The organism is Streptacidiphilus jiangxiensis, assembly GCF_900109465.1.
In the GTDB taxonomy this organism is placed as follows: domain Bacteria; phylum Actinomycetota; class Actinomycetes; order Streptomycetales; family Streptomycetaceae; genus Streptacidiphilus; species Streptacidiphilus jiangxiensis.
This window is the reverse complement of sequence record NZ_FOAZ01000011.1, coordinates 57,521-172,863: the sequence shown is the minus strand read 5'-3', so window position 1 is coordinate 172,863 and position 115,343 is coordinate 57,521. Positions and strand designations below refer to the sequence as shown.

Sequence of the window (115,343 nt, the reverse complement as noted above, 5' to 3'; positions counted from 1 at the left end):
CTCCGGCATCGCCGCCGCCGGGCCCGCCGTCGTGCTGGCCTTCGCGGCCTCCGGCGTGCTGGTCATGCTCATCATGCGGATGCTCGGCGAGATGTCCGCGGCCCGCCCCGCCTCCGGCTCGTTCTCCGTGCACGCGGAGAAGGAGATCGGCGCCTGGGCCGGCTTCGCCTCCGGCTGGCTCTTCTGGCTGCTGCTCTGTGTCGGCGTCTCGGTGGAGGCCACCGGAGCGGCCGGCATCATGACCAACTGGCTTCCCGGTACCCCAAGTTGGATGTGGGTCGGGCTGTTCATGGCCTTCTTCTGCGCCAGCAACCTGGCCGCGGTGAAGAACTTCGGCGAGTTCGAGTTCTGGTTCGCCGCGATCAAGGTCGTGGCGATCGCCGGCTTCCTCGTCCTCGGCGTCCTCGCGATCTTCGGCGTCGTCGGCCGCGGCGCGCCCGGACTGGCCAACCTCACCGGGGACGGCGGCTTCCTGCCCAACGGCACCAACGGCCTGGTCACGGGCCTGCTGGCCTCCGTCTTCGCCTACGGCGGCCTGGAGACCGTCACGATCGCGGCGGCCGAGTCCGAGAACCCCGTGCGCAGCGTCGGCAACGCGGTGCGGACGGCGATGTGGCGCATCGCGCTGTTCTACGTCGGCTCGATGGCCGTGATCGTCACCCTGCTGCCGTGGAACGACCCGAACGTGGTCAGGAACGGTCCCTACGTCGAGGTCCTGAACCTGCTCGGCATCCCGGCGGCGGCACAGATCATGAACGTCGTCGTGCTGATCGCCCTGCTGAGCGCGATGAACGCGAACATCTACGGCTCGTCCCGGATGGCCTACTCACTGGTCCGGCGCGGCCTCGGCCCGCGCGCACTGGCGCGCGTCGACGGGGGCGTGCCCAGGATCGCCGTGCTGGCGTCCTCGGCCTTCGGCTTCTTCGCGGTGCTGCTCAACTTCTGGTGGCCGACGACCGTCTTCGCCTGGCTGCTGAACGCCGTCGGGGCGGCGGTTCTGGTCGTCTGGGCGTTCGTGTGCGTGGCGCAGCTGCGGATGCGGCGCCGCCTGGAGCGCGAGGCGCCCGAGAAGCTGACGGTGCGGATGTGGGGTTTCCCGTACCTGACGTGGGTGGCCCTGGCGGGGGTGGTCGGCGCGCTGGCGCTGATGCTGACCTCGCACGCGAACCAGGTCCAGCTGGCGACGACGCTGGCCGCGACGGGCCTGCTGTCCCTCCTCGGCCTGCTCTGGTCCCGCAGGCGGTAGTTGCACTATCTGGGGGCGCGGGGAACTGCGCGAGAAACCAACGGCGTGCGGATCGCCCTGCTCGATGAGGACCATCCGCATGTCAGTGGCTTGTCGCGCAGTTCCTCGCGCCCCTGAAAAACCTCAGTCGAAGATCGGGCCCTGGGTACGGGTCCGCTTGATCTCGTAGAAGCCCGGCGTCGAGGCGACCAGGATCGTGCCGTCCCAGAGGCGGCCCGCCGCCTCGCCCTTGGGGGCGGGGGTGACGACGGGGCCGAAGAAGGCGACACGCTCGCCCGTGGAGCCGGGGACCGCGATGACGGGGGTGCCCACGTCCTCGCCGACCAGGCTGATGCCCTCCTTGTGGGAGATCCGCAGCGCGTCGTCGTAGTCGGTGGAGTCCATCGCGTCGGCCAGCGACGTCGGCAGACCGGCCTCGCTCAGCGCCGCCTCGATCGTCGCGCGGTCACGCGGCTCGCCGCCGTTGTGGAAGCGGGTGCCGAGCGCCGTGTAGAGCGGGCCGAGGACGCCCTCGCCGTGCTGCTGCGCAGCGGCGATGCAGACGCGGACGGGCCCCCAGGCCTCGTCCATCAGCTTGGCGTACTTCTCCGGAAGGTCACGCCCCTCGTTCAGCACGGCGAGGCTCATCACGTGCCACTTGACCTTCACCGGGCGCTGCTTCTCGACCTCCAGCATCCACCGGGAGGTCATCCACGCCCACGGGCACAGCGGGTCGAACCAGAAATCGGCGGTGACGGGCGACTGGGGCGCGTCCACGGACATACATCTGCTCCCTTGGTCCTGCTTGTCCTGGTCTTCCGACATCCGGAGACCCCTCCCCTGCAACGCGCCCCCGGCCGTCACCATTCCCAGCACCACTCGGCGTGACAAGATGCCAGCACCACGATCCATGGTTCAGCGGCGCGACCACCCTCACCGCGCCCCGTCTGCACGAGGAGTACCGACGTGCCCGGCACCAATCTCACCCGTGACGAGGCCCGCGAGCGGGCCCGGATCCTCGCGGTCGACGGGTACGCCGTCGAGCTCGACCTGCGCAGCGCCCTCGGTGACAGCGGGCGGTTCCGCTCGCTCACCACGCTGCGTTTCCGCTGCTCCGAGCCGGGCGCGGACTCCTTCGCGGATCTGCTGGCGCCGCACGTGCGCAGCGTCACCCTGAACGGGCGCGAGCTCGACCCCGCCGAGGTCTTCGACGGATCGCGGATCGCGCTGCCGGGGCTGGCCGCCGAGAACGAGCTGATCGTCGACGCCGACTGCGCCTACAGCCACACCGGCGAGGGCCTGCACCGGTTCGTCGACCCGGTCGACGGCGAGGTCTACCTCTACACCCAGTACGAGCCGGCCGACGCCCGCCGCGTCTTCGCCAACTTCGAGCAGCCGGACCTGAAGGCGCCGTTCGCGTTCTCGGTGACCGCGCCCGCGCACTGGGAGGCGTTCTCCAACTCCGCCGCCACCGGCGCCCCCGAGCAGAACGACGACCGGTCGTTGACCTGGACCTTCGCGCCGACGCAGCGGATCTCCACCTACATCACCGCGATCGTGGCCGGTCCCTACCACGTGGACCGCGACCACTACAGCCGCGAGCTGCCGGACGGCACCACGCTGGAGATCCCGCTGGGCGCGATGTGCCGCAAGTCGCTGGCGCAGTACTTCGACTCGGACGAGATCTTCACCGTCACCAAGCAGGGCCTGGACTTCTTCCACGAGGAGTTCGACTACCCGTACCCGTTCGGCAAGTACGACCAGGCCTTCGTGCCCGAGTACAACATCGGCGCGATGGAGAACCCGGGCTGCGTCACCTTCCGCGAGGAGTTCATCTACCGCTCCAAGGTGACCGAGGCCGCCTACGAGAGCCGCGCCAACGTCATCCTGCACGAGATGGCGCACATGTGGTTCGGCGACCTGGTCACCATGCAGTGGTGGGACGACCTGTGGCTGAAGGAGTCGTTCGCGGACTTCATGGGCGCGTTCTCGCAGGTCGCCGCGACCAAGTACCAGGCCGGCTGGATCACCTTCGCCAACCGCCGCAAGGCGTGGGCCTACCGCCAGGACCAGCTGCCGACCACGCACCCGATCACCGCGGACATCCGCGACCTCGAGGACGCCAAGCTCAACTTCGACGGCATCACCTACGCCAAGGGCGCCGCCGTGCTGAAGCAGCTGGTCGCCTACGTCGGCCGGGACGCCTTCTTCGAGGGCGCGCGCCAGTACTTCAAGCGCCACGCCTTCGGCAACACCACGCTCGACGACCTGCTGGCGGTGCTCGCCGGGACCAGCGGCCGCGGCGCCGAGGCGATGAGCGAGTGGTCGCGCTCCTGGCTGCAGACGGCCGGCGTCAACGCGCTCACCCCCGAGCTGACCGTGGACGCCGAGGGCCGGATCACCGACTTCGCCGTGCTGCAGGACGCCGCCGCGGACCACCCGACGCTGCGCCCGCACCGCGTCGCCGTCGGCCTGTACGACCTCACCGAGGACGGCCGCCTGGTCCGCAGCAAGCGCGTCGAGCTGGACGTGCGCGCCGAGGCACGGACGGCGGTGCCGGAGCTCGTCGGAACCCCGCGCCCGGCGCTGGTCCTCGTCAACGACGACGACCTGACCTACTGCAAGATGCGCTTCGACGAGCACTCGCTGGAGACGCTGCGCACCTCACTCGGCGACATCGCCGACCCCCTCGCGCGCGCCCTGTGCTGGTCGGCGGTGTGGAACATGACGCGCGACGGCCTGATGCCGGCCCGCGACTACCTCGACCTGGTGCTGCGCTTCGCCGGCCGGGAGACCGACATCGGCGTCCTGCAGCAGGCCCACGCGCAGGCCCGGCTGTCGCTGGAGCAGTACGTCGCCCCCGAGGGCCGCGAGGCGGCTGCGCGGGCCGTGGCCGAGGGCGCGCTGACGGAGCTGCGTGCGGCACTGCCCGGCAGCGACCACCAGCTGGCCTGGGCCCGGTACTTCGCCCAGACCGCGAACGGCGACGCCGATCTGCGGCTGGTCGAGGGCCTGCTGGCCGGCACCGCCCGGATCGACGGCCTCGACGTCGACCAGGAGCTGCGCTGGGCGCTGCTGCAGACCCTCGTCGCGAGCGGCCGGGCCGGCGACGCCGAGCTCACCGCGGAGCTGCAGCGGGACAACACCGCCAGCGGCAAGCGTCTGGAGACCGCGGCGCGGGCGTCGGCCCCCGACGCCGCGACCAAGGCTCGCACCTGGCACGCCGTCGTGGAGACGGACGAGCTGCCGAACGCACTGCTGGAGGCGGAGATCGCCGGGTTCCAGCAGGCCTCGCAGCGCGAGCTGGTCGCCCCCTACGCGGAGCCGTACTTCGAGGTGCTGGAGAAGGTCTGGGCGGAGCGCTCGATCGAGATCGCGCTGCGCATCGTCAACGGCCTCTTCCCGCGCCTGGTCAGCACGGAGGCGACGCTCGCCCGCACCGACCTGTGGCTCACCGAGCAGGCGGACGCGGCCCCCGCGCTGCGCCGCCTGGTGCGCGAGTGCCGCGACGACCTCGCCCGCGCGCTGCGCGCGCAGGCCTGCGACGCGCGCTGAGTCTCCCGGTCCGCCTTTTGGAGGTGTTTCGCCCCCGTCTGTCCGATCCCGCTAGGGTGGACGGCCGGGGGCGTGGCGCTGCGCGCCTCCGCGTTGACTGAACGTCAGTCGACGGTGTCCGGGAGGCGCAGGCGATGACAGACCACAGTCCGGGCTCGGACGACGCGGACGACGACTACCGCCTGGCGGCGGGCACGCCGCCGGACGGCGGGACGGACGGCGGGAGCGGCGACGGGACCGAGGGCGCGACGGGTCGCGCGGCAGATGGCGGGGACGGCGGGCCGCCGCCGCAGCTGTCCGGGCAACCCGGTTGGTCCTACGCGCCGACGGAGTCGGCGTTCCCGCAGGTGCCGCGTCAGGCGGAGCAGCCCGCAGAGCAGTTCGCCGAGCAGGCCGTCGGGCTGGCCGCAGGGCAGTCCGCAGGGCAGGCCGTCGGACAACCCGCGTGGCAGTCCGGCGCACAAGCCGCCGGGCAGTCCGCCGGACGGACCGGATACGAGCCGGGCCTGTTCCAGCCGCCGGTTCCGGCTCCCGGCGGCCCACAGGTGCCGTGGCCGGCGCAGCCCCAGGCGCCACGGCTGTCGATGTCGCCCCCGCTGCCGCCGCTGCCGCCCCCGCCCACACTCGGTCGGCCGTTCACCGGCTCCCCTCGGCCCGCCGGGCCCCTCCGCGGACGTCGGCTCGCGGCGATCATCGCGGGCGGTGTCGCGCTCGCCGCCGTCGCCGTGACCGCCGTGGTGCTCACCTCCGGCGGCGGAGGCGCTACCGGTGACACCGGCGGCGACGGGCCGGACGTGCGGACACTGAGCGCCGCCTGGAGCCTGCCCGGCACCAGCGACGACCACCAGGTCGGCACCTGGGTCACCGCCAAGTACCTGGTCCGCGCCACGCAGTCCGGCGTCAAGGCGTACAACCTGGCCGACGGCACCCCCGCGTGGACCGCGCGGCCGCTCTCCGGTCCCGGCGTCCCCTGCGCCATGTCGCCCACGATCTCCGCCTCCGGCCTCGGCACGATCGGGTTCGGCCCCGACAGCCAGGACTGCTCCACGCTGGTCGGCGTCGACACCCTCTCCGGCAAGACCCTCTGGTCCACACCGCTGACCACCAAGGACCACACCGACGCCGTCCCCACCACGACCTTCCTGGACGGCCAGGTCGGCGTCATCGTCGACGCCACCGTCGTCGGCGGCGTCGACCTCACCGACGGACACGTCGTCTGGGGCTACAAGCCGCGCGGCCAGTACTGCAACGCCTACCCCTACGGCGGCGCCGGAGCTGTCGTCGTCGACGACTACTGCGCGGACGTCAGCCCCGCCTACACGGTGACCGCCTTCGACGCGGGAACAGGCCGACAGATCTGGCAGAAGCAGGGCACCGACCACGTCCAGTTCGGCTCGGTCGTCGGCGCCTCACCGGTCGTCGCCACGCTGACGGACGGCGCCGTCAACGTCTACGACCCCAGCGGCACCCCGCGCCCGCTCACCCTGCCCGGCGGCATCGAGCCCGGACTCCGCGCGGTGGGCGGCTCCGACAGCGGCGCGCAGACCGTCAACACCTCCACACTGCTGCTCCCGACGCGCCAACAGACGCCCTCCCGGGCGACCGTCACGGCCGTCAACACGACCACCGGGGCCACGTCCTGGACCTACGACGGCGACACCCACCAGGGCGCCGCCCTGGTCCACCCCCAGCAGGAGGCACCCTCGGGTGCCGGCAGCGGCGGCGCGGCGAAGCTGTACGCGATCTCGCTCGCCCCGGACTACACCGACACCGGCTCCCCCGAGCTGGTCACCCTGGACCCGGCGACGGGTCACTCGACGGTCCTGGCCAAGCTCCCGCCCAAGCCCAGCTCGTTCCTCTACACCACGGGCACGGTCTACGTCCTGCCCGACGGCCGCGTCCTGCTCGTCGCGGTCGACGGATCGGGAACGGCGGTCCGGCTCTTCCAGTGAGCGGCCCTCAACCGGTCGGCACGTTCCCGTCGCAGGCCGGCGGCGACGGGAACGCCGCGTCCGGCTGCTCCGCAGGTTCCTCGACAGGTTCCGCTCCCCGGCGGCGCCGACGGTCGAGGACGATCTGGCCCACGACCGCCACCCCGGCCAGCACGGCGAGCACCCCGTAGACCACGCCCCGGGGAATGCCGCCCGGGCCCGCGTCACCGAGCCACGTGCCGAACTGTGCTCCCGGCTCTGCTGCCGAGTGCGGCGCGGGCTGCCTCCCGCGCGCCGCGCCCCCACCGGCATCGGCGCCGGCACTGGCCTTCACCCAGGCCCCGCCCGTCGGATCCGTCGCCTGCGGCAGTGGCCCGGCCGCAGGACCCGCCGCGAGCACGCGACCCAGGTCCGGCCGGGCGATGCCGTGGCCGAGTGCCGGGTCGGACGCGGAAAGATCCGGGGACCGCACGGCCGTCTCGAGGATGTAGTCGATCGTCTGGCCCGCGGTCAGCTGCGGGTGGGCGGAGCGGTAGAGCGCGGCGATCGCCGCGACGACGGCCGTGGAGTCGCTGGTGCCGGTCGCCTCCACCACCTGGGTGTCACTGGCGGCACCGTCCCGGACCATGTGGACCCCCGGGGCGGCCACGGTGACCCCTCCCCTGTTCGAACCGCTCCACGGCCGGTGCCTCTCGTCGACCGCGCCGACCTTGACGACGCCCGGCCAGGACGCGGGGTACTCCTTACGTGTGGTTCCGTCATTCCCCGCCGCCGCCACCAGGACGACGTCGTGCTGCTCGGCGTAGGCGACCGCAGCCTCCTGCGCGGGCTCCGCCGAGGGGGTGCCGAGGGACAGACAGATGACCCGGGCACCATGATCCACGGCGTAGCGGATGGCCTGTGGCACGTAGTCCACGCCGAAGCCGACCTGCCCACTGCCCCCGATGCCGACCGGCAGGATCTTGGCGCCCGGCGCCAGCCCCATGACCCCGTCGGCGCCGTGCGAACCGCGACCATGGCCCGCGATGATGCTCGCCATCCCGGTGCCGTGTCCCTCGGCGGAGTGATCGGTCTGGCCGTTTCCCCCGAATGCGAAGTCGGTCCCCGGCAGCACCTGCCCCCGCAGGTCCATGTGCGACGCCCGGACGCCGGAGTCGATCACCGCCACGGTGACGCCCTTGCCGGTGCTGTGCGGCCACACCGTCTGCGGCGCCTGGTAGTCGGCGAGCATCCACTGCGCGTCGCGCGCCTGGTCCGCGTGCGCCGCCGGCGTCCATCCGGCACTCACGACCCCCGCGAGCGCCACCGCAACGAGCCCGCGCAGCGCACGACCAAAACCCATCCCGCGTTACCGCCCCTGGTTCCCGCCGTAGCCCTGCTGCGGCGGGTACTGCTGGCCACCGTTGTTGTACGGGTTCTGCGGCGGCTGCTGTCCGTACTGCCCGGTCGGCGGCTGGTAAGCCTGCGGCTGGGGCTGGTACTGCGGCTGCGCCTGCGGGTAGCCCGGGCCACCACTGTTGCCACCACCACCGCCGCCACGGCGACTACGGGCGATCACGACAATGACCACCACCACGACGACGAGAGCGGCGAGCGCCCCGAGGACGATCACGATCGTGGACGAGGAGGAGCCGGACCCGGAGGCCGTGGTGGAAGTGTCGGGGCTGGCGCTGCTGTTGGCCCCGGTGCCGCCCTGGTTCAGCGGGTCCGTCGCCTGCGGCAACGGCCCGGCGGCCGGGCCGGCATCGACGGCCATCTTGAAGTCGGGCGAGGCGATGCCGTAGCCGAAGCCGGGGTCCGGAGCGGTGAGGCCCTTAGGGAGGATCGCGGTCTTGATGATGTAGTTGACGATCTGCCCGGCGGTCAGGCTCGGGTGCGCGGACCGGTAGAGGGCAGCGAGGGCGGAGACTACGGCGGTGGCGTCACTGGTGCCGTGCGCCATGCGCATCTCGGTGTCGCTGCCCGCACCGTCGCTCAGGATGTCGACCCCAGGCGCCACGACGGTGATGCCGCCCGTCTGCGACTCGCTGGACAGCTTGCCCGTCTTGTCGACCGCGCCGACCTTGATGACGCCAGGCCACGATGCGGGGTACTGCTTGTCGTTCCCACCGTCGTTGCCTGCCGCCGCCACCAGAACGACGTTGTGCTGCTCGGCGTAGGCGACCGCACTCTCTTCGACGGGGTCGGCCCCGGCTGAGCCGATCGACATGTTGATCACCTGCGCGCCGTGATCGACCGCATAACGAATGGCCTGAGGCACATAGTCCTGCCCCTGGCCCTGCACGCCCGTACCGATGCCGATCGGAAGAATCTTCACACCCGGTGCCAGGCCCATGATCCCGTCCTCGCCGTTCGGGCCATGCCCGTGACCAGCGATGACGCTCGCCATCTGGGTGCCGTGGCCCTCGGGCGAGTGATCGGTCTGGCCGTTGCCACCGAAGGCGAAGTCGGTGCCCTGGAGGATCTGTCCCCGTAGGTCGACCTGGGTCGCGCGCACGCCGGAGTCGATCAGGGCAACGGTGATGCCTTTACCGGTGGTGTGTGGCCAGACCACCTTGGCCGCGTCGTATCCGGACGCACCCAGCACCCACTGCGTGTCGCGTGCCTGGTCGGCATGCGCCGCTGGAGCCCCACCAACGACAAGGGCTCCAGCGAGCGCTGCCCCTCCCAAACCACGCAGTGCTCGACTGAAGCCCATACCGTCACCCCGCTCGCCTACGTACGTTCGACGACCAGGACACTACTTGACTCTCAGAAATCAATCACGCCCGGGTTGGACGCTCCGTTCGAGGCCCACGTCTCCTCGTCCTCGACCAGATACCCGGCGCGCGCCTTGCGCTTCTTCTTGTTCTGGTTGCCGCCGCCCATGCCACCGCCGCCCATGCCCATGGGCTCGCCCTGCCCGGCACCACCGGCTCCCTCGCCCTCGGCGCCGATCGCGGCTTTCTCGGCCTCCGACATACCGTGGGCGCCTTCGCCTGCGGTCATACCCTCGCCCTCGGCAAGGCCACCACTGCCGATACCGCCGGCGCCGCTGAGACGCCCACCGCCCAGGCCGCCACCGAGACCGCCACCGCCCAGGCCGCCGAGACCACCGACACCGCCCACGCCGCCGCCGAACCCGCCGCCGCGACCCCGGCCGCCGCCGGAACCGATGCCGGTGACGCCTCCGATGACGGGCTCGCCCGTCACGCCACCGCCGACGCCGGTACCACTCTTCGGGCCGCCGGGGCCACCATCGAGGGTGCCGCCGGGGCCGGGAGGCGTCCCGCCGCCCTGACCGCCGTGGACGCCGTCGATCCCGCCGCCACCGGGGTTGTACCCGCCGCCACCGTTCTGGCCGGGGTTGAAGGTGTCGTGGCCGCCACCGTTGCCGCCGGTGATCGGCGTGACGTGCGCCTCACCCGCATGCCCGGGCCCGGTGGGGGTGTCGCCGTAGCCGCCGACGCTGCCACCATGCTGCGGCGGCTCGGGCGGGGCCGGCCAGACGGTGCTGCCCGAGTGCGAGCCGGGCGTCTTCAACTGGGCTGCCGACGCGTTGTACTGCGTGCCGAGCTGCTCCATGACGACGACGGCCTCCTGGTGCACCTGCTCCCAGGCGCTGAGGTCGCCACCGTCCATCTTCACGGCCTGGGCCAGACCGAACTTCGCCGCGTCCTGCTTGAACTGGATGTCGCTGGACCCGCCGAGCGCGCTGCCGATCTGATCGAGCTCGCTCGGGGCGCCCGGGAAGTTCTGCTTGGCAGTCGTCAGCGCCTGGCTCGCCTGGCCCAAGGAGTAGTGCGTGTTGCTCGCGTACTGGGCGCCGTTGGTCAGGCTCTCCTGGAGCGCCGCGGCGCTGGCGCGGAAGTTGTCCGCGCTCTCGCCGGTCCAGTGCTCCAGCATGGTGTTGACATGGGTGCCGAGCTCGTTGGCCGTCGACGTCAGCGACTGCGAGATGTTGTCCCAGTGCCGGGCCACGTCCATGATCGCGCTCGGGCTGGCGCTCTCGATCATCTGCTGGAGGCCCTTGTAGCCACCCGCGGACTCGAAGTCCGTCGTGAAGCCGTCAAGGCCGGTCCTGCCACCCTTGTTCTTGTCCAGGACGGTCTGCCACTGCTTGTCCGCGGCCTGCTGCCGCTGGCGCTGCTGCGCTGCGAGCGCAGCCGCCTCTCCCGCGCCGCCCATCAGGAAGCCCCGTGGTTCAGGAAGGTCCCGCCGGTGTGGCTCTCCTGCGCCGCGTACTGGGCGTGCGCGGCACCGGTCTTGTCCGTGAAGTCCTGGATCATCGCCTTCAAGGTGGTGATCATCTGCGTGAGCTGCGTCTTCATGTTGTCGTGGGCGGCGAACAGATTGCCCGCCTCGATGAACTTGTCGCCGCCGAACTCCGAGCGGGCAATGTTGGTCTGGTAATTGGAGACACCACAGACCACGTCCATGCCGTCCGCCACACCCTGCAGCTTCTTCAGCGTGTCCTGCAGGTAGCTCAGGTCTACTTCATATCCGGCCATCGCTCGCCTCCCCGTTCATCGGCTTTAAGCCCATGCACATCATAGGGATGACCACGGACAAGGTCCCTACCGGATCCGCTCCTGCAGCCAATCCGCAACCGTACGAACGACATCCGGCACCACGTCAGTTTCGGTCTTGCGTACGGCGAACGCGTGGTTGCCCGCGTCGAGGCCGGTCAGGCGGTGTGTGCGCTTCGGCAGCTGTGGGAACTCCGACGGGGCGCCGAAGGGGTCGCGGGCCGCCTGGACGACGAGGGTAGGGAGGCCGGTTCCCAACAGTTCGTCCGCGCGGGAGCGCTCGGGCTTGCCCGGGGGGTGGAGCGGGAAGGCCAGGGCGACGACACCGGCCGCACCCGACTGCGCGCCCGTCCGGCACGCGACGCGGGCGCCCGCGCTGCGGCCGCCGACGAAGAGTGGCACGGACTCCCCCACCGCAGCCCGCACATGGGCGACGACGGGAAGCCACCCGACGTCCAGCGTCTTCGGCGCGGGGGCAAGGCGCTTGCCGGCGACGCGCCAGGGCTGTTCGACGAGCACGACGGCGACGGAGTCGACACCGGCCGCGATGGCCTGGAGGTCCGCGGCCTCGATGCCGCCGCCCGCGCCGTGGCCGAGCAGCAGCACGCCGCGCTGTGCGCGGTCGCGGTGGTGCCAGGTGAGGCGCGCGTCGCCCACCTCGGTGGGGACGAGTTCGGTGACCGGCGGAGCGTCAGGAGCCATGCTTCCGATTCTTCTTGGCCTCCTTGAGCGCGGCCACTCGACGCTCCGCGTCGGCACCGAACTCGGGCCCGAAGGTCTTCAGCGGATTGGTCGTCGTGTCGATCACGGACTTGCGCCAGTCGACCGACTCCTCGCGGTTGAACTCCTCGGTCCACGCCAGCACGGCCAGGCGGCTCACCCGGCCGTCCACGATGGTGATCTTGTAGTCCGACGTGACGCCGACCCGACGGGAGAAGGTGAAGCTCGGGCCCGAGTCACTCTTGAACTCGAGGTGGTAGGGGGTGAGGGCGGTGCCGGGGGCCACGGAGCCGAGCCAGTTGTCGGTCAGTCGCGTCACGCCCACCTTGTGACCGACCATCTGGCCGATCTCGGGCTGCTGGGCCGCGAACTGCGTTCCCCCGAACTTGAACCTGACCTCGGAGGCGCCACCCGCGAACCGGTTGTCGGGATAGCGGCCGCGGCCCATCACCACCGTGCCGAGAACGCGGTCGGGCTCGGCGACCGGGAAGACGCGGTAGTACTCGTGCACGTCGTAAGGAACCGGCTTGTGCATCCGGACCACGGGGTGCGAGCTGCCGCCGTCGAAGACGTTGAATGTCGTGTGGTGCCGCCCGTACTCGACCTTGACGACGAACTCGCGCAGGGACTCCAGCGGATCGGCGCCCGGTACGCCCGCGCCGGTACTCCCGCCACCCTTGAGGAAGTCGAACGACATCTCAGTGACCTGCCCTTCCACGGCGGCGGTAGTCGTCGACGGCGGTGCGCTGGAGATCCTGGATCAGGGGCTCGAGGTCCTCGACCTCCGCGCCCTCACTCAGACGCCTGAAGATGGTGCCCGCCAGCTCGCGCTGATGGGGACTGCGGCCGGCGAGCAGCTCGGCGGACATCCGCTCGGCCACGGCCGCCCGCCGCTCCTCCGAGACGGACGCCTGCGAGGGCCGGGCCGGCTGGGGCGGGAGGTTGAGATTGCTGCCGAAGGTCGTCATCTGGCTTTCTTCCGTTCCGGAGCTGGTCGGTGGCCGCGTGCGGGTCAGGCCGCCGGTAGCATCGCGATGCGTCCGGCGCCGAGCACCGGGGACCAGCCGCCGTTCTTCTCGAAGTCGAAGCCGCGCTGCTCGACCTGGTCGATGAGGCTGCCGATGGACGGCATGGGTGAGTCGATGGCCGCCATGATCTTGTGCACGGCCGTCTCGATGTCCTTCACCGCCGCCTCGATGGCGCGGAAGATCGTGATGATGGCGTTGATCCCGGTGATGATCCGGTGCACGATCTTGTAGATCTTGTACAGCTTGTAGATCGAGAAGCCGGCGGCGACCACATCGGCGACGGGGTCCTCAGGACCACCCCCCACGGCCTCGACCGCCGCGTCGCCCGCGAGCATCTCCTCGGCCTGCGTGGCCAGCTGCGCGATCTCGTCCTTGACCAACTGGTTGATCTGCTTCAGCGCCATCCGGGCCAGCCGGACCGTGGTGTCGTAACCGATCTTGTACGCCTCGGCGGCGTCCTTCGCCGCGTCGCCGATACCGCCGATGCCCATGGTCCACATGAACAGGTACTGGTCGAAGGCGTTGGCCGTGGCGCCCTGCCACTCGCTGCCCAGCTTCCACGAGCCCTTCCGCAGGGTGCCCGCCACGGTGTAGAGGCCGTCGCTCAGTTCGCCGTAGGCGTCGGAGAGGTAGCGGAGCCGGCCGAAGTCACCCAGCAGCGGCGTCAGCAGCAGTTCGTACAGGCTCTGGCCGGTGCACCACTGGAAGAGGGTGTTGGCGAACTTGAGTTCCGTCTGCTGCCGCACGAGGAGCAGGGCGTGCTTGATCCCCTTCGCCTCGTCCTCCTGCGCGCTGGCGGGCTCCTTCGGCTCGACCGGCTCGTCGGTGAAGTTGGCCACCGCTCCCGCACCCGGGATGTCGCCGATCCCGTAGTTCCCGAACGTGCCGCCCGAGAAGGCCGACGGGTAGAGCGAGCGCAGGCCGGCCGCGTTGTCCTGGTCGGTCCGGGTGTACTCCGCGCTGGTCTCGTGGACCTTCCCCGCGATCAGATGCATGCCGCGCGTCGCCTGGGCGAGCTTGCCGTCGAAGAACTGCCCCAGCTCCGGCACCACGGCCAGCATCGGGAGCAGCAGCAGGCCTTCGTCGAAGCCCTGGGTGTTGCTGCACTGGCCGGAACTCCACTGCCCGAGTCGCGCGAGGTGGTCGCTCTGGTGGCCCACCAGGCCCTCGTAGGAGCCGAAGTCACCGGCCGACGGCGCGCGGAACCCGTCCATGCTCTCCCCCCTCACACACACGTACGGTGAGACACCCTAGCCTCGCCGCACAGCACGCCACCATCACGCTCCGCGCAATCCGCCCGGCCACCCCGCCGGGACGTGCAAAGATGCCAGCGAAGAGACAGTCGACAAAGGAGTCACGCAGCGTGCCTGGCACCAACCTGACCCGCGAGGAGGCCCGCACCCGGGCCGAGCTCCTCCACGTGGACGGATACGAGATCGAGCTCGACCTGAGCGCGGCGGCGGAGGGCGGTACCTTCCGCTCAACGACCGTGGTCCGGTTCACCGCCACCACGCCCGGAGCCTCCAGCTTCATCGACCTCGTCGCACCGACCGTGCACGAGGTGACGCTGAACGGCGCCGCCCTTGACCCGTCCGAGGTCTTCAACGACAGCCGCATCGCGCTGCCGGGCCTCGCCGCCGAGAACGAGCTGCGCGTCGTCGCGGACTGCGCCTACAGCAGCTCCGGCGAGGGCCTGCACCGGTTCGTCGACCCGGTCGACCAGCAGACCTACCTCTACACGCAGTTCGAGGTGCCGGACGCCCGCCGCGTCTTCGCCTCCTTCGAGCAGCCAGACCTGAAGTCCACGTTCCGATTCGTCGTCACCGCGCCGACGGGCTGGAAGGTCATCAGCAACGAGGTCTCCCCCGACCCGGAGAAGGGCGCCACCGAGGGCACCGAGGTGCACCGCTTCCCGGTCACCCCGCGCATCTCCACCTACATCACCGCGCTGATCGCCGGCCCGTACCACGGCGTCTTCAGCGAGTACGTGAGCCCGGACGGCGAGCAGCGGGTGCCGCTGGGCGTCTACTGCCGTCCGTCGCTGGCGCAGTACCTGGACGCGGACCACATCTTCGACGTCACGCGTCAGGGCTTCGACTACTTCCAGGACAAGTTCGACTTCGCCTACCCGTTCTCCAAGTACGACCAGCTGTTCGTGCCGGAGTTCAACGCGGGCGCGATGGAGAACGCGGGCGCGGTGACCATCCGCGACCAGTACGTCTTCCGCTCCAAGGTGACGGACGCCGCGTACGAGACGCGCGCCACGACGATCCTGCACGAGCTCGCCCACATGTGGTTCGGCGACCTGGTCACCATGGAGTGGTGGAACGACCTCTGGCTGAACGAGTCGTTCGCGACCTTCGCCGAGACCGTCTGCCAGGCCGAGGCCGAGGGCAGCCGCTGGCCGAACATCTGGACGTCCTTCGCCAACCAGATGAAGACCTGGGCGTACCGCCAGGACCAGCTGCCGTCGACCCACCCGATCATGGCGGAGATCAACGACCTGGAGGACGTCCAGGTCAACTTCGACGGCATCACCTACGCCAAGGGCGCCTCGGTGCTCAAGCAGCTGGTCGCCTACGTCGGCCAGGACGCCTTCTTCGCGGGCGTGCAGGCGTACTTCAAGCGCCACGCGTGGGGCAACACCCGCCTGTCCGACCTGCTGACCGCGCTGGAGCTGACCTCCGGCCGCGACCTGAAGGCCTGGTCCAAGGCGTGGCTGGAGACCGCGGGCATCAACATCCTGCGCCCGGAGCTGGAGGTCGGCGCCGACGGCGTCATCACCTCCTTCGCCGTCCGCCAGGAGGCCCCCGCGCTGCCGGCCGGCGCGCGCGGCGAGGCCGTGCTGCGGCCGCACCGTATCGCCATCGGCCTGTACGAGCTGGACGGCGACGCCCTCAAGCGCGTCGAGCGGATCGAACTGGACATCGCCGCCGCCGAGCTGACGGAGGTTCCGCAGCTGGTCGGTCGCGACCGTCCGGCCGTGATCCTGCTCAACGACGACGACCTCTCCTACGCGAAGATCCGCCTGGACGAGTTCTCGCTGGCCAACGTCACCGCGCACATCGCCGACTTCGTCGACTCGCTGCCGCGCGCGCTGTGCTGGGCCGCCGCCTGGGACATGACCCGCGACGCCGAGATGGCCACCCGCGACTACCTGGAGCTGGTGCTGCACGGCGTCGGCCGCGAGTCCGACATCGGTGTGGTGCAGTCGCTGCAGCGCCAGGCCAAGCTGGCCGTCGAGCTCTACGGCGCGCCCGAGTGGCGCCCGACCGGCCGCGCGAAGTTCGCCGAGGCCGCGGAGCGCCTGCTGCGCGCGTCCGAGCCCGGCAGTGACCACCAGCTGGCGTGGGCCCGCACGTTCGCGGCGTCCGCGTCCACCGAGGAGCACCTGGCGCTGCTCTCCGGCCTGCTCGACGGCTCCGTCGAGCTCGAGGGCCTGGCCGTCGACACCGAGCTCCGGTGGGCGCTCCTGGAGCGTCTCTCCGCGACGGGCGTCGCGGACGAGGCCTCCGTCATGGAGGAGCTGGAGCGCGACGCGACCGCAGCCGGCGAGGCCCACGCGGCAACGTGCCGGGCATCCCGCCCGACGGATGCGGCCAAGGCCGCGGCGTGGGCCTCGGTGGTGGAGGCGGAGACGCTCACCAACACCGTCCAGGAGGCCGTCATCGCCGGCTTCGTCCAGACGGAGCAGGCGGAACTGCTGGCGCCGTACACGGCGAAGTACTTCGACGCGGTCAAGGGCATCTTCGAGCAGCGCTCGCACGAGATGGGCCAGCAGATCATCGTCGGCCTCTACCCGACGATCCAGGTCTCCCAGGAGACGCTGGACACGACGGACGCCTGGCTCGACGCGAACGCGCCGGCCCCGGCGCTGCGCCGCATGGTCGTCGAGTGCCGCAGCGGCATCGAGCGCGCCCTCAAGGCCCAGGCGGCGGACCAGGCTGCGGCTCAGGGCTAGTTGCACCACCCCAGGGGCGCGGGGAACTGCGCGACAAGCCACCCTGTGTGGTGAGTCGCTCAGCGGGCAGAGCCATCCGTACACGGTGGTCACCCGCGCAGTTCCGCGCGCCCCTGGCCTCCGCCCGACCCGCGCCCACGCGGCGGAGCCGCAAAACGGCAGAGCCGCGCGCCCCTGACCTCTGCCCGACCCGCGCCCACGCGGCGGAGCCGCAAAACGGCAGAGCCGCGCGCCCCCGGCCTCTGCCCGCCCCGCGCCCACGCGGCGGAGCCGCAGAACGGCAGAGCCGCGCGCCCCTGGCCTCTGCCCGGCCCGCGCCCACGCGGCGGAGCCGCAGAACGGCAGAGCCTCGCGCCCGTTTGCGTGCGCCACCTACCCGGGGGCCGAAAGTGGCCCACTCCGACAGCTCTTCAATGGCCCTGCCTCCTGGACCATCCGCTCCGTAGCGTGGGACTGGTCAGGGAGAGTCCGTGCGATCGAGGAGGCCACGTGTCGAGAGGGGCGCTCACCACAGCCCAGTTGGTCGGTGCGATCGGGGACGGCGCGTACTACACCACCTCCGCGCTGTACTTCACGCACGTGGTGGGCCTGTCGCCGTTCCGGCTCGGCCTGGGGCTCGCCGTCGGGTGGACGGTCGGCACCCTGACCGGGGTGCCGCTCGGTCACCTCGCCGACCGGCGTGGTCCCCGAGGGACGGCGGTGCTGTTCGCGCTCGCCGCCGCCACCGTCGTCGCCACGTTCCTCGTGGTCCGCTCGTTCGTGCCGTTCCTCTTCGCCGTCTCCCTGTACGCCGCCGCGACCTCCGGGCTCGGCAGCGCCACCCAGGCGCTGGTCGGCGCCCTGACGGGCCCCGCCGAACGGACGCGGCTGCTCGCGCGACTGCAGTCGACCCTCAACGGGGGGCTGGGGATCGGCGCGATGCTCGGTGGTGTGGCCATCTACAGCGGGAGCCGCACGGCGTTCCTGGCCGTCTTCGTGCTCGACGCCGTGAGCTTCGTGGTCTGCGGACTGATCCTGCTGCGCCTTCCGGCCGTCCCGCCCGTGCCCGCCCGCGCCGGTGAGCCGAGGCTCGCGGTGCTGCGCGACCGGCCGTACGCCGTCGTCGCGCTGATCAACACGGTCCTGCTGCTGCGCATGCCGCTGCTCAGCCTGGTGGTCCCGCTCTGGATCGCGTCCCGCGCAGCCGAGCTGGGGTGGTTGAGCTCGGTCCTGTTCGCCCTCAACACGCTGACCGTCCTGCTGTTCCAGGTCCGCACGGCCCGCGCGGTCACCGGGCTCGGCTCCGCCTCCCGCGCGGTGCGGCGGGCCGGTCTGCTGCTGCTGGCGTCCTGCGCGGTCTTCGCCGCCTCGGCCGCCGGCCTGCCGCTGTGGGTGACCGGCACGCTCCTGGTCGCGGCGGCGGTGCTCCAGGTCGTCGGGGAGATGCACCAGTCCGCCGGCTCCTGGCAGATCAGCTTCGACCTCGCCCCCGCCCACCGGCTGGGCCAGTACCAGGGCTTCTTCGGGTCGGGCGTGGCCGTGGCCCGCACCCTGGGCCCGCTCGTGCTCACCACGCTGCTGTTGACCTGGGGTGTCCCCGGCTGGCTGCTGCTGGGCGGGCTGTTCGCGGTGGCGGGGTGCGCCATGGGACCGGCGGTCCGGTGGGCCGAGCGCAGCCGGCTCCGCCCGCAGAGCGCCGTCGATGCGAGGGTCGCCGTCCGGGCGTGAAACCCCGGCCCGTGAGCCCTCTCCCAGGCCCCGTCACGCCGCCGCCCCGGCGGCGTCACGCACCCTTCCCCGACGCGCGGGCCGCGCCTACTCGCCGGCCGCGCTCTCGTCCCGCATGACGGCGGCGAACTCCTCCGTCCGCTCGGCGGCGGCGAGTTGGTCCAGCGTCGCCGGTTTGCCGTCGGCGTCGGCGACGGGGAGGCGCCAGTTGGGGTACTCGGAGGAGGTGCCCGGGAGGTTCTGGGGCCGGGGGTCGCCGAGGACGTCCGGGAGCCAGACGCCGACGAGTTCGGCGGGCGTGCGCAGCAGGTAGCGGTGGAGGGCCGCCACCGCGTCCGGGAGGTGGCGGCCGTCCGCGGGTTCGAGGAGGTCCGCGGCCGGGCCCTCGCCGTACGGGGGGACGGTCATCAGGCCCTCGCGGGCCAACTCGCCGAGCCACTCCTCGCGTTCCGTCTCGTCCTCGGCCTGCTCCTCCGCCAGCGGACGGGACAGCAGCCCCAGGCGGTGGCGGAGTTCGACGTGGTCGCCGCTCAGGCGGGACGCCGTCGGCGGCAGGTCGTGAGTGGTCAGGGTGGCGAGGCAGTCCTCGCGCCAGCGGTCCGGCGGGAGCGGCGAGCCGCCGCCCTGCTCGGACCAGTCACGTTCGAACCAGAGCACGGACGTGCCCAGCACACCCCGCGCGGCCAGCTGTTCGCGGACCCCCGGCTCGACCGTGCCGAGGTCCTCACCGATCACGATCGCGCCCGCGCGGTACGCCTCCAGGGCGAGGACGCCGAGCATCGCCTCGTGGTCGTAGCGGACGTAGGTGCCCTCCGTCGGCGGGCGGCCCTGCGGCACCCACCAGAGCCGGAACAGGCCCATGACGTGGTCGACCCGCAGTGCGCCCGCGTGCCGGAGGTTGGCACGCAGGAGCTCCGCGTAGGGCGCGTAGCCGGTGTCGGCGAGGGCGTCCGGGCGCCACGGCGGGAGGGCCCAGTCCTGGCCGTGGGCGTTGAAGGCGTCCGGCGGGGCGCCGACGCTGATGCCCGCCGCCAGGCAGTGCTGGAGCGCCCAGGCGTCCGCGCCGTCCGGGTGGACGCCGACCGCGAGGTCGTGGACGAGACCGACGGGCATGCCCGCGTCGCGGGCCGCCGCCTGGGCGGCGCCCAGCTGCTCGTCGACGAGCCAGGCGAGCCAGGAGTGGAAGTCGACGCGGTGCGCCAGCTCGACGCGGGCGCGGGCGACAGCCGCACTGCCCGGATCGCGCAGGCCCGAGGGCCAGTCGCGCCAGGCCGGACCGTGGACCTCGGCGAGCGCGCACCAGGTCGCGTACTGGAGCAGGCCGTCGCCCTCGCGGCGCAGGAACGCCCGGTACGCGGCCTCACGGCCGACGCCGCGCGGGACGGCGTGGATCACCTCCAGCGCCTCGCGCTTGGCGGCCCACACCGCGTCGCGGTCGATCAGGTTCTCCTCGATCAGCACGCCCTCGCGCAGCCGCGCGCCGCGCCGCGCCGCGTCCTGGACGCGCTCGCGTGCCTCCGGGGCGAGGTAGGCGTACTCGGGCACGGCCTCGATCCGCAGGTGGACCGGATCGGCGAACCGGCGCGAGGAGGGGCGGTAGGGGGACGGGTCCGAGTGGCCGTCGGGGCCGGGGGGCATGCCCGCGTGCAGCGGGTTCATCTGGACGAAGCCGGCGCCGAGCGTGTGGCCGGACCAGCGGGCGAGCTCGGCGAGGTCGGCGAGGTCGCCCATGCCCCAGGAGCGCTCGCTGAGCAGGGAGTAGAGCTGGACCAGGAAGCCCCAGCTGCGCCCGGTGGGACCGGCCAGCCGGTGCGGGGCGACGAGCAGCGGCGCGGCGGTGGAGGCGCGGTCGCCGAGGCGGGCGCACAGGGTGTGGCGGCCGACAGGCAGGTCGGCCGGGAGCGGCCTGGTCTCGCCCGCGTCGGTCAGGTGCAGGCCGCGCGGGAAGGGCGTGCCGACGGTGACGGTGCCTCCGTCCTCCAGCTCCACCCAGGCCTCGGCGCCGGCCGGCAGCGGCACCTCCGTGCCGACTCCGGCGCGCAGCACGATCGCTCGCGGCAGCAGCCGGTGCGCGCGCCGGGCGCGCAGACCGGCCAAGGCCTCCTCCGCCGCCTCCGTGCTCCCCGCGTCGACGCCCATCGCGGCGAGGACCGCGTGGAGGGTGTCGGGCGGGACGGCCCGCCCCTCGAACTCGGTGTCCACGCCGTAGGCGTGGGCCAGCGTCTCCAGGGCACTCGCGCCGGCGGGGAACGGACGGTGGGCGGCGGGTGCCACGGGCAATCTCCTCAGGCCGGAGGGGCTCACATGGTGACAACGGCGTGGACGGACAGACGGTCACCTACCCACCTCGCAGGTGCATCGCACGCCGGGGGCATTGCGCCATCCGGAGTTCACTCTCCCGTATGCAGAGGGACACGCCCGTGCATTGACATGCCAAGGGCGGGGATGGTGGGGTTGAGGCGTTCGGCCGAACCACTGGTTCCGGTCCGAACGGGTTCGGCTTCCGGGGGCGCGGGGAGCTGTGCGAGCGACCGTACGTCGGGCCTCCCAGAGGCTTTCTCGGCGTGGACGGCTGCCGTACGGTTGCCCGCGCCCTCGGGCGTTTCCGCGCACGAACGATCGACCGCCCCGCTCGGCGAGACACCGGAACAGCAGCCAACAGCAGAGCAGCAGCAGTGACGCACATACCCGACTCGGCATCAGGAGTCCCCGTGGACCACCGGCCCGGCCAGCCCTCCGACGGCTTCGTCGCCGCTCTGGGCAGCAGCCTGCGTCGGACCGTGGCCGAGCACCAGACGCTGCAGCAGCTGCTCGGGTCCGCGGCCGTGGTGACGGCCCGCCGGACCGCCGCGCGGACCGCCCGGCGCCTCGCGCCGGAAGCCGCCGACCGGCTCATCGCGCAGCTCAAGGGAACCGCCCCGCTGCTGGCCGTACTGCCGTTGCAGATGCGCACACAGGTCGGGGCCCGCAGCGCCGCGCTGCGGGCGAGCGCCGCACTGACCGTGGCCGCCGTCGTCGGCGGCGGGCTGGTCGGCAATACGGGCACGGCCGTGGCGAACGCCGGGGCGCGCGCGACGGCGCAGGTACTGGCGCAGGGCACGGCGCTGCCTCCCGGAGGTGGTGACGCCGCCTCGAACAGTGGGCCCGCGATCTATCCGCGCCCGCAGCGCGAGCAGGCACAGGGCACCGCGGTGGCCGGACCGGCGCGGGTCGCGCTGGCGGTCGCACCGCACGCGGACCCGGGCGCGCTGGCCGTGCTGCAGGCCGCGCTGGCGGCGGCCGGTGTCCAGCGCGTCGACACCGTCGCCCCCGACAGTGACCCGCAGCCCGGCGCGCTGACGATCTACCTGGGTGGCGCGGCCGAAGGCGCCGGCGGCGGCACCGACCGCGCCCTGCGCTCCCTCGGGGCCGCCGGGCAGACCGCACTCTCCCCCAGTGGCCTGCCCGCCGGCGGCTACGTGCTGGCCACCGGCACGATCGGGACCACCGGATCCGCGCCCGCGGGGAACACGGGCGTGGCGGTGCTCGCCGGGGTGGACGCCGAGGGCACCTACCACGCGGCGCAGTCCTTCCGGCAGATCCTCGGCGCGGGCGGCGCACTGCCCGGCCTCGCCGTGCAGGACTGGCCCGCGGCACCCATCCGCGGGGTCGTCGAGGGCTTCTACGGCATCCCCTGGTCGGCCGCCCAGACCGCCGACATGATCGACTTCCTCGGGCAGACCAAGCAGAACCGCCTGCTGTACGCGCCGGGCGACGACCCCTACCGCGACACCCTGTGGCGCGACCCCTACCCCGCCGACCAGCAGGCCGAGCTGCGCACGCTGGCCCAGCGCGCCGCGCTCAACCACGTCACCCTCGGCTACTCGCTCTCGCCCGCGACCTCCCTGTGCTACACCTCGGCCAAGGACCAGAACGCGCTGGTGGCCAAGCTGGAGCAGCTGTGGGGCCTCGGCGTGCGCTCCTTCCAACTGGACTTCTCCCAGGCCACGTTCTCGCACTGGCACTGCGACGCGGACGCCAACGCGTACGGGCACGGCCCGCAGGCGGCGGCGCAGGCGCAGGCCGATGTCGTGGGCGTCGTCCTGCGTCGCTTCCTGTCCCGGCACCCGGGCGCGGACGGGCTCACGGTGCTGCCCAGCGAGTACTACCGGACCGACGCCACGGCCTACCGCACGGCCCTGGCCCGGGAGCTGGACGGCAGCGTGCGGATCGCCTGGACCGGCGCGGGCGTGGAACCGGCGACGATCAGCGCGCAGGATCTGACGACGGCGCAGCAGACCCTCGGCCACCCGTTGCTGACGGAGGACAACTACCCCGTCAACGACTCCGCTCAGGACCGCCTCTATCTGGGCGCCTACCAGGGCCGTGACGCGACCGTGGCGACCGGGGCGGCCGGCCTGCTGGTCAACGCCATGCAGCAGCCCGTCGCCTCGCGCGTCCCCCTGTTCACCTCGGCGGACTTCGCCTGGAACCCGCAGGCCTACCAGCCCGACGCGTCCTGGCAGGCCGCCGTCTCCGCCCTCGCCGGAGCCACCGGCTACGGCAGCACCACGTACGGCACCGGCAGTGCTCCCCGGCTGAACGGCACCACGGTGACGCAGGCGCGCGCGGCACTGGCCGCGCTGGCCGGCAACAGCGCGTCCTCGCCGCTCGGTCAGCAGGAATCCGCCTACCTGCAGCCGCTGCTGGCGGCCTTCTGGGCGGCGTTCGAACCGGCGTCGCCCCGATCCAACGCCGCCGACCCCGCCGCGACGACGGCCCGCTCCAGGGCCGCCGCCCAGCTGGGTGCCGCGTTCACCACGATGGCACAGGCCTCTGACAACCTGTCCGACGTCGCCGGTGGGCAGCTGCTCACCGAAGACGCCGCCTGGATCCAGGAGCTCACGCAGTACGGCCGGGCCGGACAGGCCGCCGTCGCCATGCTCGCCGCCCAGCGTGCCGGGAACGGCGCGGAGGCCTGGCGGCAGCGCAGTCTCCTGCGCCGGCAGCTGGACCAGCTGTCCGACAGCGGCGTGACCCTCGGCAAGGGCGTCCTCGACGCCTTCCTGAACCGCGCCCTGAAGGCCTCCGACAGCTGGACCGGCGTCGACGGTGACCAGCTCACCCCGACCAGCTCGATGGGCACGGCACAGGACCACGACCCCGCCCTGATGGTCGACGGCGACCCCAGCAGCTACTACTGGACCAGCGCGCCGCCGCAGGCGGGCGACACCGTCGGCGTGGACCTCGGCAGCGACACCCCCGTGCGGTCCGTCCACATCCTGATGGGCGGGCCCGACGGCGACGTGGCCCAGGGCGACGTGATGCAGGACGCGGTCCTGGAGTACGCCACCGACGACGGCGGCTGGGTGCAGGTCGGCCACTACCAGGGCCGCAGCGAGATCGACGCGACGCTGCCGCCCGGCGCCGTCGCCCGCTACCTGCGGCTGCGGGCCGCCTCCGGCCAGGACAGCGCCGTGGCCGTGCGCGAGTTCAGCGTCACCGCCCCCGACGCCACGGCCATGACCGCCACCGGGCCGACCGCGGTGGCCGGTTCCCCCGTCTCCAACGTCGTCGACGGCGACCTCGACGCGCCCTACCAGGCGGCGGCCGCACCGCAGCCCGGCGACACCCTGAGCGTGACCCTCGGTCAGACCCGCCCGCTCAACCGCGTCGTGGTGCTCACGGACCCCTCCGTGCGCGCTCCCGGCTGGGTCGAGGTGCACAGCGCGGACAACGGCTGGACCCGCATCGGCGCGATCGCCCCCGGCGGCTACACCGAGCTCGCCGCGGACCCGAAGCTGCGGGTCGACCAGATCCGCCTCTTCTGGGCCGGCACTCCGGACAGCCAGGCCCCGACGGTCTACCAGATCATCCCCTGGTACGCGGACACGCCCCCGGCGACGCTGCAGCTCGGCGCGCAGAGCGTCGACCTGCAGGCGGGCGGCGCCGCTGTCGCCCTGCCCGGCGTGCTGCAGGCCCAGGGCGTCGGCGGTGCGACCGGCACGGTGACGGCGAAGCTGCCGGCCGCGGCGAAGGACGTCACCGTCGCCGGTACCGGCACGGTCGCACTGCCGCGCGGCGGCAGCGCGGGCGTCCCGCTGCGCTTCGCGGCCGCGGCGGACAGCCCCACCGGCTCGTACGTCGCGCAGGTGACCTTCACGGTCGGTGGCCGGGTCGCGACGCAGGACGTCACCGTCCACGTCTACCCGCGCACCGGCGGCCCCGACCTCGCACTGACGGGCACGGCGAGCTCCTCGGCGGACGAGACCTCCGACTTCCCGGCGTCGAACGTCAACGACGACGACCCCACGACGCGGTGGTCCTCGCCCGCGCAGGACGACGAGTGGGTCCAGGTGCAGTTGGCTGCGCCGGCGACGCTGGGCGAGGTCGTCCTGCACTGGCAGGACGCGTACGCGGCGCGCTACGAGATCCAGACGTCCACGGACGGCCAGAACTGGACGACCGCGGCGGTCGTCAACAGCGGGCACGGCGGGGACGAGACGGTGCGCTTCGGCGCGGTGACGGCGCAGTACGTCCGCATGCAGGGGCTGTCGCGCGCGACGCGCTTCGGCTACTCCCTCTACGGCCTCGAGGCGTACGCGGTCATCCCCGCGCCGACGCCCACCCCGACGCCGACGCCCCCCTCCCCCACACCGACGGCCTCCACGCCGCCGGCCACCCCCGACCCGAGCCCCTCGGCCACCCCGTCCCCGACGGCAACCCCGTAGGGCCTCCTGGGGCGCGAGGCGCTGCTGCCACGCGGCGGATCCGCACAGGCGCAGTCGGCTCCGCCGCGTGGGCGCGACCAGGTCCGGACGCGCTCCCGCAGGCCGTCCGCCCTTCTCCGGGGGCGCGAGGAACTGCGCGACCAGCCACCGGCGTGCGGAGGGTCCTCGACCTGCAGGGCCTTCGCACCGGGTGGTTGCTCGCGCCGTTCCTCGCGCCCCTGGAGCCTGCGCCTCCCCGGGGCCGCAAAGCAAAGACCCCGGCGAGCGTTTCGCGCACTACGCGCTGAGCTCGACCGGGGCCATCGGGGGGCCGTCGGCATGATGCATTGGCGCGAGGTGCGCCAGTTCCTCCGGGGTGCCGTAGGGCTCCAGGTAGGGACGCCACCGCGGGTCGCGGTGGCCCGTGCCGATGATGCGCCAGGCGAGGCCCGTCGGTGGCGCCGGTTGGCGCTTCATGCGCCAGCCGAGGTCCGCCAGGTGGCGGTCCGCCTTCACGTGGTTGCAGCGGCGGCAGGCTGCCACCACGTTCTCCCACGCGTGCTGGCCGCCCCTGCTGCGCGGCACCACGTGGTCGACGCTGGTTGCGACGCCACCGCAGTAGACGCAGCGCCCGCCGTCGCGCGCGAAGAGCGCCCTGCGGGTGAGCGGGACGGGCCCGCGAAAGGGGATCCGTACGAACCGGGTGAGCCGGACGACGGACGGAGCGGATATGGCTGAGGTTGCGCTGTGCATGAATACCCCGGTGTCCTCAAGGCTCACAGCCTTCTTGTCGAGGACCAGCACCAGGGCGCGTCGTAGTGAGACGACGCCAAGTGGCTCGTAGGACGCGTTCAGGACCAGAACATGCGGCACGAGGGCCTCCCTTTCCGCCTACGGCGCGTGGCTCGCGCCGGGACGACCGATCACCCAGAGGTGGTGATCTCCTGACAGTGTCGCCGCCGACAGGGCCGGGGCGCCAGCAAGACCGGGGATCCGTCCGGGTGTGTGCTCCCCCACACCGGAAGCCCACACCGGCACTATGCCCACAGTCACCGCAGGTCAAGCCCGGTAACGTACGGTCAGCGCGGATCGACACGAATCCGGGGCCGCCGAGCACTCTCGGTACGCTGGGGCGATGTCCAGCCAGCACCCTGCCCCCAGCGCCACCGCGACCGACGGCAAGACGACCCTCCACGGCACCGTCGAGCAGGCCAACCAGGCCGTGAACTACGTCAGCCTGCACTGGGAGAACTGGGTCACCAACGGGATCAAGATCGTCTTCATCGCGGTCGTCGCGCTGGTCGTGCGGGCGCTGGTGATCCGGCTGATCGACAAGCTGGTCGACCGGATGGCCCACGGCAACCACCACGCCGCACAGAACGCCCTGATCAACGGCCTGCTCGCGAACGCGGAGCGGCGGCGGCAGCGGTCGCAGGCGATGGGCTCGGTGCTGCGCAGTGTCGCCTCGTTCGTGATCCTCGGCACCGCGGCGATCACGATCCTGCCGGTGCTCGGGATCAACCTGGCGCCGCTGCTGGCGAGCGCCGGGGTCGCGGGTGTGGCGATCGGTTTCGGCGCGCGCAACCTGGTGACGGACTTCCTCTCCGGCGTCTTCATGATCATCGAGGACCAGTACGGCGTCGGCGACCAGATCGACACCGGCGTGGCCACCGGCACCGTGCTGGAGGTCGGCCTGCGGGTGACCAAGCTGCGCGGCGCGAACGGCGAGATCTGGTACATCCGCAACGGCGAGGTCAAGCGGATCGCCAACCTCAGCCAGGGCTGGGCCACGGCCAACGTGGAGATCCCGCTCGGCTACCACGAGGACCTGGACAAGGTCGAGAAGATCATCCTGTCGGCGACGGAAGGCATGTCGCAGGAGGAGACCTGGTCCGAGCAGCTCTGGGAGCCGGTGAAGGTCCTCGGCGTCGACTCCCTCGCGGCGGACGCGATGATCGTCCACGTGCAGGCGAAGGTCATGCCCGGCAAGGCGCTGGGCGTCGGCCGGGAGCTGCGCCGCCGGATCAAGGAGGCGCTGGAGGCGGCGGACATCCGCCTCGGCATCACTCCGCAGCCGGCCGACGTCCCCGCGCAGCGGGCGACACCGGCGGACATCGCGGCCCCGTCCGCCCTGGGCGACCCGAACAGCTCGCAGTCCCGGGCGACGGCCCCGATACCGGGCCTGGACGACCCGAACCAGAAGTAGTTGTAGGTAGCATCAACCCCGGATCTGTTGTAAAGTGCAACTTAGAGCTTAAGTTGTATTTACCAACCACATGGGGAAGAGCATGTCCTCCGAACGCGTCGTCCTCCGCAAGGTGCTGACCCACCTCCTGCTGCCGCTGCTCATGTGCCTGGGCATGGGGCTGGCCTACGAGAGCGCGTTCCACGCGCCCTCCCCCCACCACATGAAGGTCGCGGTCGTCGGCAGCGGACCGCAGGTCGACGTGCTCGCCCAGACGCTCAAGGACAAGGCAGGCGACGCGCTCGACGTCACCACCCTCCCGACCCCGGGCGCCGCCAAGGCACAGATCATGGACCGCACCCTGGTCGCCGCCTACACGCCGAGCCCGGCGCAGCCGACCCTGATGGTCGCGACCGCGAGCTCCGCCACCGACGTGGAGGTCGCACAGAAGGTCTTCACCCAGGTCGCCGCCCTGCAGCACGCCCCGCTGGCCGTGGACGACCTCACCCCGATGCCGGCCGAGGACCCGACCAACCAGGCGCTGTTCTTCCTGCTCGTCGCGATCAGCATCGGCTCCTACGGCAGCGTCGCGGTCATCGGCGGCGCCGGTGAGGCGCTGCGGATGCGGACCCGGGCGGCGCTCGCCACGGGCGTGTCCTTCGCCGTCGCCGCGATCGGTACGGCACTGGCCGGGCCGGTGTTCCACTTCGTGCACCACGACCTGGCCGGGATCTTCGGCCTGGCTTGGGTCTACTCGTTCGCCGTGGTGGCGATCGGCACCGCGCTGCACCGGTTCCTGGGCCGCTGGACCACGCTCGGCACGATGCTCCTGTTCGTCATGCTGAACTTCACGACCTCGGGCGGCATCTACCGCCCCGACCTGCAGCCGGGCTTCTTCGGCGCGCTGCACTCGTTCTGGATCGGTTCGGGCTTCGTCGAGGGCGCGCGCAGCATGCTCTTCTTCGACGGCCGGGCCGGGTTCGCCACCGACCTGTGGATCCTCGTCGCCTGGGCGCTGGTCGGCGCCGCCGCCCTCGCGCTGACCGCCCTGTTCGAGCGGAGGCGCCGGCCCGCGCCGGTCACCGAGTCCGTGCAGGACGCCGTCGAGGAGCGCGAGGAGGCCGCACTCGCGGTCTGATCAGCGACCGCGCCACCTGCCCCGGGTAACGCTTCGGTCTCCAACGGGATCGAAGCGTTCCCGGGGCATTGACATCCCCTCACCCGCAGCCGTACGTTCCTGCCGACCAACAGGAAAGTTTCCTAATAGTTCACGATCGGCAGCATTCGTTAGGGTGCTGGGCACCTACGAGGAGGGTGATTCAACGCCATGTCGACCGGCACCGGCAACCCCTCGCAGCCCGGCACTCCGAGCCTGCTGCGCGCGATCAACGACCGGGCCGCCCTTGAGCTGCTGCTGGAGCAGGGGCCGCTGTCCCGGACCCAGCTGGGGCAGCTGACCGGGCTGTCCAAGCCGACGGCGTCCCAGCTGCTGGCCCGGCTGGAGTCGGCGGGGCTGGTCGTCCCGGTCGGCACCACCGCGGGACGTCCCGGCCCGGGCGCGCAGCTGTACGAGATCAACCCCCGCGCCGCGTACGTGGCCGGACTGGACGTCTCGCAGGAGCGGATCCGCATCGCGATCGCGGACATCACCGGCGCCGTCGTCACCGAGCACCGGCTGCCGCTCCGGTCCCACGTCGAGCCCGGCGACGCGCTCGCCCAGGTCTCGACGGCGCTGGACACCGCCACCGCCGCGGCCGGCCTGGAGCGTGCCCAACTGCGCCAGGTCGTCATCGGCACCCCCGGCGCACTGGACCCGGCGACAGGCCTGTTGCGGTACGCGCCGCACCTGGTCGGCTGGCACTCGGCGCACCTGGTGGCCGAGCTGACGGCGGCTCTCGGCGTGCCGGTGGCGCTCGAGAACGACGTGAACCTGGCCGCCATGGCCGAGCAGCGCGTCGGGCTGGCCCGGGGTGTGCAGGACTTCGTGCTGCTCTGGGTGGAGGCGGGCATCGGCGCCGCCCTCGTCCTGGGCGGACGGATGCACCGCGGGCACACCGGTGGCGCGGGCGAGATCGGCTACATGCCGATGCCGGGCGCGCCGCTGATCAAGAACGTGCACCTGGAGACCGAGAACTCGGGCGGCTTCCAGGAGCTGGCCGGCGCCCCCGCGGTGCTGGCCCTGGCCGCGGAGCACGGCCTGACCGGCGCCAGCGCCCAGGACGTCGTCACCGAGGCCGTGAAGAGCGGCGCGGAGGCGTTCCTGCGGACGCTGGCCGAGCGGATGGCCACCGGTCTGGCGGCGCTGGTCGCCGTCGTCGACCCGGAGTTGGTCGTGCTCAGCGGCCAGGTCCCGCGCGCCGGGGGCGAGGTGCTGCGCTCCCTGGTCCAGGAGGAGCTGAGCGGCCTGGCCATTCCCCGGCCGCGCCTGCTGGTGAGCGAGCTGGCCGGCTCTCCGGTGGTCGTCGGCGCCCTGCAGACCGCGCTGACCAGCGCCAGGGAGCAGGTCTTCTCCACCCACTGATCCCACTCGGCTTCTCCACCCGCTGAGCGACACCCGAACCACCTGCACCGCCGCACCGCCGCACCGCCGCACCACCCCCACCGATCGAGACCACGGACCGGCTCCCGCACCGCCGCGCCCGTAGCTCAGTGCACCTTCTTACCGGTCCGACCCCACTGGAGTTTCCGTGTCGATAGCCCAGCTCGCCGGCCGTAGAGGCCGTCGCACCGCCGCCGCCCTCGCTGTCGCCGCCTCGCTCGCGCTGACCGCCGCGGCCTGCACCGGCCAGCCGAACACCGGTTCCCAGGGCAGCACCGGCTCGAACGACAAGCCGGTCACCATCACCTTCTGGCACGGCTGGAGCCAGCCGAACGAGCTCGCCGCCATCAACGCCAACATCGCGGGCTTCGAGAAGCTGCACCCGAACATCCACATCAAGGCGGTCAAGGCGGTCTCCGCCGACACCATCACCCAGGGCATGCGCGCCACCGGCGCGAACGCGCCCGACGTGGTCTCCGACTTCTCCACCACCGACGTCGGCAAGTTCTGCTCCACCGGCGCCTGGATCGACCTGAACCCGCTGATGAAGAAGGACGGCATCAGCCCGACCTCGACCTTCTCCCCGGCGATGCTCAACTACACGCAGTACAAGGGCGACCAGTGCTCGCTCCCGCTGCTGGGCGACGCCTACGGCCTGTACTACAACGTCGACATGTTCAAGGCCGCCGGCATCACCTCCCCGCCGAAGACCTTCTCCGAGCTGGCCGCCGACGCGGTCAAGCTGACCAAGGGCGACGGCTCGCAGCAGCTCGGCTACATGCCGGTCTGGGACTACTACGAGCAGAACACCGGCTACGTCGGCGGGCAGTTCAACCCGACCTACTTCACCACCGACGGCAAGTCCAACCTGGCGAACGACCCGGCCTGGCCCACGCTGTTCTCCTGGCAGAAGGACCTGATCGGCAAGCTCGGCGGCTACGCCCACCTGGAGAAGCTGCGCACCGGCTACGGTGACGAGTTCGCGGCCAACGCCTTCGACAAGGGCAAGGTCGCGATGCAGATGGACGGCGAGTGGCGCGTCGCCAACCTGCAGCAGGACAAGGTCAGCTTCAACTGGGCCACCGCCCCGTTCCCGGTCCCGGACGACAAGGCGTCGACCTACGGCATGGGCTTCCAGACCGGCACGGTCATCGGCATCAACCGCAACAGCCAGAACCAGGCCGCGGCCTGGGAGTTCGTGAAGTACATGACCACGAACACCAACGCCCTGGTGACCTTCGCCAACGCGATCGACAACGTGCCGAGCACGCTCGCCGCGCTCAAGTCGCCGGACCTGAAGCTGCCGTCGCAGTTCCAGACGTTCCTGAGCGTCGCCGCGAACTCCGGCTCGGTCACCCAGCCGGCCACCCCCGACGGTGACGCCTACGTGACGATCCTGCAGAACCTCGGCCTGGACCTCCAGTCGGGCAAGCAGACGGACGTGGCGGCCGGCCTGAAGAAGGCCGACACCGACATCGACAACTCGCTCGCCCAGGCCAGCACGCACTGATCACCGCTTGATCTCCGGGCCGGCCGGGTTCTCCAACGCCCTGGACCGGTCGGCCCGGTCCCTTCGCTCCGCCTCCGCCCTTCATCTGTCGCCCGGTGGTGAACGTCCATGAGCAGCACGACAGCCGAGACCGGCCTGTCCTCCACCCCGTCCCGGGCCCGCGCAGGCAAACCTCCGGTCGCTCCCGCGCTCAAGCGCAAGCGCCGTCGTGAACTGCGCGTGGCCCTCGCCTTCCTCTCCCCCTGGCTGATCGGCTTCGTCCTCTTCTTCGCCTATCCGCTGATCTCCACCGTCTACTTCTCCTTCATGCACTACGACGGCTACAACCCGCCGAACTTCGTGGGCACGAAGAACTGGACCTACGTCCTCACCGAGAACCCGTACTTCTGGACCGCCATGCGCAACACGCTCTGGCTGGTCCTGGTGATGGTCACGCTGCGGGTGATCTTCGGGCTCGGCATCGGCATGCTGATCACGAAGATCAAGACCGGTGCGGGCTTCTTCCGCACCGCCTTCTACCTGCCCTACCTGGCCCCGCCGGTCGCCGCGACCATCGGCTTCGCCTTCCTGCTCAACCCCGGCACCGGCCCGGTCAACCACGTGCTCGGACAGCTGGGGCTGCCGCAGCCCGGCTGGTTCAACGACCCGAACTGGTCGAAGCCGTCGCTGGTGCTGCTGGCCCTGTGGGGCATCGGCGACCTGATGGTCATCTTCATGGCCGCCCTGCTGGACGTGCCGACGGACCAGTACGAGGCCGCGAACCTCGACGGCGCCGGCCCGTTCCAGCGGTTCCGCTACGTGACGCTGCCGAACATCATGCCGATCATCATGTTCGCCGTGGTCACCGGCGTGATCCAGACGCTGCAGTACTACACGCAGGCGATGGTCGCCGGACAGGTCGCCTCCGGGACGCTCTCCGGCTCGGGCCAGAACTACTTCCCCGGCTACCCGAACGGGTCCACCTGGACCGTCCCGCAGCTCGTCTACAACCTCGGCTTCCAGAGCAACGACGACATCGGCTCGGCCTGCGTGGTCTCGCTGGTCCTGTTCGTGCTCGCGATGGCCTTCACCTCCCTGCTGATGCGCCGGCGTGCCGGCCTCATGGGCGACGACTAGGCCGGAAGGACCGAGAAACCATGAGCGACACACTGACTCTCGACGCCGCGACATCCGTCGCGCCCGCCCCCCGCACCGCCGCGCACCGCCGCTTCGTACGGCAGCGTCGGCTCAACTGGATCGCCGTGCACTCGCTCGGCATCGCCGCGGCGCTGTTCTTCCTGCTGCCGTTCGTCTTCCTCTTCCTCACCTCGCTGATGAGCGACGACCAGACGCTCGGCGCCAGCATCTGGCCGCAGCACTTCGAGTGGAGCAACTACGTCAACGTCTTCAAGGTGCCGGGCTTCACCGACTGGTGGAAGAACAGCATCGAGTACTCGGTGATCGGCACCGTGCTGACGGTGGCCTCCTCGATCCCGGCCGCCTACGCGCTGGCGAAGTTCCGCTTCCCCGGCCGCCGGGTGGCGATGATGGCGGTCATCTCGATGATGATGCTGCCGCCCCAGGTGATCATCGTCCCGATGTACCTGCTGTGGACGAACCAGCTGCACCTGACCGGGACCATCTGGCCGCTGGTCATCCCGATGGCCTTCGGCGACGCATTCTCCATCTTCCTGCTGCGCCAGTTCCTGCTGACCATCCCCAAGGAGTACCTGGACGCCGCCAAGGTCGACGGCTGCGGGGAGTTCCGCACGCTGACCCGGGTCGTACTGCCGATGATCAAGCCGGCGATCTCCGCCGTCGCGCTCTTCCAGTTCTTCTACTGCTGGAACGACTTCTTCGGCCCGCAGATCTACCTGGCGCAGAACCCCAACGCGTGGACGGTCTCCTACGGTCTGCAGACCTTCCACAGCGCGCACCACACGGACTGGAACCTGACCATGGCCGCCACGCTGCTGGTGATGGCGCCCGTGATCATCGTGTTCTTCTTCGCCCAGAAGGCCTTCATCGAGGGCGTCACACTGACAGGAGTCAAGGGCTGATGAGCCTCAAGCTGGTCGTCGTCGGAGGCGGCTCGACGTACACGCCGGAGCTGATCGACGGCTTCGCCAGACTCAGAGACACCTTGCCCATCGCCGAGTTGGTGCTGGTCGACCCGGCCGCGGAGCGGCTTGCGCTGGTCGGCGGGCTGGCCCGGCGGATCTTCGCCAAGCAGGGCCACCCCGGCACCGTCACCACCTCCACCGACCTCGACGCGTCCGTCCAGGGCGCCGACGCGGTGCTGCTGCAGCTGCGCGTCGGCGGTCAGGCGGCCCGCAACCAGGACGAGACGTGGCCGTTGGAGTGCGGCTGCGTCGGCCAGGAGACCACCGGCGCGGGCGGCCTGGCGAAGGCGCTGCGCACCGTCCCGGTCGTCCTCGACATCGCCGAGCGGGTGCGCCGGGCCAACCCGGACGCCTGGATCGTCGACTTCACCAACCCCGTCGGCATCGTCACCCGAGCCCTGCTGACCCACGGCCACAAGGCCGTCGGCCTGTGCAACGTGGCCATCGGCTTCCAGCGCAAGTTCGCCGGGCTGCTCGGCGTCGCGCCGGAGCGGATCGCACTGGACCACATCGGGCTCAACCACCTGACCTGGGAGCGCGGTGTCCGCCTGGACGGCAAGGACGTGCTGCCGGAGCTGATCGACGGCCACGGCGAGGCGATCGCCGAGGACCTGGAGCTGCCACTGTCGCTGGTGCGGCAGTTGGGCGTCGTCCCCTCGTACTACCTGCGCTACTTCTACGAGCACGACAACGTCGTGGCGGAGCTGAAGCAGCAGGGATCGCGGGCCTCGAAGGTGGCCGCGATCGAGCAGGAGCTGCTGACGATGTACGCGGACCCGACGCTGGACGAGAAGCCGGAGCTGCTCGCGCAGCGCGGCGGCGCGTTCTACTCCGAGGCCGCGGTGCAACTGGTCGCCTCCCTGCTCGGTACGCAAGGTGGCGAGCCGTCGGAGCAGGTCGTCAACGTCCGCAACGGCGGCACGCTGCCGTTCCTGCCGGACGACGCGGTCATCGAGGTGCCGGCGCTGGTCGACGCCTCGGGTGCGCGGCCGCTGACGGTGCCGACCGTGGAGCCGCTGTACGCGGGCCTGATCGCCCACGTCACCGGCTACGAGCAGCTGGCCCTGGACGCCGCCCTGCGCGGCGGCCGGGAGCGGGTCTTCCAGGCCCTGCTGGCCCACCCGCTGGTCGGGCAGCTCGACCTGGCGGACCAGCTGGCCGACCGTCTGATCGCCCACAACCGCGAGCACCTGGCGTGGGCGTGACGACCTTGTTCACTGACCTGACGAACGAGTCGAACGAGTCCGACGACGAGGTCGGGAATCCCATCGGCGCGGGGACCGTGCGGGCGGTCGGGACCGAACTGGTCCCGGGCGTGCTCGCGATCGACGCCGGCAACAGCAAGACCGACGTGGCGCTGGTGACCGCGGACGGCGCCGTGCTCGGCGCCGCACGCGGCGGCGGCTTCCGTCCGTACCTGACCGGGACCGAGGGCGCGGTCGACGGCCTGGCCGCGCTGGTGGCCGAGGCCGCCGCCGAGGCCGGGCTGGACATCGGCGGCGGCCTGGGCCCGCTGGTCACGCACGTCTCGGCGTGCCTGGCCAACGCGGACCTCCCGGTCGAGGAGCGGGAGCTGCAGCAGGCGATCGCGGCGCGCGGCTGGTCGCGCACCACCGTCGTCGCCAACGACACCTTCGCCCTGCTGCGGGCGGGGACGGACGCGCCGCGCGGCGTCGCGGTGGTCTGCGGCGCGGGCATCAACTGCGTCGGACTGCTGCCGGACGGCCGCACCGCGCGGTTCCCCGCGCTCGGACAGATCACCGGCGACTGGGGCGGCGGCGGGGGCATCTCGCTGGAGGTGATGTGGTCCGCGACCCGCGCCGAGGACGGGCGTGGGGAGCCCACCACTCTCGCGGCGGCGGTCGCCGAGCACTTCGCCCTGCCGAGCGCCGGCGCGGTCGCCGAGGCGGTCCACCTCGGCGAGGTCCCGGAGGGCCGGCTGCACGAGCTGGTCCCCGTCCTGTTCCGCTGCGCGGAGGCGGGCGACGCGACAGCCGTGCAGCTGGTGGAGCGCCAGGCGGAGGAGATCGTGGCGCTGGCCACGGTGGCCCTGCGCCGCCTGGGCCTGCTGGACACCCCCGCCGACGTGGTGCTGGGTGGCGGTGTGCTGGCGGCGCGCCAGCCGCTGCTGATGGACGCGGTGCTGACCCGCCTCGCGGCGGCGGCACCGCTGGCGCGACCGCGCGTGGTCACCACCCCGCCGGTCGTCGGCGCCGCGCTGCTGGGCCTGGACCACCTCGCCTCGGCCGACCTCGGCGGCGGCGCGGCGGCCCAGGACGCGGTCCGGGCGGCCTTCGCCCTGCGCCCGCGCGACTGAGGCGACGCGACCGAGGCCCGGGGGCGGGGCGGCCACCGCCCTTCGCCCTCGGGCCCGCAGCCCTGGGCCTGCGACGGATCAGCACGCGTGACTGCCGTCCCGAACCTGGGCGCCGCAACAGCCCTGGGCCTGCGACGGATCAGCGCGCGGTCGCCGCCCCCGACCCGACCTCGGAATAGCCCTGGGTGGGGGGCGGTTGCCGCCTGCGTGACCACGCGATCGTTTCTCTTCCTCCTCGCCAGTGCCCGTCAGGGCGGCAACACCGAGCTCCTGGCCCGCGCGGCCGCGGAGCACCTGCCCGCCGGGGCAGAGCAGCGCTGGCTGGACCTGAGCGCCCATCCCCTGCCGGACTTCCGGGACACCCGCCACGCGGCGGAGTCCTGGCCCGAGCAGGAGAACGAGGCGCTGCTGCATGCGGCGACCCTCGGCGCGACGGACATCGTCATCGCCTCCCCGCTCTACTGGTACTCGGTGTCGGCATCCGCCAAGCGGTACCTCGACTACTGGTCCCGGTGGCTGCGCACCCCCGACCCGGAGTTCCGGGCGAAGCTGGCCGGACGCACCCTGTGGGGCGTCACCGCTCTCTCCGAGGAGGACCAGGAGCGGGCCAGGCCTCTGGTGCTGACGCTCAACCACACGGCGGCCTACATGGGGATGCGCTTCGGCGGGGTGCTGTTCGGCTACGCCAACCGCCCGGGCCAGGTGCTGGAGGACGAGGCAGCACTGGTGCGCGCGAAGGGCTTCTTCGCCGACGAGGCGCCCCTCGCCCGTTTCTAGGCGTTGGCCCACGGCGGGCGGACCCGCGTCCCGTCCGCCATGACCGCCTCCAGACCGATGGTCGTCGTGGCCCAGATGTGCGCCGGTTCGTCGGACGCGTTGTCGACGCGGAGCGTGCTGCTCGGGTTGGCGATCAGGACGTCGCCCGCGGTGAGCTCGTGGGTCTCGGCGTCGACGGTGAAGCGGAGGGAGCCGCGCAGGACGAGCAGGATCTCCTCGCGGGTGACGGTGTGGGCCTGGCCGGTGGTGCCGGCCGGGATCTCGGTGCGCCAGGCGCACAGCTCCTGGCTGCCGGCGGCGGGGTTGGCGTAGGTGACGAAGCGGGCGCCGTGGAGCTCGTGGGTCTTGGCTTCTTCCTTGTGCACGACGGGCATGGTGACTCCTCCAGAAGGACAAGTAGCTTGTCTATATGGACAAGCTACTTGTCCATCACGGTAGAGTCAACCCATGGCCGAGCAACCTGCCCTCCAGTTCTCCGCCCTCGTCCTCGCCCTCGCCGGCGAGCTCGTGCAGGGCATCCACACCCGCGTGGTCGCCGCGGGCTTCGACGACCTGCGGCCCGCGCACGGCTTCGCCTTCGCGCGGATCTCCTTCGGCGGGGCCACCACCGCCGACCTCGCCGAGCACCTCGGGGTGACCAAACAGGCCGCGGCCCAGCTCGTGGACGAGCTCGTGCGCAAGGGATACGTCGAGCGGACCGCGCACCCCACCGACGCCCGCGCGCGCCTGCTGCGGCTGACCGAGCGCGGCTGGGCCTGCACCAGGGCCGCGGACACCGCCGCGGCCGAGGCGGTCGCGCCCTACCAGCGGACTCTCGGCGCGGAGCGTTTCGCCGAGCTCGTCGGCGACTTGGCCGCCCTTGGACCGAAAGGCCCGATCCGTCCCGCTTGGTGACGATCGTTCGTCCGGTCTGTCACCGCTTGTGTCACAGCTCTGCCGCGAATCCCCAAGATCGCCGCTGGATGGGTGTGACGTGTCGCCGGGGACGGCCATACTTCTTCCGACGAATGCCACAGGGGGGAAGGGGGCGCGCAGCATGGCGACACCGGCCACGACGCGACCGGACGTACCACGACCGGCCGGGCCGCAGCCGACGGCCGGCCGGACCGGCGGCCTGGCCGCCGCGCTGACGGGCACGCCCCCGCGGCGGCTGCAGACCCGCGCCGCACTGCTGGCGCTGCTCGCGCTGCTCTTCGGGGTGCTGACGCTCTGGCAGGTCGACTCCCGTTCCAGCGCCGCGGACAACGTGGTCAACCACAGCCAGCCGCTGAGCGACGACGCCGCCCAGATCTTCCGCTCGCTCGCCGACGCGGACACCACGGCCGCCACCGCCTTCCTCCAGGCCGGCTCGGAGACGGCGGCGGTGCGCACGCAGTACACGAACGACATCGCCACCGCCTCGCAGCTGCTGACCAAGGCCGCCGCGCAGAGCGGCGCGGGCGACCCGGGCCAGCAGTGGATCAGGCAACTCAACGCCCAGCTGCCCGTCTACGCGGGCCTGGTGGAGACGGCCAAGGCCGACGACCGGCAGGGCTTCCCGCTCGGCGGCGCCTACCTGCGCTACGCCTCCGGGCAGATGCAGACCCAGATGCTGGACGAGGCGAAGAACCTCCACGACGCCGAGAACAGGCGCCTGGCCAGTGACTACGCCGACGCGCGCTCGCTGCCCTGGGCCGCCCTCGGCCTCGGCGTGGTGCTGATCGCCGCGCTGGTGCGGGCGCAGGTCCTCCTGTTCCGCCGCACCAACCGGGTGCTCAACCCGGGCCTGGTACTGGCCACCGCCTGCGCGACGCTGGCGCTGCTCTGGCTCGGCGTCGGACAGAGCGTCGCCGCCTCCTACCTCGCGGACAGCGACAACAAGGGCGCCGCACCGCTCCAGGTGATCGACCAGGCCGAGATCGAGACGCTCAAGTGCCGGGGCGCCGAGAACCTCAACCTGGTGGCCCGCGGCTCCACCACCACCTACGAGACCGACTGGGAAACCGACAGCGGCACGCTCAACGGCCCCAAGGGCTACTTCGCCCAGGCCCAGAGCATGACGGCCGGGGACGCCGCCGCCCAGCAGATGCTGACGGCCGCGCTGACCTCCTGGCACGCCTGGAACTCCCGGCACGACACCGCCCACGACGCCAACCAGAACGGCAACTACGACGTCGCGCTGGGCGACACCATCGGCAGCGGTTCGGACACCATCGACGCGGCCTTCACCTCGCTCAGGAGCAGCCTGGACCAGGCGGCGGCGCACGAGCAGGAGCAGTTCCGCAGCCTCGCCGACGACGGCCGCAACGCCACCTCCCTGCTCGCGCCGGGCGCGGCGGTGCTGGCGGTGCTCGCCGCGGCGGGCGTGGGCGTGGGCGTCAACCGCCGCGTGGCCGAGTACCGGTAGGGGGAGAGCAGAGATGAAGACCACCAACTGGTTGCGGCGCCCCGGCGTGTGGGCGGTGACGTCCGCGCTGCTGCTCGGCGGGTTCGCCTTCGCGGGGAGCTCCGCCGCCGACCCGAACGACGCGGGCGCACGGCAGTCCCAGGTGCGGATCGACCGCGCGCCGACCGACGACGGCAACTGCGACAAGCTGGCCTCCGCCTCGCCGAGCACCTCCGACTCCGGGCTCGACGTCCAGCGGATCATCCAGCGCGGCAAGCTGATCGCCGGCATCGACACCAACAGCTACCTGTGGGGCTCGCGCGACCCGGACAACGGGACCATCCAGGGCTTCGACATCGACCTGGTGCGCGCGCTGGCCGCCGCGATCCTCGGCGACCCGAACAAGGTGCAGCTGCTGGCCGTCCCGACCGACCAGCGCATCCCCGCGCTGCAGAAGGGCCTGGTCGACGTCGTGGTGCGCACGTTCACGCACAACTGCGCCCGCGAGAAGCAGGTGTCCTTCTCCGCCGACTACTTCACCACCGGCCAGCAGATCCTGGTGCCGAAGGGCTCCCAGGTCACCGGCCTGAACGACGGCATCAAGGGACAGCGGATCTGCACGGCGACCGGCTCCACCGCCGAGGCCCTGCTGCAGGGCAGCCCGTACAAGTCCCAGGAGGTCAAGGTCGCCAACCAGCTGGACTGCCTGGTGCTGATGCAGCTCGGCCAGGTCGACGCCACGATCACCGACGGGGCGCTCGCCGTCAGCCAGCAGGCGCAGGACCACTCGCTGCGGATCCTGTCCGGCCAGCTGGACACCGAGTACTACGGGATCGCGGTCAAGCTCGGGTCCACCGACCTGGTCGCCCGGATCAACGCCGTCCTCCAGTCGTACATCGCGAACGGCGACTGGCAGCAGAGCTACGACAAGTGGCTCAAGTCCCACACGGGCCAGGAGGCCACCCCGCCCCCCGCGCACTACCGCTGACAGCACCGTCAAGGACGTGACAAGGTCGGGCCCGGAAGTCCCCGCCCAGGTCCGGATCTGACAGTCTGACCATCGGCACGACCACCAGGGAGACAAGCACGCATGGCGTTGACCGGACCGTACGGTCCCGTGATGAGCCGCGAGGAGGTGGACCGCACCCTCAAGGGGCTCGGCGAGGAGCGCGAGGCGGTCGAGTCCTCCCTGCTGGCCTTGCAGGACCACCCGGGCCGGCGGCTGCTGGAGGGTGCGCAGCTGAGCGGCCTCACCGCCGAGCGCTGGTCGGCGGCCGAGCCGGGCCTGCAGCTGATGTGGAACCTGTTCGACACCTACTCCGAGGCGCTGGCCGCCGCCCGCGCGGTGCGCTCCCGGCGCACCCGGCCCACCCAGTCCGAGCTGATCGAGCTGACCGAGCTGCTGCGCGGCAAGGGCGTCACCGTCGCCGGCAGCCAACTGCCGGCCGCGGGACCGTCGCTGACCGGCGGGGCGCGGCTGAGCGAGCAGGTGAGCCTGCGCGACCTGGTCGACCGGATGAACGAGTGGTACGGCCGGATCATCGAGGTGGCCTCCGCCGCCGACGCGGTCTGGTCGGCGCTGCCGGCCCGGATCGACCTGCTGCTGGCCGAGCTCGGCCGGGTGCAGGCGCTGGCCCGCTCGGTCGGCGTGCTGCCCGGCGAACACCCCGCAGGCGACGCGCTGGAGGAGCTCGCCAAGGAGCTGGCCGCGCTGCGCGGCGAGGTCGTCTCCGACCCGCTGGTCTTCTGGACCCCGCGGCCGATCGGCGCCCCGGCGCCCGGCCGGGCTCCCGTCGGCGGCTCGGTGGAGACCGGCCGCTACGACCGCGCCGAGCGCGCGGTGGAGGACATCCGACTCGAACTGACCGACCTGGTCCGGCTGCGCGACGACGCCGACGAGCGGCTGGAGCGTGTCGGCGAGACCCTGGCCCGCGCCGACGCCACCCTGGCCGAGTCGCGCCGGGCCCGCGGCGAGGTGCTGGCGAAGATCGCCGCCACCGAGGTGCCGACGGTACCGGGCCCGGCCAGTGCGATGCGCGAACGCCTGGCCCAGGCCGAGCAGTTGCGTCGGCACGGCCGCTGGTCCCAGCTCGGCCCGCTGCTGGACACCCTGGAGGCGGCGTCCGAGCGGGAGTTGGAGCGAGCCCGGGAGTCGCTGACCGCGGTCACCGCGCCGCTGGCCGTCCGCGCGGAACTGCGCGGGCGCCTGGACGCGTACAAGGCCATGGCGGCCCGGCTCGGCGTCGCCGAGGACCCGGAGCTGATCGAGCGTTACGACCAGGCCCGGCGGATGCTCTGGAGCGCCCCCTGCGACCTGCGCGCCGCGGACTACGCGGTCCAGCGCTACCAGCAGGGCCTGCGCGCGGTCCAGCAGCAGCACGCCAACGGCCCGGTCGACGGACGACCCTACGGTGCCTGAGCGCCCACGGGGGGAAGCATCATGAAGGCACAGCAACTCACGACTTTTGCGGCTCCGGCCGCAGGGGGATGGCGGGGATGAACGCGGTACCGTGCACACGGCCGGACTGCACCGGCACGGGAGTCATCGACGCGGACGGCTACTGCACCGAGTGCGGCCTGGCGCCGCTCCCGGCAGCCGCCCGGACCGGCGCCGCCGGCGCTGCGACCGGCACCGGACAGGCGGGCGGACAGGCAAGCGTCAGGTCGGCGGCGCCGAGCGGGCCGGGCGCGCCGTGCGTGCGCCCCGACTGCACCGGCACCGGCGTGATCGACGCCGACGGCTACTGCACCGAGTGCGGTCTCGCACCGCTGCCCTCCGCGTCCATCCCGGCGCAGGGCGGCAGCGGCAGCGGCAGCGGCTCGACCTCGCGCTCCACCCGCACCGGCTCGACCTCCCGCAGCGCGCGAACCATGTCGGGTCGTTCGCGCTCCGCGCGGACGGGCCGCAGCAGCTCGGTGTCGGTGCGCAGCACCCGCAACACCACCCGCAGCCAGCGCGGCGCGCTCGGCGCGGGCCTGGTGACGGTGCCGCCGATCCCCAAGGAGGACCCGCGCTCCAAGGTGCTGGCCAACCCCGAGGTGGCCGAGCGGAAGCGTTACTGCAGCAGCTGCGAGACGCCGGTCGGCCGCTCCAAGAACGGCGTGCCGGGCCGCACCGAGGGCTTCTGCACCAAGTGCGGCACCGCGTACTCGTTCACGCCCAAGCTGTTCCCCGGCGACCTGGTGGGCGGCCAGTACGAGGTGGTCGGCTGCCTCGCGCACGGCGGTCTGGGCTGGATCTACCTCGGCATCGACCGGCGCGTCAACGACAAGTGGATCGTGCTGAAGGGCCTGCTGGACACCGGCGACGAGGAGGCGCTGGCCGTCGCCATCGCCGAGCGCCGCTACCTGGCCGAGGTCGACCACCCCAACATCGTCCGCATCATCAACTTCGTCGAGCACCCGGACCCGCGCAAGGGAACCCGGGACGGCTACATCGTGATGGAGTACGTCGGCGGCAAGTCCCTCAAGGACATCGCCGACGCGCGGCGGCTGCCGGACGGGCGGCGCGAGCCGCTCCCCGTCGAGCAGGCCATCGCCTACGCGCTGGAGGCCCTGCCGGCCCTCGGCTACCTGCACCAGCGCGGCCTGATCTACTGCGACTTCAAGCTGGACAACGTGATCCAGTCCGAGGACCAGCTCAAGATCATCGACATGGGCGCGGTCCGTCGCCAGGACGACGACGGCGCGATCTACGGCACCATCGGCTACCAGGCACCCGAGGTCGCCGCCGAGGGCGTCTCCCCCGCCTCCGACCTCTACACCGTGGCTCGCGCGCTCGCGGTGATGAGCTTCGACTTCCAGGGCTTCTCCACGGTCTACCGGGACTCGCTGCCCGGCCCGGAGGAGGTCGAGGTCTTCGACCGCTACGAGTCCTACTACCGCCTGCTGGTGCGCGCCACCGACCAGGACGCCGGCCGCCGGTTCTCCTCCGCCCAGGAGATGGCCGAGCAGCTCACCGGCGTGCTGCGGGAGGTGCTGGCGCTCCAGGACGGCAAGGCGCGCCCCGCACTGTCCACCCTGTTCGGCCCCGAACTGCGGGTCGTGGACACCGAGTTGCTCCACGGCGAGCTGGAGGAGCCGCCCGCCTCGACGCGCGGCGGCCGGAAGAAGCAGTCGGCGACCTCGCCCGACCACCCCGTCCTGGCGCCGGTCGGCACCGTCCCGGCCGTGCTGCCGCTGGACACCCTGGCCGCGGCCCTGGCCCTGCCCGTCCCCCGGATCGACCCGGGCGACCCGAACGCCGGCTTCCTGGCCTCGCTGATGGCCACCGCGCCCGACGAGGTGCTCGGCGCGCTGAACACCGCGCCCGTCAACTCCGTGGAGCTGCGCCTGCGTCGGCTCCGCGCGCTGATCGAGACGGGCGACCTGGCCTCCGTCCACGCGACGCTGACCGAGCTCGGCACCGACGCGCCGGACGACTGGCGGGTCGTCTGGTACCGGGGCCTGGCCGCGCTGGCGGCGGCCTCCGCGCCCACCGGCCCCGAGGCCGGCGCGGCGCTGCGCGCGGCGGCGGAGTCCTTCGACGCCGTCTACGACGCGTTCCCCGGCGAGGCCGCGCCGAAGTTGGCGCTCGGCGTCTGCGCGGAGGCCCTCGGCGAGCGCGAGGACGCGGCCGAGTTCTACCGCCTGGTCTGGACGACCGACCGCTCCTACGTGAGCGCGGCGTTCGGCCTGGCCCGGGTGCTGCTCGCCTCCGGCGACCGGCCGGGCACGGTGGCCGCACTGGAGTCGGTCCCGAAGGAGTCCACGCACTACGTCGCGGCGCGGATCGCGACGGTGCGGGCGCGACTGCGCGACCGGGCCCCGCAGGAACCGCTGCGCCACGACCTGGACGCGGCCTCGCAGGAGCTGGGCGGCCTCGGCCTGGACGCGCGGCGCCGCGAGGAGCTGTCCGTCGAGGTCCTCGGCAAGGCCCTCGGCTGGGTCCTGGCCGGCCGCCCCGACCCGGCGGGTCCCGCCGCCCCGCTGACCCTGCTGGGCCGTCCGGCGGAGGAGCGCACCCTGCGCTTCGCCCTGGAGGACTCCTACCGCAAGCTGGCCCGACTGGCCGAAAGCCCCGAACAACGGATCGCATGGGTCGAGCGGGCCAACCGCACGCGCCCGAGGACGTGGGTGTGACCGAGAGCATGGACCAACTGACCCTCTCCTGCCCCAACTGCGCCCAGGCGGTCGCGGAGTCGGACCGGTACTGCGAGGAGTGCGGCATCGACCTCACTGCCACCCGCGCAGCCGGCGCCGACCCACGCGCGGGGGCGGCAGCCGCGCTCGCCGCAGCCGAGCTGTCCGCCGCGCCGGACCCTCTCGCCGTGGCGCTCTGCCCGGACGTCACCTTCGGCGCGACCGCGGACCCCGAGGTCCAGCTCGGCGCGGGCACGGCCGGATCGGCAGCCGCCGCCGAGTTCGCGGGCGGGTCCGCCTTCGGCGCGGGCGCGCCCGCGGGGGCAGCCGACCCGACCGGCGCCCCGTCCGCTGCCGGCCTCGGCGCCGGAGGCGCCGCCGTGCCCAGCGGGGCCACCGGCGACTTCGTGCTGGCCGCGCCGCTGCTGGCCACCGAGGCGGAGGTCGGTGTCGCTCCGGTCGCCGCGGACCCGTGGAGCGGGGTGCCCAGCGGGGACGCGCGGGTGTGCGTCGGCTGCGGCGCCCAGCGGATCGACACCGACGGGTACTGCGAGGTGTGCGGGTTGGCCCAGCCACGGCCGAGGGATCATCAGGAGCGGGCGCTGAACGGCGTCTGCGGGGTCAGTGACCGCGGGCACCGGCACCACCGCAACGAGGACGCGTTCGCCGTCGCGGCGACCTCGCGGCCCGACGGGAGCCCGGCCGTGGTGGCCGTCGTCTGCGACGGGGTGTCCTCGGCGACCAGGCCCGACGAGGCCTCCCAGGCCGCCGCCGACAGTGCCAGTGAGGCGCTGCTGGAGGCGCTGGAGGCCGGTGAGGAGCCGGAGGCGGCGATGGTGCGGGCGATCATGACCGCGGCCGACCGCGTGGACGCGCTCGCGGACGAGTTCGAGCGCGAGCCCAGCCGGAACTCCCCCGCCTGCACCATCGTCAGCGCCGTGCTGACCGGCGGCCGGGTCACCGTCGGCTGGGTCGGCGACAGCCGCGCCTACTGGTTCCCCGACGACCGCTCCGGCTCGCAACGACTGACCGTGGACGACTCCTGGGCGACCCGGATGGTCGAGGCCGGTCTGATGTCCGAGGCCGAGGCCTTCGCCGATCCGCGCGCGCACGCCATCACCGGCTGGCTCGGCGCGGACGCGGTCGAGGTCGAACCGCACACCATGAGCTTCGTCCCGCAGACCCCGGGCACCGTGCTGATCTGCAGCGACGGCCTGTGGAACTATGCCGAGGGCGCCGTCGACCTCGCCGCCGTCGTCCCTGCCGACGCCCGTACCAAGCCGTTGCAGGCCGCGCAGATTCTGGCGCGTTACGCCTGCGACCGGGGCGGGCACGACAACATCACCGTCGCCCTGCTCCCCGTCGACCCGGTGGAACCGCCCGAGCCCACGCTGCCGGACCACCCGCCCACGCTCGTGGGCGAGAGTCTCGATTCACCCACCATTCAGCTACGCGAGGGGGAGAGCTGACCCATGGCCAAGCTCACCAAGTCCAACTTCCCGCAGTTCTCCGTCGACATCTTCCAGAACGCGTACCTCGCTCAGGGGGCGAACGAGGTCAACGCGATCGTCACGGTCACCGCGACCGGCGGCGGCACCAGCGCCTCGCTCCCCTCCGCGGGTTACGGCGGCGCGCTGGACGGCCCGGACGCGGCCGTGGTCATCGCGGTGGACTGCTCGGGGTCGATGGACTACCCGCCGACCAAGATCCGCAACGCGCGGGAGGCCACGGCCGTCGCGATCGACTCGGTCCGCGACGGCGTCGCCTTCGCCGTGGTGGCGGGCACCCACGAGGCCAAGGAGGTCTACCCGGGCGGCGGGCAGCTGGCGATCTCCTCCCCCGGCACCCGCGAGGAGGCCAAGCAGTCGCTGCGGCGGCTGACCCCGGGCGGCGGCACCGCGATCGGCACCTGGCTGACCAAGGCCGACCAGATCTTCTCCACCCGGCCGGATGTCTCCATCCGCCACGCGATCCTGCTGACCGACGGCCGCAACGAGCACGAGCGCCCCGACCAGCTCCAGCACACCCTGGACCGGGTCCAGGGCCGCTTCACCGCGGACTGCCGCGGTGTGGGGACCGACTGGGAGGTCGCCGAGCTGCGCCGGATCTCCTCCGCGCTGCTCGGCAGCGTGGACATCGTCGCCGACCCCTCCGGCCTCGCCGCGGACTTCCAGGCGATGATGGAGAAGGCCATGGGCAAGGCTGTCGCCGACGTCGCACTGCGGGTGTGGACGCCCGCCAACGCACAGGTCAAGTTCGTCAAGCAGGTCGCGCCGGTGGTCGAGGACCTGAGCGGTCGTCGGTCCGACGCGGGCCCGCGCGCCGGCGACTACCCGACCGGCTCCTGGGGCGACGAGAGCCGCGACTACCACGTCTGCATCGAGGTGCCGCCGGCGGGCGTCGGCGACGAGATGCTGGCCGGCCGGATCAGCCTGGTCGTCCCGCACCCGGACGGCACGTCCGAGGTGCTCTCGCAGGGCCTGGTCAAGGCCGTGTGGACGGACGACCTCAACGCCTCCACCAAGATCAACCCGCAGGTCGCGCACTACACCGGCCAGGCGGAGCTCGCCGGAGCCATCCAGGAGGGCCTCGACGCCCACCGCCGCGGCGACCTGGACACGGCGACGGCCAAGCTGGGCAAGGCCGTTCAGCTCGCCGCCGACTCGGGCAACGAGGACACCTTCAAGCTGCTGTCGAAGGTGGTGGACGTGGTCGACGCGAAGGAAGGTACCGTTCGCTTCCGTAAGGACGTGAGCGCGGAGGATTCGATGACGCTCGAAACCCGCTCGACGAAGACAGTCAGGGTGAAGAAGTAGCGGGGTCCGCCCGCTGCTTCGACGCGCTGCCGACCGCCTAGCCAGCCCGAGGGGGGCTTGCACGATGCCGATCTGCCAGAACGGCCACACCTCGCAGACCACCGACTACTGCGACTACTGCGGGACGCCCATGACCGGGCAGCCGGCCCCGCAGCCGCAGCCGGCGGGCGCGGGCCAGCCGTGGCAGCCGACCGCACCGGCCCCCGCCGGGATGACGGCCGGTCTACCGGTCTGCCCGATCTGCGCCACGCCGCGCACCGGCCAGTACTGCGAGGAGTGCGGCTACAACTGGGACCTGGCACCGCAGGGGGCTCCGGTGCCGGCCCCCGCTCCGGTCCCCGGCCCGGTTCCGGGCGCCGGGTCCTTCCCGGGGCCCGGCCAGCCCTACCCCGGCCAGCCCTACCCCGGTCAGTCCTACCCGGGTCAGCCGCAGCCCGCGCCGCAGCCGTTCCCGGGCCAGCCCTACCCCGGGCAGCCGTACCCGGAGCAGCCGCAGCCGGCTCCGCAGCCGTTCCCGGTCGGCGGGCCGGTGCTCGGCGAGCCCGCTCCGGCGCCGGTCGCACCGCCGGTCTCCGGCCCGGTCACGGGCGGTGGCGGCTACGACTCGTACATCACCGGTGACACCAACGGCGGCAACACCGAGTACGTGCTCGCGCCGCCCACCCCGGCCGGCGGCGCCTTCCCCGGCAGCAGCAGCCCCGGCGGCGGCCAGGACCCGTTCGGTCCGTCCTCCGCCTCCGTCGGGCAGGCACCGCAGGGCGGCGCGCCCGCCTACCAGGGCACCTGGATCGCCGTGGTCACCGCCGACCGCGACTACTTCCAGGACATGATGTCCCGCAGCGGCCCCGACGCCGCCGGTCTCTACTTCCCGCCCTACTCCCCCGAGCGCCGGATCCCGATGACCGGCCAGGGGCAGCTCCGGATCGGTCGCCGCAGCAGCCAGCGCGGTACCGTCCCGGAGATCGACCTGTCCATCGCCCCGGAGGACCCGGGCGCCTCGCACGAGCACGCGCTGCTCCAGGAGCAGCCGAACGGCGGCTGGGTCGTCATCGACCAGAACTCCACCAACGGCACCACGCTGAACGGCGCCGCGGAGCCGCTGCCGAAGTACACCCCGGTCGAGCTGAAGAACGGCGACCGGATCCACGTCGGCGCGTGGACCACCATCACGGTGCACTGCGCCTGACCCGGGCCTGAGGGCCCGACCACCGAACGGGGGGAACGTGACGGTGACGACAGGGGACGAGGACGCGGCGATCACCGCCGACGGCCTGCGCAAGCGCTACGGCGCGGTGCAGGCCGTCGACGGGGTCTCGCTCACCGTCCGGCGCGGCGAGTTCTTCGGTCTGCTCGGCCCGAACGGAGCCGGCAAGACCACCACCCTGGAGATCCTGGAGGGCCTGCGCGAGCCCGACGAGGGTGCCGCCACGCTGTTCGGCGAGCGCCCCTGGCCGCGCAACCCGCGGCTGCTGCCGCGGATCGGCGTGCAGCTCCAGGCCTCCGCCTTCTTCGAGCGGCTGACGGCCCATGAACAACTGGCCGCCTTCGCCTCCCTCTACGGCGTCGGCGCGCGGCGGGCCGAGGAGATGCTGGCCCGCGTGGGCCTCACCGAGTTCGCCGGCACCCAGGCCGAGAAGCTCTCCGGCGGCCAGGCCCAGCGGCTGTCCATCGCCTGCGCACTGGTCCACGAGCCGGAACTGGTCTTCCTCGACGAGCCGACGACGGGCCTGGACCCGCAGGCCCGGCGCAATCTGTGGGACCTGCTGCGCGAGATCAACGCCGACGGCCGGACGGTCGTCCTCACCACCCACTACCTCGACGAGGCCGAGATCCTCTGCGACCGCGTCGCGGTGATGGACCACGGGAAGGTGCTGCGCACCGGCCCGCCCGCTGCGCTGATCCGCGAGCTGGACGCGCCCACCCGGATCAGCGTCCCCTCCGGCGCGCTCAGCGCGGCGGAGGCCCGCGCCGCCCTCGGCGACGACGTGGAGGTCGTCGACGACGGCGTCTCCCTGGTGCTCGCCACCCGCGAGCCCGCGCCCGTCCTGGCCCTGCTCGGCGCGCGCGGCGAGCTGCACGGGCTCCAGGTGCGCGGCGGCACCCTGGAGGACGTCTTCCTGCACCTGACCGGACGGGAGTTCAGAGAATGAAGGCCTTCCTCTCGCTCTCCCGTTCGCTGCTGGTCAGCAACGCGCGCGATCGCACCTGGCTCTTCTTCACCGTGCTGTTCCCGCTGATGTTCCTGCTGCTCTTCGGCGTCCTGTTCAAGGGCGGCTCGGCCGCCCACTCGACGGTGCTGCAGGTGGGCCCGGTGAGCGTGCTGGACCGGATGACGCCGGCCCAGCGGGCGGAGCTCGGCAGGAGCCTGACGATCAAGCGCGACGACAACCTCTCCGACGCGCTGAAGCAGGTCCGCGACGGCACGGACGACGGCGCGCTGCAGCAGACCGCCTCCGGGCAGCTGTTGCTGCACTTCTCCGCCGGCGACGCCACCCGCGCGGCGACCGTCCAGGGTCTGGTCGACGCCGTCGTCCAGCAGGCCAACCAGGACGCCACCGGCCGCCCACCCGCCTGGACGCTGACCACGGCTCAGGTCGAGGACCAGTCCACCAAGCCGATCCAGTACCTCACCCCGGGCCTGCTGGGCTGGGCGATCGCCACCTCCGGCACCTTCTCGGCCGCGCTGACCCTGGTGGCCTGGCGCCGCAAGCGCATCCTGCGGCGGCTGCGGCTGGCCCCCGTCAGCCTGACCGCGGTCGTCGCGGCTCCGACGGCGGTGACGTTGGTGGTGGCACTGGTGCAGACCGCGGTCTTCCTCGGCGTCGCGACGCTGCCCTACTACGGTCTGCGGCTGACCGGCGACTGGTGGCTGGCGGTGCCGCTGGTGCTCAGCGGTTCGGTCTGCTTCATGTCCATCGGCCTGCTCGCGGGTTCCTTCGCGAAGACCGAGAACGCGGCGCAGAGCGTGGCGCAGCTGATCGTGCTGCCGATGGCGTTCCTCTCCGGCTCCTTCTTCCCGCTCGACTTCGCCCCCGGCTGGGTGCAGTCGGTCGCCCAGGTGATGCCGCTGCACCACCTCTCGGCGGCGATGCAGGACGTGCTGAGCCGGGGCAAGGGGGTGGACGCGGCGCTGCCGACCATCGGCGGGCTGTTGGCGCTGGCGGTGGTGCTGTGCGCGGTCTCGCTCCGGCTTTTCCGGTGGGACGACGCGTGACTTCCGCGGTCTGAGAGGATGGACGCGTGGACCAGATCAAGCGAGGAACCCTGCAGACCGAGACCTTCTACGACCGGGTCGGCGGCGAGCCGACCTTCCGTCGCCTGGTTCACCGCTTCTACGAAGGCGTGGCCGCGGACCCGCTGCTGCGCCCGATGTACCCCGAGGAGGACCTCGGCCCGGCGGAGGAGCGTCTGACGCTCTTCCTGATGCAGTACTGGGGTGGCCCGCGCACCTACAGCGACGAGCGCGGCCACCCGCGGCTGCGGATGCGCCACGCGCCGTTCAAGGTGGACCGCGCCGCGCACGACGCCTGGCTCACGCACATGCGGGACGCGGTGGCCTCGCTGGAGCTGGACCCGGAGCACGAGGAAGAGCTGTGGAACTACCTCGTGTACGCGGCCCAGAGCATGATCAACTCCGACTGACCAGGTGCGCGTTGACGGCCCGCGCCTCCTCGGCGAGGGCCGGGATCTCCACGACCGTCGCGCCCGCCTGCTCCAGCAGCTCGACGCCCTGGCAGTCCGCCACGAACAGCGCCGGCTCCCGCCAGGCCAGGACGACGCGGCCGATGCCCGCGGCGCGGATCAGCTCCGCGCACGGGTGCGGCCGTGAGGCGCGGACCGAGCAGGGCTCCAGCGTCGAGTAGATCGTCGCCGTCCGCAGCCGCGGGTCGGTGAGGTCGATCTTCCCGAGCGCGGACTCCTCCGCGTGCACCTTGTCGTCGCCGCCCTCGCGGCTGAAGCCGCAGGCGATCTCCGTGCCGTCCGCGGCGACGATCACCGCGCCGACCGAGTACGCCGTCTCCGACGCCGGGCACTCGCGCGAGAGTTCGATCGCCAGACGCATGCGGTCGACGTCGGCCGTCGTCACCCGGGAGGCGTCCGCGCGGCGCGCGGCGTAGCGCAGGACCACGAGGTCGCCCAGGGACTGGGCGCCCAGCAGCGTCATCCGGTGCGCCGCGTCCTGCGGGAAGACCGCGCCCGCCACCGGCGGGGCGAAGCGGGGCGCGGCGGCGTCGCCGACGAAGAACGGGGCCAGGGCGAGCTGGATCTCGTCGACCAGACCCGCCGTCAGGAAGAGCGACTGGATCGCGCCACCGCCCTCCACCATGAGCCGGCGCACGCCCCGTGCGGCCAGCGCATCCAGGACGCGCGCGGGATCCAGCCCCGCGCCGGTGCCCACGACCTCCGCGCGCTCACCCAGTTCAGCCCGCAACCCCGCCACCGCCGCGTCCGGCGCCAGGACCAGCTTCGCGCCGCCGCTCTGCCACAGGCGCAGGTCGGCGGCGAGGCCGCCGTGGCCGACCAGGGCCACCTTGAGCGGGTGCTCCGGGAGGCCGCGGGCCACCCGCGCGGCGCGGCGGGCCTCGTCACGCACCTCGAGCCGGGGGTCGTCGGCGCGCAGCGTGCCCGCGCCGACCAGGATCGCGTCGTACGCGGCCCGCAACGCGTCGACCCGGTCGAAGTCCTCCGGGGAGGAGAGCAGCAGCCGCTCAGGAGCGGCGTCGTCGATGTGCCCGTCGACGGACATCGCCGCGCTGATCAGCACAGACGGGCGGGCGGGGTGCGGTTCGAGGCTCATGAACTGGTCCAACCATTGTTGCCGTCCCGATATGCCCTGTGCCTTGGCAGCCCACTCAACGTAGTGACACACTTACTTCACGTCATCTTCACGCACTCAGGGGACCACGCTCCGCTTACAAGCGGGCACCGCTTGCATTCGACCGAACGTGGGTAGTTGCGTTAGACGACTTTCGTACCGGGGGAGAGAACACGGCATCCACCCAACTTTCTGACGTTCCGTCAGTGGTTGCTGCCGTGGGGGGACCGAAGAACGGGGGAACGTCTCGTGCGTTGGCTCATTGCGTCATGCCTGCGACTCGCCGCCGTCGTCGTCGTGGCGGCACTGGTGGTCGCAGGGCTCGGCATCTGGTCGCTGCGCAACGCGGCCGTGGACACACTGCCCGAGTTCCTGCCACCGCAGGTGCAGGTACAGACCGAGGCCCTGGGGCTCTCCGCCAACGAAGTGGAGCAGCTGATCACCGTCCCGATGGAGGACGAGCTCAACGGCGTCGCCTACCTCGACCATCTGCGCTCGCGCTCGCTGCCGGGCCTGTCGGACATCGAGCTGACCTTCAAGCCGGGCACGGACATCTACCACGCCCGCCAGCTGGTGCAGGAACGCGTCAACCAGGGCCCGGCCGTGGTCAACGTCGGCACCCCGCCGGTCATGGTCCAGCCGCTCTCCGCCGAGACGCGCGGGCTGATGGTCGGCATCTCCTCCTCGACGGTCAGCCCGATCGACCTGTCCACGCTGGCCCGCTGGCGGATCCGCCCACGGCTGCTGGCCGTGCCCGGCGTCGCCAACGTCACCATCTGGGGCCAGCGCGACCAGCAGTTGCAGGTCCTGATCGACCCGGCCAAGCTGCGCGCCAAGGGCGTGACGCTCTCCCAGGTGATCAACACCACCGGTGACGCCATGTGGACCTCGCCGCTCACCTTCGTCGAGGCCTCCACCCCCGGCGCGGACGGGTTCATCGACACACCCAACCAGCGCCTCTCCGTCCAGCACCTGCTGCCCATCTCCACCCCGCAGGACCTGGCCAAGGTCCCCGTCGAGGTCGACACCGGCGTCAGCAAGCTGAAGCTCGGCGACGTCGCCACCGTCGTCGAGGACCACCCGGCGCTGCGCGGCGACGCGGTGCTGACCTCGCAGTCCGCCGACGGCACCGGCTTCCTGCTGGTCGTCGAGAAGTTCCCCGGCGCCGACGCACTCGCCGTGGACCGGGGCGTGCGGCAGGCCATGGCCGAGCTCGCCCCCGGCCTGCAGGGCGTCAAGGTCGACACCGACGTCTACCGGCCCGCCACCTATCTCGACTCCGCGCTCGCCAACCTCGGCTGGGCGGCCCTCGCCGGGCTGGTGCTGCTGGTCGCCTGGTTCGGCCTGGCCTGGCGCTCCTGGCGGGTCGCCCTGATCGGCCTCGTCGCGACAGCACTGCCGCTGATCACCGCCGCCTGGGTGCTGGACCTGCGCGACGCCACCTTCAGCTGGTTCACCCTGGCCGGCCTCGCCGTCGCCCTGGCCGTCGTCGTCGACGACGCGGTCTCGGCGGTCGCCGCCGTGCAACGGGGGCTCGACCAGGCGCCCCCGGGCTCCCCGGACTCGCCGGACCGCGGTCGGGAGGGCCGCGCCGCCGCGATCACCGAGGCGCTGCTCGGCGTGCGCCGCCCGCTCGGCTGGGCGCTGGCCGTGCTGCTGCTCGCCGCGGTGCCACTGCTGATGGTCCCGGGCAGCAACGGCGAGCTGACCAGACCGATGCTCTTCACCTACGTGCTCACCATGGTCGCCGCGGCCGCCGTCGCCCTGACCGTCACCCCGGCCCTCTCGCTCCTGCTGCTGCGCCGCGCCCCCGAGGGACGCGCCGTGCCGCCGGTCGCCCGCTGGATCGAGTCCGTCCACGACCGCGCCGCCCGCGTCTTCGCCCGGCGCCGGGTCGCGGCGGTCACCCTCGCGGGCGTGCTGGGCGTGGCCGCGCTCGCGATCATCCCGCAGTTCGGCGGCGGCGGACTGGTCCCCGCTCCGCAGGACCGCAACCTCGTCGTCCAGTGGAGCGCCGCACCCGGCACCTCGCTGCCGGCCATGCGGCAGACCACCGAGGCCGCCGGCGCGGAGCTGCGCGGCGTCCCCGGTGTGACGGGCGTGGCCAGCGACATCGGTCAGGCCCTGCTGGGCGACCAGATCGTCAACGTCGACTCCGCGCAGACCTGGCTCACCGTCGCAGGCAACGCGGACCTCGGCCGGACCAAGGCCAGGATCACCGAGGTGCTCAGCCACTATCCGGCCCTCTCCCACCAGCTCCTGACCTACGCGCAGACCGCCCTCGCAGGCGCGCCCACCAACAGCATCGGCCCCGACGGCAACGCCCCCCTGACGGTCCGTCTCTACGGCACCAACTGGGCGGCGCTGACGACGGAGGCGAACCAGCTGGCCTCCGTGGTCGACGGCATCCACGGCGTCAGCGGCGCCACCGTCCACGAGCCGACGCAGGAACCCTCCATCCTCATCGACACCGATGTCGCGAAGGCCGCGAACTACGGCCTGAAGCCCGGTGACGTGCGACGCGACACCGCCGTGCTCATCTCGGGCATCCCCGTCGGCAGCTACTACCAGCAGCAGCAGATCTTCGACGTCGCGGTCTGGAGCGTGCCCACGGTCCGCGCGAACCTCGGCGACATCCAGAACCTCCTGCTGGACACCCCGAGCGGCGGCCAGGTCCCGCTGAAGGACGTCGCCACCGTCGCCATCGCGCCCGCGCCGACGGAGATCGACCACGACCAGGCCTCCCGCTACCTCGACATCACCGCCACGCTGCACGGCGTGGACGCCGACACGGCGGTCTCGCAGGTCCAGACGGCCGTCCGGAAGGTCACCCTCCCGGAGGGCTACCACGCGGAGGTCTCCAGCGGCATCGCCGAGCAGCAGGGCGCGGCCCTCCAGATCATCCTGGTCGCGATCGGCTGCGCGCTCGGCACGCTGCTGCTGTTCCAGGCGGCACTGCGCAGCTGGCCGCGGGCCGGCCTGCTGCTGGCCTCCCTTCCGCTCTCGCTCGCCGGCGGCGCGCTCACCGCGTACGCGGCGGGCAGCGCGATCAGCGCCGGGGAGCTGATCGGCTTCCTCGGTGTCCTCGCCCTCGCGGTCCGCGGCGGCCTCCGGGTGCTGCGGCGCACGCGCGAACTGGAGCTCGCGGGCCACGGCGGCGCGTCCGCGGTGGCCGCGCGGGAGGCGTCCTTCCCGGTCGTCGCCTCGGCGATCGGACTGATCCTGCTGGTGGCACCGTTCACCCTGCGCGGCGACATCGCGGGCCTGGAACTGGTCCGCCCGCTGTCCTTCGTCCTGATGGGCGGCGCGGTGACGGCCACGGTGGTCACCCTGCTCCTCCTCCCGGCGTTCGCGGGCCGGGCTCCCTCGGACGAGGACGAGGCCGTGCCGTTCCCGACGGGCGGCGGGGAGGGCGGCGAGCAGGTCGCACAGCCGGGGGCGCGCGGCTCCGTGGACGAGGGGCTCCGCCCCGGGGCGCGACCAGCCACCCAGCCGGGTGGCGCGCCGAACGAGCGGGGCCGTCCCGACGCGGGTGGTTCTCGCGCCCCTGAGGAGCTGCATGGTTCCTCGCCTGCGTCGGCGTCCGACCCCGCAGAGGGCGCGGCCTGATGACCGGCGCGCCGCGCGCCCTTGCCGTACTGGTCGCTGCCCTCGTGGCCACCGCCGCCCTCTCCGCCTGCGGGCCGAAGAACGACACCCCCGCCGCCTACACGCCCGCGACGCTGGAGCCGCTGCCCAGCGCCACGGCGACCCTCCCGGGGTACGCGCACGTCCGCAAGGTCGTGCTCACTCCCCTCGCCGAACGGCGCGTGCGCCTGCAGACGGTGACGTCCGTGCCGGGCGGCCGCGGGGAGACGGACGTGCCGATCACCGCGATCATCTACGACCCGGACGGAGTGCCCTGGGTGTACGTCCCGGACGGTGGGCACGCCTACACCCGGCATGCGATCACCATCGCGCGGTACGACGGCGACACCGTCGCCCTCGGCGCGGGGCCGACCGCGGGCACGCCCGTGGTCGTGGTCGGCGCGGCCGAGCTCCTCGGCGTCGAGTACGGAGTGGGGGAAGAGTGATGCGGGCTCAAGGACACCCGCGCGGCGGGGTGATGCGGGCGATCGTCTCCTGGAGCCTCAACTTCAGGTTCCTCGTGGTGGCCGCGGCCGTCGCGATGATGACGATCGGCATCTCGACCGTCCGCAGTACGCCGGTGGACGTCTTCCCGGAGTTCGCTCCCCCGCAGGTGGAGATCCAGACCGAGAGCCTGGGGCTGTCCACCTCGGACGTGGAGCAGCTCGTCACCGTGCCGCTCGAGCTGGCGATGAACGGCATGCCGGGGCTGACGCAGATGCGGTCGACCTCCGTGCCACAGCTCTCCTCGATCGTCATGGTGTTCTCGCCCAGCACGGACCTGCTCCACGCCCGCCAGCTGGTGCAGGAGCGGCTGGCCACCGTCCGGCCCACGCTGCCGCGCTGGGCGAGCCCGCCGGTCATGCTGGCGCCGGTCTCCGCAACGGCGCGCGTGCTGCAGATCGGCATGACCGCCAGCGGCAACGGCCCGAACGGCAAGCCGCTGACGCCGATGGAGCTGTCGCAGCTGGCCTACTGGACCATCAAGCCGCGGCTGCTGCACGTCGACGGCGTCGCGGACGTGTCGATCTGGGACCAGCGGCCCGAGGCCTTCCAGGTCCAGGTGGACCCGAAGAAGATGGCCACCCAGCAGGTGACCCTCGACAACGTGGAGCGGACCACCGCCGACGCGCTGGACTCGGGCGCGCTGCAGTTCTCCACGGGCGCGGTCGTCGGCGCGGGCGGCTTCCTGGACGGCAACGGCGGCGTGCCGGGGCTGGACAACCAGCGCCTGTCCGTCGCCCACCAACTGTCGGTGCAGACACCCGCCGACCTGGCGAAGATCCCGCTGGAGGACCAGGCCGCGCAGGGCAAGAAGGTGACGCTCGGCCAGATCGGCGAGGTGACCCAGGGTTACCAGCCGCTCATCGGCGACGCGATCATCAACGGCAAGCCGGGCATCCTGCTGGTCGTCGAGAAGCTGCCCTGGGGCAACACGCTCAAGATCACCTCTCAGGTCGACGACGCGCTCAAGGCGATGCAGCCGGGCCTGACGGGCGTCGCCTTCGACAGCCACATCTTCCGACCCGCCGACTTCATCGACGACTCCATCCACAACCTGCTGGACTCGCTGCTGCTCGGCTTCCTGCTGGTCGTGGTGATCCTGGTGCTGTTCCTCTTCGAGTGGCGGGTGGCGCTGATCAGCCTGGTCAGCATCCCGCTCTCGCTGACGGCGGCGGTCCTCGTCCTGCGCACGGTCGGCGCGACGGTCAACACCATGGTGCTGGCCGGCCTGATCATCGCACTGGGCGCGGTCGTCGACGACGCGATCATCGACGTGGAGAACATCCTGCGGCGTCTGAGAATCGCCCGCCGCACCGGCAAGGACGGCGGTAAGTCGACGCAGTCCACGGCCAGGATCATCCTCGGCGCCTCGCTGGAGGTCCGCAGCCCGATCGTCTACGCGACGCTGATCATCGTCGCGGCGGCCGTGCCGGTCTTCATGCTGCACGGCCTGACGGCGGCCTTCTTCCGGCCGCTGGCCTTCGCCTACACGCTGGCGATCATCGCCTCGATGGCGGTGGCGCTCACGGTCACCCCGGCGCTGACCCTGATCCTGCTGCGCCGGGCACCGCTCAAGCGCTTCCAGTCGCCCCTGGTGCGGGTGCTGCGCCGCTGGTACGACCGGTTCCTGAACCGGATCGTGGCCCGGCCGACGGCCGCCTACTCCGTCTTCGCCGCCGTCGTGCTGTGCGGGGCACTGATCGCGCCTCAGCTGGGGCAGTCGCTGTTCCCGACGTTCCAGCAGCGCGACCTGCTGATCCACTGGGACGCCATCCCGGGGACCTCCGACCAGGAGGTGCTGCGCACCACCACCCAGCTCGACGCCGAACTGCGGGCGATCCCGGGCGTCGAGGACTTCGGCGCGCACATCGGGCGCGCCCCGCAGGGCGAGGAGATCGTCGGCATCAACGCGGCGGAGGTGTGGATCCACATCGCCGCCAACGTCGACTACGACAAGACCGTCGCCAAGGTCCGCGCGGTCGTCGACAGCCACCCCGGCCTGTACCGGGACGTGGAGACCTACCTCAACGAACGCATCGAGGAGGTGCTCAGCGGCTCCAAGGAGGCGGTCACCGTCCGCGTCTACGGCCAGGACCTGGCGCAGATGCGCTCCACCGCCCAGTCGGTGCTCGGGCAGGTCGCGAGCGTCAAGGGCGTGGTCGACCCGCACATGGACCTCTCCGTCGACACCCCGCAGATCAACGTCGAGGTGAACCTCGCCGAGGCCGCCAAGTACGGGCTGAAGCCCGGCGACGTGCGGCGGCAGGCGGCGACGCTGGTGGCCGGCCAGGAGATGGGCAACGTCTTCGAGAACAACCAGGTCTACGGCGTCTACGTGTGGAGCATCCCGGCCGTGCGGGCCAACGCCGGCGCGATCGCCTCGCTGCCGCTGGACACCCCGACCGGCGGCCACATCAAGCTGAGCGACGTGGCGAGCGTGACGCTCGGCCCCGACCCGTACCTGATCACCCGTGAGGACAACTCCCGCTACATCGACGTCGGCGCGAACGTCGCGGGCGACGCCGACCTGTCGGGCGTGGTCTCCCAGATCCAGGCCAGGCTGGCCGCCAACGTCCACGTCCCGCAGGGCTCGCACTACGCGCTGCTCGGCGAGTACGAGGAGCGCCAGCAGGCCCAGCAGAGCCTGCTCACCACCGCGGCGCTGGCGGGGGTGGCGATCTTCCTGCTGCTCCAGCTGGCCTTCGGCTCCTGGCGCCTGGCGACGCTGCTCTTCGTCACCCTGCCGATGGCGCTGGTCGGCGGCCTGATCGCGGTCTGGTTCGGCGGGGCGGAGGTCACCATCGGAGCGCTGGTGGGCTTCTTCACGGTCTTCGGGATCGCCGCGAGAAACGGCATCCTGATGATCAATCACTGCCAGCATCTGGAGAACGAGGAGGACATGGAGTTCGGCCCGGACCTGGTCGTCCGCGGTGCGAGCGAACGTCTCGCCCCGATCCTGATGACCTCGCTCGCGACCGGCCTCGCCCTGGTGCCGCTGGTCATCGCCGGCAACCAGCCCGGCCGGGAGATCGAGTACCCGCTCGCCGTGGTGATCCTCGGCGGCCTGGTCAGCTCGACGCTGCTCACGCTGTTCGTGGTGCCGTCGCTGTACCTGCGGTTCAGCCGCCCCAAGCGGCGGGGCTCCGACGACGGCGCGGTGACAGTGGCTGAATGACGCTCAGCCCGGCACGCGGCGCTCAGCCCGGAACGGCGATGCCCTCCAGGACCATCGACAGGTACTGGCGGGCGATCTGCTCCGGGCTGTGTCCGCCTCCCGGCCGGTACCACGACGCGGCCACCCACACGGTGTCACGCAGGAACCGGTAGGCCAGGCGCAGATCCAGATCCGCACGGAAGTCCTGCGCGGAGACCCCGCGCTCCAGGGTCTCCAACCACACCTGCTCGAAGCGCCGCTGCGACTCCGCCAGGAACTCGAACCGCGGCTGCGCGGCGAGCTGGCGGGCCTCCTTCTGGTAGATCGCCACGGCGTCCCGGTGCCGGTCGATCTCCCGGAACGACTCCGTGACGAGTGCCTCCAGCGTCTCCTTGGGGCTCAGACCCGCGGCGACGACCTCGTCGTAGCCCTCCCACAGCTCGTCCAGGAAACCGGAGAGGATCTCCTCGAGCATCGACTCCTTGGAGTCGAAGTGGTAGTAGAGGCTCCCGGCCAGCAGCCCGGCCTCGTCCGCGATCTTCCGCACGGTCGTGGCGTTGTACCCCTGCTCGGCGAAGACCCGCGCGGCGGTCTGCAGGATCTCCTGGCGCCGGGCGGGCGAGGCGTTCGGGCTGCTCTTCTGCGGAGTGGACACGCGAGCAAGCATGCCCTATCCAGCGACAACTTCCCCGTCACCGGAATGGGGCAGCCGACTGTCCGTACACGGGGCTAGGGTTCGGCCATGGCTGATTCCGGAGACATCGACGGGCTGCACTCGTGTTCCGTCGGCGGGGCGGACCGGCTCGACGCCGAGGGCGAGATCGCCGTGGCCCGCCTCGCCATGGACAGCGGGGAGCTGGCGCACGCCGCCGCCCACCTCGCCAACGCCATCGCCACCCTGCCCACCCTGCCCGAGGCGCACGAGGCCCTGGGCGAGCTCGCCGCCCGCGCCGGAGGCGCCGATGAGGCGCTGGCCCTTTTCCCGATGGAGCGCCCCTACATCGGCGCCGTCGCCGCACGGGCCAACCTGCTCGCCGCCTGCGGGCGGTGGGACCAGGCGGTGCGCCTGCTCGCCGAGGTCGTCGCGACCGAGCCCGGCCGGCCCTGGTCCGAGGTGGCCTGGCTGAGCCGGGCCGACCTGGCCGAGCTGGTCGACCCGAAGGTCCTCGCCCAGGCCGTCGGCCGGATCGTCGGCTCCGGACTGCCCGACCCGTTCCCGGAGGTGCTGTGCACCTCGCTGCGGCCGTTCTACGCGGCGGTCCGCTCCGTCACCGCGGCCCACCCGCGGCAGGCGATGCTGCTGTCGATGGCGTCCGGCCTGGCGCGCCGCTACGGCGACCACGAGGAGTCCATCGCCTGGGCCCGCGCCGCCGTCGCGGTCGAGCCCTCGCACATGGGCGCCGTCATGCTCGGCTACGCGCTGCGCGCGGCCGGACGCCCCGACGAGGCGATCGCCGTGTGGACGGACGAGCTGTCCCGCGACCCGGCCGACCTCAGCCTGCACGTGGACGTCGCCGAGCTGTACGCCGCCACCGGCCGGCCCGAGCTGGGGTTGCCCTGGGCGGAGAAGGCCGTCGCCGCGGACGCCTCGGACCCGCTGGTCGTCCCCGCCCTGTTCGGCATCCGCTTCTCCGTCGACCAGGACCCGGCCCACCTCCTCGCCCTCGCCGACCACCTGCGCGAGCACCCCGACCACGGCTACGCCTCGACGGTCCTGGCCCAGCACAGCAGCGGCCGCCCGTGGCTGGCCGGGGTCAGCCCCGCGCGTGAGGCCACGACCAACGCGCTGCGGCAGTTCCTGCGCAGCCCCGACATCGGGCCGGACCACCGGCTCTCCGTCGTCACCTCCGCCGTCGAGGCCCCCAGCTCGGCACTGACGCTGCTTCAGGCCTTTCCGAACGCCGAGCTCGAGTTCCGCTCCATACCCCGGCCCGATCCGAGACAGCCGCTCTCCCCCGTCACCACGCGGATCTGGCGGTACCGCGGCTCCGTCGCCGAGCCCGCGGTGCCCGCGCCTTCGGCGCAGGCACAGGAGGCGGTCCGGGCGGTGGCCGAGTACGCCTGGCCGTCGCTGCCCGCCGCCTACGACCACGCCGTCCGCCTGGCGACGGTCCCACCGGCCGACCTGCTCGGCGTGCTGGCGCACCCGCCGCTGCCGCGCGAGGACGACCAGGGGCGCGTTCTCGCCGCGAACGCGCCGGACCTGTGGGTGCGCGCGGTGCAGACCTTCGCCTGCCTGGGCATCGCCCACCACGGCACCGACGGTCCGTGGCCGGAGTCGGAACGCCGCCAGATCCTCACCGACCTGCTGATGGGCCCCGAGGACTGGGTCACCGAGGCGGCCGGTCTCGCGCTGGTGGCCGTCGCCTGGAGCGACCCCGCCACCCGCGAGGACGTCGGACACCTCCTGGTGGAACGCCTGCTCGGCGCGGCGAAGGCCTTCGAGACCCGCCCGGTGGAGGTCCTGCCGACCCTGTGCGCGCTGGTCGCCGCCTGCCCCTGGCTCGACACGACGTTCCTGGACCTCGCCGCCACGGTCGCTGACGCGGTCCGCCGCAGCGAGGAGCAGCCGGAGTCGTCGGCGAACCCGGCGAACCCGGAGGAGCCGGAGGAGCCGGAGGAGCCGGAGGCATCGGAGGCGCCTGTTCCGCGGGAGTCCGAGGTACCGAAGCGCTGGAGCCTCTTCCGCCGAAGCCGTCGCTGAGTCACCATGGAAACGCGAACCGTCACCGACAGGAGGGGGTCGTCATGAAGTTGGGCAAGCTCGTCGCCAAGGGCGTCGCGGAGGACGTGCTCGACGTCGCCGCGGAGGAGCAGGACACGACCACAGAGGCGGACACCGCACTGCCGACGACGGCACAGCCGGTGACCGCGGGGTCGAGCGCACAGCGGTGAGCGGCTTCCGGCGCGCTCCCAAGGAGCGTCCGGACCGTCCGCCGGTCGGGTACAAGATCGCCCGGCCGATGCTCTCCGCCGACGGCACCCGCCTCGGCTTCCGAGGCGTGTCCCTCGGCGGGGACATCGTCTACGGCCCGCTCGACGACGCCCGTTGCGGGTACGAGCGGCGCCACCGCCCGCCGTCGCGCTGGTGCGCGTGCGGTTTCTACTGCCTCCACGAGGCGGGCACGGCGATCGAGCTCGGCTGCGCGACGGAGTACCGGGACACCGTGCTGTTGGACGTCGCCGTCCTGGGCGTCTACCTCCGCCACGAACGCGGCATGCGGTTCGAACGCCAGCGGGTCCGGCGGATCGGCTTCCCGCGGTGCGCCTGCGGCCGCGCGTCCGAGGGAGTCCTCGACACCGGCGAGGGCGTGCTCGGCTGGCGTGCGATCACCGGATCGTGTGCGGTGTGCGCGGGCCACCGCGCGCTCCTGCGCTTTTCGGCCTACGCCGCACTCGCCGGCCCCGGCACCGTCGCCACCTGCGACGACCGCCTCGCTCCCCCGTCCCCCCGCACGCCGGCCCCTCCGGACCCCAACCCCCCGACGGGCGACCCGGACACCCTCGTGCCCCAACTCGCCGCGGAGGCCGCCCTGCTGCAGGCACGGCTGGACTGGTTCCAGCTCCAGCTGGGCCGACTGACGGGCCAGGGCGAGGCCCCGTAAGGGGCGCGAGGAACTGCGCGAGGAACTGCGCGAGGAACCACCCCGTGCGGATGGTCCTGCGCGTTGAGGACCATCTGCTCATCAGTGGCTTGTCGCGCAGTTCCTCGCGCCCCTGGGGGCGCAACGTAAGGTTGGCCGTATGGCTCAGGAACTGCCCACCGCGCCGGTGCGGGTCGATGCGTGGATCTGGTCCGTGCGGCTCGCGAAGACGCGGTCCGCTGCGGGCGCGGCCTGCCGGGCAGGCCATGTGCGGGTGAACGGCGAGCGTGCGAAGCCCGCGCAGCCCGTGCGGGTCGGAGACGAGGTGCGGCTACGCCAGGAGGGGCGCGAGCGCATCGTCATCGTCCAGCGCACCATCGCCAAGCGCGTCGGCGCGCCCGTCGCCGCGGAGTGCCTGATCGACAAGAGCCCCCCGCCGCCGCCCCGCGAGCTCGCTCCCGCCGTCCCGGTCCGCGACCGCGGCGCGGGGCGACCGACCAAGCGGGAGCGTCGCGACATCGACCGCCTCCGGGGGTTCTGACTGCCGCTCTCATTCTGACTGCTGCTCTCAGAAGGGACGTGGTCAGAACGGCCGGGGCCGCGCCGCGGAGCGTTCCAGCGCCGCCACAGTCGTCGCCGTCCGGCGGTCCAGGGCCTCGCCCGACTCACCGTTGACCAGCGCGTGGGCGAGGACCTCGAGGGCGAAGGTCCGGTACCAGGTCCAGGCGCGCCGCAGCGTCGCGCCGTCGACGGCCGCGCGGACCTTGTCCCAGCCGTGCCAGCTCAGGCAGGCTGCGTCGAGCGCGGGGTCGAACGGCTGGGCCAGGTCCCAGTCGAGGACGCCGAGCAGCCGGCCGTCGGGGCCCCAGTGGACGTTGGCCCCGGCCAGGTCGCCGTGGACCAGGGACGGATCGACCGGCTCCAGCTCCAGCGCCGCCACGACCCGGCGTCGCGCCTCGACCTGCCAGGCCTGGGGCAGGCGCGGCACGACCTCCTCCAGCAGCAGCTCGGACCAGCGCTCGCCGCCCGCGTACTGGTGCGGAGCACCCAGCAGGCCGTCGAGGTCGCGCAGGTCCACGCCGCGCAACGCGTCCAGCAGGGCCGCGAGCTGCGCCGGCTCGCCGCCCTCGCCGCGGGTGGTGGGCGCGCCGTCCAGCCAGGTGAGGGCCACGCCCGCCCGGCCCTCGGCCTCGACGAGCGCGGAGAGCGGGCGCGGCACGGCGAAGGGCAGGTCCAACGCCGCCAGGCGGCCGTGCAGTTCGACGGTGCGAGGGAGCTCGGCGCGCGCCGTCGCGGTCCTGGCCACGCGGACGGCGGCGACGCCGGGCAGCAGCACCACGTCGTGGGAGCCGCCGGAGCGCTCGACCCGCGCACCGTCGAGCCGCTCCCCGGGCAGCGCGGCCTCGACCACCGCGCGCAGCTCCTCCGACAGCCGATCCGTGGCCACCAACGCTCTGGTCAGCCCTTCTTGACGGCCATCAAGCCGTAACCGCCGACCTGTGCGGCGGTAAGGCGCCGGTCGTCGTCGGAAGCCGCCTCGTCCCCGGCCGCCCACTCGTGGACGGATGCGACGCCGGGCCCGAGCAGCTCCCAGCCGCCGCTGCCGAGGGCGAAGCGCTGGACCTCGTCGTGGCTGCGGGTGGCAACGGTGATGCCGGCCGCCTGGTAGATGCCCGTGACGGCGCTCTTGGTCTCCTCGTCGTCGGAGTGGTCGGCCGTGCCGTGGGAGAGGATCAGCACGCTGCCCGGCGCCAGCGCCTGCTTGTACCGGTCCAGCAAGGCGTAGGGCTGGTCGGCGTCCGACAGGAAGTGCAGCAGTGCGACGACCTGGAGGGCGACCGGCTTGCTGAAGTCGATCAGCTCCTTGACCACCGGGGCGTTCAGGATGGCGTCCGGGTCGTGGAAGTCCGCGTCGACGTACGCGGTGCGCCCCTCGGGAGTGCTGCTGAGCAGCGCCCGGGCGTGGGTGAGGACCATCGGGTCGTTGTCGACGTAGACGATCCGGGACTCCGGAGCCAGCCGCTGGGCCACCTCGTGGGTGTTCTCGGCGGTCGGGATGCCGGTACCGATGTCGAGGAACTGACGGATGCCCAGGCGGCCGGCGTGACGCACGGCACGGCCGAGGAAGCGGCGGTTGGCGCGGGCGGCGTCCGGGACGGTGGGGACGAGCTTGACCACCTGCTCGGCCGCGGCCCGGTCCGCCGGGAAGTTGTCCTTGCCGCCGAGGTAGTAGTCGTACATCCGGGCCGGGTGCGGGACGTCCGTGCGCAGTTCGGCGCGCGGCTCCGCGTCGGCCTCCTCCGCCTCGGCCCAGTCCCAACCCGGCTCCGCATTGACGTCGTTGACGTCGTTGACGTCCGCGTTCTCTGACACAGGCCCCTCCCCAGGCAGCAACCCCGATCCGGGGTGACATTCCGTCATCCCGGAGATCCACCTCATGTTAACGGCGGGACGGCAGACTGGTGCCATGCATCACGGATCGTTCACGTCAGGTCAACTCCGAGCCTTCTGCCTGGACTTCAACGGCTCGGAGGAGACGTTCCCGTTCAACCCGGAGACGTCCGTCTTCAAGGTCGGCGGCAAGATCTTCGCCATCTCGGCGCTGGACGCGCAGCCGCTGCAGGTCAGCCTGAAATGCGATCCGGAACTCGCGGTGCGGCTGCGCGCGGAGCATCCGGCGATCACGGGCGGCTGGCACCTCAACAAGCGCCACTGGAACACGGCCCTGCTGGACGGCTCGCTCCCGGACCGGCTGGTCCGGGAGATGGTCGAGGACTCCTACGACCTGGTGGTCTCCTCGCTGCCGCGCAAGCAACAACTGCTGCTCGACTGGCCCGGGCTCAGGACCCGGACGGCGCCGACGGAAGGTCGATCGTGAGGTAGGTCTTGCGGAGCGTCTCGTGGACCTCCCACACGCCCGTCCATCCGGCGGGCGTCACCAGCGTGTCACCGGGCCCGATCTCGACCGGCTCGCCGCCCGTCGGGGTGACCGTGGCGCGCCCGGAGAGGATCTGGCACACCTCGTGGTAGCCCTCCCGGGTCGCCGCGAACCGGCCCGGCGTCGCCTCCCACACACCGGCTTCCGCGCCCTCCGGCGACGTCCACACCGTACGCAGCGCCTCCTGCTGCCCCTCGGTGGTGCTGGTCGGCTTGGGCGCGAACGCGCCGAGCTCGGCCCGGTCGGCGCGGTGCAGGACGATGGCCATCGTGGCGGCTCCTTCTGGTCGGTGGGTCACCACGCTGCCAAACCCGCCTCCGCAGGGCCACCGCCAAGCTGTAAGGCCGCAGCGGTCCGCACCGACAGGTCGCGAACCACCCGCGCGCCCATCGAGCGCCGACCGTGCGTCCGCGTCCCGTCCCGGTCCGGCAACAGTCCTGCCGACCTGGCTTTTCCGCCCCCGCGCCGAGCGCTACGGTGCGGGCAGAAGCAACGCGATCTGGAGGGGGCAGCCGCCATGCAGGCTGAGATCAAGGGCAGCACCATGCCGGTGCTGGAGGTACAGCTCGGTCCCGGTGAGTACGTGGTGACACCCCACGGCGAACTGTCGTGGATGTCCGGAAACATCCAGATGTCGCAGACCATGTCCGGCGGCGGACCCGGCAACGGTGGCGGCTTCATGGGCGCGATCAAGCGCGTCATGGGTGGCGGCAGCCTCTTCCTGACGCAGTACCAGGCCCAGGGCAGCGCGGGCCTGGTCGCCTTCGCCTCCAAGGTGCCCGGCCACATCGTTCCGGTGGACCTCGCCCCCGGCCGCAGCGTCATGGTCCACCGCCACGGCTGGCTCGCCGGAACGCCCGGCATCACCCCGTCCGTGGGTTTCCAGCAGAGCATCCGTGGCGGCCTGTGGGGCGGCGACGGCTTCCTGCTGCAGAAGCTGGAGGGCCAGGGCCGCGCCTGGATCGAGCTCTCCGGCGAGCTCACCACGTACACGCTCGCCCCCGGCCAGACGATGCTGGCGCACCCCGGCCACGTGGGCATGTTCGACCAGTCCGTCCAGTTCTCGATGACCCGGATTCCCGGCATCGCGAACAAGATCTTCGGCCAGGACGGCTTCCTGCTGGTGGCCCTGACCGGGCCGGGCCAGATCTGGCTGCAGAGCATGCCCCTGCCCAACCTCGCCCACTCCCTCGCCCCCTACCTCCCGGCCCAGGGCGGCGAGAACGTGGAAGCCGCCGGCGTCGGCGGCCTCATCGGCGGCATGCTGCGCTGACGCGCAGGCGGGCAGTTGCACTACCCGCAGTTGCACTACCCAGGGGCGCGAGGCTCCGCTGATTTGCGACTCCGCCGCGTGGGCGCGAGAGGGCCAGTACGCGCTCCCGCAGGCCGTTGCACCCTCCAGGGGCGCGGGGAACGGCGCGACAAGCCACCCACATGCGGTTGGCCATCAACGCGCAGGGCCATCCGCACGCCCGTGGCTTCTCGCGCAGTTCCCCGCGCCCCTGAGGTCCGTAAGACTTCCGTAGCCGGGCCGATAGGCCTCGACACCGCTGGTCAGCGGTCTCATGGAGACATGAGACGTCTCCGCCCGCGGAACCCACTCGACGTGCCCCTCCCCGCGCCGCCGGCAGCGCTTCGGCGCGGGCCGCTGCGGGAGGGCGCGTTCCGCTCCCGACTGCACGAACCGCGGACCGCGGTCGTACTGGGGCGGTGGCTCGGCGCAGCCGTACTCCTCTGCTTCGCGACCGGGCTGATCAGCCACGTCCTGCAGCAACCGCCGGGCTGGCTGCGCGATCACCTGCCGAGCCGGCCCGTGCAGGGCTACCGGATCACCCAGGGCCTGCACGTGATCAGCGGTATCGCCGCCATCCCGCTGCTGGGAGCGAAACTGTGGGTCGTCTACCCGCGGCTGTTCGCGTGGCCGCCGGCCCGCACCGTGCGGCACGCGCTGGAGCGCCTCGGGATCGCCCTGCTCCTCGGCGCCCTGCTGCTGGAGCTGTTCACGGGACTGCTCAACACCCTGCAGTGGTACCCGTGGCCGTTCCCGTTCCGGCAGACGCACTTCTGGCTGGCCTGGATCGCCGTCGGCGGTCTGCTGCTCCACATCGCCGCCAAGGGACCGGAGATCGCGGAGCACTGGCGGCGCTCCAAGCCGCCACTCCCGGGACGGCGGGCGCTGCTGGGGTCGGTGGCGGCCGCCGTCGGCGCGGTCACGTTGGTGACCGCAGGTCAGACCGTGCCGTGGCTGCGGTCCTTGGACCTGCTCGGGCCGCGTCGGCCGGACCTCGGACCACAGGGCATCCCCGTCAACCGGACGGCCGCGCAGGCGGGAACGGTGCACGCGCCCACCGACTGGCGGCTCCGTGTCGACGGCCCGCGTCCGTACACCCTCACCATGGCCGAGCTGCTCGCTCTGCCCCAGACGGACGTCGACCTGCCGATCGCCTGCGTGGAGGGGTGGAGCGCCTCCGCCCGCTGGGGCGGCGTGCGGCTGCGGGACCTGCTCGACCGGGCGGGGGCCGCGCCGGGCGCACTGGTCCGGGTCACCTCGCTCGAGCAGGGCGGCCCCTACGCGGTCATGACGATGCCGCACACCTACGCGCGCGACCCCCTCACCGTGCTCGCGCTCCGGATCAACGGCCAGGTGCTGCACCCCGACCACGGCTATCCGGCGCGGATCGTGGCACCGAACCGTCCGGGCGTGCTGCAGACCAAGTGGGTCTCCCGGCTGGAGGTGCTCTGAGCATGACGGTACGAGTCCTGCGCACCGCGCTGGCCCTGCTCGGGATCGGCGTGATCGGCTACGGCCTCTACGGGCTGCTGCACGACCCGTACATCCGCGACCCGGCGGACGTCCTGGTCTGGGGCGTCGGCGGGGTGGTGCTGCACGACGGGTTCTGGCTGCCGTTGGTGCTACTGGTGGGTACCGCCCTGGTCAGGCGGCCGCTGCTGCGCGGCGGGCTGGTGGTGGCGGCCGCGCTGACCGCGGTCGGGCTGCCGGCGGTGCTGCGCGCGGGTGTGGACCACGGCAACCCGAGCCTGCTGCCGCTGCCGTACCTGCGCAACTGGCTGCTGCTGCTCGCGGCGGTCGCGGTCGTCGTCGCGCTGCTCGCGGTGGCGCCGCGCGTGCCGGGCGCGGTGCGCGCCACAGAACGACGTGTACGTCGGTGGCTCCCGCCTGCGAGAATGAGGCGCAAGCCCGCGCCTCCCCGCCCCACCCGGCGGGACTGACAGAAGGGCCCTGTGTGACCGACCACGCCGCAGCCGCCAGCGCCGCCGCTCCCGTGACCGCCGCCGTCGTGACCGCCGTGAGCCGCGACGCCGAGCACCGCTTCAGCAAGGACAACGTGCCCGCGATCCGCCTCCTCGCCGGGCTCGGCGTGGAGGGCGACACGCACCTGGGCGTCACCGTCCAGCACCGCTCCCGCGTCGCCGCCGACCCGACCCAGCCGAACCTGCGCCAGGTCCACCTGATGCATGCGGAGTTCCACGACGAGCTGCGCGACGCCGGGTTCGACGTCGCGGCCGGGGCACTGGGCGAGAACGTCACCACGCGCGGTCTGGACCTGCTCGGCCTGCCGCGCGGCGCGCGCCTGCGCCTCGGCGCCGAGGCCGAGGTGGAGATCACCGGCCTGCGCAACCCCTGCCCGCAGATCAACGCCTACCGCGTGGGTCTGCTGAAGGAGTGCGTCGGCAAGGACGCCGACGGCAACGTGGTGCGCAAGGCCGGGATCATGGGCGTCGTGCTGCGCGGCGGCGAGATCCGCCCCGGCGACCCGATCACGGTGGAACTGCCCGACGGGCCGCACGTCCCGCTCGAACGGGTCTGAGCGGGTCCGGGCGGGCCGGGCGGGTCCGAGCGGGTCAGGCCGGTCCGGGGAGCGGCCGGTTCAGTGCTGGGCGGGGTTCCAGTAGTCGCCCGCCATCACGATCAGCACCAGCGTCTTGATGGTCTCGCCGTAGTAGCCGTCGCCGAACGGGTTGGTCTGCAGCTGCTTCCAGATCCCGTCCGTCCAGGCCTGGTCGCCGGAGGCCATCGCCGCCGGGCCGATCGAGTCGCCGGCCTCCTCCGCCTGGGTGTCACCGGAGACGTTGCCGTTGGCGCAGTTCAGCTTGATGTGCGGCTGCACCTTGGCGGGGTTGCCGCCGGCGAGCTTCTTGGTGCAGGCGGACCACTTCTTGGCGTCCGCGAGCGAGACGGCCGCCGTGGTCGGGCCGTAGAGCAGCGCGTCGGTGCCGAGGTGCCAGGGGACACGGATGGAGTTGTAGCCGACGATGTTGTCGGGCTGGTCCTCCTGGTAGTTGGCGGGCGCCGGGGCGGGCGCGGTGGTGTTGGCGTGGATGACGAAGTCCGACATCAGGCCCGCGCTCGACGAGTACGCCGCAGTGAACTCGCTGACCACCGCCTGCATCCGGTTCACGACCTTGCCCCAGTCGTGGGCAGTGTCGTAGGCGGCGAAGGCGCGCAGGTGGTCCAGCATGTTGTCGGACGGCCGGGTGTCGGTGGAGGGACCGTCGTCCTCGCACTTCAGGTGGCCGTCCGAGGTCACGTCGTGGGCGTAGACGCTCGCCAGCCAGGCCTTCGCGTCGGCCGTGTAACCGCCCCACTGCTTGTCCGCGAGGATCAGGCCGTAGCCGATGTCCAGGTCGCCGTCGGTGGCCGCGTCGGGCGTGCCGGAGCTGTAGTACTTGCAGGTCTTGCCGTCCAACTGCCACTGCATCAGGCCCCACTGGTCCTTGTGGTCCTTGACCAGCTGCCACAGGCCGTTGAACTCGGTCTGTGCGTTGGCGTCGTAACCGGCCATCAGCGGCACGATGTTCATGCCGTAGCCCTGGCCCTCGGAGACCGGACCGTTGTTGGTGGCGTCGCCGTCGCCCTTGGTGGAGACGTAGTACTCGTTGCTCGCGCAGCCGTGGTGGAGGTAGGTGGACTTCCACGAGTCGTACTGCTTCTCGACGGCGGCGTCGCGCGACGACTGGGAGGCGGACGGCATCACGCCGGTCCGGTAGGTCTGGTGCAGCGGGAAGGCCAGCTTGGGCGTGGCCGTCGCGGCCCGACCGGCCGTCGCGGCGCGGGCGGCGGTCGCGGCGGCGTCCGCGTTGCCGCCGACGGCGAGGGCACCCCCGGCGAGGGCGGCGGAGGCCGCGAGCGCGGCGACGAGGCGTTGCGGAGTACGGGACATGACACTCCTTCGCATGTTAGGAAACCTTCCTAACCAGGTTCCGGATGGTGGGAGTCTTCCGCCCACCTGGCGGGGCGTCAATACCGCGGGCAGCGTCGACTGTCGGCAGCAGGACAAGATCCAAGATCCATCCGGCCCGGTCACCGGATAGGCTCGCCACCGGGCCACCTACCGAGAGGCGCAACCCGTGTCCGACATCGTCCTGCTCACCGGCCGCACCATGCCGCGCGAGGTCACCGAGAACGACCTGCTCGTCACCGAGCTGCGAAGCCTCGGCGTCACCGCCGAGATCCAGCCGTGGGACGAGCCGCTGGACTGGGACGCGCACGGCATGGCGCTCGTGCGCACCACCTGGGACTACTGGGACCGCCTGGAGGAGTTCCTCACCTGGGCCGAGCGCACCGACCGTGCCACCACCCTGCGCAACCCCGCCGAGGTCATCACCTGGAACCACCACAAGGGCTACCTCCCGGCCCTCGGCGAACAGGGCACGGCCGTCATACCCACCACGCTGCTGCCGCGCGGCGCGGACCAGGCCGCGATCGACGCGGCCCTCGCGGAGTTCCGCGAGCGACACGGCACCGTCGAGACCGTCGCCAAGCCCGCCGTCTCGGCGGGGGCGCGTGGAGCGTTGCGCTCCCCCGTGGATGCGCCGGAGACCGCCGCGCACCTGCGGGAGCTCACCCGACACGGTGACGCGCTGCTCCAGCCGCTGGTGGAGTCGGTGCTCAGCCGCGGCGAGACCTCGCTGGTCTTCTTCGGCACCGAGTTCAGCCACGCCGTGCGCAAGGTGCCCGCCTCCGGCGAGTACCGGATCCACGAGCACCACGGCGGCACGGTGCAGGAACACCTCCCCAGCGAGGCCGAGTTGGCCGTCGCACGGGCCGCGTTGAAGGGCGCCCCCGCGCCCGTCGCCTACGGCCGCGTCGACCTGGTGGAGCTCGCCGACGGCCCCGCCGTCATGGAGCTGGAGCTGATCGAGCCCGAGCTCTTCCTCCCCTTCGCTCCGGGCGCGACCGCCCGCTATGCCCACCACCTGGCCGGACTGCTGCCGTGACCGTCGAAGCCAAGATCGGAGGCGGGGCCGGGGCCGGGGCGGAGGTCGAACTCTGGCTCGTCGACGCCCGGGTCCCGCAGCCCGCGCTGGACCTGGAGCTCCTCGACGCGGCCGAGCGCGAGCGTGCCGCGCGGTTCCTGCACGAGAGCGACCGGGTCATGTACGAGGTGGCGCACGCCGCCCTGCGCACCGTCCTGGCCGCCCGCACCGGCCTGCCCGCGGCAGGTCTGCGCTTCGAGCGCGAGCCGTGCCCGTGCTGCGGCGAGCTCCACGGCCGACCCCGGCTCGCCGCCGGAGCCGTGCCGACGCCGCTCCCGGCGTTCTCCCTCTCGCACGGCGGCGGCCTGGTGCTGATCGGCGTCGCGCCGGACACGACACCGATCGGCGTCGACGTGGAGGCCCTCCCCTCGGCGGAGACCGCGCGGGAGACCGCCGTCTCCCTCCACCCAGCGGAACAGGCGGAGTTCGCCCTCCACCCCGACGGCGCGGCACCCGCGGCCTTCGCCAGGATCTGGACCCGCAAGGAGGCCTACCTCAAGGCCCTGGGCACCGGCCTCGGCCGCAACCTGGCCGCCGACTACCTCGGCGACGACCCCGCCGCCCTCCCCCCGGGCTGGACCGTCACCACCGTCCAGGTCGGCCCCTCCCACGCCGCCGCCTTCGCCCTGGCGACCCCGGGCGCCACTTTCACCCTGCGCGAGAGCTTCACCTAGTCACCCGCTTCCACCCCGGTGCGGGACCGCCCCCGCCCCGGCGCAGGCCTTGGCACCGACCAGGCGACGCGCAGGCCGGGCGATGCGGGAAACCGGGCCGACACAGGAACCGGCGCAATGCGGGAAACCGGGCCGACACGGGAACCGGCGCGATGCGGAAACGGGCGCGACGCGGGAACCGGGCGCGACACGCGAACCGGCGCGGCACGACCGCTCACGCGGCCACGGCCGGGCCCTGGTTGACGAGGGTGACCGGGACACCCCCGGTCAGTTGCTCCAGGTGGCGCCGGAACGCCGCCGAGGCGACGCCTGCGGCGTTCGTGTCGACCTCGAGCGAGGACGCGTCGGCGCCGGCGCCGACGCCGTTGATCGGGAAGCCCAGCGCGCCCTTGCCCGCCAACGGGACCAGGCGCTGCGCCGCCGCACTCAGCCGCGCAGCGGAGTAACGGGCGAGGTAGAGGTCCAGCCGGCCGACGTCGATCCGCGGATCGATCCGCTTCGCCGCCTCGGCCAGCCGTCGGCCGCCCGCCAGATCGGTGACGCACAGGGCGACCCGGCCCACGGGGTAGTCGGTGATCTGGGTGCCGTAGACGTCAGCGAACGCGGACTCGCGCCCCGCCGTGCCGACGGCCTGCGAGAGCGCCTCCGCCTGAGGCGTCGAGGCCGGAGTGTGGTCGATGTAGGTGGGGACGACGCCGGTCTGCCACTGCGCCGGCGTCGGGCAGGGCCCGCCCGGGGTCGCCGCGCCCGCCGGGGCGGCTGCCCCCGGCACCACGGGTGAGGCGACGCGAGTGGTCGCCTTCGGCGTGGGTGTCGGGGTCAGGCCGCCACCACCCGTGACGACCTGCGTGCCCCCGGACGTCCCCGCCGCACACCCCGTGACCAGCAGGCCGACGGCCAACCAACCGGCCGTGCCGACACCGTTCCTGACGCCTCGACGTCCCATGCCCCCGCTCCGTTCCCTCGTCGTGTGCCGGTGGGACGCACGCCGTCCTCAGGCGGTTCCGCCGTAACCCTAGTGTCATGTGGCATGTGCAATTACACTCGCGCCGAAACACGGAACCACAGAAACGAACACCACCGCACGGCGCACCATCCACCCGCCCCTCGCGCCTCCCTGGAGTCACGTCCATGCGTGCACCACACGCCCGTCACAGTCGCCGACACCGGCTCGCCGGAACCCTGCTCGCCGTCGCCCTCCTCGGTGCCGGCTCGGTCGCGAGCGCCGGGCTGGGCCTCGCCACCGCCGCACCCGCCGCCGCGCTCGACAACGGCACCGCGCTCACCCCGCCCATGGGGTGGAACTCCTGGAACACCTTCGGACCGGGGATCAACGAGCAGGAGGTCCAGCAGACCATCGACTACATGTCGGCCAACGGTCTGGTCGCCGCCGGCTACACCACCGTGACCATCGACGACGGCTGGTCGCTCATGCATCGCAGCGGCCAGACCACCGACATCGTCAAGGACGCCTACGGCTCACTGCAGCTGTACGACGCGGCGGGCAACCCCGTCAGCGGCACCGACGGCACGGGTGTCGACCCGACCTCCGGCCACCTGATCCCCGACCCGGACAACTTTCCCTCGCAGACGGTGAACGGACAGACCGTCAACGGCATCCAGTACCTGGCCTGGTACGCACACAGCAAGGGCATGAAGTTCGGCCTGTACGCGACCGACACGTACACCACCTGTCAGGGCCACCCTGGCAGCCTCGGCCACGAGGCCACCGACGCGGCCGACTTCGTCTCCTGGGGCGTCGACTTCGTCAAGTACGACGACTGCCCCTACGGGCCGCCGATCACCGGGCCGGACGGGCACAACTACGGCACGCAGGGCGAGGGCAAGGAGCTCACCGAGTCCGTCTACGCGCGCGTCCAGACGTTCCAGAAGGCGCTCGACGCCGCCACCACCGCTCAGGGGAGGAGCAGCCGGATCACCCTCAGCGTCTCGGCCCAGCCCGTCCACACCGGCGTCCCCTACCTCCAGGACCCGAACGACCCGGCCCGCACCGACCCGGTCGTCGAGGCCGCGGGCACGCCCGCCTACCAGGCGCCCGGTTACGCGCCGACCGGCGTCTGGTGCGGGCAGGTCGCCAACCTCTGCCGGATCGGCGGGGACCGTGACAGCGAGCTCGACGGCGTGCTCTACCAAGGGCAGTTGCAGACGGCACTGCAGTACCGGGCGGGCGTCCGACCGGGCAGCTGGAACGACATGGACATGATGTTCGCGGGCTGGCAGGACCCCTACGGCCTGTGGGGCACCACCGACACCTGCACCTGTCACAAGCCCTTCACCGACACCGAGTCGGCGACGGAGATCTCGATCCTGTCGATGATGGCGGCGCCGCTCATCTCCGGCACCGACTTCCGCACCGCCGCCGACTCGGTGCAGAGCTACGACGGCGCGACCTGGTCCACCGGTATCTCGGCCTCCGCCCTCGCGCTCTACAAGAACCGCGACGTGATCGCGATCGACCAGGACAGTCTGGCCAAGCCGGCCACGCTCGTCGGTGCGGCCCCGGACTCCGCCACCGCGCCCGTCGTGCTCCAGCGGCAACTGGCGAACGGCGACACCGTCGTGGCGCTGGTCAACCAGGACCCGACCAACTCCCGGACGGTGAGCACCAGCCTGAGCGCGCTCGGCCTCACCGGCGCGGGCTACTCGTCCAAGGAGCTGTGGACGGGCGCCACCGGCCAGGTCACCGGCGCCGCCGGCGGCACCCTCAGCGCCGCCCTGCCCCCGCACGGCACCGCCCTCTACCGGCTCACCGCGCTGCCGACCACCGTGACCGCGAGCGTCGTCGACGACGGCAAGTACCACGCCCTGAGCGCGGGCGGCACGGGCGGCCTGGTCCTCGAGGTCTCCGGCACCTGCAGTTCGCCCCTCGCCTCCGTCGCCGACGTCAACACCTGGTGGCAGACACACACCTCGGAGATGTGGACCTTCACCAGCAACCCGGACGGGACGGTTCGGATCAGCGACAACTGCGACACGGGCACCCAGGTCCACACCGTGCTCGCGGCCAACACGCAACCGGGCGACAGCGCCTACCTGCTCAACTACTCGGCGGGCAATCCCTGGCAGGAGTGGCGGGTACTGCAGAACACCGCGACGGGGGCCTTGACCGTCACGAACGTCGCCACCGGTCTCGCCCTCGACACCTCCGGCACGGCGGGCGCGGGCAGCACGGTGGTGACGAACGCGGACGACGCGGCGGCACCGGGCCAGTCCTGGACGCTGCTCTCGTGACGCGCTGACGTGCTGACGTGCTGACCACCACGGGCCGGCCGGTCGAGGGGGTCAACTCTGACTCTTCGGCCGGTAGGCCTCGACGGGCATCCCGAACGTCCAGGCCACCCCCTCCAGGGCGGTGCGGGTGGTCGGCGGCACGCGGAACCACTGGACCCGGGGCGTACCGTCCGGCTCCGGCGTGGCCTCGGCCACCTCGACCATCACCAGCGGCTCGTCATCCGGCAGTTCGACGCGCCACAGCACACCCGCCTCGTCGCGGTGGACCTCCTCGGCGTCCGCCGCGGCGAGGTAGCGCGCGCAGCCGAAGTGCTCCAGCATGACCCGGCGCAGCGACGGGCTCCGCTCGGCGCGGATCTCGTCCACGGTCAGGGCATCGAGGCGCTCGAACAGCGCGCGGGACAGGGGCGTGCCGTGCCAGGCGTGCAGCGCGAAGCCGTCGGCGTAGGCGAGGGCCGGGCCGTCCGCCCGGTGCAGGCGGCCGGACGCGTCCAACTCGAGCGCGGCCGGGACCTCCGCCAGCACGACCACGTCCGCATAGGGCCACCACCAGCCGGCGGACCGGGCCAGCGCCACCTGTCCGGCGAGCCCCGGATCGTCCGCGAGCCCGGCCAGCCGGATCGCGTCCTGCTGCCCGGGAACCGCGTCGTACAGCGCAAGACGCACAGCCGTCCGCGCGCCCTCGGCGAAGCCGTTCGCGGCAGCGTCGGCGAGGCCGTTCGCGGCACCGTCGACGAAGCCGTTCGCGGAGCCGTTCACGGCACCGTCGGCAGAGCCGTTCACGGCACCGTCGGCGGAGGCGTGCGCGAAGCCGTCGGCGGAGCTGCCCGCGGCAGCGTCGGCGAAGCCGTTCACGGCACCGTCGGCGAAGCCGTTCGCGGAGCCGTCCGCGCCCTCGCTCGCGGCGATGCGACCGGCCAGTCCGTCGGCGACGGCGACCCGGATGTGGCGGGCCAGCCGGTCGAGGCGCGGCCAGGTCTCCCCCGAGGTCTCCGTCCACCGCTCCGACCAGGCCGCCCGCCCCTGCCGGGCGACCAGACGCTCCCTGGCCTCCCGCCAGGGCCTCGCCCGCACGGCCTCCTTGACGCTCGGCGCGGGGCGGCGCGGCTGCTCACCGGCCGCACTCGCGACGCCGGCGAGGCCGTGGGCCGCGAGCCGGCGCCGCGCCTCCGCGACGGCCCAACCGGCCTCCGGGCCGGCGAGCCCCTCGACGCCGGTGGTGAGCAGCAGCGCCGCTGCGGCGCCGACCAGCGGCGAGCCGCACCACACCACCGCGCGCGGCTCCGGCAGCCCCGCCTGCCGGTACGCCGCGCGCACGCCCGCCTCCGCGGCGGGTCGGTCGGCCGTCCCGATGCGTGCGCTGATCCGGGCCCACACGTGCTGTTCCGTCGTCATCCCCGTCTCCCTCCTCGCCTCGCCGAGCCTCGCCTCGCCTCGCCCTTCGGCGCACCGTCAGAACTCCGCGACGTCCCCGAGCGCGGGAGGTTCGTAGACACGGCGGCACACCACCCGGTACCAGCCCGCCGGCAGTGCCAGCGGCGCATGCCGCTCGTGCTCCAGCCGCCCGGACCCGGTCAGTTCCAGCCAGGCCTGCTCCGGGTCGGAGCGCCGCTCGGGCGCGCGCAGCAGGCGCCCCGGACCGTCCACCGTGTGCGCGTGACCGCCGGCCCCACCGGGGGCGAGCACCAGCCGCCCCCGCCCGTCACGGGGCTGCGGCGGCAGCGCCGTGACCGAAGCGGGCACGGCGGGCGCCGCGACCCGCACCAGCAGGACGTCTCCTTGGCGATACATCGACCTTCCCCCGTGCCGAGACCCTCGCGCCGACGACTGCCGACCGTTCGCACCGAACAGTAGTACGAGGGTCTGACAATGACGCACCGGGGGGAACTACACCAAAACCGGACAGAACATCTACCTGCCGCCGATCGCCGTCGACTCGCCCGCCCCCGCGTCCGCCCGGAAGGCCGCGCGCACCCGTGTGCCGAGCCGGTCCAGGCCCACCACCACGGCGGCGAGCACCACGAACTCGACCGTCAGCTGAACGATCTGGAGTCCGACCCAGCCGTATCCGTGCCCGGCGGGATCCAGGAAGAAGTACGGGTAGCGGTTCGGGAAGAAGGGGAAGAGCGCCGCACGCAGCTCCGTCAATGCGGCGTAGCCGAGCGGGAAGGCCAGCCAGATCGGCAGGTCGCGCCAGCGCGAGGCGTTGCGCGGGCGCAGGCAGAGCCAGTCGAGCAGCACCATGATCGGCGTCGTGTAGTGCAGGAGCAACAGCGACCAGCTCTGCAGCCGGTCCGCGCCGCTGCCGTGGGTCAGCCCCGGCAGCGGGCTCGCGCCATGGTTGAGCACGACGTGCGCGACGAGGCCGGTGATCAGGATGTAGAGCGTGGCAGCGCCTCGGAGCCGGGGCGCCGGAGCGTCGACGGTGCCGCGGGCGACCATGTGATGCAGGGACGCCAGGAAGTAACCCAGCACGATCACGTTGCTCTCGACCGTGAAGTACACCAACGAGCCCTCGCCGGTGATCAACCCCAGGCCGGCCGAGAGGACGATGCCGACACGCCACCACAGGGCGGGCCGGGTCCACACCGACCGGGCCGACATCGGGGCGGCCGCCCCACCAGGGACACCGTCGGCGACGTCACCGGCCACCGCGGCCCCCACGCTTGCGACACTCTGTTCCACGCTCTGTACCACTGCTTCTTCGCGCTCCGACGGACCGCCGCACTCTACCGACGGGTAGTCCGCAGGGGAAGATCCCGACTGCCCGAAATGCGCCGTCGCACGCGGGTGATTTCCGGCCAAGGTCACCCAGGTGCTCCGCATACGATGCACCCCCGTCGGACCGATGTTCGAGAGCCGTTCGGGTGGTACCCCGCCGCCCTCGCACCGGGCCGGGAACGGCTCAGAGGCCGCTGTCGCAGCCTCGGAACGGCACGGAGGATGGACGCGCTCGGCGTGCCGCCCCGGCCGTCGAGGGGTTAGGTGGGCATGGAAGGAGGAGTGAACCGTGGGACATGAGATCGGTACCGAGGCGAAGGACGAGCTCTCGCTCGACCAGGCCGAAGGCCACATCCACGGCGTGTGCTTCAAGACGGGACCGCCGGGAAACGCGGGCGTGGAGCTCGAATGGCTGGTCCTCGACCGCACGGAGCCGCGCCGCCCCGTACCGCCCGAACGCCTCGACACGGCCCTCGCGTCACTCCCGGCGACGGACGGCCGACTGCCCAGCGGGACCGTGCTCACCCGCGAGCCGGGCGGCCAACTGGAACTGAGCACCGCCTGTGCGCCCGGCCCGCTCGCGTGCGTCACCACTGCCGCGGCCGACCTCGCGCTCGTCCGCACGGCGCTGGACGGCCACGGCCTGCATCTCTCCGGCTACGGCCTGGATCCCTTCCGCGATCCGCCGCGCGTGCTGGACCACCCGCGCTACACAGCCATGGAGACCTACCTCGACCGGATCGGCCCGTGGGGCCGGATGATGATGCGCGCCACCGCCGCCGTGCAGCTCAACCTGGACGCCGGCACCGAGAACGGCGGCCTGGACGGCTACCGCGCCCGCTGGCAGCTGGTGCACCGCCTCGGCCCGGTCCTCGTCGCGGCGTTCGCCAACTCCCCGCTGTGGCAGGGCCGACCAACCGGCTGGCGGTCCACCCGGCAGGCCGTCTGGGAGCACCTCGACCCCAGCCGCACCCGTCCCCCGCAGGGCCTTCCCCCCGACGCCGACCCACGCGACGCCTGGGCGCGCTTCGCGCTCGACGCCGGCCTGCTGTGCCTGCGGCGCGACGAGACCGCCGACTGGACCTCCCCGGCCGGCCACACCTTCGCCTCCTGGCTCCGCGGTGGCGTCGCCGAACGCCCGCCCACCCGCGGCGACCTGGACTACCACCTGAGCACGCTCTTCCCGCCGGTCCGCGCCCGCGGCTGGCTGGAACTGCGCATGATCGACGAGCAGCCCGGCGACGGCTGGATCGTGCCGGCGCTGGTCACCACCGTCCTGCTGGACGACCTGCGGGCGGCCGAGGCCGCCTGGGCGGCCACCGAGCCGCTGTGCGGCGCGTCCTCGCCGTTCCCGCCACTGGCCGTCTGGACCCGCGCCGCCCGCATGGGCGCCTCCGCTCCCGAACTCGCCAAGGCCGCCCTGGCCTGCTTCGAGGCCGCCGACGCGGCCCTCGCCCGGGCCGACGTCCCCGCGCCGCTGCGCGCGGCCGTCACCACCTTCGCCGAGCAGTACACCGCACGCGGGCGATGTCCCGCCGACGACCTCCTGGACGACCTCAGCGCCACCGGTCGCCCCGCCCATCCGGAAGGACTCCCGCGATGACCGCGCCCGCGCACCCGAGCGACCCCGCGACCACCCCCGCCGCCTCGACCACCCCGCCCGCTGCCTCGACGCCCGGCGCGGTCCGCGCGGCCGCACGGGAGGCGCTGGAGCGGGCCCGACGGCGCACGCTCGCGCTCACCGACTGCCTCGACGACGAGGAACTCTGCGCGCAGCACTCCCGACTGATGTCACCGCTCGTCTGGGACCTGGCCCACATCGGCAACCAGGAGGAGATCTGGCTGGTGCGCGCCGCCGGCGGCCAGGACGCGATCCGGCCCGACCTGGACCCGCTCTACGACGCCTTCCAGCACCCGCGGGCCGAGCGGCCCGCACTGCCGCTGCTGCCCCCCGAGCCCGCCCGTCGCTACGTCGCAGCCGTGCGCGACCGGGCCCTCGCCGTGCTGGACACCGCGCGGCTCGACCACGACGAAGCGGACCCCCTCCTCGCCGACGGCTTCGTCTTCGGCATGCTCGCCCAGCACGAGCAGCAGCACGACGAGACCATGCTCGCCACCCACCAACTGCGCCACGGCCCGGCCGTCCTGCGCGCGCCGCGCCCCGCCGCGGCCCCCGCGGACGCCGCCGACCTGCCCGCCGAGACGTGGATACCCGCGGGCCCGTTCACCATGGGCACCGACGACGAGCCGTGGGCCCTGGACAACGAGCGCCCCGCCCACCGCGTCGACGTCGCCGGCTTCTGGCTCGACACCGTGCCCGTCAGCAACCGCGCCTACCAGGCCTTCATGGCCGACGGCGGCTACGAGGACCCGCGCTGGTGGACCACGGCCGGCTGGGCCCACCGGGTCCAGGCAGGCCTGCACGCACCGCTGTTCTGGCGCCGCGCCGATGACCCGGAGGCCACCCCGGGCGGCTGGCTGCGCCGCCGCTTCGGCGTGGTCGAGCCGGTGCCACTGGACGAGCCGGTGCTGCACGTGTGCTGGTACGAGGCCGACGCCTACGCCCGCTGGGCCGGACGCCGGCTGCCGACGGAGGCCGAGTGGGAGAAGGCCGCCCGCCACGACCCGGCCACCGGCCGCTCCCGCCGCTACCCGTGGGGCGACGCCGACCCCACCCCCGAGCTGGCCAACCTCGGACAGCGCCACCTCCAGCCCTCCCCCGTCGGCAGCCACCCGGCCGGCGCCTCCCCGCACGGGGTGCGCCAGCTGATCGGGGACGTGTGGGAGTGGACCGCCAGCGACTTCGCGCCGCACCCCGGCTTCACGGCCTTCCTGTACAAGGAGTACTCGGAGGTCTTCTTCGGACCGGACTACAAGGTGCTGCGCGGCGGCGCGTTCGGCGTGGACCCGGTCGCCTGCCGCGGCACCTTCCGCAACTGGGACTACCCGATCCGCCGACAGATCTTCGCCGGCTTCCGCACCGCCCGCGACGCGAGCCCGGACGAGACTGCGGGGGCCGGTCGCTGATGTGCCGCCACCTCGCCTATCTGGGACCGGTGCGGCCGCTCGCCGACATCGTGCTGCAACCGGCCCGGGGACTGTACGAGCAGTCCTGGTCCCCGCGCCGACAGCGCTACGGCACCGTCAACGCGGACGGCTTCGGCCTGGGCTGGTACCCGGAACCCGTCGTCACGTCCCCCGCCACGTCCCTCGCCGCATCCCTCGCCGGGGACGACGAACAGCCGGAGGCCCCCGAGCCGGCCCGCTACCGGCGGGCGGTCCCGATCTGGGCCGACCCGAACCTGCCCGAGCTCGCCCGCGCCGTCCGCACCGGTGCGCTCCTCGCCGCGGTGCGCTCCGCCACGGCCGGGACGACCCAGGACGAGTCGGCGGCCGCGCCGTTCCGCGACGGGCGCCGCCTCTTCAGCCACAACGGCGCCGTCGCCGACTGGACCCGGCTCCCGGCCGCCCTCGCCGCCGCGCAGGGACCCGGCGCCGACGCGCCACTGGACAGCGCCGCGCTGCTCGCCCTCGACGCACGCAGCGACTCCGCCCTGCTGTGGGCGATGCTCGCCCGCCGCCTGCGCCGGGGCGAACCGGCCGCCGGCGCGCTGGCGGCGCTGGTGCGGCAGGTGGCCTCGGTCCGCCCCGACGCGCGGCTCAACCTGTTGCTCACCGACGGCGCGACGATCGCGGCCACCCGGTACGGCGACACGCTCTGGTACCGGCACGCGCCGGGCCGGGTCCTCGTCGCGTCCGAACCGGACGAGGAACCGGGGACGGACACGACCGGCACCTGGCAGGAGGTCCCCGACCACTCCCTGCTGCTGGCGACCCGGGCGGGCGTCCACCTCGTCCCCCTGCGTCCGCCGACGGACCCGGCCGACTCCCTTTCCCAGCGACGTTCCTCCCGGCTTTCCCCTTCTTCCCCCCGTTCCTCCCGCAGGCACGACAGCAGCCGCCTGCCCGCCGACCGCGGAACAGAACCGGAGAGATCCACCATGATCACGCAGCGACCGTTCTTCACCCTGGACGACCGGCTCCCCGCCGACCACCTGGCCAAGGCCCTGCGCCAGGACGTCGTCTCCGGCCTCACCGCCGACCCGAAGACCCTGCCGCCCAAGTGGTTCTACGACGCCCACGGCAGCGAGCTGTTCGAGCAGATCACGCGTCTCGCCGAGTACTACCCCACCCGCGCCGAGCAGGAGATCCTGACCCGGCGTGCCCCGGAGATCGCCGCGCTCACCCGCGCCGGCACCCTCTTCGAGCTCGGCTCCGGTTCCTCCCGCAAGACCCGCCTGCTGCTCGACGCGCTCACCGCCGCGGGCACGCTCTCCTGCTACGCCCCGCTCGACGTCAGCCCGAGCGCGCTGGAGCAGGCGGGGACCGCCCTGGTCCGCGACTACCCCGGCCTGCGCGTCGCCGCGACCGTCACCGACTTCGAGTCCGACCTCACCCTGCCGCCCGACGCCCCCGGCCCCCGCCTGGTGGCCTTCCTCGGCAGCACCATCGGCAACCTCGACGAGGCCCAGCGGCAGGCCTTCTACCGCTCGCTGCGGCTCACCCTCAGCGCCGACGACGTTCTGCTGCTCGGCGCCGACCTGGTCAAGGACCGCGAGGTGCTGATCCGCGCCTACGACGACAGCCAGGGCGTGACCGCGGAGTTCAACAAGAACGTGCTGAACGTCCTCGACCGTGAACTGGACGCCGACTTCGACGTCGACGCCTTCGCGCACGTCGCGCGCTGGAACGAGGAGCACGAGCGCATCGAGATGCACCTGCGCTCGCTGCGCGAGCAGACCGTCAAGATCCCCGCGCTGGACCTGTCCGTCGACTTCGCGGCCGACGAGCACCTGCGGACGGAGATCTCCTGCAAGTTCCGCCGTGCCTCGCTCACCGAGGAGTTGGCGACCGGCGGCTTCACCGTCCGACACTGGTGGACGGACGACGCCGAACGCTTCGCCCTGCTGCTGGCCGTGCCGAGCCGCTGACGCGAAGGCCGAACGGGGGCGGCGGTTCAGCCGCCGGCCCGAAGGGCTGTGCGAGCGGCGGCGGTTCAGCCGCCGCTGCTCGCGCGGACGACCAGCTCCGCCGGCAGCAGCACGCCCTCGGCGGGCACGTCGCCGCCCCGCACCTGTGCCAGCAGCCCGTCGACCAGCTCCGCGGCGATCCGCCGCAGCGGCAACCGCACGGAGCTGAGCGGCGGTTGCAGCACCCGGCACAGCGGCAGGTCGTGGAAGCCGACCACGGCGACATCCGCGCCGACGGCCAGCCGCTCGCCCCGCACCGCCTCGTAGGCCGCCAACGCGCACAGATCCGTCGCCGCCGCGATCGCCGTCACCCGTCGGCCGCCGCTGCTCGACGGGCGCAGCAGGGCGCGCGCCCTCACCGCGAGGCCCGCGTGCGTCTCTTCCTCCGTCTGCTCGACCGCCAACTCCAATCCGTGCCGCCCGGCCGCGTCCCGGAACCCCGCACGACGCTCGGCCAGCCACGGCAGGTCCGCGTCGTCCACCGGCCCGAGATAACCGACGTGCCGGTGCCCGCGCTCGGCGAGGTGCGCGGCCACCGCGGCCATCGCCGCCGCGTTGTCGATGTCGACCCAGCCCTGCGGCAGTCCGCGCCCGGTCCGTCCGAAGCAGACGAACGGCAGCCCCGTCGCGGCCAGATGACGCACCCGTGGATCGTCCGGCAGCACGTCGGCGAGGACGAAACCGTCCACCTGCCGCGCCGCGATCAGCTCCTCGACCGCGGCCGTCGGATCGGCCGCGCCCGGGCGGGGGCGGAACAGCAGCACGCGGTAGCCCGCCGCACCCGCGGCGTCGACCAGGGCCTCCAGGAAGCCGCCCATCAGCGGGTTGGGGTCGTGCGGATCGTCCACGGGCGCGAGGTAGGCGAGCGTGCGGCGCTCGCCCGTGCGCAGGGAACGGGCGGACTGGTCCGGCTGGTAGCCGAGCCGCTCGATGGCGGCACGGACCCGGTCCAGCGTCTCCGGTCGCACCCGCTCCGGCGCGTTGAGCGCGTTCGACACCGTCTGCCGCGACACCCCCGCCTCGCGGGCGACCTGCTCGATCGTCGCCCCGCTCCGTCGCCGACGGCCCGGCCCGCCGGCACCCGCCGCTCCCGTCCCGCTCACCCTCGCCCGTTCCTCGTCCTCTACGTACGTGCCCGTGCCCGTACGTGTCCGTGCGTGCGCGTGCGTGTCCGTGCCTGCGCGTGCCCACCTGGGCACCTGGGCGCGTGCGCCACGTCGGCCCCGTCACTCCCTGGTCAGCGTAGCGAGCCCTCCGCGCGGGACGGTCACGCAGACGGGCGCGCCCGCACCCGCTGCCGCGTCCAGCTCGAACAGCTCCCGGGCCACAACCCGCCCGCGCGCGTCCCGGACGACCGCGCTCGCGCGGCCGGCCCCGCCCCGCAGCACCACGCACGGATCAGCGTCGGCGTTGGCTATCAGCAGCTCCCGCCACGCGCCCCCGGCGTCGACCGGCAGTGCGGCGTAACGGGCGACGGCGACGGACGTACCCGCGTGGCTCTCCGCCCGGACCAGCGGGTAGCCGAGATCGGGGCGGGACGGACGCAGCGCACCTCGCTGCAACAGCTCGGCGCGGTCGCGGAACACACCGAGCCAGAACGCCAGCACCTCGCGCTGCTCCTCGGACAGCAGGGCCAGGTCGACGGAGATCTGCGGCACCGCGAAGAGCACGTTGATCAGGTGGCAGGCGATCTGCTCGACGGGCTCGCCCGGATGCCACATCAGCATGTCCGCGTGGACCGCGAGCGGACCGGCGACCAGCCGGGTGTCGATCGTGTGCCGCCGGTTCTCGCCCGGCCCGAGGGGGCAGTCCACCGCGCGGATCATCGTCGCGTAGGGCCACAGACCCGGCGAGACATACGGCTGGCGGGTCTCCACCATGGCGTGCGGCGCGACCGCGTCGATCCGGCGGCGGATCTCCGCGAGCAACCGCTCCACCCCCTCCCCGACGCTCGCGCAGTCGGCCCCCGGCCCGACTGGCGGCGGCTCCGCGACATGGAAGCGGTCGATGAAGTCGATCTTCAATCCGTCCATGTGCCACTCCTCGACCGCCCGCGCCAGACGGTCCGCCAGATGCGCACGGACGGCCTGGTAGCGCGGGTCGACCACGATGGCGTCCAACGCGTCGAGGCGGGCCAGTGCGTAGGGCTGGAACTCGTCCCACACCGAGCTCGCGCGCCCGACGAACGGCAGCGCGTACCAGAGCAGGTAGCGCACTCCGAGCGCGTGCACCCGCGCGACGTGCGCGGCCGTGTCCGGCAGCGAGACAGGCTCCCAGTCGCCGCAGTGGCCGTAGCCGCGCCCGCGGTCGCCCGTCATCCACCCGTCGTCCACGATGATCGTGTCCAGGCCCAACTCCTTGCCGAGCGCGGCCTGACGCTCCACCGCCTCAGGCGTCACCTGCTGGTGCATGGAGTACCAGGTCGAGTACGCGGGCCGCCGCGCCGCGTCGGGCACGCGCACGGGCCGGACCTGCTCGCCCGCCGCCCACCACTCGGCGACCTCGGCGAGGCAGTCGGCGAAGTGCCGGCGCGAGGTGTCGATCCGGACCGTCAGAACGTCCGGCGCCTGCATCCAGACGCGGAACTCGCCGGTCTCCTCGACGACTCCCGCGCCGATCAGCACCTCGGCCGCGCCGCCCGCCGGGCGGGTGGCAAAGGTGCAGATGCCCACGTCCCCGGTGCCGACCAGGGCTCCGACGGGCGCGTCGCTCGCCACGGACACCCGGCGGGGCGCGGACCACGCGGCGGGCAGCCAGCCCGCCCCGTCGGCGGCGCCGGGCGTCCAGTAGGCCACCGCGTCGACGCAGGGCACCCGCCACTCGATCCGCACGGCCCCCCGGCCGTCGGCGTCGGCGACGGGTGCCGGCTCCGACGACCGCACCTCCACCTCGACCACCTGCGCGCCGAGCTCCTCGATCCGTGCCTCACCGGTGACCAGCAGCGTCAGCCCGCCCGCGAAGACGAGCCGCGGCAGCACGCCCCCGGCCCCCGCGGTGGCGGCGTACGGCTCCCACACGTCCTGAGCGGTCGTCATCGTTCGTGTCCTCCTCTGGTGCGCGTTCTGACGTTCCGACGTTCTGACGTTCCGTGTGCTCTGTGTGTTGTCCGGCTTACACCGCGCCACCGACAACGTCCGGCGCGGCGGCTGCGACGGGCGCTCGGACGGGTGAAGCGACGGGTGAAGCGACAGGAGAACGGTTCCGCAGCACGCCGGACAGCCCCTGCCTCCGGGCAATGCGACAGAGGCTGTCTGGCGCGGCTGCGGAACCCATCCGGTCCCGTGACCTGCTCCCCCGCCCGGTCCCCGCCGGCCGGCTCAGCCGGTCCGCAGCGGTGTCCGGGTCGACCGCTGACCGATCGCCAGGACCGCCGCGCGCAACCGCGCCGCCGCGTCCGGCGAGCGGGTGGTCGACGACGCGTGCGGCGACAGCCGGATCCACTCGCCGCGCAGGGTGGTGGTCAGACCGACGTCACCGAGTGCCACGTGCAGGGCGGCCGGGTCCACGCCCGGCATCGCGATCCGGGCGAACCCGCTGCCGGGACCGTCACCGATCCGGCCCCGGTCCCACCGCAGGCCGAGCGCGCGTGCGGTCTCGCCGAGCTCACCGAGGACCTCCTCGATCAACGCGTTGATCCGCTCGACCCCGACCTCCTGCACCAGCCGCAGTCCGGCCCCGAGCGCTGCGACGGCAGGCCCGTCGGGATTCGTCAGGGTGTGCGCCCGCGCCCCCGGGAGGGATGGGCGGGGGTGGTCGAACCCGCCCAGCGGGTCGACCACCCCCGCCCATCCACCGAGCCCCGGCCGCAAGCGCTCCCGGACCCGCTCCCGGACGAGCAGCAGCGCGGCCCCCCAACCGGCGCGCAGCCACTTCTGGCCACCACAGGCCAGCACGTCGGCCGCCTCCGCCTCCACCGGCACGGCGCCCAGCGCCTGCACGGCGTCCACCACCAGCACCCGATCCGGACCGATCAGCTCCTTGAGCTCCGCCAGCGGCGCCCGGAACCCGGTCACCCCGTCCACCGCACACACGCAGACCGCGCGCACATCCGGATCCAGGCGCTCCCGCACCGCGTCGACCGTGGCCGGTCCGTCCAGGAGACGAACCGTCAAACCCCCATGCTCCTCGGCGCGCAGCCACGGGTAGACGGCCGCCGGGAAGTCCCGCCGCCCGACCAGCACGCTCCCCCGCCGCGCACCGCCCCCCTGCGGTCCGACGAGGGCGAACGCCGCCGCGAACATCCCGTGCGACGTGGACCCGACGAACGCGACCTCCTCCTCGCGCGCCCCGAGCAACCTCCCCGCGCTCCGCGCGGCCCGCACCGTCGCCGCGTCGAGCGCCTCCAACGCGTCCCACCCGTGGCCCGCCATCAACCCGACGGCGTCGCCGAGCGCCTCGGCGGCCACCGCGGAGATCGGCCCGAACCGCCCGAAGTCCAGGTACCCAGCGGGCTCCTGGAACTGCGCAAGGTATCTTTGAACGTTCATATGAACGTTCAAATTAGCAGCCCGTTCCGTCGTCGACAAGAGACCGGGGCGCGCTCGGACGAGCCCTCCCGGGCCCGCTCGGACCCTCTCGCGCCCTCCCTGGCCCCGTCGCACCCTCCCGGGCTCTCGGTGTGCGCGGAGCGGATGTCGGGCGCACGCTGGAACACAGGAGTGATCATCAGCGGAATCGGGGTCGTGGGATGTATCGGGAAGCGCGCATCTGCTTCACCGGGCGAGTCCAGATCGACGGCGAGACCTTCGAGGGCGAGATGGATCTTCCGGTTGAACTCGAGCACGGATGGGTCGGCATGCACCTCGGCGGAGACAGGGCCCCCCGAAGGGTGTCGCTGCCGGCGGACCGCGTGGCATGGATCCTGTGGAGAGAGCCCGAGAAATACGGCCCGACGGTCTCCCGGGGTGGGATCTGATCCCGCCCGAACCCTCCGAACGCCAGACGGGGACCGCGTGGCGGTCCGGAATCAGCCATGACGCGATCTTGATCTGGTGCGATCCGCCAGGCCCGACGTACCGCCCCCCAAGATCGGCAGCATCACGCTGCCGACGTTCACCGATCGGGGGATCACCTGGGCAACCACATCGGCGCGACCGTCATCGGCAGCCTTCTCGGCATCGGCCTGACGGTGGGACTCGCAGCCGCCGCCTCCGCGAGCGGCGCCCCGCGGCCGGTCGTTCCGGCCGTGGCGCACCCCAATACGGGTGACACCGCCGCCTGCTGCCGACCCGGAACACGCATCGGCCCCGGGCGCCCACATGGGCGGCCGGGGCCTTGCGTTGTGCCGCTGGTGTCAGCCGCGGACGATGTTCGTGGCCTGCGGACCCTTCTGGCCCTGCTCGACGTCGAAGGTCACCCGCTCACCCTCGTGCAGCTCCTTGAAGCCGTTGCCGGTGATCTGGCGGAAGTGCGCGAACACGTCCGGACCGCCGCCGTCCTGCTCGATGAAGCCGAAGCCCTTCTCGGCGTTGAACCACTTCACGGTGCCCTGAGCCATAACGTTCTCCCGTTCGGGACGGGGGTCGGCATGCTGCCGACCCTGGATGGGTCGCGTCCTCGAACAGCAGCAAGAGTGAAGCGGTACCGCGGACAGCGAATCTCAGTGATCACGCTACGCCGGATGTCGGCCGTCCGCAGGCCCGTGGAGTCACTCGCCGCGCGCGCCGACCCGATCGGGTGCGTCCTGGAGCCGAAAGCAGCCGGATCATCAGACCTCGGGGACACTGCGGGCGGCGTCGCGCTCGGACTCAACCGGACTGCCCCTGTTGCACACAGCAGGGGCCTGGTAATGTACACGCCATACAACTTCAAGCCTCTGACCTGCGGAGACACCGCAGTAGACCTGAGGAGTCAGAGGTTCCAGTAGAGCGCCCCCGGCAGGACTCGAACCTGCGGCCAAGTGCTTAGAAGGCACCTGCTCTATCCACTGAGCTACGGGGGCTTGCTAGGCGCGGAGCCTGGCGGGCGGCCGGATCCTGTCGTGGGACAGGATAAGCAGCGCCGGGCTCGGCGTCGGGTGCGTGCGGCAGGGTCGTTCGGGCGAATCCCGCCGCGAGGCGGTCTGATAATCGCAGGTGGGGTGGGGCGGGCGCAGCGGTCGCGGAACAATGGACCGCTGCTGTTGTTCACTCGTTACTGCGCTGCCCCTCAGCCGTTATGGAGTCGCACGGCCGGGCGAAGTGTGTGGGGGTCCGGTGAAAGTGCACCCATAAGGGTGGCGAGGTTGTCCACAGGCCCAGGTTGTCCACAGACGGGACGCGACCGGGCGCGGGTGACGGCGCAGCACGGCAGTGTGGTCGCAGGCGGCCCCGGCGGGGCCGGAGGACGACCAGTGGGGGCTGCACGATGATGAACGGCACGTTGGTCACGCTCGTCGGGGTCGCGGTGAGCCAGGTTCGGTATGCGACGACAGTCGGCGGGGTGCCGGTGGCGCACTTCCGTCTGGCGGCGACGGAGCGGCGTTTCGATCGCCCGCGGCAGGTCTGGGTGGAGGGCGACACCAGCTACTTCACAGTATGGGCTTGGCGCAGCCTGGCCGAGAACGCGCTGACGTCGATCGGCTGCGGGGATCCGCTCCTGGTCACCGGCCGGATGCGGGTGCGCGAGTGGGAGCGGCCCGAGGGTCAGGGCAAGGGAGTCTCGGCCGAGATCGAGGCCACGGCCCTGGGGCACGACCTCGCGCGCGGCACGACGGTCTTCCGCAAGACGCTGCGCGGTCGGCCGGAGCTGGTGGCCTCCACGGCCGAGCGGGGCCGGATCGCCGAGCAGCGCCGCGCCGCGGCCCGCGCCGAGCGGAACGCCGGTGAGGGCGTAGGAGAGGCCGCCGGCCCCGGTCGGGTGCTCGCGCTGGCGGCGGCCCGTCCAGCCAGGGAGGGGTCCGGGGAGGCCGGCCAGGCCGGCGCCACTGCCGAGGGCCTCGCCCTCGGGAGTGGCCCGCAGTCCGACTCGGCGTAGGGAGCTCGGCTCGGGCAGCTCGGCCCGGGAACAACGGGCGTTCGGGCGGTCTCCGTCGGTGCGGCACAATGGAAGGCTGTAGCCACACCCCAACAACGACGCCGGACGGTTCATCTTGGCTGAGTACATCTACACCATGCGCAAGACGCGAAAGGCGCACGGCGACAAGGTCATCCTTGACGACGTGACGCTCAGCTTCCTGCCTGGAGCGAAGATCGGCGTCGTGGGGCCCAACGGCGCTGGTAAGTCGACGGTCCTGAAGATCATGGCCGGGCTGGAGCAGCCGTCCAACGGTGACGCGTTCCTCTCCCCCGGCTACACGGTCGGCATGCTGCTGCAGGAGCCCCCGCTCGACGAGAGCAAGACGGTCCTGGAGAACGTCCAGGACGGTGTCGCCGAGATCAAGAAGAAGCTGGACCGCTTCAACGAGATCGCCGAGCTGATGGCGACGGACTACTCCGACGCACTGCTCGACGAGATGGGCAAGCTCCAGGAGGACCTGGACCACGCCAACGCCTGGGACCTCGACGCCCAGCTCGAGCAGGCCATGGACGCCCTCGGCTGCCCGCCCGGCGACTGGGCGGTCAGCAACCTCTCCGGTGGTGAGAAGCGCCGCGTCGCGCTCTGCAAGCTGCTGCTGGAGGCGCCCGACCTGCTGCTGCTCGACGAGCCCACCAACCACCTGGACGCCGAGTCGGTCCAGTGGCTGGAGCAGCACCTGGAGAAGTACGCCGGCACCGTCGTCGCGGTCACCCACGACCGGTACTTCCTCGACAACGTCGCCCAGTGGATCCTGGAGCTCGACCGCGGTCGCGCCTACCCCTACGAGGGCAACTACTCCACGTACCTGGAGACCAAGCAGTCCCGCCTCAAGATCGAGGGCCAGAAGGACGCGAAGCGCGCCAAGCGCCTCAAGGACGAGCTGGAGTGGGTCCGCTCCAACGCCAAGGGTCGCCAGGCCAAGTCCAAGGCCCGTCTCGCTCGCTACGAGGAGATGGCGGCCGAGGCCGACAAGATGCGGAAGCTGGACTTCGAGGAGATCCAGATCCCGCCGGGCCCGCGTCTGGGCTCCATCGTCATCGAGGCCGAGCACCTGGCGAAGGCCTTCGGTGACAAGGTCCTGGTCGACGACCTGAGCTTCACGCTGCCGCGCAACGGCATCGTCGGCGTCATCGGCCCGAACGGCGCCGGCAAGACCACGCTCTTCAAGATGATGCTGGGCCTCGAGCCCACGGACTCCGGCAACGTCAAGGTCGGCGAGACGGTCAAGGTCTCCTACGTCGACCAGAGCCGCGCCAACATCGACCCGAACAAGACGCTGTGGGAGGTCGTCTCCGACGGTCTGGACTGGATCCAGGTCGGTCAGGTCGAGATGCCGTCCCGCGCCTACGTCTCGGCGTTCGGCTTCAAGGGCCCGGACCAGCAGAAGGCCGCCGGCATCCTCTCCGGTGGTGAGCGCAACCGCCTGAACCTGGCGCTGACCCTCAAGGAGGGCGGCAACCTGCTCCTCCTCGACGAGCCCACCAACGACCTCGACGTCGAGACCCTGAGCTCGCTGGAGAACGCGCTCCTGGAGTTCCCGGGCTGCGCCGTGGTCATCTCCCACGACCGCTGGTTCCTGGACCGAGTGGCCACCCACATCCTGGCCTACGAGGGCAACTCGAAGTGGTTCTGGTTCGAGGGCAACTTCGAGTCCTACGAGAAGAACAAGATCGAGCGTCTGGGTGCCGACGCGGCCCGTCCGCACCGCGCCACCTACAAGAAGCTGACCCGCGACTGAGCGAGCAGCATCCGGCACACCCGCACCACGCGGGAACCGGGGAGCGGGGCCGTCCTCGCCCCGCTCCCCGGGCAGTACCTACCGACGGAGATCCCGTGGCCCGCCACATATACGCCTGCCCGATGCGCTGGTCCGACATGGACGTCTTCGGGCACGTCAACAATGTGAACTTCCTCCGCTACCTGGAGGAGGCCCGGATCGACTTCACCTTCACCACGGCCGGCGAGGTCGGCGAGAAGGCGATGGCCGAGGGCTCGGTCGTGGCCCGTCACGAGATCGACTACCTGATCCCGCTGGTGTACCGGCCGGAGCCGATCATCATCGAGACCTGGATCACGAAGCTGGGTCGCGCGTCCTTCACCGTCACCTACGAGGTCAAGGACGTCGGCGCCGGCCCCGACGGCAGGGACAAGGTCTACGCCCGGGCCAAGACCGTATGCGTGCCGTACGACCTGGCCGCCGCCCGCCCGCGTCGGCTGTCCGAGGGCGAGCGCGCGTTCCTCGCCGAGTACCTGGAACCGAGCACGGTCGCGGCATGAGCACCGCCGTCGAACCGCTGCGGCTCGCCGCACCGCAGGAGGCCGCACCGCTCGCCGACTTCCTGGAACGGCTGCTGCGCTACGACCGCGCGGCGGCCGTGCGACTGCAGACGGCCGGGACGACACTGGCCGTCTTCGCCCGCATCCCGCTGGGCCAGTCCGGGCCGCTGGTGGTCCGCACCGCGCTGCTGGCCCGGCCGTACGCGCTGGACGTGACCGTCTCCGCCGGCCAGTGGCTGGAGGAGCTGGACCGCGCCGCCCACGATTCCGGCACCGACTCCGTCGCAGACGCTTCGGGCGTCGACACGGCGGTCGCACTCCCGCCGTCCGTCACCGGTCCGTCCTGGGCCGGGCTGCTTCCGCCGCGCTCGGGCTGGGAGCACGTCGAGGACCTGCCGACGGCCCCACTGGCGGCGGCCGTCGCCGCCGCGATCGGCGAGTTCCGCACCGCGGCCGAGGCTGCCCGGAGCGGTGACGTGCAGGGCGGCGACGCACTCGCGGAGGCGATCTGGTCGCGCCGGGTCCACCCCTCCGGCCTGACGGTGCGCGCCCTCCACGCGGCCCACCTCACCGGCCTGCTGCGGCAGTCGCCGCAGGTCGCCCTCCACCGCCACCCGGCGTGGCTGCGCCTGACCGCCCCGCGCGGCGCGGTCGCCGTCCGCCGCAGCACGCCCGGTCTCGGCCTGAGCGTCACACCGACCCGCCCCTGACGGGCCCCGCCCCCGCGCGGCGCTGTGCCGCGCCGGCGTGCGCTCCCACGGCCCGGCCGGCGATGTCAGTGCCGGGGTGCAGGATGCGAGAACAGGGATGCGAGCAGGAGAGCTCGCGTCCTCCCTCGCACGAAGGCCGGCATCCACGTGAAACTGCGACTCCCCCGCGAAGCCCTCGCCGAGGCCGTCTCCTGGGCCGCGCACGCGCTCCCCGCCCGGTCGACGGTGCCCGCTCTCGCGGGGTTGCTGCTGACGGCCGATCAGGACGGCATGAGCGGCGGCACGGGCGACGGCATGCTCGCCGTGGCCGGGTTCGACTACGAGGTCTCCGCCCGCTTCCGGGTCGCCGCGGAGATCTCCGAGCCGGGGGCGGCCCTGGTGCCGGGTCGACTGCTCGCGGACCTGTCCCGGGCCCTGCCCGGCGGTGGCCACGACGTCGAGCTCGCCACCATCGGCGCGGATCTGACGCTGCGTTGCGGCCCCGCGCAGTTCGAGCTCCCGCTCGTGCCCGTGGAGGACTACCCGCGGCTGCCCGCGCTGCCGCCGGTGCTGGGTTCCGTGGACGGCGCGCAGTTCGCGGAGGCGGTGGCGCAGGTCGCCGTCGTGGCGGGGCGGGACGAGTCGCTGCCGTTCCTCACCGGCATACGGCTGGAGTTCACCGCAGGGGCGGTCCGGCTGGTGGCCACTGACCGCTACCGCCTCGCGGTCCGCGACATCGCCTGGGAGCCCGACGCGGCGGCGCCGCTGACCGAGGAGCCGGTCGTCGCCCTGGTTCCGGCCCGCAGCCTGCACGAGATCGCGCGTTCCCTCACCAAGGGCGAGCGGATCACCGTCGCGGCCGCCACGGACGACACCGCGGCCAACAGCGGGCTGATCGGATTCGCGGCCGGCGGACGGGAGGCGACGACGCGGCTGCTGGGGGCGGATTTCATCACCTACCGCTCCATCTTCCCGAGCGCCTACGCGGGCAGCGTCGTGATCGAACGTCAGCCGCTGCTGGACGCGGTGAAGCGGATCGCGCTCGTCACGGACCGGCACCGGCCGGTCCGGTTGGCCTTCGCCGCGGGTCGGGTCACCGTGGACGCGGGTGCGGGCGGCGAGGCGCGTGGGCGGCAGACTCTGGACGCGTCCTTCCCCGCGGAGGCCGAGCCGATCATGCTCGCCGCCAACGCCGGCTACCTGGTGGACGGCCTGTCGGCGCTCTCCGCCGACGAGGCGGAGCTGCACTTCACGACGCCGACCCGCCCGGCCGTCCTCACCGCACGTGGCAGCGAGGACTACCGGTACCTGTTCATGCCGCTCCGGCACACCTGACGGACCGACGGGTGTGGGCGGCCGCTCGCGCGACCGCCCGCACCCGCACCTCGGAGCACTTCTGCTACTTGGACTGCTCCCACTCCCGGCGGTAGTCGGCGAAGATCTCCTTCAGATGGTGGCCGATCTTCAGGTAGTCCAGGTCGTCGAGGTTGGCGAGCGAGACGCGCACCGACCACTCCGGCCCGTCGAACCCGCCGCCGTTGAGCAGCACCACGCCCGTCTGCTCGGCCAGCCGGAAGAGCGGCTCCGTCGGAACGTAGTTCGACCGGAGGTAGTCGGCGAAGGACTGCCCGCCGACGCGCTCGGCCTCGGCCAGCAGGTCGAGCTCGATGTAGTAGCCGGCCCGGGCGCTGTCCTCGGCGATCTTCATGTCGGAGCCTTCGAGGAGCAGGTCGAGGCGGCGACGGACGATCTCCTGCAGCTTGTCCTTGTAGTCCTGACCCTCGGGCAGCAGGTCGAAGAGGGAGAAGAGCACCATCTGCACCTGCTGCGGCAGGCTCAGGCCCGCGGTGTGGTTGAGCGCCACCTGCCGCGAGTCGGCGACGAGCCGGTCGATGAACCGGATCTTCTCCGGCTCCAGCGTCAGCGTGCCGTAGCGCTTGTCGAGCCGCGCCTTCTCGTCCGGACCGAGGGCCGCGATCGCGTCGTCGATCACGTTGTCCCGGTGCAGGCCGATCACTCCCAGGCGGTGGCCGGTCGCGCCGTAGTGCTTGGAGTAGGAGTAGACGAGGAGGGTGTTGCGCGGCAGGTCGGTGGCGATGGTGCGGAAGCCGTTGACGAAGGTCGCGTAGACGTCGTCGGTGACGACGATCAGGTTGGGGTTCTTCGTCGCGACGATCTGCTTGATCTGGTCGGCCACCCGCTGCGAGAGCGCCAGCGAGGGCGGGTTGCTCGGGTTGACCAGGCAGAGCAGCTTGACCGCCGGGTCCTCCAGCTTGGCGACCTCTTCCGTCGGGTAGCGCCACTCGCGCACGCCGGTCTCGGCGAACTTGTTGGCCGAGACGGTGACGACGTCGAACTCGTAGTCCTCGAGCTCGGGGATCTCGATGTAGGGGGTGAACACCGGCGTCATCAGGGCGATCTTGTCGCCCTTGTGCAGGAGTCCGTTCTTCATCAGCGAGTCGAAGATGTAGCACATGGCGGCGGTGCCGCCCTCGGTCGCGAAGAGGTCGAGCTGGTTGCCGGCCGGCGGCTTGCCCTGCATCAGCTCGTCGTGCAGGTAGCCGCGGATCACCTGCTCGGTGTGGGTGAGGATGCGGTCCGGCACGGGGTAGTTGTCGCCGATGACGGAGTCGGTCAGCTCGTGCAGCCAGGCGTCGCGGTCGAACCCGAAGCGCTGGACGGCGAGGTCGACGCAGTCCTTCAGCATCTCGACGCCGGGCAGCTCGGGGTGGCTGCGGACCCACGCGTCGAAGCGGCCGCTGATGCCCTCACGCTCGGGCATGCCGCCGAGGTTGTCCGCGGTCCACACCCGGCGGCTCTCCGTCAGCGCGTAGTAGCCGAGGGCGTAGAAGGCCTCGCGCGGGGTCGTGGCGATCCAGTTCGGGTTGCCGCGGCCGGCGTTGAGCATGTGTGCGGTGGACTTCCCCTTCTGCCCCTCCGCGTACTTCTCGGCCAGGGCGATGAAGGCTCCCTTCAGCTCGAAGGGGCTGAGCGAGGAGAGCCGCTGCATCTCCTCGCGGCTCACGGACGGCTTGGCCATGACGTGCCTTTCGGGACTTTCCAGCTCGGAGCGGGAAGAGGAACGGAGAGGAGGGACGGAGGATCGCAGTCAGGCGAGGAGCGCGACGATGACGGCGCCCCAGATGGTCAGCAGCACGTTGCCCACCGCGTAGGGGATGGTGTAGCCGAGCGTCGGCACCTGGGAGTCGGCGGCCTCGTTGATCGCGCCGATGGCGGCCGTCGTGGTCTGTGCCCCGGCGACGACGCCCATCAGGATCGGTGTTCTGATCTTGAAGACGTAGTGGCCGACCAGGAGGCCCACGATCAGCGGGACCACGGTGGCGACGGCGCCCCAGACCAGCAGGCCCCACCCGGCCTGGCTCAGCCCGCTGGTGAAGCCGGGCCCGGCGTTGATGCCGACGACGGCGATGAAGAGGCACAGGCCCAGCGTGTCCATGAACCACTGCGCGCCCGGCGGGACGTTGCCGTAGGTCGGGTACTTGCCGCGGATCCAGCCGAAAACCAGGCCCATGATCAGCGCGCCACCGGAGGTGGAGAGGCTGATCGGGACGCCGCCCGCGGTCAGCGAGGGGATGCCGATGCAGCCGCCGAGGAAGATGCCGAGGCCCACCCAGACCATGTCGGTGGCGAAGCTGGTGGGCACCGGCTTGCCGATGGCCGCGCCGGCCGGGTCGACCAGCCGCTTGGGGCCGGTCAGGACCACGGTGTCACCGCGCTCGATCTGCGTGGAGAGACGGTACGGGAACTCGGAGCCCGCACGGTAGATCTTGTCGATGTAGACGCCGACCATGAACGGCTCGGCCCGAAGCTCCGCCACGGTCTTGCCGAGCTGCGCCTTCTCCGAGGCGACGACGTGCAGACTCTCGGTCTGGTAGCCGAGCAGCTCCACGTCGTCGGTCTCGGCGCCGATGGTCTGCACGGGCCGCAGGTCGACGAGGTCGTGCCGCAGGGCGCTGACGGCGACGGTGTCGCCGTGCTCGATCACGGTCTGCTGCGAGTGCGCGAGGATCCTGCCCTCGCGGCGGACCCGGGTGACGTACACCCGACGGCCCAGCTCCTTCTGCTGCGCCTCGAACGCGTCGATGGTCATGCCGGAGATGGGCGTCCCGTCGACGCTGTAGGCCCGCAGCACCACCTCGTAGTACCCCTCGCCGAGGTCGGGGTTGGAGGCGGGCGCGTCGAGCTCCTTGGCCAGTTGTGCGGAGTCCTTCTTCAGGTCGCTCTTGAGGAGGCGCGGGGCGATGTTGGCCAGCAGGATCGCGCAGAGGATGGTGCCGAGCGGATAGGTGACGGCGTAACCGATGGGCACCAGGTTCTGTTCGGCGGTGATCTGGTCGTGGGTCATGCCGTGCAGGCCGCCGATGGCGTCCTGCGCGACCCCGATGACGGCGGACTGCGTCAGCGCGCCGCCGAGCAGGCCCGCACCGAGGCCGGGGCCGTAGCCGAGCATCTGGGCGAAGCCGTAGCAGACGCCGAGGCCGGTGAGGCAGACCACGACGGTCACGCCCACCTGCGGCAGGCCGTCCTTCTTGAGCCCCCGGAAGAACTGCGGGCCGACTTTGTAGCCGAGGGCGAAGAGGAACATGATGAAGAACACGGACTTGACCGTGCCGTTGATCGAGACCCCGGTCGCCCAACCGGTGAACAGACCGGCGATGAGACAGCCCGTCACCGCACCCAGTCCGATGGCCTTGTAGTGCAGCTTGCCGATGAGGAAGCCGATGGCCACGGTGAGGAAGATCAACAGCTCTGGATAGGGCTTGAAGATGTGGTCGGTGAGCCAGTGCACCGGCACGACCCCTCTCTGGTTCGTCTCTTGATCGAACAATAAGCAAGAGATGACCCTTTTGTCCGATTAGTGACCCGGTTGAGCGAGTCGGGCGAGTGCCGCTGTTTGTCACTGCTCGGTGCTACGTTCGCAGCGAAGGCCGAGGAAGAAACGCACGAGACGACGGGGACGACGAACGGTGGCGGAGCTGCGGATCGCGGTCGACGCGGACCAGGACGGTCCGGGCGGACGGCTCCAGCCGCTGGACGAGCGCGGGGAGCCGGCCGGGCCGGCCCAGCGGGTCGCGGATCTCGCCGGGACGATGGCCGCCCGCGAGAGGTCGGAGCACCCGCGCTGGGTCTGGTCGGCCACCGACGAGGTCTACCCGCGACTGCTGCCGCGACTGCCCGAGAGTCGCCTGGCCCGCTGCCACGACGTGAAGCTCGTCGAACCCCTGCTCCTCGCCCAGGAGGGGCTCTACGGAGAGCCCCGCTCGCTGGGCGCCGCCTGGGCGCGCCTGCACGGCCTGCCGGTGCCGGAGGATCTGCCACTGGGGCTGGCCGGCGCCGAGGCCGACGCGCAGGACGCCCTCTTCGCCCCGGACCGAAGCCGGCTCGAACCGGGTGTCGATCCGCTGGCGGCACTCGTCGCCGTCCACGCCGCGCAGCTGCGCCGCCTCGCGGCCGTGCCCGAGGCGGACCGGCACGGGATGCGGCTGCTCGTCGCGGCGGAGTCCGCGGGCGGGCTGGTGGCCGCGGAGATGGCGTACGACGGGCTGCCCTGGAGCACGGCGGTGCACGACGCCCTGTTGGAGGAGCTGCTCGGCCCCCGCCCGACGGCCGCCCAGGCGGCCAGCGGCGCGCGCCCGCCCAAACTGGCGGCGCTGGGCGTGGAGCTCCAGGAGGCCCTGCACGCCCGCCAACTGAACCCCGACTCCCCCGGCCAGGTGCTGCAGGCCTTCGCCAAACAGGGCGTCAACCTGCCCTCGACCAAGAACTGGCTGCTGCGCCAGATCGACCACCCGGCCGCGCCGCTGCTGTTGCGCTACAAGGAGCTCTCCCGCATCTATGCGGCCCACGGCTGGGCCTGGCGCGACGCCTGGGTGCGCGGCGGCCGTTTCCGGCCGGAGTACGTGGTGGGCGGCGTCGTCTCCGGCCGCTGGGCGAGCCGCGGCGGCGGCGCGCTGCAGATCCCGCGCATCCTGCGCGGCGCGGTCGTCGCCGATCCGGGCTGGCGCCTGGTCGTCGCCGACGCCGGCCAGCTGGAGCCGCGGGTCCTGGCCGCCCTGTCCGGCGATCCGGGCCTGATCCGGGCCGGCGCGGCGGGCGACCTGTACGCCCGGCTGGCCGCGGACGCCTTCGGCGGGGACCGGGCACGGGCCAAACTCGGCCTGCTCGGCGCGATGTACGGACAGACCAGCGGCGAGGTCGGGCCGCTCCTGGCCGTCCTGCGGCGGCGGTTCCCGCAGGCGATGGGCCTGGTGGAGTCCGCCGCACGGACGGGCGAGGCAGGCGGCACGGTCCGCTCCCGCCTCGGCCGGGTCTGCCCGCCGCCGTCCGCCGCCTGGCAGGACGCGACGGCGGCGGCCTACGGCGGCGACGTGGACGCGCTGGCGGAGGAGGGCGGCGGCCGCGCCGGCTCGGCGGCGCGCTCCCGCGGCCGCTTCACGCGCAACTTCGTCATCCAGGCCAGCGCGGCGGACTGGGCCCTGGCCCTGATCGCCGCCCTGCGCCGCCGACTGGCCGAGCTCCCGCCCGGCCCCGCCGGTGAGCGGCCGCGCCTGGTCTTCTTCCAGCACGACGAGATCGTGGTGCACAGCCCCGCCCCCCTGGCGGAGGCGGTCGCCGCCACCGTCACCGCCTCGGCGGAGGAGGCCCGTCGGCTGGTCTTCGGCGACACGCCGGTCCACTTCCCGATGGACACCCACATCGTCGACCGCTACGCCGACGCGAAGGGCGGCGAGCCGACCGAAGCCGACCTCGGCGACGAGGAGGGCACGGAGTTCTGACTCCTGCGGGCGTCACGCCCCCCAGCGGGTCGGAGCGGCCCAGCTCGGCTCGGAGCGGCCCAGCCCGGTTCGGAGCGGCCCAGCCCGGTTCGGAGCGGCCCAGCTCAGTTCGGAGCGGCTCGGAGCGGCCCAGCCCAGGTCGGAGCAGCCCAGCTCGGCTCGGAGCAGCTCAGCTCAGTTCGGAGCGGCTCGGAGCGGCCCAGCCCAGGTCGGAGCAGCCCAGCCCGGTTCGGAGCGGCTCGGGGCGGCTCGGAGCGGCCCAGCTCAGTTCGGAGCAGCTCGGGGCGACTCGGAGGCCCAAGCCCGAGCAGCGCGCCCGCGCCCCCTGCCCGAGGGTCCGCTGCCCGGGAACCGCCCCGAGGGTCCGCCGCCCGAGAACCGCCCGGGGGCCGCGATCCGGCGGGAGGCCTACCGGCGCCGGTTGACCAGCTCCCACAAGCCCGGGAACGCGGCCTCGACCTCCTCGCGTCGGAGGCGGTTCACCCGGCGCGCACCCTCGTCGCGCTGCTCGACGAGCCCCGCGTCGCGCAGCACGCCGAAGTGGTGACTCAGTCCGGCCTTGCCGACCGCGACGTCGAACGAGCCGCAGGCGCGCGCCCAGTCCTCGCTTGCCCACAGCTGACGCACGATCTCCAGCCGTACCGGTTCGGCGAGCGCGGCGAAGACCGTCTCGACAGGCACGTCCTTCGGGTCGCGGTGCTGCGGCGCGCTGCGGTGTCCGGCCATCTGATGACCTCTTTCCGAATCCCCTTGAAGTGTTCGACGAAAGTCGTACACTCGGACCACCAAGGTGTTCGACGTTCGCCGAACACTCTAACTCCGCAGGGGGAGAACGTCATGCGTGCTGTCACGTTCGAGGAACTGGGTGGTCCCGAGGTGCTTCAGGTCGTCGACCTGCCCGAGCCGCAGCCAGGTCCCGGCGAGGTCGCGATCGAGGTGAGCTGGGCCGGCGTCAACTTCGCCGACGCCAAGGCACGCTCGGTCGGCTACCGGGTCGACGCCTTTCCCTTCCACCCGGGCCTGGAGGTCTCCGGCACGGTCCGCGCCCTCGGCGAGGGCGTCACCGGCCTGAGCGTCGGCCAGCACGTCTTCGCCATGCTGAACGGCAAGGGCTACGCCGAGACCGTCGTCGCCCGCGCCGCCACCACCTTCGCCGTCCCGGAGGCCCTCGACCTGCGCGACGCCGCCGCCCTCGGCACCGTCCTGGCGACGGGTTACGGCATGCTCCACGACGTGGGACGCGTGCGTGAGGGCGACACCGTGCTGATCCAGGGTGCGGCCGGCGGTGTCGGCACCGTCACCGGCCAGCTCGCCCGCGCCGCCGGGGCGGGCCGCGTCCTCGGCGTCGTCTCGCGCCCCGAGAAGGCCGCGTATGCGAAGGAGTTCGGCTACGACGAGATCCTCGTCGGCGAGGACTTCGACGAGCAGGCGCTGCGTGCGACGGACGGCCGCGGGGTCGACCTCGCGCTCGACCCCGTCGGCGGCGAGAGCTGGCGCCGCAGCGTCGCTGCGCTGGCCCGCTTCGGCCGCGCGATCTGCTTCGGGAACGCGAGCGATGCGGACGCGTGGAGCATCGGCATGGCCGATCTGGCCGTGCGCGGGCTCTCCGTCTCCGGCTTCAGCATCCTCGGCCTGGCGGCCACCGATCCCGCGCGCCTGCGGGTCCTCACCGAGACCGCGTTCCGCGAGGCGGAGCGGGCCGGGATCACGATCCCGGTGACCGGCGAGTTCCCGTTGGAGCGGGCGGGCGAGGCCCAGACCCTGCTGGAGAGCCGCACCAGCACGGGCAAGCTCCTGCTCAAGCTGCGCTGACGGTCGGTCGCAGCGCCTTCGGCGGCACCACCTCCACGGGCAGCCTCCCGGGGCAGCCGCCGGGGGCCGCCGGGGCGCAGGCAGCTGCCACGGAGTCCGCGCGCAAAAAGTGACATAGTCACGGAGTGCTCCTCACCACCCCTCGCCTGCGGCTCTGTCTCGCACCTCCGCCGTTCGATCCCAGTGGGTTCGACTGGGTCCCCGAGGCGCCCGGTGCCGGAGTGTGGGAGTTGGCGGGCATCGCGGCTCGCGCGGCGGAGGTCGGGTGGTACGTCCCGCCGTGGGGGATGTACGTGATCGTCCGCAGTGGCGACGACCGCGCGCTCGGCGGGATCGGGTTCCACGGGCCCCCCACCGTGACCGGCGAGGTCGAGCTCGGCTACGAGCTCGCGCCCGCCGCGCGGGGCGCGGGGTACGCGACCGAGGCGGTCACCGCACTGGCCGCGCTGGCGCTGGAGGATCCGGAGGTGCGTGCCGTGACGGCCCGCACCGCACCGGCGAACGAGGCCTCCCAGGCGGTCCTGATCCGCGCGGGGTTCACCCGCGTCCCCGTCCCGCCCGCGGACGGCATGGTGCACTTCCGACGGACGGCGTAGACCCGGCGTCACCCGGTCCGCCGAGCCGGTCTCCGAGCCCAGCCCTCGCCCCGGTCCGTCGACCGATCCGTCAACCGATCCGCCGACCCGATCCGCCGAGCCGAGCCGTTTTGACCCGCTCCACGGATAACTGGTCGACAACCGCCGTACCGCCTTGCGTACGCTTGTCCGTGCAATGGGAACCCAGCAGCAGAACACCGCCTCCCCCCGCCCCCGCCGTCGGCCCACTCGTGGGTCCGCGCAGGCCGCCGCGCCCGCGCCGAGCGGGGAGCTCGGCGCACTGGTCACCCGCCTGACGGGCTTGTCGCTCCGCGACGAGGAACGGCTCGGGCGCAGACTCGAAGGCCTGCGGAAGGTACGCGAGCCCGAGAAGCGCGAGCGCGTCCTCGCGTCCATCACCGCCGAGGTCGACGCCGCGGAGCTGCGGCTGGAGAGCCGGCGGGAGTCCGTGCCGACCCCGGCCTACCCGGAGGAGCTGCCGGTCAGCGGCCGCCGGGAGGACATCCTGGAGGCCATCCGCGACCACCAGGTGGTGATCATCGCGGGTGAGACGGGCTCCGGTAAGACGACCCAGATCCCCAAGATGTGCCTGGAGCTGGGCCGTGGCGTCCGCGGCCTCATCGGGCACACGCAGCCACGCCGCATCGCCGCCCGCACCGTCGCCGAACGCGTCGCCGAGGAGCTGCGCACCGAGATCGGCGAGACCGTCGGCTGGAAGGTCCGCTTCACCGACCAGGTGGGCGAGCACACCGCGATCAAGGTGATGACGGACGGCATCCTGCTGGCCGAGATCCAGAACGACCGGATGCTGCGCCAGTACGACACCCTGATCATCGACGAGGCGCACGAGCGCAGCCTCAACATCGACTTCATCCTGGGCTATCTCAAGCAGCTGCTGCCGAAGCGCCCGGACCTCAAGGTGATCATCACCTCGGCGACCATCGACCCGGAGCGCTTCGCCCGCCACTTCGCGGACCCGCGCACCGGCAAGGAAGCCCCGATCATCGAGGTCTCCGGCCGCACCTATCCGGTCGAGGTCCGCTACCGCCCGATCATCGACGACAGCGTCGACGCGGACGACGACGAGAACGACGGCAACAGCGGAATCGACCGGGACCGCGACCAGGTCCAGGCGATCGTCGAGGCCGTCGACGAGCTGGGCTTCGAGGGCCAGGGCGACATCCTCGTCTTCCTCTCCGGCGAGCGGGAGATCCGCGACACCGCCGAGGCACTGGAGAAGGCCAAGCTCCGCAACACCGAGGTCGTCCCGCTCTACGCCCGGCTCTCCTCCGCCGAGCAGCACCGCGTCTTCCAGGCGCACACCGGCCGCCGGATCGTGCTGGCCACCAACGTCGCGGAGACCTCCCTCACCGTCCCGGGCATCCGCTACGTGATCGACCCGGGCACGGCCCGCATCTCCCGCTACAGCCACCGCACCAAGGTGCAGCGGCTGCCGATCGAGGCGGTCTCGCAGGCCAGCGCCAACCAGCGCAAGGGCCGCTGCGGCCGCACCAGCGACGGCATCTGCATCCGGCTCTACTCCGAGGAGGACTTCCTCTCCCGCCCGGAGTTCACCGACCCGGAGATCCTGCGCACCAACCTGGCCTCCGTCATCCTGCAGATGACGGCGGCGGGCCTGGGCGACATCTCGGCGTTCCCGTTCATCGAGCCGCCGGACCGCCGCAACATCAAGGACGGCGTCGACCTGCTCCAGGAGCTGCACGCCCTGGAGAGCGACGCCGCCGCCCAGCAGGGCAAGGCCATGCGGCTGACGCCCATAGGCCGCAAGCTGGCCCAGCTCCCGGTCGACCCGCGCCTGGCGCGCATGGTGCTGGAGGCGGAGAAGAACGGCGTGATCCGCGAGGTCATGGTGATCGCGGCGGCACTCTCCATCCAGGACCCGCGCGAGCGGCCCGTCGAGAAGCGCACCCACGCGGACCAGCTGCACGCCCGATTCACCGACCCGACCTCGGACTTCCTCACCTACCTGGACCTCTGGCGCTATCTGAAACAGCAGCAGAAGGCGCTCAGCAGCAGCCAGTTCCGGCGGATGTGCAAGGCCGAGTTCCTCAACTACCTGCGCATCCGCGAGTGGCAGGACATCGACGCGCAGCTGCGCCAGGTGGCCAAGTCCCTCGACGTGGACCTCGGCGCGGCACACATGCCCGAGGAGGTCGACGGGGACGCCGTCCACCGCTCCCTCCTCTCCGGCCTGCTCTCCCACGTGGGCTCCAAGGACGCCGAGAAGCAGGAGTACTTCGGCGCCCGCGGCGCCAAGTTCGCCGTCTTCCCGGGCTCCGCCCTGTTCAAGAAGACCCCCGCCTGGGTGATGGCGGCCGAGCTCGTCGAGACCTCCCGCCTCTGGGCGCGGATCGCCGCCAAGGTCGAGCCGCAGTGGATCGAGGACCTCGCCGCGCACCTGATCAAGCGCAACTACAGCGAGCCGCACTGGGAGAAGGACCGCGGCCAGGTTGTCGCCTTCGAGCGGGTCACCCTCTACGGGCTCACCCTCGTCGCGGGCCGCAAGGTCGGCTACGGCAGCATCGACCCGGAGCTTTCACGCGAGCTGTTCATCCGCCGCGCGCTCGTCGAGGGCGACTGGCGCACCCACCACCGGTTCTTCCACGACAACCGCAAGCTGCTCGACGAGGTCGAGGAGCTGGAGAACCGGGCCCGGCGCCGCGACATCCTCGTCGACGAGGAGACCCTGTTCGACTTCTACGACCAGCGCGTCGGCCAGGAGGTCGTCTCGGGGGCCCACTTCGACAGCTGGTGGAAGAAGGCGCACCGGGCCAAGCCGGACCTGCTGACGTTCACGCCCGAGCTGCTGGTCAACGACAGCGCGGAGGCCGTCACCGAGCGGGACTACCCGTCGGTGTGGCACCAGGGCGAGCTGGAGCTGCCGCTCACCTACCAGTTCGAGCCGGGCACCGAGCAGGACGGCGTCACCGTCCACATCCCGCTCACGCTGCTCAACCAGGTCAAGCCGGCCGGCTTCGACTGGCAGATCCCGGGCCTGCGCGAGGAACTGGTCACGGCCCTGATCCGGTCGCTCCCCAAGGCGCTGCGCCGCAACTTCGTGCCCGCCCCCGACTACGCCCGGCGCCTGATCCAGGCGCTCGACGCCCACCTGGACGAAGCGGAGCAGAAGCCGCTGGTGGAGATCCTGGAGTGGGAGCTGCACCGCCTGCGCGGGCTGCCCGTGCCGCGCGACAGCTGGAACCTGGACGCGGTCCCGGACCACCTGCGGATCACCTTCCGGGTCGAGGACGAGCGCGGCCGCAAACTGGCCGAGGCCAAGGACCTGGACCGGCTCAAGCTGGAACTGAAGTCCCGCACCCAGCAGGCCATCGCCAAGGCCGCAGGCGGTCTGGAGAAGCGCGGCCTGACCAAGTGGACGATCGGCGAGCTGCCGCACACCTTCGAGACCAAGCGCGGCAACGCCACGGTCAAGGGCTACCCGGCTCTGGTCGACGACGGCGACTCGGTCTCCGTGCAGTTGTTGGACACCCCGCACGAGCAGCGCAACGCGATGGCGGCGGGCACGCGACGGCTGATCCTGCTGGGGGTCAACTCGCCGATCAACTCGATCCAGGCACGGCTGGGCAACGGCGCCAAGCTGGCGCTGGCCGCCAACCCGCACGGCAGCACCGAGGCGCTGTTCGCCGACTGCCTGACGGCGGCGGCGGACAAGCTGATCGCCGACGCGGGCGGCCCCGCCTGGGACGGCGAGGACTACGCCAAGCTCCGCGACCACGTGCGCGGCGAGCTGAACGAGGCCACGGCGGACGCGGTGGTGAAGACCGCGAACATCCTGGCCGTGCACCACCGGGTGCAGGAGCGGCTCAAGGGCATCGGCAACAGCCTCGCGCTGCTGACCGGCCTGACGGACGTCCGGGCGCAGCTGAAGGAGCTGATCCACCCCGGCTTCGTCGCCGAGACGGGCCTGCGCCGCCTGCCGGACCTGCTGCGCTATCTCAAGGCGGTCGAACGTCGGCTGGTGAAGCTGACCGAGGACCCGGTCCGCGACCGGGACCGCACCAGCGCCGTCCTGCGGATGCAGGACGCCTATGCCGAGCTGCTGGAGGAGCTGCCGCCGGAGCGGCGCGACGAGGAGGGTGTGCTGCAGATCCGCTGGATGATCGAGGAGCTGCGGGTGAGCCTGTGGGCGCAGCCGCTGGGGACCCCGTACTCGATCTCCGAGCAGCGGATCCTGAAGGCGATCGACGCCCTGTGGGACTGATCGTCCCTTGAGCCACCGGGGTCCCGGAAGCGGGCACGGGTCACACTTGCCCGGTTTCGGGACCTTCGTTCGGTAAACTTGACCCCCTTGTCAACAAGGGACGAGGGCCGATGACGATCGCCATGACCACCCAGCCTGCCAGCACCACACCGTTGGCGCTGTTCAGCGCGGGTTCGGGGGCGCCGCCACGCACCCTCGTCGACGTCCTCGACGCCACCGTCCGAGCTCACCCGAACGAACCCGCGCTGGACGACGGGCACACCCAACTGAGCTACCGGGCGCTCGCCGCCGCTGTGGAGACACAGCGCAAGCGGCTCGTCGCGGCGGGTGTGCGGCCCGGCGACCGGATCGGCGTCCGCGTCCCCTCCGGCACCAACGACCTCTACGTCGGCGTCCTGGCCGTGCTCGCCGCCGGAGCCGCCTACGTGCCGGTCGACTTCGAGGACCCGGACGAGCGCGCCGCGCTGGTCTTCGGTGAGGCCGAGGTCCGCGCGGTCCTGGGCGCGAACCACGAACTGACCGTGCATCGGCCGCAGGACGACGTGCGGGCGGGCCTGGATTCCGTCCGCCCGACGCCGGACCACGACGCGTGGATCATCTTCACCTCCGGCTCGACCGGCAAGCCCAAGGGCGTGGCCGTCAGCCACCGCAGCGCCGCCGCGTTCGTCGACGCCGAGGCCGCGCTGTTCCTGCAGGACGAGCCGATCGGGCCGGGCGACCGGGTGATGGCCGGGCTCTCCGTCGCGTTCGACGCCTCCTGCGAGGAGATGTGGCTGGCCTGGCGCCACGGCGCCTGCCTCGTCCCCGTCCCGCGCTCACAGGTGCGCAGCGGCGCGGACCTCGGTCCATGGCTGGTGGACCAGGAGATCACCGTCGTCTCCACCGTGCCGACGCTCGCCTCGCTGTGGCCTGCCGAGGCGCTGATCGAGGTCCGGCTGCTGATCTTCGGCGGCGAGGCCTGCCCGCCCGAGCTGGTCGCGCGCCTGGTCACCGAGGGCCGCGAGGTGTGGAACACCTACGGCCCGACCGAGGCCACCGTCGTCGCCTGCGCCGCCCTGATGGAGGCCGAGCAGCCCGTGCGCATCGGCCTGCCGTTGCAGGGCTGGGAGCTGGCCGTCGTCGACGACCAGGAGCAGCCCGTCGCGATCGGCGGCTCCGGCCAGCTCGTCATCGGCGGACTGGGCCTGGCCCGCTACCTCGACCCGGCCAAGGACGCCGAGAAGTACGCGCCGCTCGCCTCCCTCGGCTGGGAGCGGGCGTACCGCAGCGGCGACCTGGTCCGCGCCGACGCGGAGGGCCTGGTCTTCCTCGGTCGCGCCGACGAGCAGGTCAAGCTCGGCGGCCGGCGCATCGAGCTGGGCGAGGTCGACGCCGCACTGCAGGCCCTGCCCGGCGTCGCCGGCGCCGCCGCCGCCGTCCGCACCGCGCGCGGCGGCAACCAGTTGCTCGTCGGCTACGTCGTCACCACCGCCGAATGGAACCGCACCGAGGCGATCGAGCGGCTGCGCAAGGAGCTGCCGGCCGCGCTCGTCCCCGTCCTGGCCGTCGTGGACGACCTGCCGACGCGCACCTCCGGCAAGGTCGACCGCAACGCGCTGCCCTGGCCGTTGCCCGACTCCGGGCAGGACGAGCCCGCCGAGCGTTTCGAGGGCACCGAGGCGTGGTTGGCCGAACGGTGGACCGAGATCCTCGGCGTGACCGTCATGAGCCACCAGGACGACTTCTTCGCGATCGGCGGCGGCAGCCTGGCCGCCGCCCGCCTGGCCACGCTGCTGCGCGAGCGCTACCCCTCCGTGGCCGTCCTCGACGTCTACGCCTACCCCACGCTGCGCAAGCAGGCCAAGCTGCTGGACCGCTCGGCGCGCGGCGGCGGCGAGCAGCGTGACATCGCCCCGACACCGCGCCGCGCACAGGCGATCCAACTGGCGCTGCTGGTGCCGCTCCTCACTCTTGTCGGACTGCGTTGGGCGACGGCTCTGCTCGCCCTCGGCAACGTCCTGCACTGGTTCGGACCGTACACCTGGGCACCGACAGCCTCGTGGTGGCTGGTCGGCTCCGCCGCCGCGCTGCTGTTCACCCCGCCCGGACGCATCGCGATCGCCGCGGGTGGCGCCCGACTGGTGCTGCGCGGTCTGGCCCCCGGCACCTACCCGCGCGGCGGCTCCGCCCACCTGCGGCTGTGGACGGCGGAGCGCCTGGCGGAGTTCAGCGGTGCGTCCGAGCTGTCCGGCTCCTGGCTGATCCGCTACGGCCGCGCGCTCGGCGCCCGCATCGCCGAGGACGTGGACCTGCACTCGTTGCCGCCGGTCACCGGCCTGCTGAAGCTGGGCCGTGGCTGCGCGGTCGAGTCCGAGGTGGACCTGTCCGGCTGGTGGCTGGACGGGGACCGGCTGGAGGTCGGCGCGATCAAGGTCGGCTCGCAGGCCGTCGTCGGCACCCGCACCGTGCTCTTCCCCGGCGCCCGCGTCGGCAAGCGGGCCGAGGTCGTGCCCGGCTCCGGCGTCACCGGTCAGATCCCGACCGGTCAGCGCTGGGGCGGTGTGCCCGCGGAGAAGCTCGGCAAGGCCGACCACGCCTGGCCCAAGCGGCGCCCGGCCCGTCACCTGCGCTGGTCCGCCGCCTACGGTGCCAGCGGCGCCTTCCTGACCCTGCTGCCCTTCCTCGCAGCCCTGCCCGCGGCACTGGTCGCGGCGCAGTTCGTCGCCCCGACGGACGGCGGCGCCGCCGCGCTGCGCGGTGCGCTGGTCGCCGTCGTCCCGGCGGCGCTCGCCTACGGCGCGGCCTACGCGCTGCTGGTGCTGGCCGGCGTCCGGCTGCTCAGCATCGGCCTGCGCACCGGCCACCACCCCGTGCACAGCCGCGTCGGCTGGCAGGCGTGGACGGTCAGCCAGCTCATGGACGCCGCCCGCGACGTGCTCTTCCCGCTCTACGCGGGCCTGGTCACCCCCGTCTGGCTGCGGCTGCTCGGCATGAAGGTCGGCCGCGGCGCTGAAATCTCCACGGTCCTCGCGCTGCCCAGCCTGACCACCGTCGGCGAGGACGCCTTCCTGGCCGACGACACCCTGACCGCCCCGTACGAGCTGGGCGGCGGCTGGCTGCGCATCGGCAAGGCCGAGATCGGCCGCCGCGCCTTCCTCGGCAACTCCGGCATGACCGGCGCCGGCCGCTCCGTCCCCGACGGCGGCCTGGTCGGCGTGCTGTCGGCGACGCCGAAGAAGGCCAAGAAGGGCTCGTCCTACCTCGGCCTGCCCCCGGTCCGCCTGCCGCGTGCCGCGGCGAAGTCCGACGAGGGCCTCACCTACGACCCGCCCGCCCGGCTGCTGTGGGCGCGCGGCCTGGTCGAGCTGTGCCGGCTCGTCCCGGTCTTCTGCTCGGCCGCGCTCGCGGTACTGACCGGCGCCGTGCTGTGCGTGCTGTGGCAGGCGGACGCCCTCGTGCTCGCGGGCGTCGCCCTGCTCGGCGCGGGCCTGCTGGCCGGCGCGGTGGCCGTGGCGGCCAAGTGGCTGCTGGTCGGCCGCTTCAAGGCCGTGGACCACCCGCTGTGGAGCGGCTTCGTGTGGCGCAACGAGCTGGCGGACACCTTCGTCGAGGTGCTGGCCGTGCCGTGGCTGGTCGGCCGGACGACGGGCACGCCCCTCATGAACGCCTGGCTGCGCTCGCTCGGCGTGCACGTGGGCCGGGGCGTGTGGTGCGAGAGCTACTGGCTGCCGGAGTCGGATCTGGTCACCCTCGGCGACGGGGTCAGCGTCAACCGCGGATGCGTGTTGCAGACCCATCTCTTCCACGACCGGATCATGCGCATGGATACTGTGATCCTCGATCAAGGGGCCACCCTGGGTCCGGGTGGCATCGTGCTCCCCGGCAGCCGGGTCGGCGCCCGGACCACCCTCGGTCCCGCCTCGCTCGTCATGGGCGGCGAGTCGGTGCCTGCGGACACCCGCTGGCTCGGCAACCCGATCGAGGCCTGGCAGGACTGACCTCCTGCCGAGGCACAGAACACGGCACACGGCACCGAAGGCACGGCGGCAGGGAGCGGAAGACCGGTGAGTCCCCGAGAGACCCGGCAGCAGCACAGCGCTGCGGGCGGCGTGAGCCTGCCCGAGGTCGACCCGTACTTCCCGACCAGCGGTGATCCGCGCTACCACGTGCACCGCTACGAGATCGCGCTCGACTACCGCCCGGACCCGAACCGGCTGGCCGGCACGGCCCGGCTCAACGCCATAGCGGCCCCTGCGGTCGGCCCGCTCGCCGAGTTCACCCTGGACCTGGCCGCGGGCTTCCGGCTCGGCCGAGTCCTGGTCAACGGCAAGGCCCCGCACTACGCCCATCGCGCGGGCAAGCTGCGTCTGCGCCCGGCCAAGCCCCTGCCGCCCGGCGCCGCGTTCACCGTCGAGGTGCACTGGACGGGCAACCCGAGACCGGTCCGCAGCCCCTGGGGCGGCATCGGCTGGGAGGAGCTGGACGACGGCGCGCTCGTCGCCAGCCAGCCGATCGGCGCCCCCTCGTGGTACCCCTGCAACGACCGTCCCGCCGACAAGGCCTCGTACCAGATCTCCCTGACGACGCCCTCGCCGTACGCGGTCGTCCTGGGCGGACGGCTGCTGACCCGGACGGTGAAGTCCTCCAGCACCACGTGGGTCTACGACCAGCCCGCGCCGACCTCCAGCTACCTCGTCGGCGTCGCGATCGGCCAGCTGCACCAGATCCGCCTCGACGACCCGGACGCGGAGGAGGTCCCCCAGTTCGGCTGGGCGCCGCACCCGCTGGTCCCGGCCTTCGCCGCGGGCTTCTCCCGGCAGCCGGCGATGATGCGGCTCTTCCAGGACCTCTTCGGCCCCTACCCCTTCGACCGCTACACCGCCGTGGTCGTCGACGAGGAGCTGGACGTCCCCGTCGAGGCGCAGGCGATGGCCACGTTCGGCACCAACCACCTGGAGCCCGGCTGGGCCTCGGAGCGGATGGTCGCGCACGAGCTGGCGCACCAGTGGTTCGGCAACAGCCTGTCCGTCGCGGACTGGCGGAACATCTGGCTCAACGAGGGCTTCGCCAAGTACGCCGAGTGGCTCTGGTCCGAGCGCGCGGGCGGCGCGAGCGCGGCGGAGCGCGCGGCGAAGGCGTACCAGTTGCTCGCGTCGCTCCCCCAGGACCTCCGCCTCGCCGACCCGGGCCGCCGCCTCATGTTCGACGACCGCCTCTACCAGCGCGGCGGCGTCACCGTCCACGCGCTGCGCGTGGCCCTCGGCGACGAGGCGTTCTTCCGCATGCTGCGCGACTGGACCCGCCTGCACCGCCACTCCGTGGTGAGCACCGAACTCTTCCTGGCCCACGTCCGTCGCTACGCCGTCACGCCGGTGGAGGAACTCCTCCACGACTGGCTCATCGAGACCGTCCTGCCCGCCTTTCCCGCGTAGGCGGAACCAGGGGCGCGAGGAACTGCGCGAACAATCACCCTGAGCGCATGGCCCTGAACGTTGAGGACCACCCGCACTCCGGTGGCTAGTGCCCCTGGGCAGATGCCTGGCTGAGCTCCGGGAGGAGCTTCTGCAGGATCTCGTGGAGGGTGTCGCGCTCGGACGCGTCGAGGCGGTCGAGGGCGTCGTGGACGGACTTCATGTCCTCGCGCACGGCGAGGATCGCCTCGCGGCCCTCGTCCGTCGCGGTGACGATCTTGACTCGGCGGTCCTGGGGACCGGCCTCACGGCGGACCAGGCCGCGGGCCTCGAGGCGGTCGACGATGCCCGTGACGTTCGAGGCGTCGCAGACCAGCGCCTCGGCCAGGGCGCGCATCGGCAGCGGCGCGCGGACCGCCGCGCCCAGCACCTTGGCCTGGACGGGGGTCAGCCCGTGCCGTGCCGCGACGGCGGCGAAGTCCTGGTAGTACGCCCCGCCGACGGCCGCGATCACGTCCATCAGATCCGCCTTGCTGGTGCTCATGGAGTGAGTCTACGTCCGTGAAATTGAGGACCTCAACTATCCTTGATCACGAACCATCCGCAGAGGCACAGGGGACCCGCAGATGAGCAGCAGCACCACCATCCGCACCACCACGCTCGGCACCGACGGACCCGTCGTGGGCGTCGTCGGCCTGGGCTGCATGGGCATGTCGCACGCCTACGACCCGAGCGGGCGGGACGACGACGCCTCGGTCGGCGTGATCCGGCAGGCGCTGGACCTCGGTGTGACGCTGATCGACACCGCCGACGTCTACGGGCCGTTCGTCAACGAGGAGCTGGTCGGTCGGGCGCTCGGCGACGGGCACCGCGAGCGGGCCGTGCTGGCCACCAAGGTCGGGCTGGTCCTGCCCGAGGGCGGGCTGCGCGGCAGCTCCGCCGCCCTGGACCGCAACGCGCGACCCGAGCACATCCGCGCCGCGATCGACGCGAGCCTGCGGCGTCTCGGCACCGACCACGTGGATCTGTACCAGCTGCACCGGGTGGATCCGGAGGTGCCGCTCGAGGAGTCCTGGGGCGCCATGGCCGAGGTCGTCGCCGCGGGCAAGGCGCGCGCGATCGGGCTCTCCGAGGTGGGCGTGGAGGAGATCAAGCGGGCCCAGTCCGTGCACCCGGTGGCCTCGGTCCAGTCCGAGCTGTCGCTGTGGACCCGCGACCCCCTGGCCGACGTGCTGCCGTACTGCGAGAGCCAGGGCATCGCGTTCCTGCCGTTCTCCCCGCTGGGCCGTGGTTTCCTGGCCGGGCGCTTCTCGGGCGCGCAGGACCTGCCGGCCGACGACTGGCGCAGCACGCTGCCCCGCTTCCAGGCGGACGCGCTGGCCGCCAACCAGGCGCTCGTCGAGACGGTCAAGGCCGTCGCCGAGCGGCACGGCGCGACGTCGGCCCAGGTCGCACTGGCGTGGGTGCTGGCCCAGGGCCGGTACGTCGTGCCGATCCCGGGGACCAAGACGCCCAAGTACCTGGCCGACAACGCGGGCGCGGCCGCGCTGACGCTGGGTGCGGCGGACCTCGCCGAGCTCGACGCGCTCCCGGCGCCGACCGGCGACCGTTACTGATCTGTCGTCAAAATCCGTGGGCGGGTGCGAAACCGATTCGGATCCGCCCACGTCCAAACGGACATGACGACCGACACGATCTGGACGGAACACCTGCCCGCCCCCGAGCCCGCGCGACAGGACGCCGCGCGGCGGCGCAGTCGCAAGGCGGCTCTCGCCGTGCTCGTCTCCCTGGTCGCCCTCGGCACGCTCGCGGTGGGGCTGGTGCTCTTCCTCGGCGCGACCGCGAGCGCGGTCGGTGGCTGCGGCGGCGGCTGAGCCCGCGGCAGGCTGGTCACCTCAGCAGGTAGGGCAGCCGCTCGCGCAGGAACGCACGAGGGAACGCGTCGCGCAGCCGCCACAGACCCGCGTCCCCGACGAAGTGCGCCATCACCGCACCCAGGTAGGCCCCGTAGAGCGCGCGCGCTGCGGGGCCTCCGCCGTGCAGGTGGGAGGCGAGGTTCAGCAGCAGACCCAGGATCAGCGCCAGATTGACCAGTACGGCCAGCGAGATCAGCCTGGGTATGCGCTCGGCGGAGCCACCCCCGGCGACCAGGCCCATCATCACCAGGTACTGGAATCCGTGCGCCATCGTCAGGCCGGCGACGGCGGCGTACGGGGAGTCGAAGAGGAAGACCGGCAGGAAGAAGCCGAGCGCGGTGCCGTACAACGCCCCCACCTGCCACGGCCGTTCCTCCGGGCGGCGGCGCAGCAGTTGCACCGCCCCGTAGCCGACGGCGACGGCGAACAGCCCGGCGGCGAAGGGGAACACCGCCGCGGCCCGGGGCACCGAGCCGCCCAGGCTCAGCAGGGCCGGACGGCACAGCAGACCCAGGATGCCCAGCACGCCGGACGCCGTCAGGGCCAGGCGCTCACCGCGGCGCAGCGGCCCCGCCCCGTACGCGGCGCAGGCCAGCGCGGCCAGGCCGAGGTTCTGCTTCTGGAAGTGGAAGAACTGCCAGGCGAAGAAGGCGAGCAGCAGCAGCGCGAACGGCCCCGCCGGGACGACGGCACCCAGCAGCGCCATCACGCCGACCAGGGCGAGAGGCGCCGCCACGTACCGGCCACGGTGGGCTGCCATGAACCGGCGCACCTCGGGCACCGTCCCGAACCAGGCGCTGCTGGCCACGTGCACGGAGGAGCCGAGGAAGAGCAAGCCGCCGAGGGCCGCACCCGCGCCCTCCCCCGCCGGCGGCGCCGCCAGCGCGGCACCGAACAGCGAACCCAGCGTCAGCAGCAACGTGACACAGAGCCAGGCGTCGCGCGGCACGGTGCCGGCGACGTGGGCACGGGACGCGCTGCGCGCGGGTTCG

88 protein-coding genes and 1 tRNA gene (2 of these 89 running past the window's edge) are annotated in these 115,343 nt (G+C 72.5%); 57 read left to right on the top strand and 32 right to left on the bottom strand.

The window, feature by feature from the left end; all coding sequences use genetic code 11:
• On the top strand, window positions 1–1,246 hold the 3' portion of the coding sequence (locus BMY61_RS21865; RefSeq protein WP_042449183.1) for an amino acid permease. 149 nt of this gene lie to the left of the window's left edge; the window shows 1,246 of its 1,395 coding nt (coding positions 150–1,395); its start codon lies beyond the left edge, outside the window; it ends in the stop codon at window positions 1,244–1,246.
• Window positions 1,247–1,369: 123 nt separating this feature from the next.
• On the opposite strand, the gene BMY61_RS21860 is transcribed toward BMY61_RS21865, so the two are convergent.
• Window positions 1,370–2,008, bottom strand: coding sequence for a mycothiol-dependent nitroreductase Rv2466c family protein (locus BMY61_RS21860; protein ID WP_042449180.1), 639 nt, complete (start codon window positions 2,006–2,008; stop codon window positions 1,370–1,372).
• A 183-nt stretch (window positions 2,009–2,191) separates the two neighbouring features.
• On the opposite strand from BMY61_RS21860, the gene pepN (BMY61_RS21855) reads away from it, so the two are divergent.
• Window positions 2,192–4,780: an aminopeptidase N gene (gene pepN / locus BMY61_RS21855; RefSeq protein WP_042449177.1), complete on the top strand. Its 2,589-nt coding sequence runs from the start codon at window positions 2,192–2,194 to the stop codon at window positions 4,778–4,780.
• 134 nt (window positions 4,781–4,914) lie between these two features.
• Window positions 4,915–6,732, top strand: coding sequence for an outer membrane protein assembly factor BamB family protein (locus BMY61_RS21850; RefSeq protein ID WP_042449175.1), 1,818 nt, complete (start codon window positions 4,915–4,917; stop codon window positions 6,730–6,732).
• Window positions 6,733–6,739: 7 nt separating this feature from the next.
• Here BMY61_RS21850 and BMY61_RS21845 read toward each other — a convergent pair whose 3' ends face one another.
• The 8 genes from BMY61_RS21845 to BMY61_RS21810 form a co-directional block, all read right to left on the bottom strand.
• Window positions 6,740–8,053, bottom strand: coding sequence for a S8 family peptidase (locus BMY61_RS21845; protein ID WP_075004014.1), 1,314 nt, complete (start codon window positions 8,051–8,053; stop codon window positions 6,740–6,742).
• A gap of 6 nt (window positions 8,054–8,059) precedes the next feature.
• The gene (locus BMY61_RS21840) at window positions 8,060–9,409 is read right to left on the bottom strand and encodes a S8 family serine peptidase (protein WP_042449172.1); all 1,350 of its coding nucleotides are present in this window, start codon (window positions 9,407–9,409) and stop codon (window positions 8,060–8,062) included.
• A gap of 53 nt (window positions 9,410–9,462) precedes the next feature.
• Entirely contained in the window at window positions 9,463–10,878 is a 1,416-nt protein-coding gene (locus BMY61_RS45120; protein WP_052438780.1) for a WXG100 family type VII secretion target, read from the bottom strand.
• Complete coding sequence (locus tag BMY61_RS21830) at window positions 10,878–11,201, bottom strand: hypothetical protein (protein ID WP_052438779.1); 324 nt, start codon at window positions 11,199–11,201, stop codon at window positions 10,878–10,880. Before BMY61_RS21830 ends, BMY61_RS45120 begins: the two co-directional genes overlap by 1 nt.
• Window positions 11,202–11,267: 66 nt before the next feature.
• Window positions 11,268–11,921, bottom strand: a complete 654-nt coding sequence (locus BMY61_RS21825) for an alpha/beta hydrolase family protein (RefSeq protein WP_042449169.1) — start codon at window positions 11,919–11,921, stop codon at window positions 11,268–11,270.
• Entirely contained in the window at window positions 11,911–12,636 is a 726-nt protein-coding gene (locus BMY61_RS21820; RefSeq protein ID WP_042449165.1) for a hypothetical protein, read from the bottom strand. Before BMY61_RS21820 ends, BMY61_RS21825 begins: the two co-directional genes overlap by 11 nt.
• A 1-nt stretch (window position 12,637) precedes the next feature.
• Window positions 12,638–12,907: a hypothetical protein gene (locus BMY61_RS21815; protein ID WP_042449162.1), complete on the bottom strand. Its 270-nt coding sequence runs from the start codon at window positions 12,905–12,907 to the stop codon at window positions 12,638–12,640.
• Between the two features lie 44 nt (window positions 12,908–12,951).
• Entirely contained in the window at window positions 12,952–14,181 is a 1,230-nt protein-coding gene (locus BMY61_RS21810; RefSeq protein ID WP_042449159.1) for a hypothetical protein, read from the bottom strand.
• A 149-nt stretch (window positions 14,182–14,330) separates the two neighbouring features.
• On the opposite strand from BMY61_RS21810, the gene pepN (BMY61_RS21805) reads away from it, so the two are divergent.
• Window positions 14,331–16,928 (top strand): aminopeptidase N, encoded by a 2,598-nt coding sequence (gene pepN, locus BMY61_RS21805; protein ID WP_042449156.1) that lies wholly within the window; start codon window positions 14,331–14,333, stop codon window positions 16,926–16,928.
• A 489-nt stretch (window positions 16,929–17,417) separates the two neighbouring features.
• Window positions 17,418–18,635, top strand: a complete 1,218-nt coding sequence (locus BMY61_RS21800) for an MFS transporter (RefSeq protein ID WP_042449154.1) — start codon at window positions 17,418–17,420, stop codon at window positions 18,633–18,635.
• An 87-nt stretch (window positions 18,636–18,722) separates the two neighbouring features.
• Here BMY61_RS21800 and malQ read toward each other — a convergent pair whose 3' ends face one another.
• Window positions 18,723–20,909, bottom strand: a complete 2,187-nt coding sequence (malQ, locus tag BMY61_RS21795; protein WP_236656058.1) for a 4-alpha-glucanotransferase — start codon at window positions 20,907–20,909, stop codon at window positions 18,723–18,725.
• A 437-nt stretch (window positions 20,910–21,346) separates the two neighbouring features.
• On the opposite strand from malQ, the gene BMY61_RS21790 reads away from it, so the two are divergent.
• On the top strand, window positions 21,347–25,345 hold the full coding sequence (locus BMY61_RS21790) for a glycoside hydrolase family 84 protein (RefSeq protein WP_052438778.1): 3,999 nt from the start codon (window positions 21,347–21,349) through the stop codon (window positions 25,343–25,345).
• Window positions 25,346–25,621: 276 nt separating this feature from the next.
• Here the strand turns inward: BMY61_RS21790 and BMY61_RS21785 are convergent, their stop codons facing one another.
• Window positions 25,622–26,197 (bottom strand): HNH endonuclease, encoded by a 576-nt coding sequence (locus BMY61_RS21785; RefSeq protein ID WP_042449149.1) that lies wholly within the window; start codon window positions 26,195–26,197, stop codon window positions 25,622–25,624.
• A 262-nt stretch (window positions 26,198–26,459) separates the two neighbouring features.
• On the opposite strand from BMY61_RS21785, the gene BMY61_RS21780 reads away from it, so the two are divergent.
• The 9 genes from BMY61_RS21780 (at window position 26,460) to BMY61_RS21740 (ending at window position 36,754) form a co-directional block, all read left to right on the top strand.
• Entirely contained in the window at window positions 26,460–27,530 is a 1,071-nt protein-coding gene (locus tag BMY61_RS21780) for a mechanosensitive ion channel family protein (protein WP_042449147.1), read from the top strand.
• Between the two features lie 82 nt (window positions 27,531–27,612).
• Window positions 27,613–28,647 (top strand): hypothetical protein, encoded by a 1,035-nt coding sequence (locus BMY61_RS21775; RefSeq protein WP_236656057.1) that lies wholly within the window; start codon window positions 27,613–27,615, stop codon window positions 28,645–28,647.
• 189 nt (window positions 28,648–28,836) lie between these two features.
• A complete protein-coding gene (locus BMY61_RS21770) occupies window positions 28,837–30,030 on the top strand; it encodes an ROK family transcriptional regulator (protein ID WP_042449141.1) in 1,194 nt (397 codons plus the stop codon).
• 166 nt (window positions 30,031–30,196) lie between these two features.
• On the top strand, window positions 30,197–31,558 hold the full coding sequence (locus BMY61_RS21765; protein WP_236656056.1) for an ABC transporter substrate-binding protein: 1,362 nt from the start codon (window positions 30,197–30,199) through the stop codon (window positions 31,556–31,558).
• A gap of 108 nt (window positions 31,559–31,666) precedes the next feature.
• Window positions 31,667–32,674, top strand: coding sequence for a carbohydrate ABC transporter permease (locus BMY61_RS21760; protein WP_042449139.1), 1,008 nt, complete (start codon window positions 31,667–31,669; stop codon window positions 32,672–32,674).
• A gap of 20 nt (window positions 32,675–32,694) precedes the next feature.
• Window positions 32,695–33,597, top strand: a complete 903-nt coding sequence (locus tag BMY61_RS21755) for a carbohydrate ABC transporter permease (RefSeq protein ID WP_042449138.1) — start codon at window positions 32,695–32,697, stop codon at window positions 33,595–33,597.
• On the top strand, window positions 33,597–34,865 hold the full coding sequence (locus BMY61_RS21750) for a 6-phospho-beta-glucosidase (RefSeq protein ID WP_042449136.1): 1,269 nt from the start codon (window positions 33,597–33,599) through the stop codon (window positions 34,863–34,865). The genes BMY61_RS21755 and BMY61_RS21750 overlap by 1 nt, the downstream gene beginning before the upstream one ends.
• A 110-nt stretch (window positions 34,866–34,975) precedes the next feature.
• Window positions 34,976–35,977, top strand: a complete 1,002-nt coding sequence (locus BMY61_RS21745; protein ID WP_082015097.1) for an N-acetylglucosamine kinase — start codon at window positions 34,976–34,978, stop codon at window positions 35,975–35,977.
• A gap of 207 nt (window positions 35,978–36,184) precedes the next feature.
• Window positions 36,185–36,754 (top strand): flavodoxin family protein, encoded by a 570-nt coding sequence (locus BMY61_RS21740; protein WP_042449134.1) that lies wholly within the window; start codon window positions 36,185–36,187, stop codon window positions 36,752–36,754.
• On the opposite strand, the gene BMY61_RS21735 is transcribed toward BMY61_RS21740, so the two are convergent.
• Entirely contained in the window at window positions 36,751–37,128 is a 378-nt protein-coding gene (locus BMY61_RS21735; RefSeq protein ID WP_042449132.1) for a cupin domain-containing protein, read from the bottom strand. The genes BMY61_RS21740 and BMY61_RS21735 overlap by 4 nt on opposite strands.
• Window positions 37,129–37,201: 73 nt before the next feature.
• Between BMY61_RS21735 and BMY61_RS21730 the strand changes: the two genes are divergently transcribed.
• From BMY61_RS21730 to BMY61_RS21680, 11 genes are all read left to right on the top strand, one after another.
• Window positions 37,202–37,648: a MarR family winged helix-turn-helix transcriptional regulator gene (locus BMY61_RS21730; RefSeq protein WP_042449129.1), complete on the top strand. Its 447-nt coding sequence runs from the start codon at window positions 37,202–37,204 to the stop codon at window positions 37,646–37,648.
• A gap of 142 nt (window positions 37,649–37,790) precedes the next feature.
• Entirely contained in the window at window positions 37,791–39,140 is a 1,350-nt protein-coding gene (locus BMY61_RS21725; protein ID WP_042449127.1) for a hypothetical protein, read from the top strand.
• Window positions 39,141–39,153: 13 nt separating this feature from the next.
• On the top strand, window positions 39,154–40,107 hold the full coding sequence (locus BMY61_RS21720; protein ID WP_042449125.1) for a glutamate ABC transporter substrate-binding protein: 954 nt from the start codon (window positions 39,154–39,156) through the stop codon (window positions 40,105–40,107).
• Between the two features lie 132 nt (window positions 40,108–40,239).
• Window positions 40,240–41,538: a hypothetical protein gene (locus BMY61_RS21715; RefSeq protein ID WP_236656055.1), complete on the top strand. Its 1,299-nt coding sequence runs from the start codon at window positions 40,240–40,242 to the stop codon at window positions 41,536–41,538.
• A gap of 68 nt (window positions 41,539–41,606) precedes the next feature.
• Window positions 41,607–44,240 carry a serine/threonine-protein kinase gene (locus BMY61_RS21710; protein WP_425314698.1) on the top strand — a complete coding sequence of 878 codons (2,634 nt, stop codon included), beginning with the start codon at window positions 41,607–41,609 and terminating at the stop codon, window positions 44,238–44,240.
• A complete protein-coding gene (locus tag BMY61_RS21705; protein WP_244904218.1) occupies window positions 44,237–45,709 on the top strand; it encodes a PP2C family protein-serine/threonine phosphatase in 1,473 nt (490 codons plus the stop codon). Before BMY61_RS21710 ends, BMY61_RS21705 begins: the two co-directional genes overlap by 4 nt.
• Window positions 45,710–45,712: 3 nt before the next feature.
• Window positions 45,713–47,056 (top strand): vWA domain-containing protein, encoded by a 1,344-nt coding sequence (locus BMY61_RS21700; protein ID WP_042449116.1) that lies wholly within the window; start codon window positions 45,713–45,715, stop codon window positions 47,054–47,056.
• A 64-nt stretch (window positions 47,057–47,120) separates the two neighbouring features.
• Entirely contained in the window at window positions 47,121–48,242 is a 1,122-nt protein-coding gene (locus BMY61_RS21695; RefSeq protein WP_042449113.1) for an FHA domain-containing protein, read from the top strand.
• Window positions 48,243–48,279: 37 nt separating this feature from the next.
• On the top strand, window positions 48,280–49,206 hold the full coding sequence (locus BMY61_RS21690) for an ABC transporter ATP-binding protein (protein WP_042449110.1): 927 nt from the start codon (window positions 48,280–48,282) through the stop codon (window positions 49,204–49,206).
• Complete coding sequence (locus BMY61_RS21685) at window positions 49,203–50,270, top strand: ABC transporter permease (protein ID WP_042449106.1); 1,068 nt, start codon at window positions 49,203–49,205, stop codon at window positions 50,268–50,270. The genes BMY61_RS21690 and BMY61_RS21685 overlap by 4 nt, the downstream gene beginning before the upstream one ends.
• A 26-nt stretch (window positions 50,271–50,296) precedes the next feature.
• Window positions 50,297–50,698: a globin gene (locus BMY61_RS21680; RefSeq protein WP_042449102.1), complete on the top strand. Its 402-nt coding sequence runs from the start codon at window positions 50,297–50,299 to the stop codon at window positions 50,696–50,698.
• On the opposite strand, the gene BMY61_RS21675 is transcribed toward BMY61_RS21680, so the two are convergent.
• Window positions 50,685–51,854: a dihydrofolate reductase family protein gene (locus tag BMY61_RS21675; protein WP_042449099.1), complete on the bottom strand. Its 1,170-nt coding sequence runs from the start codon at window positions 51,852–51,854 to the stop codon at window positions 50,685–50,687. The genes BMY61_RS21680 and BMY61_RS21675 overlap by 14 nt on opposite strands.
• 267 nt (window positions 51,855–52,121) lie before the next feature.
• On the opposite strand from BMY61_RS21675, the gene BMY61_RS21670 reads away from it, so the two are divergent.
• Genes BMY61_RS21670 through BMY61_RS21660 form a run of 3 tightly spaced genes read left to right on the top strand, consistent with a single transcriptional unit; the run spans window position 52,122 to window position 59,178 of the window.
• A complete protein-coding gene (locus BMY61_RS21670; RefSeq protein WP_052438776.1) occupies window positions 52,122–55,481 on the top strand; it encodes an efflux RND transporter permease subunit in 3,360 nt (1,119 codons plus the stop codon).
• Window positions 55,481–55,945, top strand: coding sequence for a hypothetical protein (locus BMY61_RS21665; RefSeq protein ID WP_042449096.1), 465 nt, complete (start codon window positions 55,481–55,483; stop codon window positions 55,943–55,945). The genes BMY61_RS21670 and BMY61_RS21665 overlap by 1 nt, the downstream gene beginning before the upstream one ends.
• Complete coding sequence (locus tag BMY61_RS21660; RefSeq protein ID WP_201777576.1) at window positions 55,945–59,178, top strand: efflux RND transporter permease subunit; 3,234 nt, start codon at window positions 55,945–55,947, stop codon at window positions 59,176–59,178. The genes BMY61_RS21665 and BMY61_RS21660 overlap by 1 nt, the downstream gene beginning before the upstream one ends.
• A gap of 22 nt (window positions 59,179–59,200) precedes the next feature.
• Here BMY61_RS21660 and BMY61_RS21655 read toward each other — a convergent pair whose 3' ends face one another.
• Complete coding sequence (locus BMY61_RS21655; protein WP_042449091.1) at window positions 59,201–59,812, bottom strand: TetR/AcrR family transcriptional regulator; 612 nt, start codon at window positions 59,810–59,812, stop codon at window positions 59,201–59,203.
• Between the two features lie 87 nt (window positions 59,813–59,899).
• On the opposite strand from BMY61_RS21655, the gene BMY61_RS21650 reads away from it, so the two are divergent.
• From BMY61_RS21650 to BMY61_RS21640, 4 genes are all read left to right on the top strand, one after another.
• Window positions 59,900–61,861 (top strand): tetratricopeptide repeat protein, encoded by a 1,962-nt coding sequence (locus BMY61_RS21650; RefSeq protein WP_052438775.1) that lies wholly within the window; start codon window positions 59,900–59,902, stop codon window positions 61,859–61,861.
• Window positions 61,862–61,905: 44 nt separating this feature from the next.
• Window positions 61,906–62,052, top strand: a complete 147-nt coding sequence (locus BMY61_RS46360) for a hypothetical protein (protein WP_161791268.1) — start codon at window positions 61,906–61,908, stop codon at window positions 62,050–62,052.
• On the top strand, window positions 62,049–62,762 hold the full coding sequence (locus BMY61_RS21645; RefSeq protein WP_042449087.1) for a hypothetical protein: 714 nt from the start codon (window positions 62,049–62,051) through the stop codon (window positions 62,760–62,762). Before BMY61_RS46360 ends, BMY61_RS21645 begins: the two co-directional genes overlap by 4 nt.
• A 139-nt stretch (window positions 62,763–62,901) precedes the next feature.
• Window positions 62,902–63,282 (top strand): RNA-binding S4 domain-containing protein, encoded by a 381-nt coding sequence (locus tag BMY61_RS21640; protein WP_042449085.1) that lies wholly within the window; start codon window positions 62,902–62,904, stop codon window positions 63,280–63,282.
• A 42-nt stretch (window positions 63,283–63,324) separates the two neighbouring features.
• Here BMY61_RS21640 and BMY61_RS21635 read toward each other — a convergent pair whose 3' ends face one another.
• Complete coding sequence (locus tag BMY61_RS21635) at window positions 63,325–64,188, bottom strand: aminoglycoside phosphotransferase family protein (protein ID WP_042449082.1); 864 nt, start codon at window positions 64,186–64,188, stop codon at window positions 63,325–63,327.
• 11 nt (window positions 64,189–64,199) lie between these two features.
• Window positions 64,200–65,114, bottom strand: coding sequence for an SAM-dependent methyltransferase (locus tag BMY61_RS21630; RefSeq protein WP_042449079.1), 915 nt, complete (start codon window positions 65,112–65,114; stop codon window positions 64,200–64,202).
• A gap of 94 nt (window positions 65,115–65,208) precedes the next feature.
• Between BMY61_RS21630 and BMY61_RS21625 the strand changes: the two genes are divergently transcribed.
• On the top strand, window positions 65,209–65,619 hold the full coding sequence (locus BMY61_RS21625; RefSeq protein WP_042449076.1) for an MmcQ/YjbR family DNA-binding protein: 411 nt from the start codon (window positions 65,209–65,211) through the stop codon (window positions 65,617–65,619).
• Here the strand turns inward: BMY61_RS21625 and BMY61_RS21620 are convergent.
• The gene (locus BMY61_RS21620; protein ID WP_042449073.1) at window positions 65,582–65,947 is read right to left on the bottom strand and encodes a cupin domain-containing protein; all 366 of its coding nucleotides are present in this window, start codon (window positions 65,945–65,947) and stop codon (window positions 65,582–65,584) included. The two genes, BMY61_RS21625 and BMY61_RS21620, sit on opposite strands and share 38 nt — an antisense overlap.
• 249 nt (window positions 65,948–66,196) lie before the next feature.
• Between BMY61_RS21620 and BMY61_RS21615 the strand changes: the two genes are divergently transcribed.
• The 4 genes from BMY61_RS21615 to BMY61_RS21600 all read left to right on the top strand — a co-directional run bounded on the left by BMY61_RS21615 (window position 66,197) and on the right by BMY61_RS21600 (window position 69,509).
• The gene (locus tag BMY61_RS21615; protein ID WP_042449068.1) at window positions 66,197–66,952 is read left to right on the top strand and encodes an AIM24 family protein; all 756 of its coding nucleotides are present in this window, start codon (window positions 66,197–66,199) and stop codon (window positions 66,950–66,952) included.
• 300 nt (window positions 66,953–67,252) lie between these two features.
• Window positions 67,253–68,422, top strand: coding sequence for a molybdopterin-dependent oxidoreductase (locus BMY61_RS21610; protein ID WP_082015087.1), 1,170 nt, complete (start codon window positions 67,253–67,255; stop codon window positions 68,420–68,422).
• 2 nt (window positions 68,423–68,424) lie between these two features.
• Window positions 68,425–68,910 carry a hypothetical protein gene (locus BMY61_RS21605; protein WP_063773268.1) on the top strand — a complete coding sequence of 162 codons (486 nt, stop codon included), beginning with the start codon at window positions 68,425–68,427 and terminating at the stop codon, window positions 68,908–68,910.
• A 68-nt stretch (window positions 68,911–68,978) separates the two neighbouring features.
• Complete coding sequence (locus tag BMY61_RS21600; protein ID WP_201777577.1) at window positions 68,979–69,509, top strand: MOSC domain-containing protein; 531 nt, start codon at window positions 68,979–68,981, stop codon at window positions 69,507–69,509.
• Between the two features lie 60 nt (window positions 69,510–69,569).
• Here the strand turns inward: BMY61_RS21600 and BMY61_RS21595 are convergent, their stop codons facing one another.
• Entirely contained in the window at window positions 69,570–70,862 is a 1,293-nt protein-coding gene (locus BMY61_RS21595) for a glycosyl hydrolase family 8 (protein ID WP_063773267.1), read from the bottom strand.
• A 187-nt stretch (window positions 70,863–71,049) separates the two neighbouring features.
• On the opposite strand from BMY61_RS21595, the gene BMY61_RS21590 reads away from it, so the two are divergent.
• Entirely contained in the window at window positions 71,050–71,919 is an 870-nt protein-coding gene (locus BMY61_RS21590; protein WP_082015086.1) for an ATP-grasp domain-containing protein, read from the top strand.
• Window positions 71,916–72,632 carry a 4'-phosphopantetheinyl transferase family protein gene (locus BMY61_RS21585; RefSeq protein ID WP_042449065.1) on the top strand — a complete coding sequence of 239 codons (717 nt, stop codon included), beginning with the start codon at window positions 71,916–71,918 and terminating at the stop codon, window positions 72,630–72,632. The genes BMY61_RS21590 and BMY61_RS21585 overlap by 4 nt, the downstream gene beginning before the upstream one ends.
• Before the next feature lie 214 nt (window positions 72,633–72,846).
• On the opposite strand, the gene BMY61_RS21580 is transcribed toward BMY61_RS21585, so the two are convergent.
• On the bottom strand, window positions 72,847–73,578 hold the full coding sequence (locus BMY61_RS21580; RefSeq protein ID WP_042449062.1) for a hypothetical protein: 732 nt from the start codon (window positions 73,576–73,578) through the stop codon (window positions 72,847–72,849).
• A gap of 185 nt (window positions 73,579–73,763) precedes the next feature.
• Between BMY61_RS21580 and BMY61_RS21575 the strand changes: the two genes are divergently transcribed.
• Window positions 73,764–75,884 (top strand): alpha-galactosidase, encoded by a 2,121-nt coding sequence (locus tag BMY61_RS21575; protein WP_042449059.1) that lies wholly within the window; start codon window positions 73,764–73,766, stop codon window positions 75,882–75,884.
• 51 nt (window positions 75,885–75,935) lie between these two features.
• Here the strand turns inward: BMY61_RS21575 and BMY61_RS21570 are convergent, their stop codons facing one another.
• The 3 genes from BMY61_RS21570 to BMY61_RS21560 all read right to left on the bottom strand — a co-directional run bounded on the left by BMY61_RS21570 (window position 75,936) and on the right by BMY61_RS21560 (window position 78,569).
• Window positions 75,936–77,279, bottom strand: coding sequence for a DUF6745 domain-containing protein (locus BMY61_RS21570; protein ID WP_042449056.1), 1,344 nt, complete (start codon window positions 77,277–77,279; stop codon window positions 75,936–75,938).
• A 57-nt stretch (window positions 77,280–77,336) separates the two neighbouring features.
• On the bottom strand, window positions 77,337–77,675 hold the full coding sequence (locus tag BMY61_RS21565) for a hypothetical protein (protein WP_042449054.1): 339 nt from the start codon (window positions 77,673–77,675) through the stop codon (window positions 77,337–77,339).
• Window positions 77,676–77,795: 120 nt separating this feature from the next.
• The gene (locus tag BMY61_RS21560) at window positions 77,796–78,569 is read right to left on the bottom strand and encodes a Pr6Pr family membrane protein (protein ID WP_236656054.1); all 774 of its coding nucleotides are present in this window, start codon (window positions 78,567–78,569) and stop codon (window positions 77,796–77,798) included.
• A 325-nt stretch (window positions 78,570–78,894) separates the two neighbouring features.
• Between BMY61_RS21560 and egtA the strand changes: the two genes are divergently transcribed.
• The 3 genes from egtA to egtD all read left to right on the top strand — a co-directional run bounded on the left by egtA (window position 78,895) and on the right by egtD (window position 83,596).
• Window positions 78,895–80,208: an ergothioneine biosynthesis glutamate--cysteine ligase EgtA gene (gene egtA / locus BMY61_RS21555; protein WP_042449051.1), complete on the top strand. Its 1,314-nt coding sequence runs from the start codon at window positions 78,895–78,897 to the stop codon at window positions 80,206–80,208.
• Window positions 80,205–81,632, top strand: a complete 1,428-nt coding sequence (gene egtB, locus BMY61_RS21550; protein ID WP_042449049.1) for an ergothioneine biosynthesis protein EgtB — start codon at window positions 80,205–80,207, stop codon at window positions 81,630–81,632. Before egtA ends, egtB begins: the two co-directional genes overlap by 4 nt.
• Window positions 81,633–82,606: 974 nt before the next feature.
• A complete protein-coding gene (egtD, locus tag BMY61_RS47805) occupies window positions 82,607–83,596 on the top strand; it encodes an L-histidine N(alpha)-methyltransferase (RefSeq protein ID WP_169791860.1) in 990 nt (329 codons plus the stop codon).
• 65 nt (window positions 83,597–83,661) lie between these two features.
• On the opposite strand, the gene BMY61_RS21535 is transcribed toward egtD, so the two are convergent.
• The 5 genes from BMY61_RS21535 to BMY61_RS21510 form a co-directional block, all read right to left on the bottom strand.
• Complete coding sequence (locus BMY61_RS21535; protein WP_042449046.1) at window positions 83,662–84,738, bottom strand: LacI family DNA-binding transcriptional regulator; 1,077 nt, start codon at window positions 84,736–84,738, stop codon at window positions 83,662–83,664.
• Between the two features lie 123 nt (window positions 84,739–84,861).
• Window positions 84,862–86,670 carry a glycoside hydrolase family 36 protein gene (locus BMY61_RS21530; RefSeq protein ID WP_042449349.1) on the bottom strand — a complete coding sequence of 603 codons (1,809 nt, stop codon included), beginning with the start codon at window positions 86,668–86,670 and terminating at the stop codon, window positions 84,862–84,864.
• Window positions 86,671–86,952: 282 nt separating this feature from the next.
• Window positions 86,953–88,122 (bottom strand): aminotransferase class V-fold PLP-dependent enzyme, encoded by a 1,170-nt coding sequence (locus BMY61_RS21525; RefSeq protein ID WP_042449038.1) that lies wholly within the window; start codon window positions 88,120–88,122, stop codon window positions 86,953–86,955.
• Window positions 88,123–88,928: 806 nt separating this feature from the next.
• On the bottom strand, window positions 88,929–89,132 hold the full coding sequence (locus BMY61_RS21515; protein ID WP_042449032.1) for a cold-shock protein: 204 nt from the start codon (window positions 89,130–89,132) through the stop codon (window positions 88,929–88,931).
• 371 nt (window positions 89,133–89,503) lie between these two features.
• Window positions 89,504–89,576 (bottom strand) — tRNA-Arg (locus tag BMY61_RS21510).
• 443 nt (window positions 89,577–90,019) lie between these two features.
• On the opposite strand from BMY61_RS21510, the gene BMY61_RS47125 reads away from it, so the two are divergent.
• The 5 genes from BMY61_RS47125 to dnaN all read left to right on the top strand — a co-directional run bounded on the left by BMY61_RS47125 (window position 90,020) and on the right by dnaN (window position 94,932).
• Window positions 90,020–90,589, top strand: a complete 570-nt coding sequence (locus BMY61_RS47125) for a single-stranded DNA-binding protein (RefSeq protein ID WP_236656053.1) — start codon at window positions 90,020–90,022, stop codon at window positions 90,587–90,589.
• A gap of 115 nt (window positions 90,590–90,704) precedes the next feature.
• Window positions 90,705–92,369, top strand: coding sequence for an energy-dependent translational throttle protein EttA (gene ettA / locus BMY61_RS21500; RefSeq protein ID WP_042449029.1), 1,665 nt, complete (start codon window positions 90,705–90,707; stop codon window positions 92,367–92,369).
• 95 nt (window positions 92,370–92,464) lie between these two features.
• The gene (locus tag BMY61_RS21495; protein WP_042449026.1) at window positions 92,465–92,908 is read left to right on the top strand and encodes an acyl-CoA thioesterase; all 444 of its coding nucleotides are present in this window, start codon (window positions 92,465–92,467) and stop codon (window positions 92,906–92,908) included.
• Entirely contained in the window at window positions 92,905–93,618 is a 714-nt protein-coding gene (locus BMY61_RS21490) for a DUF8185 domain-containing protein (protein ID WP_042449023.1), read from the top strand. The genes BMY61_RS21495 and BMY61_RS21490 overlap by 4 nt, the downstream gene beginning before the upstream one ends.
• Before the next feature lie 147 nt (window positions 93,619–93,765).
• Window positions 93,766–94,932, top strand: a complete 1,167-nt coding sequence (gene dnaN, locus BMY61_RS21485) for a DNA polymerase III subunit beta (RefSeq protein ID WP_042449020.1) — start codon at window positions 93,766–93,768, stop codon at window positions 94,930–94,932.
• A 64-nt stretch (window positions 94,933–94,996) separates the two neighbouring features.
• Here dnaN and BMY61_RS21480 read toward each other — a convergent pair whose 3' ends face one another.
• Both BMY61_RS21480 and aspT read right to left on the bottom strand, forming a co-directional pair.
• Window positions 94,997–96,637 carry a bifunctional aspartate transaminase/aspartate 4-decarboxylase gene (locus BMY61_RS21480; RefSeq protein ID WP_042449018.1) on the bottom strand — a complete coding sequence of 547 codons (1,641 nt, stop codon included), beginning with the start codon at window positions 96,635–96,637 and terminating at the stop codon, window positions 94,997–94,999.
• Between the two features lie 69 nt (window positions 96,638–96,706).
• Window positions 96,707–98,407, bottom strand: a complete 1,701-nt coding sequence (gene aspT, locus BMY61_RS21475; RefSeq protein ID WP_042449344.1) for an aspartate-alanine antiporter — start codon at window positions 98,405–98,407, stop codon at window positions 96,707–96,709.
• A 178-nt stretch (window positions 98,408–98,585) separates the two neighbouring features.
• Between aspT and BMY61_RS21470 the strand changes: the two genes are divergently transcribed.
• A complete protein-coding gene (locus tag BMY61_RS21470; protein ID WP_425314697.1) occupies window positions 98,586–100,394 on the top strand; it encodes a bifunctional 3'-5' exonuclease/DNA polymerase in 1,809 nt (602 codons plus the stop codon).
• A gap of 408 nt (window positions 100,395–100,802) precedes the next feature.
• Here the strand turns inward: BMY61_RS21470 and BMY61_RS21465 are convergent, their stop codons facing one another.
• On the bottom strand, window positions 100,803–101,120 hold the full coding sequence (locus BMY61_RS21465) for an ArsR/SmtB family transcription factor (protein WP_042449014.1): 318 nt from the start codon (window positions 101,118–101,120) through the stop codon (window positions 100,803–100,805).
• Between the two features lie 111 nt (window positions 101,121–101,231).
• Here BMY61_RS21465 and BMY61_RS21460 point away from each other — a divergent pair, with 111 nt between their 5' ends.
• The 5 genes from BMY61_RS21460 to BMY61_RS21440 all read left to right on the top strand — a co-directional run bounded on the left by BMY61_RS21460 (window position 101,232) and on the right by BMY61_RS21440 (window position 112,456).
• The gene (locus BMY61_RS21460) at window positions 101,232–102,206 is read left to right on the top strand and encodes a quinone oxidoreductase family protein (protein WP_042449011.1); all 975 of its coding nucleotides are present in this window, start codon (window positions 101,232–101,234) and stop codon (window positions 102,204–102,206) included.
• A 125-nt stretch (window positions 102,207–102,331) separates the two neighbouring features.
• A complete protein-coding gene (locus BMY61_RS21455; RefSeq protein ID WP_042449009.1) occupies window positions 102,332–102,802 on the top strand; it encodes a GNAT family N-acetyltransferase in 471 nt (156 codons plus the stop codon).
• A 175-nt stretch (window positions 102,803–102,977) separates the two neighbouring features.
• Window positions 102,978–107,045 (top strand): ATP-dependent RNA helicase HrpA, encoded by a 4,068-nt coding sequence (hrpA, locus tag BMY61_RS21450; protein ID WP_082015083.1) that lies wholly within the window; start codon window positions 102,978–102,980, stop codon window positions 107,043–107,045.
• Window positions 107,046–107,155: 110 nt separating this feature from the next.
• Entirely contained in the window at window positions 107,156–111,022 is a 3,867-nt protein-coding gene (locus BMY61_RS21445) for a Pls/PosA family non-ribosomal peptide synthetase (protein ID WP_042449007.1), read from the top strand.
• A gap of 111 nt (window positions 111,023–111,133) precedes the next feature.
• Window positions 111,134–112,456 carry a M1 family metallopeptidase gene (locus BMY61_RS21440; RefSeq protein ID WP_042449004.1) on the top strand — a complete coding sequence of 441 codons (1,323 nt, stop codon included), beginning with the start codon at window positions 111,134–111,136 and terminating at the stop codon, window positions 112,454–112,456.
• A gap of 85 nt (window positions 112,457–112,541) precedes the next feature.
• Here BMY61_RS21440 and BMY61_RS21435 read toward each other — a convergent pair whose 3' ends face one another.
• Window positions 112,542–112,979 carry a MarR family winged helix-turn-helix transcriptional regulator gene (locus BMY61_RS21435; RefSeq protein WP_042449002.1) on the bottom strand — a complete coding sequence of 146 codons (438 nt, stop codon included), beginning with the start codon at window positions 112,977–112,979 and terminating at the stop codon, window positions 112,542–112,544.
• Window positions 112,980–113,061: 82 nt separating this feature from the next.
• Here BMY61_RS21435 and BMY61_RS21430 point away from each other — a divergent pair, with 82 nt between their 5' ends.
• Entirely contained in the window at window positions 113,062–114,051 is a 990-nt protein-coding gene (locus BMY61_RS21430; protein WP_042448999.1) for an aldo/keto reductase, read from the top strand.
• Window positions 114,052–114,114: 63 nt separating this feature from the next.
• Complete coding sequence (locus BMY61_RS21425; protein ID WP_042448996.1) at window positions 114,115–114,309, top strand: hypothetical protein; 195 nt, start codon at window positions 114,115–114,117, stop codon at window positions 114,307–114,309.
• Window positions 114,310–114,325: 16 nt separating this feature from the next.
• Here BMY61_RS21425 and BMY61_RS21420 read toward each other — a convergent pair whose 3' ends face one another.
• On the bottom strand, window positions 114,326–115,343 hold the 3' portion of the coding sequence (locus BMY61_RS21420) for a hypothetical protein (RefSeq protein ID WP_042448995.1). It continues 11 nt past the right edge of the window; only the last 1,018 of its 1,029 coding nucleotides appear in the window; the start codon falls outside the window, past its right edge — the gene reads right to left on this strand; its stop codon occupies window positions 114,326–114,328.

Coding starts and splice junctions, on each gene's coding strand:
- BMY61_RS21580 (WP_042449062.1), bottom strand. CDS start 73,578: ATGGGACGTCGAGGCGTCAGGAACGGTGTCGGCACGGCCGGTTGGTTG.
- egtD (WP_169791860.1), top strand. CDS start 82,607: ATGATCACGCAGCGACCGTTCTTCACCCTGGACGACCGGCTCCCCGCC.
- BMY61_RS21700 (WP_042449116.1), top strand. CDS start 45,713: ATGGCCAAGCTCACCAAGTCCAACTTCCCGCAGTTCTCCGTCGACATC.
- BMY61_RS21675 (WP_042449099.1), bottom strand. CDS start 51,854: ATGAGCCTCGAACCGCACCCCGCCCGCCCGTCTGTGCTGATCAGCGCG.
- BMY61_RS21575 (WP_042449059.1), top strand. CDS start 73,764: ATGCGTGCACCACACGCCCGTCACAGTCGCCGACACCGGCTCGCCGGA.
- BMY61_RS21760 (WP_042449139.1), top strand. CDS start 31,667: ATGAGCAGCACGACAGCCGAGACCGGCCTGTCCTCCACCCCGTCCCGG.
- BMY61_RS21755 (WP_042449138.1), top strand. CDS start 32,695: ATGAGCGACACACTGACTCTCGACGCCGCGACATCCGTCGCGCCCGCC.
- BMY61_RS21570 (WP_042449056.1), bottom strand. CDS start 77,279: ATGACGACGGAACAGCACGTGTGGGCCCGGATCAGCGCACGCATCGGG.
- BMY61_RS21750 (WP_042449136.1), top strand. CDS start 33,597: ATGAGCCTCAAGCTGGTCGTCGTCGGAGGCGGCTCGACGTACACGCCG.
- BMY61_RS21685 (WP_042449106.1), top strand. CDS start 49,203: ATGAAGGCCTTCCTCTCGCTCTCCCGTTCGCTGCTGGTCAGCAACGCG.
- BMY61_RS21615 (WP_042449068.1), top strand. CDS start 66,197: ATGCAGGCTGAGATCAAGGGCAGCACCATGCCGGTGCTGGAGGTACAG.
- BMY61_RS21850 (WP_042449175.1), top strand. CDS start 4,915: ATGACAGACCACAGTCCGGGCTCGGACGACGCGGACGACGACTACCGC.
- BMY61_RS21860 (WP_042449180.1), bottom strand. CDS start 2,008: ATGTCCGTGGACGCGCCCCAGTCGCCCGTCACCGCCGATTTCTGGTTC.
- BMY61_RS21595 (WP_063773267.1), bottom strand. CDS start 70,862: ATGTCCCGTACTCCGCAACGCCTCGTCGCCGCGCTCGCGGCCTCCGCC.
- BMY61_RS21665 (WP_042449096.1), top strand. CDS start 55,481: ATGACCGGCGCGCCGCGCGCCCTTGCCGTACTGGTCGCTGCCCTCGTG.
- BMY61_RS21845 (WP_075004014.1), bottom strand. CDS start 8,053: ATGGGTTTTGGTCGTGCGCTGCGCGGGCTCGTTGCGGTGGCGCTCGCG.
- BMY61_RS21640 (WP_042449085.1), top strand. CDS start 62,902: ATGGCTCAGGAACTGCCCACCGCGCCGGTGCGGGTCGATGCGTGGATC.
- BMY61_RS21730 (WP_042449129.1), top strand. CDS start 37,202: ATGGCCGAGCAACCTGCCCTCCAGTTCTCCGCCCTCGTCCTCGCCCTC.
- BMY61_RS21625 (WP_042449076.1), top strand. CDS start 65,209: ATGCATCACGGATCGTTCACGTCAGGTCAACTCCGAGCCTTCTGCCTG.
- BMY61_RS21605 (WP_063773268.1), top strand. CDS start 68,425: ATGACGGTACGAGTCCTGCGCACCGCGCTGGCCCTGCTCGGGATCGGC.
- BMY61_RS21480 (WP_042449018.1), bottom strand. CDS start 96,637: ATGGCCAAGCCGTCCGTGAGCCGCGAGGAGATGCAGCGGCTCTCCTCG.
- BMY61_RS46360 (WP_161791268.1), top strand. CDS start 61,906: ATGAAGTTGGGCAAGCTCGTCGCCAAGGGCGTCGCGGAGGACGTGCTC.
- BMY61_RS21530 (WP_042449349.1), bottom strand. CDS start 86,670: ATGACGACCGCTCAGGACGTGTGGGAGCCGTACGCCGCCACCGCGGGG.
- BMY61_RS21820 (WP_042449165.1), bottom strand. CDS start 12,636: ATGTCGTTCGACTTCCTCAAGGGTGGCGGGAGTACCGGCGCGGGCGTA.
- BMY61_RS21830 (WP_052438779.1), bottom strand. CDS start 11,201: ATGGCCGGATATGAAGTAGACCTGAGCTACCTGCAGGACACGCTGAAG.
- BMY61_RS21430 (WP_042448999.1), top strand. CDS start 113,062: ATGAGCAGCAGCACCACCATCCGCACCACCACGCTCGGCACCGACGGA.
- BMY61_RS21445 (WP_042449007.1), top strand. CDS start 107,156: ATGACGATCGCCATGACCACCCAGCCTGCCAGCACCACACCGTTGGCG.
- BMY61_RS21620 (WP_042449073.1), bottom strand. CDS start 65,947: ATGGCCATCGTCCTGCACCGCGCCGACCGGGCCGAGCTCGGCGCGTTC.
- BMY61_RS21825 (WP_042449169.1), bottom strand. CDS start 11,921: ATGGCTCCTGACGCTCCGCCGGTCACCGAACTCGTCCCCACCGAGGTG.
- BMY61_RS21425 (WP_042448996.1), top strand. CDS start 114,115: ATGACGACCGACACGATCTGGACGGAACACCTGCCCGCCCCCGAGCCC.
- BMY61_RS21435 (WP_042449002.1), bottom strand. CDS start 112,979: ATGAGCACCAGCAAGGCGGATCTGATGGACGTGATCGCGGCCGTCGGC.
- BMY61_RS21810 (WP_042449159.1), bottom strand. CDS start 14,181: ATGGACGGGTTCCGCGCGCCGTCGGCCGGTGACTTCGGCTCCTACGAG.
- BMY61_RS21465 (WP_042449014.1), bottom strand. CDS start 101,120: ATGGCCGGACACCGCAGCGCGCCGCAGCACCGCGACCCGAAGGACGTG.
- BMY61_RS21515 (WP_042449032.1), bottom strand. CDS start 89,132: ATGGCTCAGGGCACCGTGAAGTGGTTCAACGCCGAGAAGGGCTTCGGC.
- BMY61_RS21775 (WP_236656057.1), top strand. CDS start 27,613: ATGTCCTCCGAACGCGTCGTCCTCCGCAAGGTGCTGACCCACCTCCTG.
- BMY61_RS21715 (WP_236656055.1), top strand. CDS start 40,240: ATGAGCCGCGAGGAGGTGGACCGCACCCTCAAGGGGCTCGGCGAGGAG.
- BMY61_RS21840 (WP_042449172.1), bottom strand. CDS start 9,409: ATGGGCTTCAGTCGAGCACTGCGTGGTTTGGGAGGGGCAGCGCTCGCT.
- BMY61_RS21565 (WP_042449054.1), bottom strand. CDS start 77,675: ATGTATCGCCAAGGAGACGTCCTGCTGGTGCGGGTCGCGGCGCCCGCC.
- BMY61_RS21650 (WP_052438775.1), top strand. CDS start 59,900: ATGGCTGATTCCGGAGACATCGACGGGCTGCACTCGTGTTCCGTCGGC.
- BMY61_RS21460 (WP_042449011.1), top strand. CDS start 101,232: ATGCGTGCTGTCACGTTCGAGGAACTGGGTGGTCCCGAGGTGCTTCAG.
- BMY61_RS21710 (WP_425314698.1), top strand. CDS start 41,607: ATGGCGGGGATGAACGCGGTACCGTGCACACGGCCGGACTGCACCGGC.
- BMY61_RS21725 (WP_042449127.1), top strand. CDS start 37,791: ATGGCGACACCGGCCACGACGCGACCGGACGTACCACGACCGGCCGGG.
- BMY61_RS21610 (WP_082015087.1), top strand. CDS start 67,253: ATGAGACGTCTCCGCCCGCGGAACCCACTCGACGTGCCCCTCCCCGCG.
- BMY61_RS21780 (WP_042449147.1), top strand. CDS start 26,460: ATGTCCAGCCAGCACCCTGCCCCCAGCGCCACCGCGACCGACGGCAAG.
- BMY61_RS21695 (WP_042449113.1), top strand. CDS start 47,121: ATGCCGATCTGCCAGAACGGCCACACCTCGCAGACCACCGACTACTGC.
- BMY61_RS21770 (WP_042449141.1), top strand. CDS start 28,837: ATGTCGACCGGCACCGGCAACCCCTCGCAGCCCGGCACTCCGAGCCTG.
- egtB (WP_042449049.1), top strand. CDS start 80,205: ATGACCGCGCCCGCGCACCCGAGCGACCCCGCGACCACCCCCGCCGCC.
- BMY61_RS21525 (WP_042449038.1), bottom strand. CDS start 88,122: ATGAACGTTCAAAGATACCTTGCGCAGTTCCAGGAGCCCGCTGGGTAC.
- BMY61_RS21490 (WP_042449023.1), top strand. CDS start 92,905: ATGAGCACCGCCGTCGAACCGCTGCGGCTCGCCGCACCGCAGGAGGCC.
- BMY61_RS21660 (WP_201777576.1), top strand. CDS start 55,945: ATGCGGGCTCAAGGACACCCGCGCGGCGGGGTGATGCGGGCGATCGTC.
- BMY61_RS21815 (WP_042449162.1), bottom strand. CDS start 12,907: ATGACGACCTTCGGCAGCAATCTCAACCTCCCGCCCCAGCCGGCCCGG.
- hrpA (WP_082015083.1), top strand. CDS start 102,978: ATGGGAACCCAGCAGCAGAACACCGCCTCCCCCCGCCCCCGCCGTCGG.
- BMY61_RS45120 (WP_052438780.1), bottom strand. CDS start 10,878: ATGGGCGGCGCGGGAGAGGCGGCTGCGCTCGCAGCGCAGCAGCGCCAG.
- BMY61_RS21720 (WP_042449125.1), top strand. CDS start 39,154: ATGAAGACCACCAACTGGTTGCGGCGCCCCGGCGTGTGGGCGGTGACG.
- BMY61_RS21735 (WP_042449132.1), bottom strand. CDS start 37,128: ATGCCCGTCGTGCACAAGGAAGAAGCCAAGACCCACGAGCTCCACGGC.